Consider the following 107,376-nt stretch of genomic DNA (forward strand, 5'->3'; position numbering starts at 1 on the left):
TAAATTGACCATTGAATGGGCGCAGCAGACTTATAACCGTTCTGTTTGGGAGCCGCGTCCGTGGCCGGGTGAATAGCTGAAAACAGCTAGCCCTATTATTTTTTTGCCCAAAACGGCATTTTTAGTGGTTTTAGAGCTTGAGAGGGGGTGAAAACAGTGTCAAATGAAACGGTTATCCAATCGATCGCGGTCGGCCAGAACCTGCAGAGGACCTATACTGTCGGCGAAGAAGTAAACGGTCAAGTCGTGATTGAGATTATAAACATGAGCGAACATTACGAGGATCACGTTCATTCCGAATTTCATGTTTTGGATGAAGAAAAGCAATTGATCGTTCATATCGAGAATATGCCAGTTATTGTGGAATGGAAGACGATCGCGGTCGATGATAAGCTTCCGTTCAAACAAAAAAAAGACCTATCAGCGGGGTAGGAGCCGCGTCAGGTCTGCACCAAACAATTCAACGCCAGTTTAACACGGTGCTGGCAAGAAGGGAAGGGTCGGCTATGAATCAATTGATTCAAAAAATAAAGAATTGCAATACAATGCCGGAGCTTGATGGTCTCAGACTCGAGCTCGTTCAAGCCGGTAAGTCTTCGACTGAAGTATTCCGTAAACTCCAAACGGAGTTCATAGCTAAAAAGAACCAGTTAAGCAGAATCCCGTTAAGCGAGCGGAATTGGCAAGAAGGGAAGACGCGAATTGACTGAAAGAGAAATCACATGCTGCAAGTCGTGTGGCTGGGGATCTGATTCGATTACTGATTCTGAGATTAAGCAACAAGCGGAGAAACATGGTGATTACGTTTGTCTGAAGTGCGAGGAAAAGTATGAAGCGATCCTGAATTATGAAGGCGATTTTCGAATCAAGAACGGGTTTGGTTCAAATGAAGCATTTATCACAGAGGATTCAATTTACTACATTGAGGCCGACAGAGGTCGAGTTGTAGATCCAAAGGCTCCATTCCTTGGCTTCGGCGGTAGATGGTTCTTGATTATTAAAAGGCAAGACGGCAGCAATAATGCAATTGTCACAAATAGCTTATTCCATTGGGTCAGCATCCCCGCGGTTTTTCGTGAAAGGTTTAAGAAGTCAGGCAAAGTAAATTCGACCATAGTCGGAATGGAAAAATCAGAACTCGCAAATCTGCGAGATATTTTAAAGAACATTAAACATTTAAATTAGGAGGGCTTTTAAATGATGAAGGCAACCGGTGTTGTAAGGAAAGTAGATGAGTTAGGACGTGTTGTGCTCCCGATTGAGCTGCGCCGCACATTGGATATTAATGTAGGTGATTCCCTTGAAATTTATGTTAACGGTGAGCAAATAGTGCTCAAAAAATATGCGCCAGGCTGCGTGTTCTGCGGAAGTTTGGACGCTTTGAAAACTCATCATGGCAAGTTGATTTGCAGCGATTGCGCGGCTGCTGTAGGCAAATAAGCATTGAAAGGAAGGGTTAACTTGGACCAATTTCTAAGAGTTTTGCCTAGCGTCTCTGTTCACAAGGTGCATTTTGTTTGCATAGGCACCGATAGATCGACTGGTGATTCTCTGGGTCCACTAGTCGGAACTCGCCTTAAACAACTCGGATTCCCGAATGTCATCGGTACAATAGACGATCCTTGTCATGCTGAGAACCTTGATGAACTGGTTGATGAAATTCCGGACGATCGTGTCATCGTCGCTATCGATGCTTGTCTGGGACAAATGAGCAGCGTAGGTAGGGTTAAAGTCGAAAAGGGCCCAATACATCCAGGCTCAGGAGTTGGTAAAGAGCTTTCACCGACCGGTGATTACGGAATCAGTGGGATCGTCAATGTAGGTGGATTCATGGAATATTTCGTCTTACAAACCACACGACTGAGCCTCATTTTCAAGATGGTGGATGAGATTGTTGAGGGCATTTGTAGTGTATATGACCCAGTCATCGCTATGGTGGCTGCCGGGATAGAACAGGAGGGTTAATGTGGACCGCATAACATTGAAGCATTATCAAGAGCGCGCTGCTAAGGCTCAGGCGCTAGTTGATCAAATCGATAAACTCGTTAAAGAGATCGATGCAGCAAAGCATGCGTTTCAGGTGAAAATCTATACATTGGGTAGTCGAACCAATACAGAAATCGGGCGATTTGATCAATCAAATCAGTATGAAAATGATTTTGAAACCAAATTGTTAGCAACCATGACCAATGTTTTTATCGACATGACACTTAAAGAAATTCAAAGGCTTGAGCAAGAGCTCGCTGAATTATAAACCAAACCAATCGGAGGAATTACCCATGAATCATAATCCGAACCAAATACCCAAAAAACGTTATAGGGGAAATAAGCGCCCTTATAAGCCTGGCACAATCGGTCTGTCAAGTGTTTCTGAGCAAATTCAAAAACGCTACCGCAACGTTATTCTAACTCGCAAAGAGCGCAAGGAGCTGGCTCACATACGCGGTGAACGGTTCATTCCGATCATAGGAGGTTGGTAGACCGATGGCTAAAATTGTTCGATTCAAAGAACTTGAGCTCGTTAATTTCACGGGGCTCCGCAGCCAGACAGTCCACTACGGCAAAGTAACTGCATTATCCGGACGTAACGGGCAAGGTAAAACATCCATCGGCACTGCGCCGGTATGGGTCCTGTTTGGCAAAGATTTGCTCGGGGCCGATTACACATCAACCAAAAACAGCCCACGGCCTAGCAATTATAAATACGATCGGGTTTTCGCATCGCTGCTGCTGTCGGTTGACGGCACGGAATACAAGTTTGCTCGGGAGATCGCCGGCAAGACGAACAGCTTTTATGTAAACGACATTCCTAGATCAGCAACTGAATACGCCGATGCGATCGCTTCTTTGTTTTCACAAGACGAGTTCATGGCCTTATACTATCCGGCTTACTTCTTCGGCCTTCACTGGACCAAGCAGCGCGCATTGTTGATGCAAGGCGTAACGCCGCCACCTAATAAAACAGTATTTACCGAGATGTCTCGAACGGCGCCGGAACAAAAGGCGAAAGAAATCACGCTTAACCCGCAGGCTGCCAAGCTGGCAGAGCTCACGAAGAAACACACCATCAACGATTTGGAAGCCAAGCACAAGGAGCTCAAGCCGAAGCTGGACAAGGCTCACACCGAGGCTGTCGGAGCCACAAAGAAGATGCGCGAGATGCTCGGGCGCGTGCCAGCAGTTACGGAGAGTATTGATTCATTGAAAGAGAAAGTATCCGCTGCAAAGGAAGTTTTCTGGAAAGAGGACGCAATCGTTGCAGAAGCTTCCTCCATCAACTCTCACTATACGGAACTGAAATCACGGTACGAATACCTCAATCAGCAAGTGCTTTCATCGAAAGATGCATTTCCAACGCTTCGAGATGAAACGATCAAGGATACCTGTCGCACATGCCAGCAGCCGCTTAAGGCTGAGGATGTAGAGAAGGTGAAAGCCGAGAAGGAGCAGCGAGTCGAAGCATACAAGGTAAAGCATAAAGACCTTCAAGAGAAGCGTAATGAGGCGAAGGCGGCGCTGGACGAGGCTCAATGGATTGATGTTGCTGAACAGAAGGAGAAGGCTGCAAAACTAGAATCGGAATGGGAGACATTATCCGGTCAGCTTAGAGCAGCAGAAGAGCATTCCCGACTTGCTGCGGAAGTCGCGGCAGCCGAAGAAACTGAAGCTTCTACGCTTGCTAGCCTGCGTGAGACGACATTCATCTTGGATGCGATTAAAGCATTCCGCGCCAAAGAGGCGGAGCTGCAGGCTGCCGAGATTCAATCCAAGTTCACAACACTCTCAATTCGTCTTTACAAATATGTAGCTTCTCGCGATGAATATGATCCGGATTTCAGTGTCCAGAAGGATGGCAAGGATTACATTTCACTATCGGTTGGAGAAAAGATCAGCGCTGGCTTGGAGCTCACTGAAGTGTTGTTCAAACAATCAGACCTCATTACACCGGTGTTCATCGATGGAATCGGAGAGTATACGGGCCAGATCGCAGCTTACGATCAGATAATTACCGGACGAGCTATTCCGGAACAAGATTTAAAAATTGAAGTGGATGGAGTGATTGTTTAAATGAGTAAAAACCAACAAGTTGCTGTAATGACACCGGAGATCAGAGAGGCCTTTCCGCCAGAGGTTCTAGAGGTGATCCGGACATCCCTTTGCCCAACAGCAACCGACCCTGAATTCTTGCTATTCGCACATAAGGCTGCCTCATACCGACTCGATCCTTTTAAAAACGAAATCTTCTTCATTAAGTACGGTCAGCAAGCCCGTATCCAATTCGCCGCTGAAGCTTATCTCTCTAAGGCCCGTGAAAAGGAAGGTTTCCAGCCGCCAGACACGCAGATGGTATGCGCAAACGATGAATTTAGGATGATTAAAAATCCTGAAACCAAAGAAATGGAAGTGATTGTTCACGAAATCGGGTTCCCGCGTGGTCAAATCATCGGAGCCTATTCGATTGCTTATCGTGATGGTAAGCGGCCAGTCACCGTCATCATGGATCGTTCGGAAATTGAGCATATGTTCAGTGGCCAGAACAAGGATAACTGGAACAAATGGACGACCGACATGTTCGGAAAACACGTTGAGCAGCGTGGTTTGAAGAAGCAATACGGACTTGAATTTGGAGACGATGAAACAAGCCAACCTGTTGGTTCTCCCGAATCTTATGTTCGTAAAGATATCACCGAAGAAGCGAATGCTGCCAGCGGGGAACAAGTAGTAGAGAGTCCGAAGCCTTCCGCTTCAGAGACAGGACCATCTGATGCCGTTACAGAACTGTGGAAAACCATAGGCGCCAAGCTCTCAGAATTGGGACACTCAACAAAAGCTGCAGCGGCGAAGTATCTGAATGATAATCTCAAAATCCAGGGCGAAAGTGCCACGGAAGCTGACCTCAAAAAGTTAATTAAGGTAATCGACATGGAAATTGCCGAGAAAGCTGCCGGCGACGACGACCTAGAATAATGGGGACCATCGTTAAAGTCCTATCAACAGGTTCTGAAAAAGGGTCATGCATCTACATTGCCACGGAAGGAGCCAGCATCTTAGTCGATGCTGGTCCATCCAAAACGAAAATAGAGAAGCTACTGCTCGCCCAAAACTATGACCCTACTAAAATCGATGCTATATTCGTCAGCCACGAACATGGTGACCATACCGACGGCCTTGGCTTCGCAGATAAATTCAAGATTCCTGTTTACGGCAGCGAGGGGACGCTTAAAGCAATTGGCAGGCTGGAGAGCGGCAGGGTTGTTAAAACAAATGGTTTTACCGGCTTCGCCTCCTTTCAACTCAGCTATATGAACGTCAAACCCTTCAATATCTCGCATGATGCTATGGAGCCATTCGGCTACACAATCCATTCCGCCGACAAAAAGGTAAGCGTGCTGATGGACACCGGATGCGTAAACGAAGAAATGATCGCAGCTATGGAGCACAGCGATATCTACGTGTTTGAGTGCAATCATGACATTGAAATGCTCAACGCTAACCCGAAGTACCATGACGGCCTTAAATATCGGATTCTCTCTGACATTGGTCATATGTCAAACGACGCTGCAGCAGAGGCGTTGGCCAAGCTGATCCATGGGCGCGGCGAGCAGATCTATTTGACTCATATGAGTCAGAACAACAACACAGCAGTGCTGGCCGAGAAGGCCGTAAAGCTTGCCTTATTCGATAAGGGATTTGTGAAAAACAAGCATTACAAATTGGAGGTCTTTTAATTGCCTTTTAATATTTTAGACGACATGTGCGTCTTCGATTTTGAAACATCTGGTCTTGACCCAGCAAAAGAGCGAGTCATCGAGATGGCCGCAATTCGTGTAGTAAAAGGTATGCAAGTGTCAGAATTTCGGACCTTCGTGAAATTTGACGGCAAACTAGCGCCGAAGATTACGGAGCTGACGGGCATTACAGACGAGCACCTGGTTAACGGGATGGAAGAAAAGCAAGCCTTCTTGAATCTTCGCAGGGTGATGGGACCGCAAACACTTTTGGTAGCACATAATGCAACGTTTGATCTCGCATTCCTTCATTATGCAATGTTCAGAATAAGCGAAATCACATTTGCTAATCCATTTCTCGATACACTGACGATCGCGCGGGACCGGACGCCATACCCTCATAAGCTGGAGAATATGTGCGACAAATACGGTATTAAGCTGGACGGTGCGCACCGGGCATTAAACGATGTTGAGGCAACGCTAGCGATGCTGCAGGTAATGCATTCGGAGCAGCCGGTTGATGAGTGGATCAATAAATTGACCTATGTAGAAAAATACGGAAAGCCTGTATGGGTGCCGGCGCATGCCGATCTGGCCCCAGTGGTATGGAAAAAATAAAGGATGGTGATTTGAGTGAGATATATGCAGGTAAAGGAAGGTTTTCGTTTTCCTGATCAAGAGGTTAAACCGGGCACGATACTAGCAGTTGGAGCAGAATCAAGCGATGAATTGGTTTTTATTCTTGAAGGCGAGCTGATGTATCGCAGTGTGCATTTGAGCCATCTTGAGGAAATTGATCTTGGGAAGCTGGTCGAGGCGCTAAGGATAGCTCAAGAAGATGAGAAGCTAGCTGTCGCCGCCGCTGATAGACTAACCGATAACGTCATTCAATTACAGGGCGAATGCAGGCGATTGATGGATGAAGTTGATGCAGCCCGCGAGCCGGAAAAGGTCGTGTTGCCGAAGAAAGTAGCGGTAGCTATTGAATATTTTCGTAATATCGATTGCAAATATTCTAATTACGATATTGCGAGATTCTTATTTAAACCGAAGTCTTACGGGGATAACGAACATACGATAGCTATTAAAGATTTCATCTACCCTTTTGATAACCGCGATCATGGCGATAAGCTAATGACTGCATTAGTCAACGGCTACACCGTGGAGGAGCCAGTAGACCGCGAGCAGCGCCTTCGCCTCGATATTCAGGAGCTCTTTGCAAGCTGGGAAGGCGGTAGCCGGATCAGCGAGCTTGCCAAAGATGCTGACAGGCTGCTAGAGCAACATTTTTCAGAATCTACTAATTGAACGGGTGAGGTGAATGCAAGGTTTCATCCTAGATCACCGACAAGAGTTGATCAGTGATATTTGGAAAATGCCCCCTCTGTATCACCGCTTATGGCAGTGGCTGAAATACATTGCAAACCATGCTGATAATGAAATTCCGATGAGGGATGGAACTCGCATGCTGATCAAGAGGGGGCAACATTTAACGTCGATTCGGGACATCGCAGAAGACATTGGCTGGTATGAGGGACGCAAGAAAAAGGTGCCTAATCCGAAGACAATTGACGCTATTCTAAAATTTTTAATACTCAACGATATGATTTCGATAGATCGCGGTAAGGGTAACAGGGAATACACGCTCATAACCCTTATAAACTATGACAAATATCAGCCTGTTAAAGATCAGGGTAACGGAAAAGTAACAGCTGATGGAGAAGGTAGGGAACACCTGATGGATATAAACAATAATGAATACAATTATAAAGAATTAATATCTATTGTTTTTGATCATTGGATGAGTAAAAAACTTGTACAACACAAATCTTTAAATCCTCAAATCAGAGCTCAGATTTCATACAAGCTTGGTCAGTATTCGAAAGATGAACTATTACAGGCTATCGATGCTTACGACAACATTGTCAATAACCAAGACTACAAGCTTGATACAAGATGGGGCTTAGCAGACTTCTTAGGCAAAGACCATTTCGAAAAGTTCCTACCAGATCGAGATCCTTATACCTTTTACCCCAAGGTCGTAAATAATCTAGTTCCACCAAAACAAACTAAGTTCGAAAAAGATAAAGAAGAATTACGGCGGATGCACGAGGAGGCGGCGGCCCGTGAAAGAGACCGAAATAGTGGCACTCTTCGCATTGATCAGAATTGATTTTCCTTTTTTTGAGCAAACCCGAGAGCGCGCGCAGCATTGGTATGATCTGATGTCTGACTTACCTTTTGATGCGGCATTGAAAAACTACAGGGAGCACGTGAGAACCAGTGACCGGGAGCCAAAGCCGGCGAACATTATCCGTGCCGATCAGCTGCTCACACAAAATCAGGACATGCTCCGACTTGAAGCTGCTGAACACATGAGCAATATTGATCACTGGGCGGCTTCCGATGCTGTGGCACCTGATTGTTTTTGGGAAAACGGACGCAAGTTTCTAAGGGGTGAGCAAGCATGAGCTATCCAAACGAAGCCCCTGCCGACTATGAGGGCAGTTATCTGGGGATGCCGGACGACGAACCGTTCAACCTTCAAGCTGAGCAGGCTGTAATCGGATCGATCCTGTTTAACGCTGAGGCTTTTGAAAAGGTGAAGGATCGACTTACCTATCGGAAGTTTTATGACAAGTCACATCGGACGATTTACAAGGCGATGTGTGAAGTTTATGAATCAAAGGCGCCGATCGACATTGTGACGGTCAGTGCGGCGCTGCAGGATGAAGAAAAACTCGAAGCAGTGGGAAATGTTTCGTACCTTGCCCGCTTAGCCGGATCGGTACCGACAGCATCAAGTGTTTCCTTTTACTCCGATATCGTTTTGGACATGTCACTGCGGCGTGAATCGCTTGAAATTGCTCGGGAGCTGGTAAAGCATGCTACATCGGAGCAAGACGTTGCTGGGTTCGTCGCTTTAGCTGAAAAGCGTATATCTAAGTTGACGGCGGAAAATAAGCCGCCAAAAGCGTTTGTGGCGATCAAGGACGCACTCTATCTGGTGTTCGAACAAACGGAGGAGAAATACAACAATCGTCATATCAACGCAGGCATTACCGGTATGCCAAGCGGTTTAACTGATCTGGATAAGATGACCGCCGGCTTCCAGAAAAGTGATCTTATAATCATCGCAGCCCGCCCTTCCGTCGGTAAGACGGCTTTCGCTCTTAACATTGCTCAGAACGTAGGTATTAGAGCCAAGGAAACTGTCGCAATTTTTAGTCTCGAAATGTCGGCTGCGCAGCTGGTGCAAAGGATGATTTCGGCCGAAGGAAACATTGACGGAGAAAAGCTAAAAACGGGATATTTTGAAGCGGATGATTGGGGGAAGATGACCAATGCGATCGGCATCCTCTCAGATGCTAATATTTTCATCGATGATACACCAGGTATTACGGTCGGCGAGATTCGTTTTAAATGCCGCGAGCTAAAAAAGGAAAAAGGGCTTGGCATGATTCTAATCGACTACTTGCAGCTTATTTCGGGACGCGGTAAAGCGGGCGAGAACAGGCAGCAAGAGGTATCTGAAATATCGCGTACGTTGAAGCAAATTGCGCGTGAGCTTGAAGTTCCTGTTATCGCACTCTCGCAGCTCAGCCGGGGCGTTGAGCAGCGGCAGGATAAGCGGCCAATGTTGTCCGACCTTCGGGAGTCGGGATCGATCGAACAAGATGCTGATATCGTAGGATTCCTTTATCGGGATGATTACTATGACAAGCAAACAGAAAAGAAGGATATCATCGAAGTTATTATCGCCAAGCAGCGTAACGGCCGGACTGGCACCGTGGAGTTGGCATTCAGAAAAAGTTACGGCAAGATGCTTAATATTGATCGCCAAACCACAGTGGACGACCATGAGGAACTGGTATGAAGCGGCAGCGGCGTATTCACGTTGAAGTCGATCCTTACTTTCAAGAAAATCCTTGGGAGATCGTGAAGGATGTTCATGGAAAGGTGATCGGCGAGGTGTTCTTGCTGCCAATGATAAAACAGAACGGAGGAAAGCCAAATGGAAAAGGGAACAAAGTCCGGTCTAACTCCCGGCGACAAAGTGGTCATGCACACCTGCGTCGAGGCGCGAAAAAACGAAGGTAGAGTGTGGTCTGTACGATCACATCCTTGGGATGTATGCGGCGAGGAATGCGTCCTGCTGGAAGGAAAGTCTGGAGGATTTGCAACGCGGTATTTACGGAAGGTGAATGACGATGCTTGATTTTTCGCAAATGGAAATCGGAGCTATTATTCATAAACAAGGAATTGTAATAGTGCTGAACGGTAAATTTTTCGGCCCCTTTGATGATCGGCAGCTTGAAAGAATTGTAAAAATGCTAGAGGAGGAAGCGTAGGAAATGATAGATCAAATAAAAGAAGCGTTGGAGAAGGCTACACCGGGACCGTGGCACAAAGTAGAAAACCTTGAATTTGACGTCTACACATCAGCAGGCACACTTGCATACTGCTATGAAGAAACGGACGCCCATTTAATCGCCAACACTCCCACCTATATCCGCTACCTCCTTGAAGAACTGGAGAAGGCGCAGAAAGACGCCGAAACATTTAAACGAAGAATGCACAATGCCGTCAGAACATCGGTAGACATATCAGAAGTCGAAACTCTTCGCACCGAACACACCGCCATGAAGGAAGCGCTGGAATGGTATGCGGATAAAAAGAACCACAAAGAAAATGTTGTCGATCAGTGGGAGCCGGTCTTGCCAATCGGCAAAGATGAAGGCGAAAAGGCACGCGCTGTTCTTTCTACTCTCACGACGACGGAGGCTGACAAGCATGGCTAAATCCGAATTTGCAAAGCAGCTCGATACACTTGTAATGACGGACGAACAGGTTATCACCCAGGTACAGGAGTGTTTGTCAGCTAACAAGCCAATCAACATCAGCACGATGCGGCGCGGCCTTGAAATCCTGATAGCTGAGCGGAAGATGCAGCCGCATCTGGCAATCGGACTAACGCCACTTAATAAACGCCAGGCAGTAATATTCGATTTCCTTGTAGCATTTGTAAACCAAAATGGATATCCGCCAACTATTCGAGAAATAGGGGAAGCAGTCGGATTATCATCTAGTTCAACCGTGCAATCTCATTTGGACCGGCTGGAGAAGAAAGGTTATATCAAACGGAATGTTAAGTGTGGCAGGCCGCGCAGCTTGCAAATAACAGGTAAGAGGGAGTGAGTTCGGCAATGATTATCGAGCAACAAAAAATATCATTTACGATCTACGGGGAACCAGTCGCACAAGGAAGGCCGAAGCTTACGACCATTAATGGCATGGCAAGAGCTTACGACCCTAAAAAGTCTCGTGATTGGAAAGATTACGTAAAGCTGGCTGCTGGGGAACACGCTTTTGATGCTCTTTTGGAAGGTCCGTTATCACTTGAGGTTACGATTTACCGACAAACCACTAAAGCAATCAGTTCAAGCAAGAAGAAGGCTGAAGCAGCTGAGATGGGGGAATTGTTGCCGGTATCGAAGCCAGACGTCGACAACTATCTCAAAGGGATCAAGGATGCGTTGAATGGCGTCATATGGAAAGATGATAGCCAAGTAACAGACGTAATTGCCCGCAAGCGTTACAGCGCAAGACCTCGGGTAGAAGTGACAATAACCACTTTATAATAACCGCGCAATCGCTCGGTGAAGGGATTTCTGCTGCCTTAAAACCGAACATACGTTCCAGATGGAGGTGCTTTAGATGGACATGAGAAAGGCAACGCGGGCGCAGTTGGTCGTCATCCGCTACCACGATTCTGCAGCAACCAAAGCGGATAGGACAGACGCAGAAAATGAGTTACTGCGCCGAGAGAAGAAGCGGAGCGGCAAGCCCGTCAAATTAACTGGAAGGATGCTGATGCGCCGATGAGCGACAAAACAAATATCAGTTGGACTGAGGCTACGTGGAATCCGTTGCGCGGCTGCTCAAAGGTCAGTGAGGGCTGCCGGAACTGCTACGCTGAAGGGATGGCAGCACGTTTTTCCGGACAGGGACTGCCTTATGAGGGGACGATAACCGATGGTCGCTGGAACGGCCAGATAAGGCTGGTTCCAGAGGTGCTGCAGCAACCATTACGTTGGCAGCGCCCGCGCCGGATATTCGTTAACAGCATGAGCGACTTGTTTCACGAAAATGTACCGTTCGACTACATCGATCAAGTATTTGCGGTCATGGCACTTGCACCGCAACATACTTTTCAGATTCTCACAAAGCGGCCAGAGCGGATGCACAAGTATTTTGCGGTTAACGGAACTCGATGGGACAAACTCGCTGACATTGCGCCCTACATGGAGCAATGGGGCTGGATAAGTCCTGAGGATGCGGCAAACATCGCACCGCCCGGCAGTACACTTCCGAAATGGCCGGATTGGCCTCTGCGCAATGTCTGGCTCGGCGTATCGGTCGAAAATCAGAGGGCCGCGAATGAACGTATTCCTTTGCTGCTTAAGACGCCAGCAGCCATTCGATTTCTATCCTGCGAGCCACTGTTGGGGCCAGTCGATCTCCAGTTTTCAGCTCAATTTGAGCACCCGGATAACGAAGGTTACGGCGTTGAGGCCATTAAAGGACTGGATTGGGTTATCGTAGGCGGCGAAAGCGGCCGGAACGCAAGGCCGATGCATCCGGAATGGGTACGGAGCTTGAGGGATCAATGCCGGGCTGCAGGAACCTCATTCCACTTCAAGCAATGGGGAGAGTGGCATCCGCTGCCTTGGAAGCAAAAAGAAACAACAGACAAAGCAACTTATTTTCCTGAGATTGACTGGACTTTTATCAAAACCGGAAAACAGCAAGCTGGCCGCATGCTCGATGGCCGCACTTGGGACGAGTTCCCGGATGAGCGATGAGCCGCCGCCTACAACCGCTGCCGCAGCGCAAGCTGGACATTGATCGCAAAGCTAATTCGGATATCAAAGTTCGAGAGATGACGGATGAAGAGCGCGAGCAGCAGGCAGCGGCAAGGCCAAGGGAACGAGATTTTATGAGCTGGTCCGGTCGGAAAAAGAAAGAGGTGGGGGATTGAACTATTTCACTTTTATTGAATTATTCTCAGGGGTTGGCGGCTTTCGTCAAGCACTAGAAGAGTTAGGCGGCGAGTGCGTCTTCTCATCCGAGATCGATCCGTTTGCAGTCAAAGCTTACAAAGCTTTGTACAACGGAGCAATCGAGCTCCAAGGAGATATAACAAAGATTGACGCTCACTCGATCCCAGACCATGACGTTTTGGTCGGAGGTTTCCCGTGCCAGGCGTTCAGTGTTGCGGGGCAGCGTAAAGGATTCGAGGAAGCACGCGGTACATTGTTCTTCGAGATAGCACGTATAGCCAGCGCTAAGCAGCCGCGTTTGATGCTATTAGAGAACGTTAAAGGGTTACTCTCGCACGATGGCGGCAAGACGTTCGAAACGATGTGCGCGGTACTCAACGATATTGGATATGCGATCGATTTCCGCGTTCTTAACTCGAAGCATTACGGAGTGCCACAGAATCGCGAGCGGATATTCATTTGCGCCAGCCGTGATGCAGAACATGTGGACTGGAACGTAAGTGGTAACGGCGTAGAAGCAAAGGCAAGGCGGCGAGCGCAAGACCTCGGCATCCGAACGTTTAACTTCGATTGGCCTACAAATGACACGGTGACTACTCGGTTACGGGACATTTTAGAATCGAACGTGGACGAGCGTTATTATCTATCGGAGGAAAAGACGGCGAAGCTGATTGCGCAGCTTAATGAGAAGCATCGCGAGATACTTACTGAACCAGATGCACTAATTACTGATGACGGTCCGTCTCACCGCTACGATGTACAAGAACGTATTACGCCGCCAATGCGAGCTAACGGAGGGGGGCGCACTCCCGGCGTATGGGTTATTCAAGAAGCGCAGAGCGGCGTTAGGCTACGAGAAGAATCCGGTACGCTACGTTCAGGTGGTGTGGATCATCAGCACGTTATTCATAAAGTCGGACACCTACCGTCAGACAACGGACAGACCGGTGCAGTTTACGGTACGGACGGGATTGCACCGACATGTTTAAATCAGCACGGCAACGCAATTACGAAGATAGCGGTCGAACGTGTAGGCAACGTCAATTCGTCAGGCAACGGAATGAACGGCAGCGTATATGCGGATAACGGACTCTGCCCAACGCTTACGACGAACAAAGGCGAAGGCCCCAAAATACTGCAGGAGTTTTCCAACGGTAGTGGAATCGCCTACTGCTTAACTTCTAGTTATGCGAAAGGCACTTCACCTTGCGAAGTTGGGAGTGGTAAGAGGACGCACGTATTAGAGCCATACAATGTTATCCAAAAGACGCATTCGACATGTACAACCGTTAAGTACGACGAAACAGGAGCGCTGCAAGCTGCTAGGCTCGATAAGGTCCCACAGGTGGTCACGCCACGCTACCGGATCCGCAAGCTAACGCCGCTGGAATGCTGGCGCCTGCAAGGATTCTCGGACGCAGCGCATGAAACGGTTAAAGCCGCAGGAGTATCGGATTCACAACGGTATAAGCAGGCGGGCAATGCCGTAACGGTTAACGTCATTAGGGCGATTGGATCGCGGTTGGTTCGTCTGTTGGATAACAACAGTACACGTGAGATCAATAGAGCTAATATATTCTCATTTTAAATTAAAGAGATAACAACAGTCTGAGGGACAACTTCAGTTATCAGTGTGAGGTGAAACAAATGATTTTGCTAGGAGATTGCCGGATCGTCATGCAGACGCTGCCGTCACAACACTTTCATACCTGCGTGACCTCGCCACCCTATTGGGCATTGAGAGACTATGGCATCCCGCCGAGCGACTGGCCAGAGGTAACTTACACGCCAATGCCGGGGCTGCCGTCGATTACGGTTCCCCCATGGAGTGGGTGCCTTGGACTTGAACCTACGCCCGAGATGTTTGTTGCCCATACGGTTTTGGTGTTTCGGGAAGTATGGCGCGTGCTGCGAGATGATGGAACGCTTTGGCTAAACTTCGGCGATACCTATGCTGGATCAATGAAGGGCCGTAATGCAGATGGTCGCGGCAATCCGGGCGACATGCATAAGCAGCATGCAGGCCAGCATTCGGGAAGTATTAAATATCAAGATTACAATGCACCTGGATTAAAACCAAAGGACCTTGTCGGAATTCCGTGGCGTGTAGCTTTTGCGCTCCAGGCAGACGGCTGGTACCTCCGGATGGATAACATTTGGGAAAAACCTAATTGCATGCCGGAAAGTGTCAAGGATCGGCCGACAAAGGCTCATGAATATGTGTTCCTGCTGGCTAAATCTGAAAAATATTATTTCGATTACGAAGCTATTAAGGAGCCGATGGCAGCATCAAGTATCGAACGACTATCACAGGATATTGAATCACAACACGGCTCTGATCGAGCCAATGGTGGCAGCAAAACAAACGGAAACATGAAAGCCGTAGGAGGCAGCAAGGGAGCCTTCGGGCCTGAGCAATCAAGAACCCGCGCAAAAGGGAACGTGAAAACATTCAGAGGTGGCGGCAAGTACACTGGTGGTCAAAGCTTTGATAATAGTGAATTGGTGGAGCGCGAGAGTAGTGGAAACGTTCCGAATGAATCGGGCCTTCGTAATAAACGATCGGTCTGGACTGTGGCCACTGCACAATTTAGCGAAGCGCATTTTGCTACTTTTCCGAAGGCAATCCCTGAAATCGCCATACTTGCAGGCTGTCCGGTCGGTGGTCGGGTGCTTGAGCCTTTCGGAGGCAGCGGAACCGCTGAAGAGGTTGCTATCGAGAATGGCAGGGAATGTACAAGCATTGAGATGAATCCCGCGTATGTCGAAATTGCTGAGCGCCGGGTCGCAGCGGTCCAGCCGAAGCTTCAGTTTGAAGGACAAACTTTATTATTTTGAGTAGGCGACACATGTTTAAAGCAACTTCAACACACGCTTGAGGTCAATAATGACCGGGGCGAGACGACGCTTATCAGCGAGCAGAACAATTCGTTTGAAATCATTCTTTAAGGGAGGACTTATTCATGCCGCAAATCCTGAAATATCCCATTACGCCCCAAGAGGGATTGCAGCGTCTCACTGTACCACGCGGAGCAAAATTGGTTTCTGCGATCGCACAGGACGGTCATGTAGTGATCTGCGCGATGGTTAATACACCTTTTGGAACGGCAAGCACGGAAGAAAAGAAGCTGTTTTGCGTAGGTACGGGCTGGGAAATCGATTTGGAAAAGCTTTTTATAACAAATTTTATCGGCAGCGTTAAGGTCGGATCTTTCATCTGGCATGTATTTGAAGTTGACGATTTACCATTTTGAATCTGGGGAGGACTTATCCATGAACGAAATTACTCTTGAACAGCTATACGAAATGCAGAAGGCGTTGGATGCGAAGATCATTAAGGAGAAAGGACTAGAAGGGAAAGACCTACTACCTAACACGGTACTGGCGCTCCAAGTGGAGATTGCGGAGCTGGCGAACGAATGGCGCGGGTTCAAGCATTGGAGTGAGCGGAAGGAGCCTGCATATGGATTAAAGGCTGTAATTGACTGCGATTCTTGCGGGGGCCGTGGATTTTGGTTCACTGGGCATCGTGTCAATTGCCGTAAATGCAGTGAGTCCGGGAAGATCACCAGTCCACTGATGGAAGAATACGTCGACTGCCTTCACTTCTTCCTATCGATTGCGCGGCAAATCAATTTGACAGCGAATGAATTGGAGGTTTCAGCGCCTCTGAAGGGATCGACCGAAAAAGCATTCACAGAACTACTTTACCATGTGGCAGGCATTGGGTTAAGAGATGCATGGACTAAACGCCAATCATTTCAAATAAGTCTTGGTCTTTTCTACAGCCTCGGTGAGCAGCGTCTAGGCTTCACATTTGAGCAGATCGCAGCAGCCTACATCACCAAGAACGCCGTCAATCATGAACGGCAAGCGAACGGATATTGAATTATATAACTGGTTAAATAAGGCGGTGTGAGATGGAAGGATATTATTCCGAAGTCCATGAACGGCTCCAGAAAGTGCGGAGAAAGGTTCCAGCTACCATCGAACGAATAGAGGATCTTTTGCCACTTGTTGAACAGGTTCCTGTCGAACAAAAGGATCACTTTGAAATTGAGGCTAAAGTTTTTCTTCGCAGGCTGAAAGACCATTATGAAGTGTGGGCGAAAGTGTTGGCAGCTTCGGAAAAAAGGAAGGCTCCAACGATCCGCAGAGTTAAGTAAGTCAGTGAAAACGGATAGAGGTGAACATATGGGCCTGCTAGAGTCAGTTAATTGTATCGTGTGTGGCGAGGACATCGATCCTGAAATTGCGATTCTCAATACAGGTGTTCCTGATTGTTGTGACCGGTGCTCGCTCAACCGGAGTGAAGATTACAAGGCTAAAGCTAATGTATCTAGATGAATACGAATGTTCGTAGCCCTTATTGCAAAGGAAGGTGAATATGAAATGGGTTGTACAGCAGCGAATGGAACAACATGCTCAATAACTGGCGACAGATGTATGTTTTTTATACCAAACAGCAAGGCGTGTGCCGAAATGTACGGTGAGGGGCTTGATGCTAATCAGGATAGATGCGAAGATTGTAAGTTCTTTTACTTAAAAGATGGGAAACGGTGTTGTGCATCTAAACCATTTTATCATGAACCCCGAACAGAATTTCTGGACGATGACCTAGTGAGTTGTGGCGGATTTGAACGACAATAATGTCGCAGTATGACGATTTAACACAATGAATAGGCGGTGTGCATGGCATGGATATATCCAAAAAGTGGTTTTTGGTAATGCAAGAGGGCAACAAGTATACATTTTCTAGCCTAATTGTTTCGGACGTAACTGTTGTTATCGATTCTCCAGCCGGACGGTCTAACGCATGGCGAATTCTCGAAGAAGTAACAAAATGAATATTGAGATGTATGAGGAGGATGTAACTATGGACAAAGTGCCAGTAATGGTATTGCGTAATAAAACGAATTCAGAAAGGTACTTGGCATCCAGTATGGAGGTCGGTGATTGGGACGATGAGAACTTGGATGTTACCATGAACGACATCCAAAACGCATACGTGATTGTTCGTAATGATTTAGCCGTTCCAACAAATGCGGATTTTGAGGAACACAAATCGTACCATGCAGAAGTTAAGCAACATCTGACAGAGAAATTTGGGGCTGATGCATTCATCTCACTAGATTTCGAGGGAGTGTGCGAGGCGTACGAACCAATCAACATCGAGATCACGCAGGAGCAGTATAAGTATGTCATAGAGTTGATGGAGTAAATGCAAAAGATGATCGGCATATATTTTTTGTCAAAAAACCGAACGTATGTGCTGGGAAAGGAGGGGTAAACATTGGATTACGTTAAGCTGACCAACGATCTAAGAACGGCTAACCAAATAGCCTGCGAAGCAGTGAAAGATTCGGAGGATGGTGGAACCTGTAATTTAGATAGCTGCTTTCTACAAATTCCAAGGGCGAGAGAAACCCGAGTACTTGAAGCGATCAAAGCTGCTGGTCTATATTGCAGAGCTAAGACACAGTGGGGCTGGATCGGCAAAGGCTACATGATTAAACCGACGAGCGATGGACAAGGTAACAAACGCTCAAAGGCTGTCGAGGCCATGTCCAAAGAGCTAAAGCAGCGCGGGTGGGACGTAACGACTTATTATCAGATGGATTAAAAAAACAGTAAAACAGCCATTTCCGGTGAGCTGGCGGCAAACTGCTGCCTAAAAATAGAACATACGTTTGGAAATGTGTGAGAAAGGAGGATGGTTGTCATGATCCAATTAACCACATTGCAGAAATTAATCATGGATGTTGTCGATTCAAATCCTGGCCTTACTGCTAAAGGAGTCATAGAAAAAACAGGATTAAAAAGCGGGACATGTTCGGGAACCATACGCGGTTTACTAAAGAAAAAAATCATTCGGCGTGAAGGCACGCCACATAAATACAAGCATTACAGTAACGGCCTAGAGTACGAGCTCGTGAAACGAGTAAAGCCAAGGATCGAGGATAAAACAGAACAAAAAGACACATTAATCGAGCAGGCTGCTTCTGTCAAACTTACAGATGAGCAGCGGCTGTATCTGGCTAACAATAAGCATCTTCCGCGCAGCCAGTTAGCCCGCAAGCTCGGAATTAGCAGGCTGGAGCTTAACTTTGCGATGGATACGAGCCGCAGATAGGGACTGGAATTATTCCAAATATGATCACAGGGAGCTAATAACTATGAAGGTGCAGATCGAAGGTAACTTATACATCGAATCTGATGAGAGGCAGTTTGTCATAAAAGAGTACACTGGCAAATTTGACGATAAAGGCAAAGAGTTATTCAAGACAGTTGGCTATTACACATGCGTGAAAGACTGTCTCAAGCGGTACTTGACATTGAAGATTAAAGAATCGACAGCAGCAACGCTGACTGAGCTGCGAGAGGACGTTTTGCGTGTGGAGCAGTATATCGAAAAGGTAATGCCAGTTTAACGACAGAGTTATCGATTGGCACAGAAATTATTCCAAATATTATTCCGAGGAGAGATCGAGATGCAAGTTAAAATTAAAGCAAATTTCAATAAACAGACACGTGATTCTAAGAAAGAGCTCGTTCAGTTTTATGTAAAAGGTGATGATGAGCATTTGCCGGAACTGAACATGATGTGCCGTGAGGTAGTGGAGTTAAGGATTAATGATGTCGATCCACTAACTGCGGAATTCGTGAAGAAATCGCAGGATTCAAAAAAGACAGTTCTTGATTTCGTAGTGAACAGTGGGTCCTCAAATCGACATTCGTTCGAATTCTACCGTTTGGCTGGAACTGATGTTGAGTTGACGATTACAGAGTCGCAAATGGACATTGATGAATTCCGAGAGCAGCAAGAGCAGCATCGTGAAGGTGTTCGCGGGACTATTGATAAAGACGGAACTGTAACGGTAGACGGCAATCAAATGACGCTAGAAGAGGCTGCCGCCGCTGCCGAAAAAAGCGACGATCCGATGCAGGGTGTTGGAGGCGAGTCGGAGTCAGATACGGAAGCGATAGACGCCGAGAATGATGATGACGATCTCGTATGAGGAGTCGGTGGAACTGGCCTTTTATAACCTGCTGGGGCTTAGCTGGCATATTCTGCGTAATGTTTTGGTTGGGCGTGCTCCTTTTGATAATTGCAGTTGCTAAATAATATGCGGCCTCGGCTTCTGCCGGGGCAATCCCTCAGAGGGGTGAGCAAGGTGGGGAAGAAGGACTTTATACCGGAATTGGACGAACGCGGATACATGCTTCACTTAGATGATTTGAAAAAATCATATCGAATCACTCTCGGAAAGCTGCAGGCGAGCCGCGAACGGATTGAAGAAGACGTTGCGGAAAATCCAGAGCTCGCAGCTTCGTATGAGGATGACCTTAGTCACATCACCGAAATGATATCGGATGTAAATTATAATATCGAATGGCTCCACACTGGCCGGCAGCCCCGGAGCAAACGGGGAGCAGACAGACGCAGCGTCTACCAGCGGACTGTGCTCATGGACCCGACGATCATGGAACGGTACATGAAACCTATCAATAGCCGCAGCGCAACAACACTAACGGATGATGAGCGGCACAAGCTGGAGGAAGTGTTGGACATACTCAGCCCAAGAGAGCGAGAGGTTTTCGTCATGGCGAAGGGCGAAGGCTTTCCCCATGAGTACATTGCCGATATGTTGAACATCCATAAGGGCACAGTCGATACGATGGTTAAGCGGGCACATGATAAGTTGAGCCGAGGATGGCAGGGGACTTTATTTTAATTGTACTAATCCTGCAAGATGACCATGCCTCCCCTCATAACATAATAGTGGGTGATGAGTATGAAGAAAAACAAAAGAGATCCTAATTATAATATAAAAATCATACGCGTCGGAAACCGCTCAGATGAAATTGTAAGAGCTATTGTTAAAGAAACTCTTGAATCAGCACTTGCAAAAAACGGTGCTGTAGCGGATAATCTTGATGAAGTTCTGCACAAATACATTTCGGGGGAAATACGTAATGAGCAAAAAATCTAGAGGATATGTCCGTGTTTCAACTATGAAGGATTCGCAAAAAGATAGTCCCGAACACCAAGAGGCGTTTATTCGTGAGACTGCTTTGAAAATGGATCAAGAAATTGAACACATTTATTTAGATAAAGGTACTGCAACCAGCATTGTAACGCGAGAAGATGTACAACAAATGATTGAAGATGCGAAGAGGGGCGATATCCGCACCCTCTTTTTCACATCGCTTTCCCGATTCAGTAGGAATGCACTTGATGCCATTTCCTTAAAACGGATTCTAGTAAATGCACTCAAGATAAGAGTAATTTCAATTGAAGATGGTTATGATTCAGGAATAAAAGATGATGAGTTGTTGTTTGGTATAAAATCTGTAGTAAACGAAAACTCCAGTGGAGATATTAGTGTTTCATCTCGTCGAGGCATCAGACAATCAGCAGCCGCAGGAAATTTCACAGGATCCATTGCACCTTATGGATACAAAAAAATAGTTATAGACGATCCACGAATGAAGAGCGGAAAGAGAAAAACCTTAGAAGTCATACCCGAACAAGCTGCTGTTGTAAAATTGATTTATCACCTATACATTAATGAGGGTATGGGGGAAAAAATGATTGTTAACTATCTCAACGGTGACGAAGGGAAAAGACAAGCGATTCCTTCAGCAAAAGGGAATTTGTGGGGACTTTCTTCGATTCAATCTATTCTCCAGAATGAGAATTATACTGGATATACAGTGTCGGGAAAATATACAGTTGAAACATCGTATAATAATTTAGATGATTTGATGGACCGGGGTAAGAAACAAGTCAAAAAACCAAAAGAGGAATGGGAAAAGACGAAATATCAAACACATGAAACAATCATAACTGAAGAACAATTTCAGAAGGCTCAGGAATTAAGGCTTATTCGGGGAGGCGGAACTCGTGGAGGTCGACGATCCTTTGTTAACGCATTTGCAAAACTAGTATTTTGTGCTGAATGTGGATCGGCTATGGTGACAATGTCGTCTGAAACGAGGGGAGTGCGTTACCGTTACCTCTTATGTTCTCGTAGGAGAAGAGTTGGGGCTATCGGCTGCGCGAATGGTAAGTGGCTGGAATACTTTAAATTTCGTGATGAATCCATAAGTGAAATATTGAATCTTATTATTGATACAGTTGGACGAGCTGAAGCCGAAGGATTGGAAGGGATAAATGCTAATGTACTTCAGACTGATACAACAAAGGAAAAAAGCAATTTGGAAAAAAAGGTAAAAGACAATCGGAAGCTTTTGTTCGAGATTAGAAGGCAGAACATGCTTGGTGATATTGATTCTGTACAATATGATTTTGAGAAAGCAATTTATGAGAAAGAAATCGAAGTGGCTGAAAAAAGGCTGTCGGTTATTGCACTTCAGGAGAAACACACTTTGGATCGCGAAAAAAACCTAAAGTCCATGAAAGAAGCGTTAAACGAGCTTACAAAGCTGGAGTCTTATGACGATGTCAATAAAATCAGGGTGCTTTTGATGAAAGTAGTTAGCCGGATAGAAATCAATAAGGATGGTGAAATCACTATCCAAGTTCTTATTTGACTTTTTATGTGCTTGAAAATACACTACGAATGTCATGCAAAAGCTGAACGTAAAAGGTCGTTCACAAGCGGTTGTCGAGCTTATCAAGCTTGGTGAATTACAAATCTAACATAGCAACCTAATCGGACGGCATAGCGATATGCTGTCTTATTTTTTTGTATGCTTATCTGTACGAATGGTAACAAACTTTGAAGGGTAGCGACCAAAAGAAGGAAACAAAACGTCAGAAAGAATAGCTTGTAGTGACGACGTCAAGCTTTGATAAATTGAATGTGAAAAGTATAAATCTGAATAATAATGGATGCAGAGTTTCTGCAAGGACCTCTCTTATTAGATATGCCATTCAGAGACCCTGATCCACTACTTTAGGGTTGGGAGCGTATTGTTTGAAGGTAAATTTGGTCGAGCAATATATGTCAGAAAGAGTGACTAGAGTGAATAGTTGCTTTATCGTTATCGAATATTCAACATTGCGTTGAGATTCCATAGATAAAAAATGACCAAGTAATTGCCTTTGAATGACGGCATCGCTTGGTCTAATAATTAAAATCAATTCCCATCGATTCAAAATCCACTTTGCACTTGGCTTTCATCATAAAATCAATGCCAAGAATCCCATCAAAGCCATAAGGCTCTTGTATAGAACCAAGCTGAATCGGAAAATCAGTTAAAGCAATGTGTTCAATATGAAGATCGGGAATGTGTTGCTCATAGCAAATTTCGCTCGTTCCCCCTACCCCATACATTCGTTTGGCTCGTCCATTGATAAAGTCAATGTCAATGCTAATCCCAGCAAGTGCATCGGTATCAAAAACCGTTGCAGCACATCCTGTATCAAATAGAACATTCTGTAAAACAATCGTTTGATTGTTGTGAGTTAAAGTTAAGGAGATGATAGGCAAGCCGTGCTGGAGTTGTATTTTCATGTCCGCTGCCTTATCCCTGAGAAAAATTCCTCAACGACCTCTACATCACTTCTGCTCGTGTGGAATACATACAGCTCGCGTGTCGGATGAAGCTTATGCAGCTCTTTATAGCCGCTCCAGGCTTCCTGAGGGTTGTTGTAGTCCTGAATAACCGCCATATCCTCTAATTGTCGCACATGATTGTTGGAGCTTGCCTTGATTGCCTCGACCAGCACAAAACGACCTGGATGCAGTTCGGTAATCTCTCCCCATTTCATCGGCTTCACCTCGCTTGGATTGTAGTATTTCTATTATAACATAGTTGCCCCGAAGGGTTGGAAGTAGGTGCGGGGATTGACATTATATGTTTTTAATGTGTGGAACAGCATTCGATGAAGGGGAGCTAAGCGGGAATTTGTGCGATGATAATCGGACGGCATAGCGATATGCTGTCTTATTTTTTGTCATCAAGAGTTAGAATTATTCTAATTATGGTAATAAAGTAAAATAGGAGAAGGAAAATGTCGAATATCGTCGAATATTACTAGTACCATAATGTTTAGGAAGGGTCTATATGCATATATTACGTGTGATAAAAGCTTCGCAAAGGAATAAAATAGGCCTAACGACGCTGCTTACCGGCTTGGTCACGATATCCGTTCTTCTCACATTAACGATGTTGCTCTTCGCATCCTATCAATCCCAAAGGCAATCATTAATTGGAACGACGCTTACCTTAAATCTCTCCACAGCAACTAAGATGAGTCAGGCGATGGATTCTTTATTTATATCGATGCGCAGCAGTCTAAAAAACGCTGCGGCATTTTATTCCATGAACTGGGGATTAAATGAGTCGGATTCGGACAAGTACCTTGAATTGATACGCAAAAGCAGTAATTATTTTAGTTCCATTATAGTAGTAGATGAGAATGGTATTATGCGTGTAATGTCTCCTCCCTCACTTGGAATGATAGGCAAGCAAGTGAAAACACAGCCTCCTAAGGAAGCATTGGCTCTTAGAAAGCCTTACATATCACAGCCGTATATAAGCGCAGTGTCCAAACGGCTTCTCGTATTTGTCAGCGAGCCGATATTTGATCAGAAAGGCGTTTACAGAGGTTTTATCGGCGGTTCCATTTATCTGCAAGAAGATAACGTTTTGAATATGATTTTTGGCAACGACAGCTTGGATCATAATGGCTCATACTTCTTTGTAACAAGTTCCGATGGTCATTTGCTTTACCATCCCAATTACATTCGTATAGGTCAAGACGTAAGCGCCGACCCTATCGTCCAGAAGCTGGCACAAGGCGAAAGCGGGCAAGAGCTAACGGAAGCTTCAAAAGGATTAACGCTGCTCGCAGGGTATTCATTCGTACCGGAAAGCAAATGGGGAATCGTCGTGCTTTCTCCGATGGACATCGTCAATGCGGAATTAAGCCAGTATATTCGTTCAATCTTGCTGTATACGATCATTCCATTTATTCTACTATTGCTGGTGACGATTTGGTTTGCGCGCCGATTAGCAATGCCATTCGTAACGCTTGCGAACTTTGTGAGAAAAATCGGGGAGAAAGATACTGCATTGCCGACAGTGGAGCACCACTGGAACAGTGAAGCTGATTTATTGACTAGAACGATTGTACGTGCAATGAGCGGCATTAAAGCTCAGAACGATCTGTTGACCCAAGCGGCGATGACCGATGTTCTGACCGGACTTAGCAACCGTCGAACGTTAGAGGCGATCATGAAGCAATGGGTCGAGGAGCAGAAGCCTTATTCCATACTCGTGCTTGATATTGACCGTTTCAAATCTATTAACGACAACTTTGGGCATCAAGAGGGAGATAGAGTTTTGCAGCATCTTGCTGAGATTGTAAGGAAATCCGTAAAAGCAGGGGCTGTATGCAGCCGTTATGGAGGCGAGGAGTTCGTTGTTCTTCTGCCCTATGCGACGGCGCATGATGTTTTTGAAACAGCTGAACGCATTCGGCTAATTATGGAGCAAAGCGAAAATCATCTCAAACAAACCGTTACGGTCTCACTTGGCGGGGCTCATTTTCCGTCACAGGCGAGAAATGCGGATGAGCTGTTCATGCTGGCGGATCAAGCGATGTACAGGGCCAAAAATGCTGGAAGAAACCAAACCGTAATAGCTGACTAGAGGAAAGCCGGCAGTAACGCCGATTAAATCTAATACATAATTGCTGAAAAGGGATTATTTCAATGATATCAAATCTTTTATCTACAAAAAAAAAAATGATTTATTTTATCGTCATATCAATTGCCATTATGTGCTTGCTCACCGGGATAAAGCTGTTTTTCTCTTATAAGACCACGAGCAAATCCGCTGAAATCGCGCTGGCAAAGCAATATACTGAAATTGCAATAGAAGTGGCAAATGGCTTGGATAAAGAGAGTTATAAGAAATTTCTCCTGTCCAAATCGGAAGATGAGCATTTTCAGAAAACGAAGCTTTATCTGGAAGAGTATCGGAAACGAATTAATGCCCTCTATGTGTATACTTTGCTTCTGGATGAAAGTGAAGTCTCTAAGGTCATGGTGGCAGCCGGGCCGCCTGCTGTGGAGGATTTGCCGATTGGATTTCCATGTACGGCCCCTCCTGCTGAGGTGATTCGTGCGAAGAACGGGGTGAACTATTACACGGGCATTATTCATGATGAACTTTCCGGCTCTTATATGTCCATAGGGGTTCCTTTATTCGACGAGAAGGGCGAAATGATTGGTGTAGTAGGAATCGATATAGCTGCTGAGGATTTAGGTCTTATCAGCAAGCATGTCATCAAGAGCAATTCGCATATCTTCGGACTGGATGTCTTGTTCGCATTGTTATTGTTAGCAGGCGTGTACTTGTTGAACAAATGGTACAAGGCACGTTTGAAACAGGATTTGAAGGAATCGGAGAAGACATACATCTCTGAACTCGGTAAAATAGTAGGCACCATCAAATCAAGCAGGCATGATTTGATGAATCATCTGCAGGTGTTGAATGGCTTAATGGACATTCGAATGTACGATAAAGCGCATGATTATTTGAGACAGCTTACGACTGAGTCCAAAACAATGGATTTGTCTCTCCGAGTAAAAAATCCGTTTTTGATGGTGTTGTTCCAAAGTAAGTGGGAGCTTGCTCATTCCAAAAATATAGACATCACCTTTGATACGGACTTTATCGATTTTGATAAAATGGAGTCCATGGATTTGGTTAAGCTATTTTCAAATTTGCTGGATAATGCGATCGAGTCCGTAGAAGCGTCGTTCGGCGAGCTGCCGCAGGAAATTCGTGTCATTTGCAAAATCGATAAAGGAAAATATAAATTTGCCATCGAGAATGCTGCCATGCTTACGGATAAAGAATTAAGCAGCCTCTTTCAGTATGGGTTTACTACGAAGGAGGATGGGCAGTCCTTGCGAGGGAACGGCCTCACTATCGTAAAGAGAACCGTTGAGAAATATAAGGGACATATTGATTTTCGCTATGAAGGGAAAAAGCTTCTTTTTCAAATTACGATATAATCATGACAGCGCCACGTTATTATACTTGAAATAGGTTTAGGATATAGCATGCGAAAAGAAGGGGCTGTTCACAAGGTACATAACCTTGTTTGAACAGCCCCGCTTTATGTGCATGCTTGCTTCAACGCTTGAACATGCTCCTCAACATAAGCTCTAACCTCTTCTGCCGAGCCTAGCTCAAGAACCGCTTGCGCGACTTGCTTCATCTCCAGCTGGGAAAGCTTGGCCAGCAAAGCTCGCGCTGGCAATATTGCGCTTGCGCTCATGCTGAATTCATCTAAGCCGAGGCCAAGCAAGATCGGCAGAGCATGCTTCTGTCCAGCCATTTCGCCGCACATGCCGACCCATTTGCCGCTCGCATGAGCCGCCGAGATGACGCGCTCGATCAGCAGCAAGATGGCAGGATGGAGCGGATCGTTTAAGTAGCCGAGCTTCGGATTCATGCGATCGGCTGCCATCGTATATTGAACCAAATCATTAGTGCCGATGCTGAAGAAATCAACTTCCTTCGCGAACTTGTCCGCGAGGACAGCTGCAGCCGGAATTTCAATCATGATGCCGGCCTCGATGCTTGGGTTGAATGTTATGCCAGCTGCGATCAGCTCGACCTTAACTTCCTCCAGCATAGCCTTCGCTTGACGCCATTCGCTAAGCGATGCAATCATAGGGAACATGATTTTCAAATTGCCGAAAGCGCTCGCCCGCAAAATCGCCCGAAGCTGCGTCTTGAACATATCCGGCCGATCCAAGCAGATGCGGATCGCGCGGAAGCCAAGGAAGGGGTTGTCCTCCTTCGGAAGATTCATATAGGGTATTTCCTTATCTCCGCCTATATCGGAGGTGCGGATAACGATAGGCGCATCGCTGCCAAACGCTTCGGCTGCTTTGCGGTAAGCAACAAATTGTGTTTCTTCGGACGGCAGCTCTGCTGCATCCATGTAGAGAAATTCGGTACGGAACAATCCGATGCCTTCAGCGCCAGCTTTAGCGGCTTGCTCTGCATCCTTCACGGAGCCGATATTCGCGACCAGCTCCACCTGCGCGCCGTCGCCGCTTACGGAAGGCTGGTTCAAATACGTTTGATAATATTGCTCACGTTCAAGCTGCTTTTGCTGCAATTGCGAATAACGAGAAAGCGCAGCATCATCGGGATCGATAATGACTTGTCCATCCGCACCGTCGATAATGACCGTTTGACCGTCCTTTACCGCATTTTCCAGCGAGCCGCCGATCCCAACGATCGCCGGAATGCCGATTGATCTTGCAATAATGGAAGAATGAGACGTACGTCCGCCAGCTTGCGTCGCAAAACCAACAACCTTGCTTGGATCAAGCTGCGCAGTGTCTGATGGCGTCAAATCCTCGGCAAACAATATGATTTTACCTGTCACATCGTTTAAAGACTCGGAGGAAATGCCTTGCAATTGATTTATCACGCGACGGCTTACATCACGAATATCGGCTGCACGTTCCTTCAGATAAGGATCATCCAATGCGCTGATCATTTCGGCAATTTCCTCGGAGGTTGTAAAGAAGGCGTATTCGGCATTTATCCGCTCTTCCCGAACTCGCTCCTTCGAGCGGTCAACAAGCTCCTCGTCCTCAAGCAGCATAAGATGCGCTTCAAATATTTCGGCTTCGGACTCCTTCTGCTGAGCGATGAGCTTGCCATGTATCGCTTCAAGTTCCTCGCGGGATGCTGCAATTGCAGCATCGAAGCGGCTGAGCTCTTCAGCCAATTGACTGTCAGCGAGGTGTACCTTTACGATTTGCGCTGCCTTTGCCGATAATACTCTAGCCACTCCAATGGCATATCCAGGCGATGCGGCAATTCCTTGAAGAAGCATCATTTATTGCCCCTTTTCCAAATGCTGCTCGACTGAAACCAAGATCGCCCCAATTGCTGAGATAACGTCCTCTGCATGTTCGCCCTCAGCAGCTACCGTAATGCTGTCACCTTGCCTAGCTCCAACTGTAATAACATGAACGAGGCTCTTCGCGTTAAAGCTTTTGCCATCCTTCTCAAGCGTAACGGCACCTGCGAACGTTTTTGCAGCCTCGACGATTTTTCGTGCCGGTCTTGCGTGAATGCCGAATGGGTTTTGGATCATAAAGCTGTTTTGCATCGGTTTTCCACTCCTAATAGCTGTATAGTTACAGTATTTTTTTAATTTCATCTTTGAGCTGTTCGGATTGCGTGCCGAAAATAACCTGTACGGCACCTTTGCCTAATCGAATAACGCCTGCTGCACCCATCCCTTTAAGCTGTGAATCGTTGACAACAGTCTCGTCCTTCACAACTAAGCGCAGTCTAGTGATACAAGCATCCAACCCTACGATGTTGGATGAACCGCCAAGCGCATGCAGCACGTTTGCTGCTTTGCTGCCGCCATCAGCTGGAGATGCTGCGCTTGCTGCTTTCTTCTCTTCAACGGATTCGTCCTCGCGGCCAGGTGTCTTGATGTTGAATTTGATGATCATGAAGCGAAATAACAAATAGTACACGACCGCAAACGCAAGACCGACAGGAATGATTAGCAGCGGATTTGTCGCAAGCGGAAAGTTAACCGCGTAATCGATAAATCCGGCAGAGAAGCCAAAGCCGTGCTTCACATCTAATTGATAAAGGATGAAGCCTGACAAACCGGTTAACAGAGCATGGATAATAAACAGAAACGGCGCTGCGAACATAAAGGCAAACTCAAGCGGCTCAGTAATCCCGGTCAGGAAGGAGGCGAAGGCGGTCCCGATAAATATGGAGGCGACCATCTTTCGTTTCTCCTTGCGTGCCGAACGAATGATCGCAAGCGCGCCGGCTGGCAGAGCGAACATCATGATCGGGAAGAAGCCGGTCATGAACATGCCCGCTGTTTTGTCTCCTGCGAAGAAACGGGTCAAGTCGCCATTCACAACTTTGCCTGCGGCATCTGTATAATCGCCAATTTGGAACCAAGCGATCGAATTGAGGACATGGTGCAGACCGGTTGGAATAAGCAGTCTGTTTGCCGTAAGGAAAACGAAGGAGCCGATACCGCCAAAATCGACGATCCAGCGACCGAATGAATCCAACGCATTTTGCACTGGCCCCCATACAAGACCAAGCAACAGGGCGACAATAACCATTACAAGCGAAGTGATAATCGGAACAAAGCGTTTGCCGCTGAAGAAGCCCAGCCAATCAGGCAGCTTTATCGTATGGAATCGTTTATATAAGTAAGCAGATATAAGACCTGCAATGATACCGCCTAGAACGCCCATATTCAGGACAACATCTTTTCCCACGAGGCCCGTGAAGACGAGAGGGACTTTCAGTTGAACCGTGATCAGCACCTGATAAGCGATGACGGCAGCGAGCGCGGCAACGGCGTCGCCGGCAAGGCCGATCGCTACGCCGACAGCGAAGATTAGCGGCAGGTGATCGAAGATGGCGGAGCCGCCAGCAGCAAGAAACGGCGCGATGTACTGATTAATAAATTGTCCTGCGCTTCCCATATGGAAGTCGTTCACATAATCGATATTGCCGAAGCGGAGCAGGATGGAGGCCGCTGGAAGCGAAGCAACCGGCAGCATTAATGCTTTACCAATTTTTTGAAGAAAGGCCAGCATGTTCTTATCGTCCTCTTTTCTACTTAGATGTAATGGGGCATTGGTCTAGCTGTTCATTTCTGCTCGAAGAAGGGTCTCTTCCCCTGCAGAGACGTTGCCGCTAGCGACGATATGCTCGAGATGCTTCACATCATCCTGATTGGCGATGACGATAGGCGTGACCGAGGGATAGCCGGCAGCTGCGATTTTGGTCAGGTCAAAGGTTATAAGCGTATCGCCTGCTTGGAAGGTGTCGCCTGTGCCTACTTTTGCTTGGAAGCCATCGCCATTTAAAGCGACAGTATTGATTCCGATATGAATAAGCAGCTGCAAGCCGGACGCATGCTCAATGATGATGGCGTGATTCGTATGGATGAGATGGGATACGGTACCATCGAACGGAGCGATGATTTTACCCTCTGCTGGCTCAATCGCGAGTCCATCGCCCATATGCTTGCCTGCGAAGGCTTCATCCGGCACCTCCGTTAAAGGCACGACCTTACCTGTTAAAGGGGCTAAAATCTCAATCGTTTTTTGTTTTGATTTTCCAAAAAGTTTGGATAGCATGTGTAAGTCCTCCTATTGTTGGTCTGCTTGCTTAATTAGTTGCCCGACAGGCACGTTGTGAATGCCGGAATGGATATGGAACGATAGAAATCCGATCTCATCCTCGGGTACTTCAATCTCGAATTGCTTGCTGATCCATTCGGCTAATTGAGCAGCGATTTCATATTCCATCGGAAAATTCTTTTTTGTCTCGTTTAGAAAAGGATTTACAATATCCATGTCGTTACGAAGCCGATAAACGGCAAACTGGATGTGGCTCGGCAAGGCAAAAAATAGCTTTGGATTCACATCAACGCCAGTTTTCTGTTTGATATGCTCCGCAATCCGCTCCGTCACTTCGATGATCCCTGGATCAATCTCCTCCAAGTAGGAGTGGTACTGCTTCATCTGCTCGGTATCGTCTAGACGAAATCGCTTCTCAATGCGGGGATCTGTACTATCAATGGTTTGGCCGGCTTTAAGCGAGAAGCCAAGTCCCTTGCCGAAAATGATGTATTCTCTATCGGTTTCCAGGTCGGCCGTCAATAGTACATTGTTGCCGATCGCACGTTCTACCCGAAATGCGCGAGCCATGCTTGAAATCCCTCCTTTTGTTAGTAAGATGCCCAATTGGCAAAAAAAAGAGCCAAGAAAAGAAAACCGATCTAATTCAAAATTAGATGGTAGTCTCTTCTTGGCTCATGCCTCATAGGTTGAGTAACACGCCAATTACTATGGATAATCGTTAAATTCAAATGAATGACCTTTGTGATCACCCAATTGAATATTAACATCATATTAATTTGAAGCGCTTTCGTCAAGAGGCTGATCGCTTGAAAAATTACACTTTCATTTTTTTTCAATAGCCGTCAGTGGAATGGCCAAGCTCGCTTGCGATTTCCATTCCTTCGTTGGCTGGCGTTGTGCCGACATGACCTTTATCCTTAAGATTCGAATCCGCTTGCTTAAGACCTTCTGCTACACGACTGCCATATTCGCTGTCGGCTTCCGAGAAGTGCCGAATCATTTGCTCGCGAATGACCGTGCTGCAGTTGCTGAGCGCGTCTACTAAGTTTTCAATGAGCTCGTCGCGCTCCCATTGCTCGAATTTGCGATAAGTTTCACCGGCTTGCTTGAAATTGTTTTGGCGATCTATAGGCTCCTTAGTTAGTTTAGCCGAGTAGGATGGCTCATGCGGCTCTCCAGAACGCTCTGCTTCCTTTAAGCCTCCCATCGTAGAAGGCTCGTAATTGACATGCGGATTTTGACCTGGCGCGATATCGATATAGAAAGCCATCTGTCCGTCTCGCTGATTGGTAGCAACTGCCTTCTTCGGCGCGTTGATCGGCAATTGAAGATAGTTGGTGCCAACACGGTGCCGCTGCGTATCGGAATAAGAGAACGTGCGGCCTTGCAGCATTTTATCGTCGGAGAAATCGAGACCGTCCACTAAAACGCCAGTACCGAACGCCGCTTGCTCCACCTCCGCGAAGTAGTTTTCCGGGTTTTTGTTCAGCACCATCTTGCCGACCGGCAGCATCGGGAACAGCTCGGGATCCCATAGCTTCGTATCGTCGAGAGGATCGAAATCAAGCTCTTCATGCGTGTCGTCGCTCATCCATTGGACTTGAAGCTCCCACTCCGGATATTCACCGCGCTCGATTGCCTCGTATAAATCCTGAGTGGCGTGATTGAAGTTTTTGCCTTGAAGCTGCTCGGCTTCAGTCTGGGTCAGGTTTCGAATACCTTGCAACGGCTCCCAATGATATTTGACGAGAATGCCTTTGCCTTCGGCATTAACCCATTTGTATGTATTGACGCCAGAGCCTTGCATTTGCCTGTAATTAGCCGGTATTCCCCATGGAGAGAACAGAAACGTAATCATATGCGTAGCTTCGGGCGATTGCGAGACAAAATCAAAGAAGCGCTCCATGCTCTGCACATTCGTGACGGGGTCAGGCTTGAAGGCATGCACCATATCGGGAAATTTCATAGCATCGCGAATGAAAAAGATTTTCAGATTGTTGCCGACCAAATCCCAGTTCCCATCCTCCGTATAAAACTTTGTGGCAAAGCCGCGCGGGTCTCGAAGTGTTTCCGGGGAATGGCCGCCGTGGATGACGCTTGAGAATCGAACGAATACAGGTGTTTGCTTGCCTGCCTTCTGAAAGAGCTTGGCTCTCGTATACTTTGCTATTGGCTCATCGCCCAGCTTGCCGTAGGCTTCAAAATAGCCATGTGCCCCAGCGCCGCGGCCATGCACGACACGTTCAGGAATACGTTCGCGGTCAAAGTGCGAGATTTTCTCGATAAAATGGTAGTTCTCAAGCGTGGAAGGGCCGCGGTTGCCGATGGTCCGAATATTTTGATTGTCAGTTACGGGATGGCCCTGCCTGGTTGTAAGTGTTTGATCTGGCGTATCATTTGAAGTCATAACATTTTCATCCTCCATTTTATGCAAATGCCTTAATACGCAACTAGTTTGAGTTTTTAGCCTATTTATTATTCATCTCTTGGATATAGTGATAATTTGCTAGTTTTGCTCAATAATCGTTAAAATTATGGTATAATAGAACCATATTTGGACAATAAATCACCGGTTTTTGAGTGCAAGGTGAAAGTGATCACCGAATTTATAGGGGGATAAGATGTTAAAATTTAGTCTATTCGTATTTTTAATTTGGTTGTTCGGCAACCCATTTATCGCTATCCTCGTTATGCTTATCCTGCTTTATATGCTGGATCGGCGCTTTGTTGGATTGACGCCAAGCCTTTTTAAACCATTAAAGAGAATGTCGAGAATAAGAAAACTGAGACAACAAATAGACAGCTCGCCAAATGATGTGTCATCAAAGCATGAGCTCGCCCGGTTGCTGCTTGAGAGGAAGAAATACAGCGAAGCATTGCGGTGGCTTGAACCGCTGCAGCATACGCTGGACGATTCCGCTGAGTTCTGGGATGACCTAGGCATGAGCTACTTGTATACAGGTGAAGAGGATAAGGGCGTAGCCAGCATGCTTCGCGGGCTTGAACTTAATCCGCGTGTCAAATACGGCGCTCCCTATTTACGATTTGCGTCCCATTATTCGAAGGATCAGATAGACAAGGCTCTAACGTATATAAAAGATTTTCAAGCGATCAATTCCTCTTCCTGCGAGGCTTATGATCAGCTAACCACTATTTATAAGAAGCTTGGAAACACGCAGGAAGCAAAGCGTACTACCGAGGATGGGCTGCGAATTTACCGCATGCTTCCGCGTTATAAGAAGCGTCAGGAACGTAAATGGGCTGTTCGTTTATTTTGGAAGAAGATCACCGGTTAAACGTTAGCTGTCGCATCCTTCTCTTCGATTGCTCGCGCATTTGTTATCATTTGTTAGTCGAAATAGTATTGTCGTTTGGTTTAGGATGCTACATAATGAAAGCTAATATAGATAGAAGGGCAAGATGCAGGAGATGCAACGCAACATATGGCTTGTGGCGATCAGCGTTATCGTCGTTTTAGTTTTATTGAATAATACGGCTTATTATTTTCTTACCCAAAAAACGCTGGAAGACTCTTTTAACGAAGAACTCCTGAATCATGCGAATCGACTTCAAATTTCCCTTGAGCAATCTCGCGAAGGCTCCGAGCTATTCCAAAATCAGCTTGGACGCGAACTGCGTACCGCTTCGATTGCCATCCAATATGCGCTTGATCCCGATATCGAGAAAGTAACGTCAGAGCAGCTGATGGAGCTGCGCGACAAGCTGGACCTCAGCCACATCACGCTTCTAAAAAAGCTGCCCGATGACATCGTGTTATACAAATCGTCAAACGAGAAGCAAGTGAACACGAGCACCAAAACGTGGAAGCCGTGGTACGAGGTGTTTAACCAGCTGTTCGAGAACAAGAACGCTACTGTGGACTGGCTTGGGCAATCGCTTCCGAATTTCTGGAGCGGACCGTTCGAGGTATCTACGACCAATGTGGATAAGCTCAACAAATGGGGCTACTATTACGACGGTGCGACCAATTATATTATAGACCCGTATGTGGATTATGAGCGGCAGGAAGCGTATGAGAACGCCACGGGCGTTCATCGCATGATCGAAAATTCGGTCCAAACCAGCGATTCCTTATTAGAAATTGCATTCATTAACCCGGAAACGTTCCCGGATGGGAAAGAAACGATTAATCCGGAGGGCCTTGTGCAAGGTCATAAAGTACAAGAGCCGATCTTTTATGGCTCGTATACGATAAAGACTGCGCAGGATACGAGCATGGTGCGCAAAGCTTATTTCTCAAAAAAGACAGTTACCCTTAGGGAAAATGTCAATGGCAAAGAAATTTACAAAATGTACATTCCGACATTCGTTAACGAAAAAGGCATCAACATAACGGATCGAGATGGCCGGCCGATGAATAGCTACGTACTGATGCTTACTTCTGATTATCATGTTATTCAAGAAAAGCTGGATTCACAGTTTCTTAATTTAGGCATTATTATTGTTATCGTAACCTTCTTAAGCTTGTTGATTGCCGTTGTTGCGATGAGATACTACAGACACTCGCGCGATAAGGTCGTTCGTGTCACGCAAGAGACCTATGTGGATGAGATCAATCAAATGTTCCAATCGATAAGGGCGCAAAGACATGATTTCTTGAATCATGTACAGACGATTCATTCATTGGCGGAGCTCGATAAATCGCAGGAGCTCGTTGCGTATACGAAGGAGCTGACCGGCGATATTCGGATGATGAACGATATTATCAATATCGGAAATCCGGCCATAGCGGCGCTTGTGCGCTCGAAAATTTCGCAAGCGGAAAGCAATAAAATTCAGTTCAGCTGCTCGTTTACAGGACTTAATATGCAGGAGATGGGCGTTAGGACGCTAGATGTCAATCGCATGCTCGGCAACTTGATCGATAATGCGTTTGACGAGGTGCTAAAATATGCCGAGGATAGCCGCCACGTAACCCTTGCCGGCAAGCAGACGGCCGATTTCCTTGAGTTTACGGTGACGAATACATGCGAAAATGCGGATGAAGCGATAGCGAAGCCGATTTTCGAAGCTGGCTATTCGACTAAGCAGCAGGACCATCAGGGCTTAGGGCTCTCCATCGTCAAATCGATCGCGAAGCAGTACAAAGGAGACGTATACGTAACAGCGGAGCCTGCCGGGAAATTGACTTTCATCGTGAAAATGCCATTATAATACAAAGAGCGCCATACCGACTGAACCTAATGTCGGGAAGGCGTTTTTATTTCTTTGACGCCAAATGATGGCAACAGCCGTTTCGGCTTGGTATAATAGAAAGAATGCAAGTGAACGGAAAGGAAGCGGGTGAATGTCTGTAATGCGCCTCAATGAAAAGCTGCACGCGCTGATTGAACAACAGTTAAACGTTCACGTCGAGACGACAATTATGAAGCGAGGCTGGCTATATTACATGGAAGGCAAAGTGAACAGCGCAAATGAGGGCAGCTCTGATCATTTGTATGGCGTCGTTCAGGGCTCGGATCTTTACGCTGTCATCTTGGATGCCAGTAATTTGCGGTACAGCTCCTGTACCTGTCCATATACCGGTTTTTGCAAGCATATGGCTGCTGTTTATTTTCAATATTGCAGTCAGCAGGAAGGAGGGCATAGCCTTGCGGAACGATCCTATTTTCGCTTATTAGGACTCTCATCTGCTAGTTCGCTGCTTAACACTTCTCAGACTGCGAGGGCTGAAGTACAGCCGCAATTGCCAGTCGCTCCCCGTGATCCAGGTACTCTCGCAACCGCTGAAGAGTGGCTGATCTGGATGGAAGAGACGCATGGCGAAGTATGGCGGAAGTGCCGGCATTCTTTGCATGCCCTTCAGCCGCTATTATCTTCATTGAAGGGGCTGTCCAAGGATTGGGAGAAGCCGATGCAGCGATTGCACTGGTCAACGGCCATCCTCTTTGTCCTGGAGCAAGCGGAGCGGGCCATTAATACAGTGGATTCGTTCAGCAGATATTATCATGAAATGTCGTTCATCCGCATGGCAGAGCCATGGGTGGAGCATCTATATACGCTAATATCCGAATTAACGCCAGCTGAGATGGAGCCGAAGGAAGAGGCTTGGGCGGATGCATTGATCGCTCATGTGAAAATTTGGGCATCGAGCACGGAGCGGCAGCTCTTTGATTGGGAATATATTTACTTGGTCTTCTGCGAGAAGCTTTCGGAAAACCGCGGATGGTTTGAGCGCGAGCTGGCTGCGATGGTTGAGCTGTCGAAGGCTGAAGAAGCGGAGGGCGCCAACAAGGCTTTTCTGCATACCGCGATTGGCATTATGTACTTTTTTGATCGGAAAGACGAACAAGCTATCCATCATTTTTCTTTGACGAGCTTTGAGCGTTCGCAGAAGGTGATGTATCCATGCGCGGCGCAGCGGATGGAAGAAGGAAAATGGGATCATGTGCAGCACTGGATGAGCTTTCTGTTCGAGCGTGTCTACAAAGTGAAAAATGGCCGATCGGTGGGCCCGTTTCTAACCCTGTGCCGCAGAGCCGATCTTGACCGTCCTGATTTGCAGATATGGACCGATTATATGACGCAATTGCTGCCTCATTCCTATTCAGAATTATCTGACCATTGGCTGGATCAGAAGCGTTATGAGGAATGGGCGGATTTGCAGATGCTCGTAGGGTCCCGTCCGGAGGATGTTGGCGCTTCTGCGCTGCGTGAAATTGCCAAGCTTGCGCCGCGAGCGTTAATGCCGCTTTATCATCAGTCGGTAGAGGCATCCATTCAGACTCGCAATCGGCAGGGTTACCGAATAGCGGTGAAGCAGCTGAAGAAATTAGAGCGATTGTATAAAGCCGATAAGGATGTACCGAGATGGGATCAATATATAGCAGGACTTGTACGCAAGCATCAGCGGCTTAGAGCATTTCAGGAAGAGCTGTGGAAAGGGAAAATCGTTACATGAAAACATACATTGGCGCGCGTAAGTTAATGATTGACGGATTTTGGAACGAAGATGAGGGCGATGCCTCCGTTCTGTTAAGCGCAGTCGATCGGAAGGATGCGGCCGATGGCAAGCTGCGCTCCTTGTTGTTTGCATGGCATAAGGCATCCTGGTTCGGCGCGGATATTGAAGAGATTAGCTTAGGTGAACGCAAGCTTCTCAAAGTGCCGCCGCTGCTCGCTATGGATTATTTGTCCTCGCCGCAGCATGTGCGTCTGCTTCAATTGGAATGGACGGATCGATTGTCCGTACTGATGAGGATGGCAGAGCAAATACGTACTGTCTTGATCAAAGGCTGGTTTATGCCCGATTGGGACCGCTGGACGGACGATGTGCGGAGCTGGCGAGTGGCCATTCCCGAGCAGGAGATCGATTTAAACCGGGCATGGAACGACAATGTGCAGGCCGCCCTTCAAAATGGCGATAAAGGAATTGAGAATTGGTTAAGCGGCGCTGTCGAGCAAATGATCGTAGAAAACGAGCAGGCTGCACGGGCATGGAAAGATATTGGCATGGCTTCAGGCGAAGCGGTGCTTAGAAGGAAATCAGCCGATGAGGAAGATTGGCTGATCGCTATTGGCCTGCGCAAGGATGTTCTTCCTTTCCGCACTGCCCTTCAGCTCGTAGAGCCTATGGAGTCATCCCTCTGGCGGCTTCGCCCCGTGCTTCAGGATCGTGAGGGTGGCTCGTGGCTGCCAATACGCTTCAACGAAAATGGGGATGGCTGGGAGGCGGAAACGGAGGATGACCGTACGATTCCAGCAGAGTGGCTGCCGTATCTAGACGGGAAGCTTGCCAAGGAGCAGCTGAAATGGACAACGGCTTTGCCGGAGCTGAAAGATACGCATGATGAAGGCAGGCTTAGGGAACAGCTGTCCGACAATGAAGCGTGGAAATTTTTAGAGGAAGCAAGCGTTCGTCTGCTCGAAGCCGGTTGTCCGGTGCTTCTGCCAGGCTGGTGGGAAGCGGTTCGCTCGCGGAAGCTGCGGTTAAGAGCCAAGATGAAGTCATCAGTGGGATCAGCTGCGCAGCCGATGTTTGGGCTTGATCAAATCGTGCAATTTGATTGGAAGCTAGCGCTTGGCGACGTCAATCTGACCGAGGCGGAGTTTCTGCATCTAGCGGAGCAGAACCGCAGACTATTCAATATTGGCGGCGAATGGGTTCATTTGGACCCGCAGGATGTGACGCAAATCAAACAATGGCTGAAGCGAATGGGCAAGCGCAAAGGACTCTCTTTCCGTGACGTTCTGGAAATGCATCTCAAAGGTGGCATTCCACTCGATGATACTGGCGAGCTGGACCATGACTTGGAAGCGGAGGTCGAGCTGAATGAGCATTTAACGTCTTGGCTTGCGCAGCTGCAGCAAACCTCGCAAATACCGCTTGCCGAAATACCGCCAACTTTTTTGGGCGAGCTTCGCCCCTATCAGCTGGAGGGCGTATCCTGGCTGCTGTTTCTAAGGAGATTCGGACTTGGCGGTGTGCTTGCGGACGATATGGGTCTTGGCAAAACGATTCAGTTTATGGCTTATCTCGTCTATATAAAGGAGAGAAAGCTGCAATCTGGCGGTCCATCCCTGCTCATTTGTCCGACGTCAGTTATTGGCAACTGGGAGAAGGAGCTTGAAAAGTTTGCGCCGTCGCTTCAAGTGATGCTGCATTATGGCAATAAGCGGGATAAAGGAGAGCAATTCCGCGATTCGGTTGCGGGTGCTGATCTGGTCATAACCTCTTACTCGCTCGCACAGCTTGACGAGGAGGATTTAGGCTTAGTCGATTGGGATGCGCTTTGCCTTGATGAGGCGCAAAACATTAAAAATATATATACCAAGCAGTCAACAGCAATCAGGCGTCTGCCGGCAGGGCATCGCATTGCGCTGACGGGCACACCGATGGAGAACCGGCTGACTGAGCTATGGTCGATCTATGATTTCATTAATCCCGGTTATTTGGGCAATATTAACGAATTCCGGAAGGAAGTCGTGACGCCGATCGAGAAAACGCGGGATGAGAAGCTGATCGCCGGACTCCAGCGCTGGGTGAAGCCATTTATGCTGCGCAGAATCAAGAAGGACCCTGCGATCCAGCTGTCGCTGCCGGATAAGAATGAATCGAAAACCTTTATGACGTTAACGGCAGAGCAAGGCGCCATGTATGAGAACCTAGTGGCTGATCTGCTGGAAAATCTCGATAAGCTCGGACCGATGCAGCGCAGAGGACTTATTCTTGCCGCATTAACGAAGCTGAAGCAGTTATGCGATCATCCTTCTCTGCTTGCCGATGAGGAAAAAACCGCTTTATGGGAAATCGACCGTTCTAATAAAGTGGCTAGACTGCTTGAAATGTGCGAGGAGATCGCTGCCGAAGGCGAGCGCTGTCTCATCTTCACGCAATATATCGAAATGGGACATCAGCTTCAGCAGCTGCTTGAGGAGAAGCTTGGCTTGCCTGTGCCGTACTTGCATGGCGGAGTGCCAAAGGCGAAGCGTGATCAAATGATCGAGCAATTCCAAAATACAGAGGAGCCTTGCTGCGCATTTGTGCTCTCGCTGAAGGCGGGCGGCACGGGGCTTAACCTGACCGCTGCGAACCATGTGTTCCATTTTGACCGCTGGTGGAATCCTGCGGTCGAGAATCAAGCGACTGACCGGGCGTTCAGAATCGGCCAGACAAGAGAGGTTCACGTGCATAAGTTCATTACACTTGGCACGCTGGAGGAGAAGATCGACGAGATGATCGATCGGAAGCAGTCGCTGAACGACCAAGTCGTCGGTCAATCAGAGCAGTGGATAACGGAGATGTCTACCGCCGATCTGAGGGAGCTTTTTGCACTGCGAAAAAGCTGGTTGAAGGGATGATGATATAAATGTTAGACGGCAGCTTGCGGGCCAAACAGGAGAAATTGTCGCTCGAGAAGACAAAAGCGAATCTAATGTCCCAAACTTCACATACGGAAGTGGAAAAGTCGCCCGCGTATGGTCAAAATGAAGGCGCTAATCCGGAATGGCGAAGATTTTACGAAGTCATTAAAGAAATAACGCTTGATATGCGCTAAAATAAGCTAGACTACATGACATAAGCCTGCCTGGGAAAAGTAACCCGGCGGGCTTTAAATTTTTATCCCTCTAATCCAAAATAAGAGGATAGTATCCCTAACTCGTCGGTATTTGGACCTCCTTACGTTTGTTCAAGGGCGACTATAATAAGGATGCGAGGTAAACAAGAAGCACTATAAACGAGGAGGTCTTCCCAATGAAAAAGCAACACACACTACTTGCCACCCTTTTAGTATCGATCATGTTGGTCGCATCGGCATGCGGTACGAGCAACAATGCAGGGACGAACAAAAACGCAGGTGCAAACAGTACAAGTACACCTGCTGAGACACCTGCAGATGCTAAGGACGTTACCTTGTCCCTGCGCCATACGCAAATTAAAGAAACGAGCAAAACTCGTTTGAAAATTTTAGAAGACGTCGTTGCCAAAACACAGGAAGAAAACAAAGGCCTTACCTTCAAGCTTGAAGGCATTGACGAGATCGTTAATCGCGATCAAAAGCTGAAAGCTGAGATGGCAGCCGGCAATCCTCCTGATATTTTCGAAGTATTCGGAGGTGCTGACCTTAATCTTTATGTAAAAGCGAATCGCATGCTGGACTTGACTCCAATCATTGCAGAGCTTGGCCTAACAGACAAGTTTGCGAGCTTGGACGAGTTTACGGTAGACGGTAAAGTATTCGGCCTGCCTTTCGGCGGATACAGCGAAGCCATTTTCTACAATAAGAAAATTTTCACCGAGCTAGGCTTGGAAACTCCTAAAACATGGGCTCAATTGCTTGATATTTCTGAGAAAATCAAAGCAGCCGGCTACACGCCATTCGGTTTGGCTGCCAAAGACGGCTGGGTTAACGGCATGTTGTGGAACACCGTTATGGAACGCAACGTTGGTATCGATGCATTCAGCAAAGTGGTATCCGGCGAAGCGAAATGGACAGACGAGAACTTCGTTAAAGGCTTTGCTTCCTACGCAGAGCTTGTGAATAAGGATTTCTTTACAAAAGGCGCTCTAGGCCTTGCTTATGCTGACCAAGGTGCACAATTGCTTTCCGGCAAGGCAGCTATGGTGTTCACAGGAACTTGGGATGCGAACCGCTTCTCAGGCGACGAAGCAGGTGATCTGAAAGGTCAAATCGGTTACTTCGCATTCCCATCCATCGATGGCGGCGCAGGCGACCAAACTTCTATCAACGCATCGTATTCAAATGGTTTTGGCTTCTCTGCAAACCTTGATGAAAATCAAGTAGCAGCAGCTAAGAAATTTATCGCGAACTTCTTCACAGAAGAAGTGCAAAAACGTACGTTGGTTGAAGACAAATTGCTTCCTTCCATGAAGCTCAGCGATTTGTCCGGCGTAGACCCGCTTACAACTGAAATTTTGACGGTAATGGCTGACGCTTCCTCTTCTTGGAAAGCTTACGATGCAATCGTTCAACCAGCAGTTGGCGCTGACGTTAACGTTGGCATTCAAGAGCTGATCGGTAAAGTATCGACTCCGGAAAAAGTAGCAGAAAAAATTCAAGCGTCGCAAGATAAGGCTAACGCGGCTAAGTAATTGTATGACATTACAATCGTTCCTGATGGACGAGAGGGTGTCCTTCCTTCCAGGAGGACACCCTTTTTAACGCCAGTCAGCATAAAAGGAGGACATTATGAACAAAGCTCTCAAAAATCCAATTACTTACGTGGCGTTCATTATTCCGACGCTTGCTTTATACGCTTTGTTTTTTGTTTACCCCGTCATCGTATCGTTTGTTTATGGCTTCTTTCGTTGGGACGGCATTACCGAGAAGGTGTTTATCGGCTTCGATAACTTTACGAGATTGTGGCAGGATGAGGTTTTTAGAAAAGCACTATTGAACAATTTTTACTTTATGGCTTTTTCCTTAATTGTGAACATTCCGCTCGTCTTCTTGATCTCGATCATTATCAGCAAAGTTAGACGGATGCGTGACTTTTACAAATCGGCCGTATTTGTGCCGGTTGTCATATCGACAGCTACAGTCGCAATATTGTTCGGCGTGCTGTACAACTATGATTCGGGTATGATCAATCAGTTTATTCGTCTGGCTGCTCCTGAGAGCTGGGCGCGTGAATGGTTGTCCGATCCCAAGCTTGCGATGCTCTCCATTCTAATTGCGAACGCATGGCAAAATATCGGCTTCTTCATTGTGCTATGTTTGGCGGCGATTCTAAACATTCCGAAAGAGATCGTCGAAGCTTCCAAGCTCGATGGCGTTAACGGCTGGCAAGAAACATGGTCTATTACGCTGCCCCTCGTCAGACCTATCCTGTTCGTTATGCTGCTGCTCACCGTTTCGGGAACGATGAAGGTGCTTGATATCGTACAAATTATGACGAATGGCGGTCCGTTTCAATCCACGGAGGTTATGTCGACTTATATGCTTAAAGTAGGGTTTCGTTCGCTCGAGCTTGGTTATGGAAGTGCAATCGGGGTAGCGATGTTCATCATTATTTTAGTGCTTACAGGTATTTTGCAACGCATCACGAAAAGCGAGGAGGTGCAATACTGATGAAACGTTCCGGTAATTCACAATGGTGGATGCATTCTTTTTTAGTTGGCTATGTCGTCGTATTGCTCTTCCCTTTGCTGTGGCTATTCATGTCTTCCTTCAAAACGAATCGCGAGATCACAGTCAATACATGGGCACTGCCAACCAGCTTTAATTTTGACAACTACGTTGCCGCATGGCAAACCGCAAATATCGGCAAATATGCTTGGAATAGTACGGTTGTCACGGTTATCGCATGTGTGCTTACGCTGCTGTTTGCCGCGATGACCTCGTTCGCAATTGCGCGCATGAAATACAAGAAAATGAACAAAACGATTTACCAATTTATTTTGCTCGGCCTGATCGTACCTCCGGGTGCTTTATTTATTCCGTTGTACCGTTTGGTTCAAGGCATCAAGGTGTTTGGTCATCCATTATATGATACGCATTGGTCGCTAATTTTGGTATACTGCACTTATGCATTGCCGATTACCGTGTTTATTATATATGCTTTTATGCTATCGATTCCTAATGAATTGGAAGAAGCGGGAATTGTGGACGGGCTTGGCGCGACCGGCTTGTTTTTCAAAGTTATTATTCCGATCTCCTTGCCAGCGCTTGTAACCGTATTTATTTTAAATTTTATTTCCAATTGGAACGAATATATTTTATCCCAGCTATTTATTACGTCTGAATCGCTCAAAACGCTGCCTACCGGCATGGCTACCTTTAATGATGGCTATCGCACCAACTTTGCATCGCTTTCTGCGGCGGTCATTATAAGCATCATTCCGGTTCTAGTCGTGTATATGTTCTTGCAGCGTCAAATCATAGAAGGCATGACGGCGGGCAGCGTAAAAGGGTAAATAGAAGAAGGAGTCTACTAGATGAACTTGAGACCGAAATTGATGCTTGCTTTTATTTGTCTAATTATCATTCCGATGATTGGCCTCGGCATATTCTCTTTTCTAAATTCAGAGACGCTGCTCGAGAAAAAATATAGTGAGCAAACGGAAATTTCGCTCAAGGCGGTAGGAGGAAACATTCGTTACTTTTTTCGCGAGCTGGATCAGCTCTCCGACGGTAATCTGACAAGCTCAGAGGTGCAGGATACGCTCAAATACAGCACGTACACGAATAATGACGCAAGCACGCTTATTGCCATCAACCAAGCGGAGAAGGAAATGAAACGGATCTTGTTTCAGCATCCAGCTGTAAGCTTTGTCGTGATGTATGCGAAGGACGGGACGATGTTCCGCTCCTATCGCAATGATCCGACGACGTTCAAGCCTATATCGTTCGATATGCTGAAGGCGCATTCCACTTATAAAGAAGTGATGGAGCTTGGCGGTCGTCCGTTATGGATCGGTCCGTATGAGCAGCGGGAGCTGACAGGTGTTGAGCCGCCGCTGTTTACACAGATGCGCGTTGTAAAGGATATCGAGTCGTTTAACGATCTTGGTGTCATGATTACGCAGTATAAGACAGAAGAGATTTCGAGCATGCTCAAAGCGTTCCAAAATCCGCAAGCCGATGCTGCTGAAACCAGATATCTAATCGTTAACAAATCAGGTCTTATTATGCTGGACAGCAAAAGCGAATTTGACGGTCATAACATTAATGAACAGACCAATGCGCTTCCGCAGCAGACGAATAACTATATGAGCTCTAGAGTGAAGTTCGAGGGTGTAGACAGTCTTGTTTCCTCCTATCAGCTCGATCGCAATGAATGGATTCTCGTCTCGGTTAAGCCTTGGAATTCGCTCACGAATGAGAATGTACGGTTCATGCAATGGATTGGCATGATTACCGTTCTTGGCTTGCTCTCGGCAGTTCTCTTCAACGTCTTCTTCGTGAACCGCGTAGCCAAATCGATCATCAAGGTCGTCCGCAAAATGAGGCTGGTCGAGCAGGGCTTGCTCGACATTCGCGTGACCGCGCAGGGCAAAGACGAGACGGTGCTGCTCGCAAACAGCTTTAACAGTATGGTGGAGCGAATCGGAAATTTGCTTAGCGAAGTGCGCACAGAGCAGGCTCGCAAGCAGCATGCAGAGATGATGCTGATGCAGGCACAAATTAAGCCGCATTTCCTCTTTAATACACTGGAGTCGATCAACGCGCTCGCCGCGCAAAACGAAGGCGCAAAAATTATGCTGATGGTGCGTAGATTAAGCAATCTGCTGCGCACAAGCATGCATCATTCAGAAGAAATAAAGATACATCAAGAAATTGAGCATGTTCGCAGTTATTTGGAAATTCAGAAGTACCGTTTCGAGGAGCTGTTCAGCTATGTGCTGAACGTTCAAGAAGAAGCGCTTGAATATACAATATTGAAGCTGACGCTTCAGCCCCTTGTCGAAAACAGCATTCAGCATGGGTTTGACGGTTATGAGGATGGTCAAGGCATCATCTCGATAGATGTTGCCGCCGAGCCTCATTCCATCGTCATAATGGTGAGTGATAATGGACTCGGTATGAGCAATGGCGTGCTAACTAAGCTTGCGAATGGGTTGAATCCTTCCAGGAAGCAGCCAAATGCTGTTGAGATGGGGGAAAGAAGAGGGCTTGGCCTGCAAAATGTAGCCGATCGACTTCGCATTCATTATGGCCCGGCTTATGGCATATGGATTTGCAGCCAGGAGGGCAGCGGTACCGTTATTCGTTGTGTAATTCCGAAGAGCAGAGGTGATCAGTTATGACCGGGAAGGTTCTCTTAGTCGATGATGAAGCGCATATTACGAGAAATCTAGAAAAGGTTATTCCCTGGGAAATGCTTGGACTTACGGTTGGCGGTACGGCCAAAAACGGCGTCGAAGCGCTGGAATTGATGGAGAAGCAGACGTTCGATTTGTTGCTGTGCGATATTAGGATGCCAGTTATGGACGGTTTGGAGCTGATACGTCAAATACGCGAGAAAGAGATGGCTTGCGACATTATCATGCTGTCGGGGTATCAAGATTTCGCATATACGCGAACGGCTATTCAATTTGGCGTCAATGATTATATTTTGAAGCCCATTCCGTACGATGAATTAACCGGTGTCATTGCTAGAGTGATGTCGAGCCAGCGAAGCAAGCAGAAGCAGCAGCAAGAGGAGAAGCAGAAGCTTGGCCGAATGATTGATCTGGCAAGCGAGAAGATTTTATACGACATCATTATGGACTACACCGATGTTACCGCAGATAACTGGCTATTGACCGGCGATGAACAGGAGCTGAAGCAGCAGCAGTTCGTCTTAATTGTGCTTGATCTAGACGTTAGCTCTGAGAAAACGAAGGATTGGCGCGATTGGTCAGACAAGGAACGAAAGCTGTGGAATTTTGCTGTGTGCAACGTGCTTCGCGAGAAGCTGCAGCAAAATGGGCTGCATCATGCTGTCATTCAAATTCGCGATGGCGAATGGTGCGTACTAATTGAAGTGGAGAAAGCAGCTGAGTTTAACTTTTCGCACATTAACACATGGGCCGAAATGCTGCTGGATGCGATAAAGAGCCATGTGAAGCTGTCTTTGTTTGCAGGCATATATCGGGGTTTTGCATCGGTTGCCGATTTGTCCCACGCTTATAAGCAGGTTCAGCAGGGGATGCAAATTACGCCGGTACATGACGTCATTACACTCTATCCGTCCGAACAGCAAAAATCATTGCAAGCGGATCACGCGTTCTGGGAAACGGCAGAAAAAATTATCGGAGCAGTCAAACGTGGTGATACAAAAAGCGTAGACTTCGAGCTTAATGGCATTACTGAGCTGCTGCAGCGAATGAACGAGCCCTCGCTTAATCGTGTCAAGCCGCTGCTGCATTTCTTCGTCCTGCATCTCATGCGGGAGATGAAGGAGATGGGGGTATTCACGCGCGAGCAAGAGGATATGCTTTGGCGCAGGCTGGATCGCCGTTTTGGGATCAAGGATTTGCTGTCGGTTATTCGTCAGGTTACGAATACGGTTTCCGAGAAATCGTTGGATAAGAAGAAGCAATCGGAGCGCTCGATGACCGAGGCTAAGGCGTTTCTGGATCGCAACCTTTATCGCGATCTTAGCGTGGAGGAGTCGGCAACGCATGTTGGGCTAAGTACGTCATATTTCAGTCTATTGTTTAAGCAGACATTTGGAGAAACGTTTATCGAATATGTAACGCGCCAGCGGATGGAGCGTGCGAAGGCGATGCTGGCGGATACACCAAAGAGCGTAGCGCAAATCGCGAAGGAAGTCGGGTATGCGGAGCGGCGTTATTTTACGAAGGTATTTATGAAATATACGGGCGAGAATCCGACGGACTTCCGCAGCAGGCGACAGGATAATATGGGAAACAGCTAATATAAGGTTGTGCAAGCGTATGAGGGTTTCAAGTGCTGAGGGGATGGGGAAGGTAATGACGTTAGAGCGTGAATGGCAAAGCTGGAGCCTGAATAAGAAAATCGGGCAATTATTTGTATTTGGCTTTCATGGATATGAGCCAACCGAAAAAATTAAGCAGTTAATTGAAGCGAACGGCATTGGCGGTACGATCTATTTCTCGCGTAATGTGAAGAATGCGAAGCAGGTACATAAGCTTAGCGGAGACCTTCAGCACATTGCTAGGAATGCGGGACAGCCGCCCTTGTTCGTTGCGATTGACCAGGAGGGCGGCATGGTGGCACGACTGGTTGACGGCGTCACGCTGATGCCGGGCAATATGGCAATTGGAGCGGCGGGCCTTGCGGAAGGCGCAAGAGAAACGGCGCGCGTATGCGGCGAGGAGCTGCGCCTGCTTGGCGTAACGATGAATTATGCGCCATGTATCGACGTCAACAACAATCCGGACAATCCCGTTATTAATGTGCGTTCATATAGCGACCGCTCGTCGGTGGTGTCTGAGCTTGGCGCGGCAGCCGTACTTGGCTATCAGTCTGCTCGCGTGGCTGCGACAGTCAAGCATTTTCCGGGACATGGAGATACAGCAGTCGATTCCCATCATGCACTGCCTATATTGCTCCATGGACGTGAACGGTTGGAAGCGATCGAGCTAAAGCCGTTCCGTGCGGCAATTAAAGCGGGGACGGACTGCATCATGACTGCGCATGTCTGCTTGCCTGCTCTTGATCCGACCGGCGTACCTTCGACTTTGTCCGAGCCGGTTATTACGGGCTTGCTTCGCAAAGTGCTTGGCTATAACGGTATCGTCGTCACCGACTGCCTAGAGATGGACGCGATCGATAAAACCTATGGTCCCGAGCAGGGTGCGATTAAAGCGCTGCAAGCTGGAGCAGATATGGTGCTTATTAGCCATACGTTCGAGAAGCAATGGGCTGCACTTGAAGCAGTAATCGCTGCAGTTCAGAATGGCGAGCTAGCCGAAGCCCGTATTGACGAAGCTCTTAACCGGATCATGTCGCTTAAGGTGAAGCTTGGTCTGGAAGAGCCTTTACTGCCTTGGGATCAGGTTGAACCCGCAATTGGTACGGAAGCGAATAAAGCGGTTGCGAGAAGCTGGAGCGAAGCGTCAGTCACATTTGTGAAAAATGAAGGCGGCCTGCTGCCTCTGAGTCGCAGCGAAAGCACCCTCGTGCTGTGGCCAGACATCGTTCCTGTATCGGTAGCTGACGAAATGCTGTCCGGCGATGGATCGTTAGGCAAGTTCCTAAGCGAGTTTGGAGCTAATGTGGTAGAGCGTCAGATGAACAGCGACAATCCGCTTGCTGATTTAGCAAGTTTTGCACAAATTATCGTGGTCACCTACGATGCATCCAAACATCCGCTAGAGCGTGATATTGCACGCGAAGTCGTAAGGCTTGCTCCGGATCGGACGGCAGCTGTTTCGGTTCGGAATCCGTTTGATTTAATGCTTTATCCAGAGGTGAAAGCTTATGTTGCTGTCTATGAATGCAGACCGCTTGCGCTTGCTGCAGCGGCGAAAGCTTTGCTTGGCGATCTGAAGCCTGAAGGGAAGCTGCCGCTTGAAATATCGGCTGCATATCCATTCGGCTGGAGCGCGGTTGCAGGCAGCTAGCTTGGCTAGGGTAAGAATATTGGACTGCGAGTGAATGATACTCGCGGTCTTTTTTTGCTTGAGGTGCTATTTGGTGTTAATGGTTTGAAAAGACCATGAGAGCGAACAAGTGAGGTTCTATTTTCTCAAACACCAATCTCAAGCACCAATCTCAAGCACCAATATTCAATTCACTCCACTGCAGCTGCTGTTACTGTCCAATCAATTTCTCTCAAACACACACCTACCTACACTGCACTAAGTACAACAGAAAAGCCGTTTGAGCCGAAAATAGAGAGCTACACTGCAGTTGCTGCAACAGAATCATCTGTTACCCGCTCATCTAGGAGTGGGGATGCATTTTCTGCTGCATTTCTGCAATGCAGCTCCAATAATTGCTAGTTATGTCAGGTTTCTGTTGCATAAAGTGCAGCAGGGGATGCTATCCTCGGAATCAGCTACTGTCCAATCAGGTTCGAGTAGGTCAAATCATGCAATATATACGCTAGGAAAAAAATAACGCATGGATTTTCGTAGCGATGTTGGATTTTTATGAGCTGGTTATAGTAGGTGTCGGCGTAATGAGGATTGTTGCGCATCTCGAGACTGGCCTTGATCAAAGCGTCCAGCTTGTCTGCAATATCGACCATTTCGCCGACATAGTCATCGGATTTGCTGTGCGCGATAAACTCGATCATGTCCTCGTGAAAGATCTCTGGCAGCTTATTGATCATAAAACGGGCGGTTTCCTTCTCATACTGCTCGAACGCATGCTTGATGTCTGGGTTGTTGTGCTTGAAGTTCGCGACGACATCGCCGGACAACGCTTCGGGCAAATCATGCAGCGCAGCCTTAGCCAGCAGCTTATAAAGATCGATGTTTGTGCTTCCGAAGCGCTCGATTTCGAGTAAGCCATTAAATAAGGCAAGCGACGCTACTCGAAAGGAGTGTGTGGCATCATTGTCTGGAACGAGGTTGTAGCTGCCGTTCCAGCGCTTAACCGTGTCCAGATTGACGATGTATTGGATAAATTCGTAGAAGCCGTCCTGCTTGTCGTATTCGCTAAGCAGCCACTCGATGGATTCAAGCCTCGTATCAAGCAGAGCCTGCCTAAGCTCCTTATGCTTTGCATGGAAGAATGGGTTCGTATCGTATTTGGCTTCCCGGTGACAATACAGATAAGCATCCAGCGTATCAATCGCATCAACTAGCCTTCCGATATGTGTGTCATCCTGCGCATTGACGATATAATCATAGGCCTGCGGCTGGAGCGACTTCGAGAGATAGGAGACAATTTCTTTGCTGAGCTCCGCCTCGAAGTGTCGAATATGATTCATGACGAGCGATTCTTTCTTGGTTACATGCTTAATGGAGCCGGTTCCCGTATTGTTTAAATCGCCCCATAGACTTCTGGCGAGCAGCTTTAATTTGTCGAGCGGCTCGTTGCAAACTTTTTCCTCGATGATCCCAATTAGAATGGACAAAGCAGCGCATCTAAAGCTATGGGTGGAGGCATTGTCCTCGAAACGAGGCGCGTATTCGCTCCATCTAGGCACGTATTGCATGCGAATGATCGTATTGGTGAATTTACCGTTCTTCATCATTGTCTCCTTTGCCGACCATTAATTCAAGAGTTTCCGTTCATGAACAGGAGTGTCTATGCTATTATAAAGCTTATGTATAAAAACGACTAGATAAGGCAAATGAGGGAAATAGCATGCGTGAATTTGGTTTGGCCTTTAATCGGCATTTTGAAAGATGGATGTTTATCATTATTCCATGCTCCTTGATACTTGGTTTTATATTCGCTTCGCATCTGCAGCCTTTTATTAAATCCGTTCCTTATTTATTCGCCTATATAACGTTAACGATGGCTATCGGCTGCGGCTTGGGACAATTGCGCATTGTGATGAAAAGGCCTGGCATAATGGTGCTCACCTTCGTGATCGCACATGTGCTTTCCCCGCTTGCTGCGTACGCTCTTGGCACACTCGTATTCGGAGCGGATTCTCCGTACGTCGTTGGACTCGTTTTGTTTACTATTATTCCAATCGGCGTCTCGACCGTTCTCTGGGTAGGAATGTCAGGCGGCAGCGTTCCGCTTATGCTGGCAATGGTGGTGCTTGATTCAGCGCTTAGTCCGCTTGTCGTGCCAGCTGGCATTCATCTGTTTTTTAAATCAGCGGTTGAGGTGAAGGCTGGGCCTATCATCATTGACCTGCTTGTCATTATCGTCCTTCCTACTATTATCGGTGTTGCTCTTAATCAAATGAGCAAGGGTCGCATTCAGCATGTTGTTCAGCCGTTCACTTCGCCGCTCTCCAAGCTTTGCTTCGTTGCGGTCGTCTCGCTGAATGCGTCAGCAATTGCGCCTCATCTGGATAAGCTGAAGCAGGATATGGTGCTGCTCGTGCCGCTTGTTGTTGTGCTAGTTGGCTTGTGTTACGCCCTTGGCTATATCGGAACGGCTTATCTTCGCAATAACGAGCAGCAGGTGACGGTGTCGTATGCGACCGGGATGCGCAATATTTCGCTCGGCATCATGCTTGCGCTAGGCTACTTCAGCCCGCTTGCGGCTGTGCCCGTCGTATTGTCGATACTTATTCAGCAGCCGTTAGCTACTGTGCATCATTACGTTTTACAGAAACTTAACAAAAACAAGTCTGGCGAAAGTGCAGTGCCGCATGTACGATAAACGATGAATGTTAACGTCGCAACAATAGGTAAAAAGACTGACCAGACGCAGTAAGGAGTGAACCGGATGAACAGCTTTCGCACCAGGCTGACGCTCATTATGATCGCGATGATCGCATTATCAGTGAGTGCAGCAGGCCTATTTATGGTCAAAACATTTAAAGAAAACCATATAAACGCGCTTGAAGACAATATGGTTCGCGAGATGCAGATCATTTCGGCAAAAATGGAATGGAAATCAGGTGAATTATCTTCGTTGTACAATTATTATTCGGCTGAGGCGAATGAGCTCAAGCGTTATACTGGCGCACGTGTTACATTCATCCGCAATGATGGTGTCGTGCTTGGCGATTCGGATGGGGATCCGAAGGAAATGGACAACCATCTTGACCGAATTGAAATAAAGGAAGCGTTAAAGACAGGAATCGGAAGAGCGATACGGGCAAGTGAAACCGTAAGGCAAAATATGATGTACGTAGCCATTCCTGTTAAGGTCATACCGAATAAAGAGCCAGATGTCATTCGACTTGCTATGAGCTTGAATGAGGTTGAGGAGAGCATCAACAAATTGACGATGTTGCTGGCGGCAGGCTTGCTCGTGCTATTTTTAATCGCAGCCGTAATCAGTTATCGTCTTGCACTAGGCTTGACTAGTCCGCTGGAGCAAATTACGAAGGTTGCGAAACGGATTAAAAACATGGATTACCATGCTCGGGTTAAGGTAACAAAGCAGGATGAAATTGGCGAGCTTGGAAACGCCATTAACGCGATGGCTGACAGCCTTCTCGTTCAAATGACACGTATTCAGCAAAATGAGAATCAGCTCGAGAGCGTGCTTGATAATATGATAAACGGTATCGTCATGATCGATCGCGGCGGCAAAATCGTGCTGATGAACAGACGTGCCGAGGAAGTGCTTGGCTTCTCCGCACGCGAGCTGGTCGGACGCCATTTTGCCGAAGCAAAGCAGCAGTTTGAGCTGTCGCAAATGATTCAAGAAGGTCTAAAAAGCAAAGAACATTTGCGTGAGGAAATCACATTCTATTTCCCGGAGGAGAGGCTGCTTGAGCTCAACTTGGTGCCGATTCATCCGGAGGGAAATGATTTCTCCGGCGTGCTGCTCGTCTTGCAGGACGTATCGGCCATTCGCAGGCTGGAGCGGATGCGCAGCGAGTTTGTAGCAAACGTATCGCATGAGCTGAAGACGCCGATTACGGCAGTGAAGGGCTTTGCCGAGACGCTGCTAGGCGGCGCTGTTAATGATGAGGAAACGGCCCGTTCGTTCTTGCAAATTATATTCGATGAGAGCGATCGTCTTAACCGGTTGATCGGAGATATATTGGAGCTGTCCAAAATCGAGTCGCGCCGCGTTCCTCTCGTATTCTCGCCGGTAGAGGTGGACACATTTGTAGACAAATCAGTCAAGCTTATGGAATCGGAGGCTTCCCGCAAGAGCATCGAGCTTTCGATGAGCATCGAGCCAGGCTTGTATGTTGAGGCAGACGAGGATCGATTGCGCCAAATTATTATGAACCTGCTCTCCAACGGCATCAACTATACGCCTGAGGGCGGCCGGGTTTCCCTTAAGGTTGAAGGGCTGGGCGATGATCACATTCGCATCCAAATTACGGATTCCGGTATCGGTATTCCGAAGAAGGATTTGCCCCGAATTTTTGAACGGTTTTATCGGGTGGATAAAGCGCGGTCGAGAAGCTCAGGCGGCACGGGGCTTGGACTCTCCATTGTTAAGCATCTCGTGGAGCTTCACAAAGGAACAATATCAGTCACAAGCTCTGTAGGAGTCGGTTCAACCTTCACAATTGAGCTGCCTGTCCTGCAATAGAAAAAAGATTTACCTATTCTTTACGAAACCATGATAAACTAGCTTTAAAAGCTAAGCTATAAATACGTGGACTGCAGCGTGCATAACGCTGCTATTCGCTAGGTTGGAATGGAGGTAACATGTCGCACAAAGTGCTCGTCATTGAAGACGAACCGACATTAGCAAGACTATTGTCGTACAACTTGACCCAAGAGGGCTACGAAACGACCGTTATCGATCATGGCGGGGAAGGCTTGCAAGCCGCATTGCAGCGCAATTTCGATTTGGTTATTCTCGACATCATGCTGCCAGGGATGAACGGTTTCGAAATATTGAACCGACTTCGGCAGAACGGTGTCAGAACGCCAGTCATTATTTTGACAGCTCGCAATGCAGAGGAAGAGGTCGTGCAAGGTTTGAAGCATGGCGCTGACGATTATATTACAAAGCCATTTGGCGTTGCCGAGCTGCTTGCACGCGTATCTGCGGTGCTGCGCCGAACGCAGCTGGATGACAGCAAGCCGATTGAATCGACGGAGAAGGTTATAACAGCCGGTGACCTGTCGATTTATCCAGAGAAGTATGAGGTTATATTAAACGGAGAAGCCATTCCGCTTAGACCGAAGGAATTCGAAGTTTTGCTTTATCTTGTACAGCGCCCGGGGATGGTCATTACGCGGGATGATCTGATGAACGTCGTATGGGGCTTCGATTATATCGGCGGCCAGCGTACGGTTGATGTTCATGTGAGCTCGCTGAGAAAAAAGCTGGAGCTTGGGCAGCAATCGGTCCAAATCGAATCCATTCGCGGCGTAGGCTACAAACTCGTTATGCCAAAAAAGCTCGTTACCCCGAAGTTATAGGGCGGACGAGCTTTTTTTAATATGCGGATAAGCTATTGCCGATTCCACACGAGCATTTTGCGCTGAAATTGCTTCGGCGAGCAGTCGTTGTATTTTTTGAACATTTTATAAAAATGGGCCATATTCGGCATCCCAATTCGCTCGCCAACCTCCGAAATGCTTAAATCCTTCGTCAGCAGTATCCGCTCCGCCCATTTTACTTTGCGATAGTTCACATATTCCGTAAACGATAAGCCAATCGTCTTCTTAAAATATTTGACGAAATAGTAATAGCTCATATTGGCGATTTTGCATACCTCTTCCACTTGAATCCGATCGGTCAAATGGTTCTCAATATAATCAAGCACGGGCTTCAGGCGAATGCGGTCAAAATTATCCTGCTCGATCAACACCTTGCGCGTGTCATGACGAAGCAAGAGCAGCAATATTTGCCTGATGAGAATGCTGACTGCGAGCTCGTAGCCGGTTTCCTTGCGGGTTGCTTCATTCAAAATCTGCTGTATGCATGACGCGGTTTGCAGCTTAACGGCGTTATTTTCCTCGAAAATGTAATTCGCTTTACTCAGCGGCAGCTGCGTCTCTGCGAAATAACGCATATAAGGAATCGTGCTCTGATCGAAAAAAGGCTCAAGATCAAATTGGAGCACGATATAATCGAGCGTGTTGAGGCTGCGATCGCGATGAAGCTCAGAGGCTCCGATTAACACTACATCCCCTGACGCAAGATGGAAACATTCCTCATCTACGTAAATGTCCAGATTACCGTCTAGAATGAGCAAAAGCTCAAGCTGCTTATGATAATGCCAGTTCGTAAATCCATCAAGATTGCGCTCGGTTTGAAAGATGCGCAGCGAAAGCAATGGGTTCTCGTATGCGACTTTTTCATTAAAGGCTTCCATTTTATTGCTTCCCCCTTGGCGCTGCATGACAATATCCTTATTGTAGTGAAAGCGCAGATCATTAGCAATAAGGTGGAAGCATATAAACGGGATTGTCCCATTCCCCTTTCGTATTTTGTGTTAAATAGCGATAGAAGATGCGTTAATGCTCGTTTATCGGTAAAATAGATGTTGGAGCAAGTACTCGGAATGATTCGCAGGAGAGGTTGGAAGAAGACGAATGGAATGGGATTCGATAAAAGCTTTAGGACTTGATAATGTATTGCTGCTGGATCGGTTGAATGAGATTGGTGAGCTGGACGTGTTGCATCCGTTTGCGCTTGATGAACTGCTTTGCAGAAGAACGGGTCAAGGCGGGCCTGCAATTTGCCATATTTGGCGTCATCCGAGAGGCTTTGTTATGGGCCTCAAAGATAGCCGGCTGCCTGGTGCTGCGGAAGCAGAGCGATTGCTCCAAGCGGAGGGGTGGTCGACAGCTGTCCGCAATTCGGGCGGAGCCGCTGTACCTCTTGACCTTGGAGTCATTAATATTTCGCTTATTATGCCAAAGCCTCGTGTAGATTGGTTTCATTTTCATGATGATTTCGAGAGGATGTTTGGCCTGATTCGGCACGCCTTGAAGGAGACAGGCTGCCAAGTGGATAAGGGCGAAATCCAGGGAGCGTATTGCCCGGGTGAATTTGATTTGAGCATTGGCGGCTTTAAGTTTTGCGGGATCGCGCAGCGGCGGCAGACACATGCCTTCATTGTGCAAGCTTTTGTTGTAGCGGAGGGCTCAGGTCAGGAGCGGGCAAGCTTCGTACGCTCCTTCTACGATAGAGCGGGGTGGAATAGCAAGAGCGACTATCCATTGGTGGCTGATGAAAGCACGGCTAGCTTGGAGCAGTTGACGAATCTCGGGCCTAGCGCTGGACGGGCTTTTGCAAATGCAATCAAACAAATCATCATCTCCCAGCAGACGGAGCCCGGCATGAAAGAAGCGGAGGAGAAGCTGGTGATGCCGACCTCAGAGCAGATTTTCACAATGGCAGAAAGTTTGCGCGCAAGGTATGCGATCCGAAAAATTGGCGCGGATTAAACAAGTAAGCTTCTCGCACATTGCTGGAGGCTCACCGTCGTCTCTTCAAGCTGCTGCTTCAAATGATTGATTGGCCATGTACCTTTGTTTGCTTGAATATCGCTTGCGACAAGCTTCATCATCCACAACGAGAAAAGGCATGAAAATAAATAATAGCCTCTTTTGAAATCGAGTGCGTGTGTAACGTTGCCTTGCTGCACGATCAGCAGCAGGTAACGGTCCAGCAAACGTTCGCGTACAGCTGTTGTCATCTCTTTCGGAAAAGTGGGATGAGAGAGATCGATAACATGATACAAATCCCAATAGCGGCTGTTCAGATGTGCATGCTCCCAGTCAAGTACTTTGAGTTGTCCTTCCACTTTAGCATAATTGCCAAGATGCAAAATCGCCGTGCGAGAGCACAAGATCATCCGCTGCGAAGCTTTCTTGCCGAAGCAGGGTAAATAAGGACTCGAGTAAAGGGATTGGCAGACTTGGCCACTGGGCCGCGAGTTCAGAGGGTTGAATCCCACAATTCAGCAGCTCTGCAAGTATAGCTTTACCTTTGGGCTTTGGACCGCGAAGCGGGGCTTGCAGCAAGTGGCTGACCGGAAGCGAATGCCAGTAAGCTATGTATGAAATTAAATCAACTGCCGTATCCTCGTCGAAAGTATGCTTCAATGGTCCTAAGTCTTCGAACAGGATCCAATGGGATGCGGAATCAATAGCCGAGGAGTAGGCAAGCATTTGCGGATAGATAGACGGAAGGGTCGGCATTATATGCTCATATGCCCATACTTCCTTGCCTAATTGCTCATTATTCGTGAGCGGCTTGAAGATTAGCGTATCGGAAGGCGTGATGTAGATCCTTTCGATGCAGCTTCCGTTCATCCCCTTGTAAAGCGGCTCTCTCCGCCATATTTTCTCTTCGTTGATTGTTCCGTCAGGCGCTACGATCTGATGCATGCTTGATTATCCTCCTCCCTAGCAGCGGATGTATAAATCCACATTTCGTTAGCGCTCGGTCTTCCGTATGATCTGATTAATAACCTCTGAGAATACAAGTCCAATTGCAATGGCTCCTGAAATCATAAAAGCTTTGACAGCAAGCTGTACCGCAATATCATAATTATCTTCAACGACGTTCCTCATTGCATCATACGCAAGTCCGCCCGGTACTAAAGGGATTATGCCCGAAACGCTAAAGACGATAATTGGCGTTTTGTATAGCTTAGAGAAAAGCTGGCTGATCACGGTTACAACAAATGCGGCAATAAGCGTTGCCGGTATGACGTCCATTGCAAGCTGTGTACAGGAAACATAGATGATCCAGCCGATCATACCTACAGCGCCGCAGTGCAGAAGCGTTCGCCTCGGTACGTTGAAGATGAGGCCGAAAGCCGCTGAGGCGATGAAGCTCGTGAATAGCTGTTCCAGCATCATCAACGTGATGCACCTCCGATTATCTCATTAGTAAAAAGACAGCACTGCGGCGATGCCCGCGCCTACGGCGAATGCGGTAAGAAATGCTTCCGCCCCCTTCGACAGCCCCGATACAAGATGCCCGGCCATCAGATCCCTGACTGCAGCCGTAATATGCAAGCCAGGTACGAGAGGCATGACCGATCCGATGATGATTTTGTCCAAGTCAACCCCAAGCCCATTATTAACGAAGAGAACAGACAGCGTACCGATGAGGAGGGCGGTTATAAATTCCGAGAAAAATTTGATGGGCACGATTCGGTGCAGCTGCACCAGAAATCCGAAGCCGATGCCGCCGATCAGCATGACTGGGATAAAGTCGCGCCAGCTGCCCTGAAACATGATGAGAAAGCAGCCGCTAGCTATTGCAGCAGCCAACATTTTTAGCCATGCCGGATAGATGAAGGCATTTGAGTCTATTTCTTGAAGGAGCCGATGCGCATCGCCTGCTGCAAGGCTGCCCGTGCTTATTTTTCTGGAAATGTCGTTGACTAACGACACTTTGAGCAAGTTAGTCGAGCGTTCGGAGATCCGAATCAGCTTCGTCATTTGGGATGAACCATCGATAGCGAAAATAATGCCGGTCGGCGTTACGAAGCTATGTGAATTCTCAATGCCGTAGGCAGCCGCAATTCGCACCATCGTATCCTCGACGCGATAGGTTTCGCCGCCGTTTTGCAAAATGATTTTGCCGGCTAACAAACAGATTTGAGTAATCTCGTGGCTATTGATGATGGATTTATTCACGTTGGCCAGCCCTCCTTATTCGAGCGAAGTCAGTGTCATTGCCTGCTCTTCATTTGCAGCTCGAATTCGGAGCGAATGCGGGCGAGCAGGGCAGGATCTGCAAATACGTCGAATGCTGTGGCGGCGAGCATTTTGGCCCCGAAGATCATGCCTTCGAGTGCATAATCTTCCATTGCAGCATCACGGAACGCCTCCGTATGAAGCAGCAGCCGATCCTGGACAACCTTGACGAAAGGATGGATAGCCGGGCAGCGAACGGAGACGTTGCCTAAATCAAGCGAGCCGTGATCCTTGCCGATCTCGATCTGCTCCGGACGGATACCCGCGTCAATGAGATTGGCATTGAACTGCTCGGATAACGCTTCGTTCGTAATAAGCTCGTCATAGGAGAACTCGAATGCGTTGGTTGTGAGTGTACAGCCTGTTTGCAAGGCTGCCCCTTCCGCACATCGCATCATCTTGGCGGACAGCTCCTCCAAGTAGGTGCGTGTTGACGAACGAATATAAAATTTTGCCGATGCATAGTCCGGAATGATATTAGGCGCCTTTCCGCCATTGTCGATTATTCCGTGAATACGCGCATCGCTGCGAGTCTGCTGGCGAAGCGCATTGATGCTGTTAAATAGCTGGAGCACCGCATCAAGCGCGTTAATGCCTTCATGGGGGCTCGCTGCAGCATGTGCGGCTATGCCATGAAATTCAAATTGGATCGCATCAATCGCCAGTGATTCTCCAGATTGCTCGAAGGTATGGTAGGGATGCGCCATTAGCGCAAAATCGCAATCATCGAATAAGCCGGCAGCGGCCATTGGAACTTTAGCGCCGCGCGTTTCCTCGGCAGGCGTGCCATAGATGCGGATTTTCCCGCCGATGCCGCTGCCTTTGAGTGCGGCTTTTAGTCCGACCGCTGCGGCAACGCTCATCGAGCAGATAAGATGATGCCCGCAAGCGTGTCCGATTTCCGGCAATGCATCATATTCGCATAACAAGCCGACTGTCGGTCCTGACTTGCCGGTATCGTAGACAGCGATGAAGGATGTTTCAATGTTAAGGATGCCGCGTTCCACCTCGAAGCCGTATTTCAACAGCTCGCTGCAAAGCAGCTCGGATGCGAAAAACTCCTGATGGCCAAGCTCCGGCCTGCTGCCAATGGCGAGTGATATGGAACGGAAATCCTCGGCGTATTGGTCAATCTCGCTAAAAATCAGTTCTTTATCGGACATAGTCGTATTTAAACCTCCTACATTTTTGAGAAACATGTGATAGCTCTCTATAAGCGCATATCTGTTCTTACAGCACCAAAAGCAACCTCAGTTGGCGTCTTTAAGCACCAACGTGTGCTTAAAGCTCCCCTTGGCAGCCAGCCGAACAACACTCGGCAACCGGCAAAAAAACATTAGCCCCATTAGTGAAAAATGCTAGGACGCCTATTACCGGTCGCGACGTTCTGCTAACGAATGCCGTGTATTTTTTTGAATTGCTCGGGGCTTAAGCCTTCATGCCGCTTAAAAACAGAGCTGAAATAGCTGGGTGAATCGAAGCCGACGCGATATGCGATCTCGTGCATTTTGATATCACTCTCGCGGAACATAAGTTCCTTGCTCCGATTGACGCGCTCCCGGTTCACATACTCCATAGGCCGCATTTTCAGCGCCTTCTTGAACAACAAGCATAAATACTGCGGCGTTACGTCAATACAGCCTGCAAGATCCTTTATTGCGATCAGCTCGCTGTAATGCGCTTCAATATATAGAAGCACAGGCTGAAGCTTTAAATAATTTTGCTCCACCGAGTGAGAGCTTACAAGAATAACTTTCATCAAATCGAGCAGAAACATGTAAACAAGCTTCGAGCATTCGAGTCCGAGAAAGGAGCGCCCGGACTGTGTCATCGCGGAAATATTTTTCATATGGGTAACAATCATATCATGATCAGCAGTAGAATAGACACCAGATTGTGTAATTCCTGCTTGCCTGAACAGCTTGTCGGACAAGTCCCCTCGAAAGCTCATCCAAATGATTTCCCAAGGCTCCTGAATAGAATAGTAGGCATGCTGTTCGTTTGGAAAAAGGCAGAAGCCTTGACCGGCACGAACAGTCATGATCTGATTGCCGACACGGAGCTCGCCTGATCCAGCTATCACCTGCAGCCACTGAAAATGGGGGTAGCCGTTTGGGCGGTCGATCGGCTCTTGATTGCTCCAATGCCCGATGCTGGTGAGGTAAACCGGAAGTGTCGTGTCCGTCTCTGTCAAAGTCGGAAAAACCATCGTGTCGATAATAGCAGCCCCCAGGTTCATATTTTGAAAGTGATGCGAAAATACTATTATATAGTTGGATCGATGTACGAGATATAATATGAATATCATTATAGTATATCCAAAGATAAGTACAATCAAGACTAAACTGGAGGTTGCTGAATCGAATATGAAATTTGCCCCTATAAGTCCCAAAATACCGCAAATGCTGCATGGTGCAGATTATAATCCGGATCAATGGCAGAAATATCCTAAGGTGCTGGAGGAAGATATCCGGCTGATGAAGCTTGCGCATTGCAATGTCATGTCGGTCGGCATTTTTGCATGGATGGCTATTGAACCCGAGGAAGGTGTATTTACGTTCGATTGGCTTGATACGCTGCTGGATAAATTTGCTGCTAACGGCATCTATGCTTTGCTGGCAACTCCAAGCGGAGCGCGTCCCGTATGGATGTCTCAAAAATATCCCGAGGTGCTGCGCGTTGCACCAAACGGCATCCGCAACTTGCATGGCGCTCGCCATAATCATTGCTTCTCATCGCCGGTATATCGCGAGAAGGTATCGATCATGAATGCGAAGCTTGCTGAGCGGTATTCCGATCACCCAGCGGTCATTGGCTGGCATATTTCGAATGAGTACGGCGGTGAATGCCACTGCTCGTATTGCGAAGAGGCTTTCCGCGGCTGGCTGAAAAATAAATACGGAACGATCGAAGCGCTTAACGATGCTTGGTGGACGACGTTTTGGAGCCATACGTATACGGATTGGAGTCAAATCGAATCCCCAACCAGCCGCGGCGAGAAAGCGGTTCACGGTCAAAATGTAGACTGGAGAAGATTCGTGACCGACCAGACGGTTGATTTCTGCAGGCATGAAATTGATCCGCTGCGCGCTGCAAATTCCGGGCTTCCGATCACGACAAACTTCATGCTTGATTTCGAGCCGCTTAACTATTGGAAATTTACCGAGCTGCTTGATGTCATTTCATGGGACGCATACCCAACCTGGCATGACAAAGGCGGAGACGACAGCGAGCTAGCTGCTTGGATCGGCTTCAATCATGATGTATTCCGTTCGCTTGGCCGCGGCAAGCCGTTCATGCTGATGGAAAGCACGCCAAGCATGACGAACTGGCAGCCGATCAGCAAGGTGAAGCGACCCGGCATGCATATGCTGTCCTCGCTTCAAGCGGTCGCGCATGGCTCGGATACGGTGCAATACTTCCAGTGGCGCAAGAGCAGAGGCTCGAGCGAGAAGCTTCATGGCGCGGTAGTCGACCATGTTGGCCATGAGCATACGCGCGTGTTCCGCGATGTTGCTGAGCTTGGCGCGACGCTTGAGAAGCTGACCGAGGTAGTTGGCACAACGGTGAAGCCGGAGGTTGCGCTTATCTTTGATTGGGAGAACCGCTGGGCAGTAAAGGATTCGCAGGGCCCTCGCAATAGCGGCTTGCATTATGAAGAAACGGCGAAGCGCCACTATCGCCCGTTCTGGGATCTTGGCGTGCCAGTCGATATTATTGATTCGGAATGCGATTATGAATGCTACAAGCTGCTTGTTGCCCCAATGCTGTATATGGTTCGGCCAGGCGTCGGCGAGCGGATTGAGCGATTCGTGGAAAATGGCGGCATATTCGTGGCGACCTATTGGACGGGCATCGTAGACGAGAACGACTTATGCTTCCTGACCGGCTTCCCGGGACCGCTTCGGAAGACGCTTGGCATATGGTCCGAGGAAATCGATTCACTGCATGATCATGATTCGAATCGCGTCGTCATGAAGGACGGAAATGCACTAGGCTTAAGCGGCGAGTATACAGCGCGAGAGCTTTGTGATCTCATCCATCTTGAAGGAGCGGAGGCGCTTGCGGTGTATGGGGAAGATTTCTACGCTGGCAGGCCAGCATTAACGGTTAATCAATTGGGTGCGGGCAAAGCTTATTACATCGCTTCACGCAATGATGCTGTATTTACAAACGATTTTCTCTCAAGCATCGTGAAGCAAGAGGGCATCAAACGAGTACTCGATTCGGAATTGCCTGATAGCGTAACCGCGCAGCTCCGGACAGACGGCAAAAACGATTATGTATTCGTATCCAACTTTAGTGCAAATGAGGTTTCGGTTAACCTTGATGGACGGAGCTATTCCGATTTGTTAACAGGCGATGCTGTTGCCGCTGGCTTGGATTTGGCAGGATATAGCTGCCGTATTCTCAAGCGCGATTCGAATTAAGTTTTCATTCAATAAATAGCTGTGTGAAACGTACAAGATCATGTACGCTGCGCACAGCTTTTTTTGTGCCTATTTAAAAGGCTGTCTCTCTCTTAAGTATAGAAATTTGTCTGGATTTATACGAAAAAGAAAAAAATGTCGAATAAAAGAAGATAAATGTCGAATTTAACATTGCGATAACATTTCTGCTTATTCCTGTTGATGCTTTCTACCTATAGTAATTGCAAGAGGAAATAGTAGGAAGGGTGAGGGTGAGTGACAGCTACTGTTCTTGACAAAGAAAAACACTCGGCAAACCAGAAGATTGAAAGTACTGATCCGAACGCACCGCTTAACGGAGAAGAGTTGGAACAAATAGTTGAAGTAGTTATAGATGCAGAAGCTGCAGAAGAAGTTGCAGCTAATGAAGGTGCAGTTGCAGCTGCATTAGTCGAGCAAGAACAAAGCAAGATTGAGGCGGCGCCAGCTCTAGAGCACGCGGCATCAAATGCCGTTCAGAAGGCGAGTCTTCAACATTTTTTGCGTCAGACACCGACGGTTACAGCGGACCAAACATGCCGGGAAACCATTTCTGTCTTCAAAAAGCATCCAGAATGCGAATGCGTTGTCGTGATTGGGGAGCAAGGGGCTCCTATCGGTCTGATGATGCGGAATCGTTTTTTCTTGAAGCTGGGGCATCGCTTTAGCGCAGATTTGTTTGACGACAAGCCGATCTCGAAGCTTATGGATGCAAACCCTTTGCTGGTCGATTTGCATTTTGCGCCGCAGCAGCTTATTGACAGCGCATTAAGCCGTCATGAAAGCGTGCTTTACGATTGTGTCATTGTAACGTTTAATGGCCGGCTCGCAGGCATTTTGACTGTATCCGATATGCTCAAGCTTTCCAGATTGCTGCAGCAGGAAGCCATTGATGTTCAGATGAGAACGATACGCTCGGCAGAGCTGCGTGTAAATGAAATTGAACAAGCTGTTAATAGTGTTCTGGAGTCGTCCTTGCAGGGAGAAACCATGTCGGTAGAGATGGTAGATTTGACGCTGACTGGGAAGAACGAGCTTGATAAAGTAATGATGGCCTTTGAAGCGATCGCGGGGAATTCGCAGATGCAGGAGAATCGGATGAACGAGCTGCAAGCGGAGGCCGGCTCCATCAGCAAAGTATCTCAATTAATCAAGGAGCTGGCGGAGCAAAGCAATCTGCTTGCTCTAAATGCTTCTATTGAAGCAGCGCGTGCAGGAGAGCATGGTCGCGGCTTTGCCGTAGTAGCAGGCGAAGTGATGAAGCTGGCTGGTCAAACGAAACAATTCGCGAACGAAATTACGACTTTAACGAAGACGATCGTTCATTCCATCTCGCAAACGACTGCGCTTGCGCATGCTGGCCGCTCTGAGACCACAGCTAGCGAAGCCCATGTCAATGAGGCTGTCGAGGCGTTTAATCGTTTGTTCCAAGCGGCAGCGAACAACCGAAACAGCGCGAAGCAGATAGGATCTTTGTCCGAACAGGCGCATTTACAATCCATTCATGTTGCCGACGAAATGAAAAAATTGCAGCAATCATACTTTTAACATGGAGTTTACAAAAACAGAATACGAGGTTTACAAACGAGCATTAGTATAAGAGACACAGGGCCAACCTGAGCAGATATGAAAAGAGGAGTGATAGATTTGTTAAAGAAAAAAAGCTTTAAGGGGATCTTGATGTTGTCGATGGTGGCGGGACTCGTATTCGCAGCTGCTTGCGGTAACAATGCAAATGGCGGAAATAATGGAACGGCAAATACAGGTACTACAAATAACGCAGCTACAAACGCTCCAACTGAGGAAACTGCAAAATTGTCAGGCGAAATTAAAATTGATGGTTCAAGCACAGTGTTCCCGCTTACAGAAGCAGCTGCTGAGGAGTTTAACAAAGAGCACACTGACGTACGTGTTCCAGTAGGCGTATCTGGTACTGGCGGCGGCTTCAAGCAATTTTGCGCAGGCGAGATCGCAATCGCAGATGCTTCCCGTCCAATCAAAGAAGAAGAAGCTGCAGCTTGTAAAACAGCTGGCATTGAATACACAGAGCTTACAGTAGCATTTGACGGTTTGTCTGTAGTCGTAAGCAAAGAGAATGACTTCATCGATCACTTGACTGTTGAAGAGCTTAACAAAATTTTCGTAACAGGCAGCACAGTTAAAACGTGGAAAGATGTTCGCGATACATTCCCTGCAGAACCGATCATCATATTCTCGCCAGGTGCAGATTCCGGAACTTATGACTATTTTAACGAAGCTATTCTTGATAAAGCAGGTATCCGCAATGATGAATCAATGATCAGCTTCTCCGAAGATGACAATGCGCTAGTTCAAGGCGTAGCAGGCAGCAAATACGGTATTGGTTACTTCGGTTTTGCTTATTTCGAAGAGAACCAAGACAAATTGAAAGTTGTTCCAGTTGATGGCGGCAAAGGCGCAATCACTCCAACTTATGACACAATCAAAGACGGCAGCTACGCGCCATTGTCCCGTCCGCTCTTCATCTATGTAAGCAACAAAGAGCTTGAGCGTCCAGAAGTGAAAGAATTCGCGAAATATTATATCAACAACATTGGAGCATTAGCTGGTGAAGTTGGATATGTATCTCTTCCTGATGAGCAATACGCTACGGAAGCTGCAAAAATTCAATAAGCAGCCTAACTGCTGGATGATAAAATGTGGTGTCTTGCGGGACATCACATTTTTCACGAATCATATGTAAATGAATTGTAAAGGTAAGAAGGAGGACGCCGCAATGCCAACGCAAGGGCTGCAATCGGCCAGCAAGGCTCAAACAGCAAGCAAGGAATTATATAACTTTAAAAATAAACGAGTTAGCATCATGAATAAATTGATGCCAGTCCTATTGTTTCTATGTGCATCTGTTTCCGTTCTTACAACAATAGGGATTGTCATAACACTCATCTCAGAAACGTATCAGTTTTTTCAGAAAATACCGATTTTTGATTTCCTGTTTGGGACAAAATGGTCACCGTTAATCCCTCCAAAGAGCTACGGCGTTCTACCTCTCTTGTCAGGTACGCTTATGATTACGTTTATTGCCTGCCTAGTTGCTATTCCATTAGGCTTGGCAAGTGCCATATACTTATCCGAATATGCGCCAAAGCGGGTTCGCAAAATCATTAAACCTATTCTTGAGGTACTTGCAGGAGTTCCAACCATCGTTTACGGATACTTCGCGCTTAGCCTTGTTACTCCGTTTATCCAAAGCATTTTCCACAGCGCTGGCGTGTTCAATGCACTAAGTGCTGGTATCGTAGTCGGCATTATGATTATTCCGATGGTTTGCTCGCTAAGCGAGGATGCCATGTCGTCGGTGCCTCGCACCTTACGCGACGGTGCTTACGCGCTTGGCGCAACAAGATTCGAGGTTGCTTTGAAAATCGTCGTGCCCGCTGCCTTCTCCGGTATTGTGGCTTCGGCCGTGCTCGCATTCTCCCGCGCAATCGGCGAGACGATGATCGTTACGGTTGCTGCAGGCTCCACGCCTAATATGACTGTTAACCCGCTCGATAGTATCCAGACGATGACCGCTTATATCGTTCAGGTCAGCCTTGGAGATACGCCGCACGGAACGATTGAGTATGGATCGATCTTCGCGGTCGGCATGACGCTGTTCGTCATTACGTTCCTGCTCAATATTCTTGCCCAGTACATCGCAAGAAAATTCAGAGAGGAGTACTAAGATGAACATATTTCAAGACGCGAACCGAAAACAAATCGCTAATCGACGGAAGACGGATTGGATGCTGCATATTCTGTTCGTCGCAGCTACCTCAATCGGCGTTCTCGCGCTATGCGCGTTAATCGTAGATATTTTAATTGATGGCATTTCCCGGCTGCAGCCTGACTTATTCACGAACTTCCCGTCGCGCAAAGCGGAAGGTTCCGGTATGAAGTCAGCGCTCGTCGGCACGATTTATATGCTGCTTCTCATGGCGCCGATTTCCTTTATCTTTGGTGTCGGAGCAGCAATTTATTTGGAGGAATATGCGAAGAAGGGCCGCATTACTCGGATAATTCAGCTTAATATCAGTACGCTGGCGGGTGTTCCGTCTATCGTATACGGTATTTTGGGATTAACCTTGTTCGTCCGATTACTAGCGCTCGACCGCAGTCTCATTGCCGGTGCGTTGACGATGACGCTGCTTGTGCTTCCGATTATTATCGTCTCTGCACAGGAGGCTATCCGCGCGGTTCCCAAATCTCGCCGCGATGCCTCGTTCGCGCTTGGCGCGACCAAATGGCAAACCGTAGCCCGTTCGGTTATGCCATCTGCGCTTCCCGGCGTATTAACCGGCGTCATTCTAGCGATGTCGCGGGCAATTGGAGAGACAGCGCCGCTCGTTATGATCGGTGCATTGACCTACGTCGCATTTTTGCCAAATGGTCTCAAGGATTCGTTTACCGTTATTCCGATTCAAGTGTACAACTGGTTGTCTAAGCCTCAGCTTGAGTTCAAGGAGCTTGCTGCCAGCGGTATTATCGTTTTACTCGCACTGCTATTGCTAATGAACTTCTCAGCTATTCTGCTTCGCAACAAGTACCAAAAAAACGTTTAAAGAGATTAGTAAGCAGTGAACACAATTAGGAGGAGAACGATATGGAAGCACTTATTAATATTAACAAACTGAATTTGTTTTACGGCGCTTTCCACGCTTTAAAGGATGTATCACTAACGATACCGGAGAAAGCGATCACGGCATTCATCGGACCATCAGGCTGCGGAAAGTCGACGCTGCTGCGTACGCTGAACCGCATGAATGATATGATTCCAGGTACTCGGATCGAGGGCGGCATTGCAATCGGCGGTACAGAAATTTATTCGAATGAAGTAGATGTCGAGACGCTCCGCAAAAAAGTAGGTATGGTGTTCCAACAGCCTAACCCATTCCCTAAATCCATTTATGACAATGTAGCATACGGACCGCGTCTGCATGGTATTACCAGCAAGCGAGAACTTGATGAAATTGTAGAAACGAGCTTGAAATCTGCCGTATTGTGGGATGAGGTAAAAGATCATTTGAAGCGTTCTGCATTTGGTTTATCCGGTGGTCAACAGCAGCGTCTATGTATCGCGCGTGCGCTTGCTGTGAATCCGAATATTTTGCTAATGGATGAAGCAACATCAGCACTAGACCCGATTTCTACGCTGAAAATTGAAGAGCTTGCTCAAGAGCTGAAGGATAAGTACACAATTGTAATGGTTACTCACAACATGCATCAGGCAGCCCGTGTATCCAACCAAACCGTGTTTTTCTTAAATGGCGAGGTCATTGAGTATTCGGATACGGAGAAGCTCTTCTCCAATCCAACGGATCAGCGCACGGAAGATTATATTAGCGGACGCTTCGGCTAAGCCTCGCGAGCTAATTGAAGGAGCCTGTTTTTACAGGCCTGGGCTTGTCTCATGAACCTATAGGAGGAATGTTGTTGTGATGACCACGCGTAAAGAGTTTGATCAAGGACTTGAGCATCTTCATAACCTGCTTATCGATATGGGTACCTTTGTTGAAAAGGCGCTCTCTGAATCGATAGAAGCATTAAAGGCGGTTGATACTAACCGTGCGAAGCAAGTTATTGCGAATGATCCAACGTTGAACCAAATGGAAGAAAAAATTACGGAAATCGGATCGAAGCTTATCGCGACACAGCAGCCGGTTGCCAAAGATTTGCGCCGTATTTTGTCCGCATTCAAAATCGCAAGCGATTTGGAGCGGATGGGAGATAATTCGGTCGATATTGCGAAGGTCGTCTTGCGTTTAGAGGGTCAGGAGCTCATTAAACCATTGATCGATTTGCCGCGGATGGCAGAAATCGTTCAACTGATGACCTACGAAGCGATTCAATCGTTTATTCAAGAGAATGTGGACTTGGCTTACAAAATGGCGAAGGACGATGATCAAGTCGATGCTCTTTTCGGACAGATTACTCGTGAGCTATATTCGCTAATGTTGGAAAATCCTCGCAACATTACGCAAGCGTCACTGCTTAGCTTCGTTGGGCGTTACCTGGAAAGATTCGGCGATCATGCAACGAACATCGGTGAGAGCGTCGTTTACCTCGTTACAGGCAACAGACCGGATTTGAATGTATAAGTTTAACGAATGATACATAAAGACCGTCGAAGCGGTGATGCTTTGACGGTTTTTTTGCGTATATAGGTCAAAAGCGCTGATGAATTGTTGAATTTTACCTAAAGTTTACTCTTTTATGCATCTCCAATCACAAATGACTGTTAAAGTCATTCTTATTGCAACTGAAATAGACAATGGTTGATCGAGGGGATTCGGATGGATGAGGTTGGGGTTGGTTTATTCAATCGAGATATGATCCGCAGCATTAAAGAGCGCTGGCATGATGGCGGCATCAGCGTTATTTATGTCCGCTTCCGAGTAGGGAATGCGGCTTCTGAATCGGCATTGCAGCTATGGGAAAGCGGGGAGCGGAGAATTTTTTGGCGTCATCGGCTGGAGTGGGATTATTTTTATTTGTTTTATCGCAAGAAGCGGGATGAGCCGATCGACACGATTACCGAAAAAGCGGTGAAGCGGTTATCTGAGGAGCTGCGAAAGGCATGGGTCAAAAGTGAGATCGAGCATAACGTTGACAATGAGCTTGAGGCCGCCATCGGCATCTCAACTGCGTTTCCGCCAGCAACAGGCAGATCCTCCGAAGCGGTTATTTACCGGATGCTGCTGGATGCGATGAAGCAGGGAGTGTTAAATGATTCACACAGTACTGAGCATAGTCACGCAAAAGTGACGGGCTTACTAGATAGCGCAGTAACGCCTCAGCTAGCGGAAGCGAGCGATACTGGAAGTCTGCTTCACTCACCTAGTCTACAGAGAAAGACTGTGCGAATCGGAGATTTGGCCTTTCCGTTTCCGATTATCTCAGGACAGACTAGAGTATCTGAGGTTGCTTATTTATTCGATTCAAATGCCAAAGCACAAGGGGCGGTAATCGTCGAACAAGGCCGGCCGATCGGCATCTTGATGAAAGAGAAGCTGCATCAAATGCTGGCCGGACAATTTGGACTTCCGCTTTATTGGAATAGACCGGTGGAGCGCATTATGAACAATCAACCGCTTATCGTAGACGAACAGCTGCCTGTTGAACAAGTATCCCAGCTTGCTATGGCTAGGGATTTTTCGCAGCTTTATGATGTGGTGCTCATAACGAAGGACGGCCAGATGGCCGGGGCGGCTTCGATCAGGTCGATTTTGGAATGTATAACGACACTTCGAACGAAGGCTGCTCGAGGGGCCAATCCGCTTACTGGCTTGCCGGGAAACGAGGAGATTCAGCTTGAGCTGCGGCGCCGTATCGGACAAGGAGCCCCCTTTGCAGTCATCTATGCGGACCTCGACTATTTTAAATGGTATAACGATTTTTTCGGTTTTGGTTTAGGAGATGATCTTATCCGCTATTTAGCTGAAATATTATGCGAGAAGCAAAGCCTGATTGGCAGCGATAGCGATTTTATCGGACATATAGGCGGGGACGATTTCATAGTGGTGATGAATGCCAATGCTGGAGAGCAGCTTTGTCAAGCATTGATCAAAAGATTTGATGCTGGAATAAAGCCATTCTATGGCGGCATCGAAGTGAAAACGGTGGAAGATCGACATGGCGAGCTCATCGAGCAGGAAGGCGTTACCCTCTCGCTGTCGCTCATGATCTGGGACGGCAAGGTGCCGTTAACGAGCGAGGATATTCCAGTAATGGCAGCAAAGCTGAAGAAGCAAGCAAAGGCAGTGAAGGGCAGCGTCTATATAAAGGATCATATAAAAGGTATGCTTCGTGGAGAGGAACGACATTGATATTGAGACAACTTCTGGAGTTAGAGCAGATAAAGGACGTGGAAAACGAGAGCTTAGACCATCTCGGAATCATATATTTATCTTGGCAGTTTGGGTCTGACAAGCAGAGCGGCAGCATCCCCTCTTTGCAGGAGCATTGGCGTGTATTCGCCGAACGTGAGACGAATATTATTTTAAAAAATTCTCTGATTTATGAGGGCATGCACTGGATGAGGGATGATTTGTTCATTCAATTGCGACTCCCTGCCGGACGACAGTCTGTTATTGAGGGTTGGCTGCTTGAGGCAGCGCATAGGCATAAGACGGAATGGGAGCGTCAATTTACGGAAGAGCTCGGCAACCAAAGCTGGAGGAGATTAGGAGGAAAGCTGCATGCGGGGATAGCTGTTGTTGCAGCTGATTCGCGTATGGATGGCATGCTTTGGTATGATGCGATGAAAAATGCGATATTGCACGGTAAATCAGCCTGTGCTATGGAGCACAGCTTGAAGCGGCGAGCCATCGAGCGTTTAATAAGAGAGAGGCATCTTTACACGGTATATCAGCCTATCGTTTCGCTGCAGCAAAAGGGGGAAGTGTTCGGGTACGAGGCGCTTTCGCGTACGCTAGACCGGACTTGGTTTCCAGGGCCGACGGAGCTGTTTCTTTTTGCAGACGAAGAGGGACTAAACTATCCGCTCGATCGTCTGGCTAGAGAGAAGGCAATTGAGGGCTGCAGGCCGCTAAAGCAGAAGCAGAAGCTGTTCATAAACGTCATAGCGCAAATTATGGAGGATCCATGCTTCTCGCCAGGTAAAACATTAAGCCTGCTGGAGCTGCATGGGCTGTCTCCACATCATGTTGTATTCGAAATAACGGAGCGTAGCTCGATTACTGATTTTGGCTCCGTTAAGAAGGCATTGGAGCACTACCGAAGCCAAGGCTATCAAATTGCAATCGATGACGTTGGAGCAGGCTATTCGTCGCTGCAATCGATTGTGGAGCTGCGTCCTGATTATTTGAAGGTTGATCGGTCCATTATTCAGAATATCCATCTCGATGAGGTGAAGGAGCATATTTTGAATACATTAGTTCAACTGGCTGACAAAATGAACATATCGATCATCGCCGAAGGCATCGAGCTTGAAGAGGAGCTCGCCAAGGTGCGCGAGATGGGCATAGCGTACGCCCAAGGGTATTTGCTTGGAAGACCAGCCGCTTTCAAGTCCAACTTTCAGTAACAGATAGGGCATTCCTTTGGCAGCGATGCTTGGGAAATGCCCTTTTTGTGGTATACTTGTGGGAATGAATGCTACATAAAGAAGGTGTTGATTCCATATGGAAAAATGGATGCTAATTGACGGCAATAGTATAGCTTACCGCGCGTTCTTCGCCATGCCCCCGCTCACGAATTCGGCAGGCCAGCATACGAATGCAATATTTGGTTTTACAACGATGCTGTTGAAGCTGCTAGAGCAAGAAAATCCGACTCATGTTCTAGTCGCGTTTGACGCAGGCAAAATTACGTTCCGTCATGAAGGATATACCGAATATAAAGGCGGAAGACAGAAGACGCCGTCTGAGCTTTCGGAGCAATTCCCAGTGCTTAAGGAGCTGCTGCATGCGTTCAGCATCGCACAGTTCGAGCTGTCCGGCTATGAGGCTGATGATATTATTGGTACGCTGACGAAGGCGGCTGACGAGAAGGGTGTCGAAACGGTCGTCGTCACCGGGGATAAAGATATGCTCCAGCTTGCATCGGGCAAGGTGACCATAGCGGTCACGCGCAAAGGGGTCAGTGATGTCGATCTTTATACGCCTGAAGCCATACAAGAAAAATACGGCTTAGTGCCGATGCAAATTATCGATTTAAAAGGGCTTATGGGCGATACGTCGGATAATATCCCTGGTGTGCCGGGCGTTGGCGAGAAGACTGCGCTTAAGCTGCTGCACGAGCATGGATCGGTCGAGGGCGTGCTGGACAATTTGGACAAGCTGAAGGGCAAGCTGAAGGAAAACATCGAGAACCACAAGGATGACGCCACTTTGAGCAAAAGGCTGGCAACGATATTCCGCGAGGTGCCGATCGAGCGAGACATTGACGAGATTCGTTACGACGGCTATGACGGCTTGAAGCTGGCTGAGGCGTTCCGCAAGCTCGAGTTCAAGTCGCTGATCGAGCGCTTGCAATTGGGAGCGGAAGCGGGCGACATGGAAGAGGAAGCTCAGGCTGCGGCTGCTGATCTCAATATTCACGTGATCGAGTCGGAAAATGATGCGGATGCGCTAGATAAGCTAGTTCAACTGCTTGAGCAAACAGACAAAAATGGCTTGTATGTTGAAGCAATAGGCGAGAACCCCCATCAAGCGGAGCTGATTGGTCTGGCGATTGCTACGGAGGAAGCGGTGTTTTCCCTGCCGTTCTCCGCTTTAAAGTCTCCTTTCACAGCTAAGCTGCGCGCTTGGCTGGAGCAAGCGGACAAGCCGAAGTACGGTTTTGATCTGCATAAAATAGAGCTCGCGCTAAAATGGAGCGGGATCAGCTTCGAAGGGGCAGCATTCGACGTGCAGCTGGCCGCTTATTTGCTTGATCCTACCGAAGCAACTCAAACGCTTAGCGGAATTAATGAGAAGCAAGGGCTGTCTACCTTGCCATCTGATGAATCCGTTTATGGCAAAGGCGCGAAGTTCAAGGTGCCAGGTAAAGAGACGCTTTACCGGCACTTGGCGCTGAAGGCAGAAGCTATTCGCCAGCTAGTGCCGCTATTGACCGAAGAGCTGAACCGCACCAGCATGAGCAAGCTGTATTTTGACATCGAACAGCCGTTGTCCCGCATTCTTGCAGGCATGGAGCATCTCGGCATTAAGGTTGAGAAGGAAGAGCTTGAGGCGCTTGGACGCAATCTGGAACGCCAGCTCACGACAATTATCAGCAGCGTTTACAAGCTTGCTGGGATGGAATTCAATATTGGCTCGCCGAAGCAGCTGGGTGAGGTTTTGTTCGAAAAGCTCGGACTGCCCGCCAAGAAAAAGACGAAGACTGGTTATTCGACCGATGCAGAGGTGCTGGAGGAGCTGGCTCCTTACCATGAGATTATTCCGCTTATTTTGCATTATCGCTCGCTCTCGAAGCTGCAGTCCACTTATGTAGAGGGGTTGCTGAAGGAGGTTCGCAAGGAAACGGGCAAGGTACACACTTACTATCGTCAGACGATTGCCGCGACCGGACGCCTTAGCAGTCAATTCCCTAACCTGCAGAACATTCCGATCAGGCTGGAGGAAGGCCGTCAAATTCGGAAAGCCTTTGTTCCTTCAGAGCCAGGCTGGTTTATTCTAGCAGCCGATTATTCACAGATCGAGCTGCGCGTACTCGCACATATTTCGGGTGATGAGAATTTGAAGGAAGCGTTCATTAACGATATGGACATCCATACGAAAACCGCGATGGACGTATTCGGCGTAGCTGCCGATCAGGTCGACTCCAACATGCGGCGTTCCGCGAAGGCGGTTAACTTCGGAATCGTTTACGGCATCAGCGACTTTGGACTATCACAAAACCTTGGCATAACGCGCAAAGAGGCTGCCCATTTTATCGAGCAATACTTTGAGGTGTTTAAAGGCGTGCGGAAGTTTATGGACGATGTCGTCAAGGATGCCCGTCGCGACGGCTATGTGACAACGCTTCTTGAGCGGAGACGATATCTGAACGATATTAAAGCGTCCAACTTCAATATCCGCTCCTTTGCTGAGCGGACTGCGATGAACACGCCGATTCAGGGCACTGCGGCAGATATTATTAAGCTGGCGATGGTGCATATGGATGCTGCGCTGCGCGAGCGAAAGCTGAAGAGCCGAATGCTGCTTCAAGTGCATGATGAGCTCGTATTCGAGGTGCCTCAGGATGAGCTTGAGCTCATGAAGACGCTAGTGCCGGAGATTATGGCTGGGGCACTCAAGCTTGATGTTCCGCTCAAGGCGGACATGAGCTTCGGTGACAATTGGTATGAAGCAAAGTAGCCCACTGGCGGGCAGTTTCGGGTATAATGGTTGTTGAGGTGAGGAGAAATGCCTGAATTGCCAGAGGTAGAAACGGTAAGACGAACATTAATTGAACTTGTAGCGGGAAAACGAATACAGTCTGTAACCGTTAGACTCCCGCGTATTATACAAAGGCCCGCAGAGCCCGAGCAGTTCGCCGATGCGCTTGTTGGACATACGATCGAAACGGTTGAGCGACGAGGCAAGTTTTTGCGAATTATTTTAGACGGCCTTGTTCTCGTGTCGCATCTGCGCATGGAAGGGCGTTATGGCGTGTTTCCTTCCGAGGAGCCGCTAGAGCTGCATACGCATGTTATTTTTCATTTTGACGATGGTACGGATCTGCGTTATAAGGATGTGCGCCAATTCGGCACAATGCATCTATTCCAAGCGGGTTCTGAGCTAGAGCTTCCTCCGCTAAACAAGCTGGGCATTGAGCCGCTAGAGCCATCCTTTACGCTTGAAGCGCTGCGCAGCAAGCTGGAGAAGCGTTCGACGAAGATCAAACCGCTGCTGCTTAATCAAGAGCATATCGTTGGACTAGGCAACATTTATGTGGATGAAGCGTTGTTTCAAGCACGAATTCATCCGGAACGAACGCCGAATACGCTAAAGCCGGCTGAGTGGAAGCGTTTATATGAGGCGATCCGCGCAACGCTCGCGCATGCCGTTGAAGCAGGCGGATCGTCGATCAAATCCTATGTAAACGGTCAAGGAGAGATGGGCATGTTCCAGCATCAGCTCCTCGTTTATGGTAAGAAAGACGAGCCATGTCCAGCTTGCGCAAGACCTATCGAGAAATTTACAGTTGGCGGCAGAGGGACGCATATTTGCAGCAAATGCCAGCCGTTAGCCGTGCCGAGCAAATTAAAGGCTTAGCGCCAATTCCTTATCGACAAGCACAGACAAATACTCCCCGCATATGATAGTTGTGTTACGAACAATGGGCGGATGACTACTCACAGCAATGAAGTGTGAGCCGGGCAGCCGCTGTGCGGGGAGGGACTAAAGTATTGTTCGCGCATGTTGCTTCACTGTTGGTTCTTGCTTTTGCCGTTAGTTTAGACGGATTTGGCGTTGGTGTGACGTATGGCTTGCGAAGAATTCGCATTCCGTTATTGTCGGTGTTTATTATTGCTTGCTGCTCCGGTCTCATTATTTATTTGTCGATGCAGGTCGGAGGCTGGCTTACCGGGTTTCTATCCGAGTTTGTTGCGCGTCTCATAGGCGCATGCGTCCTTATCTTAATTGGTGGCTGGGCGCTGCTGCAGCTAAAGCGTGGAAGACAAAACGATGAAGCGAGCGAAGAAGCAGAGGTGGCAAGTCAAGGAAGCGTGGAAAAGGCCGAAGGCCAGTCGAAACCGCATGCAAGAGAAATGGCAAGTACAGCGCTTGTTGTGATAGTGGAGCTGAAGCGATTAGGACTAGTGATCCAAATCCTGCGGACACCGCAAGCGGCAGACGTTGATAAGTCGGGAACGATCTCAGCATCGGAAGCGGTCATGCTCGGCGTTGCGCTTTCGCTTGATGCATTCGGAGCAGGTCTTGGAGCTGCATTGATCGGTCTTCCTTCCTTGATTACCGCTCTGACCATTGCCGCAGCGAGCGCGATCTTTCTGGTGGGCGGCATCCGCTTTGGCTTTCGTTTCTCCGCTTGGAGAGGCATGCAAACATTATCTTTGCTGCCAGGCATATTATTAATCATGATGGGAATCATGAAGTTGTTATAATTTGAGGTGATATGGATGAAAATCGGATTAACCGGCGGTATTGCCAGCGGCAAAAGCACAATCGCTAAAATGCTCGTGGAGCGCGGTGCGCTGCTGGTCGATGCCGATCAAGTTGCAAGGGAGGTTGTCCTTCCCGGAGAGTCAGCATTAGAGGCAATCGCCTCTACGTTCGGACAAGCTGTCCTTGCGGCAGACGGATCTCTTGACCGCAAAGCGCTCGGCGAGATCGTATTTCAAGATAAAGCCTCGCTGGCAAAGCTAGAAGCGATCACCCACCCGGCTATACGCCAGAGAATGCAGCAGCGCATACATACGTATATGGAGCAGTTTCCGGAGCAATTAGTCATAGCGGATATACCGCTTTTGTATGAAACCAAGCAGGAGCATTTGTACGATGGGATCATGGTTGTCTACGTACCGGCTGAGGTGCAGCAAGCGCGTTTAATGGAAAGAAATCATTTGACCGAGGAAGAAGCCCGCCGCCGGGTTGCACTTCAGATGGATATCGAGCAGAAGCGCGAAAAAGCGGATTGGGTCATCGACAATAGCGGAACGCTTGCAGAGACGGAGCGTCAGGTTGAACAATTTTGGAAAAGCAAGTGTTTGCCATGAGAGTGCTCCTTAAGAAAAGAATTCTGCTTGTATTGCTGCTGGGTCTCATAACGATTTTGTTTCTCAAATCGGATTGGCTGGCAACTATGATGTATCCGGTTCATTTCAAGGATGATATTCGTGCGAGTGCTGCTAATTATGGTGTGGAGCCGCATTTGGTAGCTGCGATCATTCGCAGTGAAACAAACTATCGGACAGGCCAGGAATCGAGAAAGGGCGCTTTGGGATTGATGCAAATTATGCCTGATACGGCTGATTGGGTTATTCAAAAGGCGGGTTTTACAGAAGTAACGGAGGATATGCTTAGGCATCGAGCAGATGTCAGCATTGAGGTTGGCGCGTGGTATTTGAAATCGCTGGATCAACAATTTGATCATAATAAGATCGCTGCCATAGCCGCATACAACGCAGGACCAGGCAATGTAAGGAAGTGGCTTGACTCTGGTTTGTGGGACGGCACAATAGACTCGGTGAAGGAAATACCTTTTGGCGAGACTAGGCACTATGTACAGCGGGTCATATACTATTATAATAAGTATAAGGATTTATACCCGAGCTTCTGATAAAATCTATAATGAATATGCAAATACAACGAAGCCTTGGAGGCCCGTCGCTTCTGGACGAGCCCAGCCAAAGCATCCTTTATTCATACAACATTTAATGAATCAATTATTTGTATTGACCAGCAAGGGATTGCTCGGCAATTTGCACTAGGCGACGGGTAATGTAACCCCCGATGGAGCCAGCGTCTTTTGTAGCCATGTTGCCGTAGTATCCGTCTTGCGGAATTGCGATGCCTAGCTCTTGAGCAACTTCAAATTTCATTTGGTCAAGTGCAGCTGTCGCTTGTGGGACTACTAGTTGGTTACTGCTGCGGGATGCGCTCATGTATGTTCACCTCCTTGCGGTTGGTAAAAGTATTATGTGCAAAAATCAAAACTTCATTACAGGAATTAGTTGGAAATTAAATTAATTTGAGAAGAGCCCCTTTCAAAGGCTCTTGCTAACTAAGAAAGGAGGCAAATTGCAGCATGAAATGTCCATATTGCGACTATGCCGGAACAAAAGTATTGGACTCGAGGCCGGCTAACGAAAACAAATCTATTCGTCGCCGCCGTGAGTGTGAAAAGTGCAGCCGCAGATTCACGACCTTCGAAATGATTGAAGAAACGCCTCTAATCGTCATCAAAAAAGATGGAAGCCGTGAGGAATTCAGCCGCGACAAAATATTACGCGGTCTTATCCGCGCCTGCGAGAAGCGTCCCGTACCGGTAGAACGCCTCGAAGTCATCGTATCCGAGGTTGAGAAGGAGCTTCGCACAACGGCACACGCAGAAGTAGACAGCAGCGATATCGGCGGCATCGTCATGAACGAGCTCTATCCCGTCGACGAGGTAGCCTATGTCCGCTTCGCATCTGTTTATCGTCAGTTCAAGGACATCGATATGTTCATGAAGGAGCTCAACAACCTGCTGTCCAAACACCCGCTGAACGGTATGATAGATAAAGATTGACAATTTTGGCGCCCCTATGCTAAGATCAATCTTGTCGTCATTTGGGGCCTTAGCTCAGCTGGGAGAGCGCATCGCTGGCAGCGATGAGGTCAGGGGTTCGATCCCCCTAGGCTCCACCAATAAAACAAATCAACCACGTCCTCTGACGTGGTTTTCTGTTTTATTGGTGGAGAGCCAGGGGGCGAACCCCGGGGTTCAGTCCGCGCGGACGTAGTGAAGTGAGTAGGCTTCGAAGGAATTACTTCTAATGTAGGAGCACGGCGTCTGAATCTACCGCTAAGAGTCCTCGTTGATTAAGCTTCGTCAGCCATTTGATCAAAGATTTAGACATCCCATGATGGATAAGCGAGTTAATACGAGTTGTATCCCCCTAGGCTCCACCATAAAACAACCGCGTAACGCTTGGGTTTCCAAGCGTTTTTTGTTTTTTATGAAGAAAAAATTAACTCCGAATACGGTATGTGGTCACACTTCTGGTCACAGTTGCTATTTTATTGAGGTTTATTTGATGTTTTTTGGTTGTTCGAGGATTCTTAATATTAGCGTTATCGAGGTTTTAAACAATCGCTCTGTCACAAATTGCTGACAGAGCGATTGTTTTTACTTATTCATCAAAGAGCATTTCGCCAAATTGTTTGGCGGTCTCTTGGTGGACACTAGGTAAAACATGGCTATACGTATTCCAGAGTGGTTCGAACATCGAATTATCAAGTATCTTAGGATTAATTTTCTGGCTCAACATGAGTATTAATTTTATGACTGTTTCCAACAGATTGAGCCTCAAGAATCCTAGTCCTCATGGTTTTTATTAGCATTGCTCATAGATAAAGGAATGATTGGCGATTCTATCAAACAAAGATATCGTAGGACTAAAGGATGGAGTAGATAGTAAAGCCTGGTCTGGGAAGAAGAATGGCAAGAAAACAAAAAAAATATCGAAGCGTAACGCTATTACTATTGAATTGGACGAAACTGAGATTGAAAGTATCATTAATGATATAGAGGTTGAATTTGTCGAGTTAGATGCTGAGATATCTACTAATGAACTCGAAAAAGATCCCAAAGGTGATCATTCTGTTATTGTGAAAAGTGTCCTGGGATGGAAGTGATCTTTTTCTTGTGGAAAATTTCTCGGAATTAATATTCTGTACTGAAAATTTTGTCGATTTGTATAATAAACATGAATTGACAGGTCTGCGTTTCCAAGAAGTGAATGCTCAATAAAATTAGTTTCCTAGTAGCCCGTACATCGATGTACGGGCTTTATTTGTTAATATTGACTCCGATAACGTATATTATTTAGGTAAGTATCAAACAGCACCCACCATAAAGACATAATGAGGGCTTAATTTAAATCTGGAGGTTTGAAGAAATGCCGCTTAATGATATCTTGAAAAGTATTGATGAAAATTTTCTAAATAACAAAACGAGATTACTCAGCTTTTATGATTCAGACTTTGATAGATACAGTAAAAGATATATATAATAATACAGATTATGAATGGTTTAAGAAGATTAGATAAAGCAAGCCTACTCTAACCAGCCTCAAACAGTCTCAGCAAGACACTCAGGCGAATTGTGGCTTGGCACAGCTACGGTTCGCTTTTCTGAACCATACGTATATTAAGTCAGATACTAATGTTAAGAAGGGAATTGAGAAAATACGTAGAAATATATATAATTCTTTTAAATGAGGTGCTTTCATGGGCGTATTAAAGTATGAAGATTGGCAAAAACATTGGCAAAAACTTTTTGAAAAACTTGATGCGGAAGGTTATGAAAGACTTACCCCTGATGAAAAAACATGGTACAACGTAAGAGGAGTAATTGATAGTATTGGTAACGGTGGAATTATCAGTTTTTACTATAATCATGGTGCGGATACATTAGATGATACTATGGAAGACCTACAAAAACTTAATGCGTCTGAGGTAGTTAACCTTCTAAAACAGGTGAATGTTTTATTTCCTAATGGAAAACCGTCCAATGATGTTGATGAAAGAAATGAGATAATTGACTCATGGGATGGAGAACATGAAGACTTATTTGAAACATTAGACGAACGGTTCTATATATTGGAAAGTGACTTAGAATTGAAGTTAGATTCAGTTGTACAACGAATTATCCAATAGAGAGCTGGTCGTAGAGTCGCTGATCCGTGGCATCAACGTTGATCCTAATTAGATTTGTGAATCGGTTATATCAACTCAAGAAGGAAGCTATGGTCGCAGAAAGCTTGCTAAACTACAAAGGGATGAATTAAAGGGTTTATTAAGGAAAATAAACAAATTAGTGATTTGGGTGTTATTGATAAAATAACACAGAATGAAATAGAAAAAATACTTCAAATTAGGCATTTATATGCTCATAGAAATGGAATTGTTGATGAAAAATTCACCAATAAAACAAATCAACCACGTCCTCTGACGTGGTTTTCTGTTTTATTGGTGGAGAGCCAGGGGGCGAACCCCGGGGTTCAGTCCGCGCGGACGGAGCGAATGCGGAGGAGCACGGCGTCTGAATCTACCGCTAAAAGTCCTCTTTGGATTCGCTTCGTCAGCCATTTGATCGAAGATTCGGACATCCCGTGATGGGTAAGCGAGTTAGTACGAGCTGTATCCCCCTAGGCTCCTCCACCAAACACAAATTTTAAACACGCCGAATCAGGCGTGTTTTTTTGTGTTTGGTTGAGCCCAAGAAGAGGCGGACCCCGGGGTTCAGTCCGCGCTGACGTAGTGAAGTGAGTAGACTTCGAAGGAATACATCTAATATAGGAGCACGGCGTCTGAAGCTACCGCTAAAAGTCCTCTTTGAATTCGCTTCGTCAGCTATTCGATCAAAGATTCGGACATCCCATGATGGAAAGACGAGCTAATGCAAGTCGTACCCCCTAGGGAAGAATCCCGACTTTGGTCCAGCTGTAGGAGAGTCTCGGGAAGGTTTTTTCATTCTTTAGCATTACGTATAATCAGCTTAACACCAAACTAGTAACATTGATCCAGAAATAGAAGAAGAAGGAAGGGAGGCGATGATGTATCCGCAGCTAAGCGGGTGGGATTCCGTTTGTCAGTTTGGCCATACTGACGGGGTTCATGTTGTTCTTCGGTCTTACATATCAAAAAATACGATATTTAGGAGATGTAAATAGTGAAAAAGTTAATCGAATTCAAAGAAGTATCGAAAGAATACAAAATCGGAGAAGTGCCAATCAAGGCGCTGGATGGAGTTGATTTTTCCATATCAGAGGGGGAATTCGTCGTTATTTTAGGCGCAAGCGGTGCCGGTAAAAGTACGATTTTGAATATACTTGGCGGCATGGATACGGCTTCCTCAGGTCAAGTATTTGTTGGTGATCAAGAAATAACAAGATTAAACGAAAAAAAATTAACACAATATCGCGGTGAGAAAGTTGGCTTTGTATTTCAATTCTATAACCTGATTCCGAATTTAAACGCTCTTGAAAATGTTGAATTTGCCGCTGAAGTATGTAAAAACCATCTGGATGCTAAAGATATTTTATCCAAAGTCGGATTAAAGAATCGTATCAAAAACTTCCCTTCCCAGCTCTCTGGAGGAGAACAACAAAGAGTTGCTATAGCTAGAGCTGTTGCAAAAAATCCTTCCCTTTTACTTTGTGATGAACCAACCGGAGCTTTGGATTATGTTACAGGTAAGTCCGTCTTAAAGCTTCTTCAAGATTTGAACAAGGAAACGAAAAAGTGCGTCGTTTTGGTCACGCATAATTCCGCTATTGCTCCTATGGCTGACAAAATTATTAAGGTTAAAAGCGGAAAGATAGAAAGCGTTACGATTAATGATGTTAAACAAAGTGTTGAAGGGATTGAGTGGTGATAATGAAATTATTTTTGAAATCAATAAGGGATATAAAAAAATCTATAGGGCAATTTATAGCCCTTGTTTTGGTTATCGCAGTAGGAGCTTTTTTCTATGCGGGTCTGGTAACTTATAGTGATAATCTTAGCGCATATTCGAAGGTTTACTTTAATGAACATAATTTATTCGACTTAAATGTGTATTACTGTCAAATTTCCAAAAAAGATGTGGCGGGTTTAAACGAAATTGAAGGTGTAAATAAAATTGAAGGACGTTATACCCTTGATGTCGCGCAAGCCTTTGATGATTATAAAGCATCATTAAAAATTCATTCGATCCCTGTAAAAAATGAAATAAACACGCTTACTATGATTGAGGGGAGTATCCCTTCAAAAAAGGGTGAGATCGTATTAGATTCCATTATGCGAAAGAGCATCAATACCGTGTCGGTGATCAAATCCGTATAGGCGCAAATGAAAGAATGATTCAGCTTAAAATTAGCGGCTTGGGAGAGAATGTAGAACATACAAAAAAGAACGATATCCAAGACCATAAAGCCTACGGTATAGCTTATATGGCCGAAGAGACAATACCTGAGATCGCAGGCGACTTTTACTATAATGAAATCATGATTGATGCTAAAGAAGGTTACGATATTGACCAAATAGGTAAATCAATTGAAGCGCAATCCAAACAAAAACAGCTTGCTTATTTAAACCAAGTAAGCAAAGAACGTACTTTCAATTATTCCCAAATAAATGCAACGATTCAAAATAATAACTTGATGAGCAAGGTTATACCTTTCGTTTTCTTTGTGATTGAAGCGATTATCCTATTTCTTGCCATGTCGAGGATTATTGATTCTCAAAGAAATCAAGTAGGTATTATGAAGGCTTTGGGTGTAAAAGACAGAAGCATCATGCTTCATTACATGGGATTCCCTGTGCTGGTAGGTATAATAGGTTCCATCTTAGGGTGTATCATTGCCGCTCTTGTATTTGTACCATTAATAACTGCATCAAATGCAAGGGCTTACTCTCTGCCTGACATTAGATTCACGCTTTCTTTTTATTCGATCATTCCTCCCGTCATATTCTCCAGTGCTTTTGGACTTCTGTCATGCTACTTAAGCGGTAGAACCATTTTAAAAGAACATGCGGCTCAAGCTATGCGTCCTAAACCGCCAAAGAAGATGAAAAAGCTATTAATAGAAAGAGTTCCGGGTCTATGGAGTCATATTCCCTACAGCTACAAACTCATTTTGAGAAATATATTATTAAATAAACAAAAAGCTTTAGCTACCTCAACTGGTGTTGTTGTAAGCACTGTTTTATTGATAACTGCTTTTGGCACTGGAGCGTCCTTGCTAAAAGTAGCTGACCAAATAGAAGATGTTTACTCCTATGATCTAAGAGTAGATTATTCGATGGGAACAGCTTCAGATACGATAAAACTACCCGCGGGTATTAAAAACAGCTTTTTGTTATCCACCTTCCCTGTTGAATTCATACAAGATGATGAAAAAGAAAATGCTACTCTAGTTGTTACTGAAAAAGAAAACAGTCTCATTCATTTCTTTGACGAAAATGACAATAGAATATCATTAGAAAATAACGGTGTGCTAGTACCCAAGTCTTACGCCGACAAATACCGTATTTCAGAAGGGGATGTAATCAAAATAAAGTTCACAGCACCGGAGCTTAAAAATAAATCTGTAGATATGAAGGTTTTAAAAATATCTACACAGTATTCGTATCCGTCGTTTTATTCCACACCGGACTATTTACAGAGCCTTGACATCGACTACAATCCAACCTCGCTTTTAGTTGAAGCAAATAGCTCTGCGGATCTTATAAGCGCTCGCAGCTTATTTGAACAAGATCCTCACGTAGATACAATTGCAGATAAGGATGATCTAAAGAAATCAGCTCAATATATTTTGGAACAAAACAGTTTTGTATTTATCATGTTTATCATTTGTGCCGGTATACTCTCCTTCGGCGCCATTTATACGATATCTTCAATAAACATTTATGAAAGGAATCGTGAGCTTGCAACACTTAAGGTATTAGGCTACCAAAAAAATAAAATAAATAAACTTATATTTTTTGAAAACTTCATATTAACCACGTTTGCCGTAATTGTGGCTTTACCTATAAGCGACTATGTTTTTACATTTATTATCAAGGCGCTGTCTAGTACCCATCAACAAATACCGAATAAATTAAGTGTTACTATCATACTGATATCTGTTGTTCTTTCATTCTTGCTAACGATGTTGTCTAACTTACTGCTTAGGAGGAAAGTATCCAAAATAAATATGATTGAATCATTAAAAAGTATTGAATAATAGAAAATGTTGGAGGAGCGCTTCTCTGGCAGCGAAGAGGTCAGGGATTCAGTCCGCTCGGACGGAGCGAATGCGGAGGAAGTAAGGCGTCTGAATCTACCGCTAGAAGTCCTCACCCGAGTATTCATCGTCAGCCAGTCGATCAAAGATCCGCTTTCAAGGATATGATTGTCTGATCATCGCATCCAGCGATTGAAAAGACTAGTGAATAAAGTTAGAATGACTCTATGACTGTCAGCTAATCGAAAATTTAAGAGGGGTGTTCCTTTGTCGCCAGAACAACGTGAAGAACTACTTAGTGTATTAAAAGCCCGTTTTGAGAAAAACATGAACCGCCATGAAGGTCTTGAATGGTCTAAAGTACAAGCGAAGCTGGAAGCTAATTCTGAAAAACTGTGGTCACTCAATGAAATGGAAATAACTGGCGGAGAGCCGGATGTTGTTGGTCATGATAACAAGACGGACGAATACATTTTTTATGATTGTTCAGCAGAAAGTCCTAAAGGCCGCAGAAGTGTTTGTTACGATCGTGAAGCGCTGGAGTCAAGGAAAGAACATAAACCGGGAAATAGCGCTATTGATATGGCAGCTGCCATGGGCATTGAGCTTTTAACAGAAGATCAATATCGGGGGCTGCAGAAGCTTGGGAAATTCGATACGAAAACATCGAGCTGGGTGATAACACCTTCTGAGATTAGAAAACTTGGTGGTGCCATCTTTGCTGATTTCCGCTACGGCAATGTCTTCGTGTACCATAACGGTGCGGAATCTTACTATGCCGCCAGGGGGTTCCGTGGCTCGCTCAGGGTCTAGATTTTGCACAGAGAACGAAGTGGGGCGGGAGCACGAGTTGGTCGGTTACACACTCGATAAGGTCGGGAGTTCGAAACCCGAAAGCTCCACCAAAATAAACATATCAACCACGTCCATAGGACGTGGTTTTCTGTTTTTTAGAAAATAAATGCTTTACAGGACACCTAATGGTGTTATATTATGAATTAGGACACTGATCGGTGTCGGATAATAATAAACTATTAAGGAGTGGGTTCAAATGCATATACTAACCATCGTACTTCAAAGTTGGCTGCTTTTTTCCATGGCCTTTTTTGGCGGAAGCAAGATTGCAGGAGCCAAGCATCAAGTTGAACTATTTGATTCGATTAAACTTCCTCAATGGTTCCGCGTCATTACGGGCTACGTTCAAATTGTTGGATGCGTAAGACTCATTATCGGTTACTGGTATCCGGGGGTTGCCGCATGGGCTGGCATATTAATAGTCATTATGATGCTATTGGCGTGCCTTACGCATGTCAGAGTCAAACATCCGATCGGAAAAGTGATACCGGCCTTATTGAATCTCGTAATAGCTATTGCTGTAGTATTATTATATGCAGACGAACTGCCCCATCTTTTTGGGTAAGTTCATAGCAATGGTAGAAAATACCTAACGGTGGGAGATCGAATCGCTGGCAACGATGAGGTCAGGGAGTCGAACCTCCATAGGCTTCTTCACCAAACTTAAAATGATTAAACCCTTGCGTAGCAAGGGTTTTTTGTTGTTTTATACAAAAACTTTAATCAAAATATATCACGTAAATTTGGTCTTGCGGACGAAAATGGGGACAAAATTTATAAGGATCGGCAACATAAGTCGAATCCGCTTCTTCCCTTGCCCACGTTACTGACGTGAGTAGGAAAAAATAAGGGAAAATGAAATAATTTGTAGTAAGATTGTAAGATAGTCTATTTTAACTAATGATATATTTTCCGTAATGGTGTCTGTCTCTAAGGTGTAATCAAAGTTTATTGATGACGAAGATTATGTGAATCTTTGTCATCTTCCAGAAAAATAAATGAGTAATGAATAAACTCGAGAGGTTGAATGTATGAAAAGAACATTTAAAATAAGTTCTTATTTTATTCTTGCGGCGGTCATTATTGTGGTAATCATAGTGGGGATAACCCGGTTATTTACTAGTAATTATAGTGAAGAAGAAAAGTTATTTATGAAAAAAGCAGAAGAAGTGATGGAAAATGTTCTGCATGAAGAAATAACGGTAACTGATATATACTATGTGAAAATATATGGAGGACCTATTGTAATTGAGGGATATATCAACAGATTTAAAGAAATTATTTTTTCAATTTCAACTGATAAGGATCTAACTGGTTTTCAAAATATCTCAACAATTTACTATGCCATTTTAAATGAAGATGCTGAGATGAACCTTTCGCCTATTATACAGCAATTTTATGGGCAAAACGCTGGTTCTAATCCGACAGTAAATGTAGGTAATGTTTCAATGAAAGACCAGTATCTGAGTTACAACGATCTGCTCTCTAGCAATCAGGCAGAGTTATCTTATTCAATTAGAATCACTACACAAAGTAATGTGGAGGAGAAAGACATTGCAAATGAGGCTAATAAGTTCTATGGATTACTGAATGAATTAAAATCAAATCATTATGTAATGAGAAACGTCCGGATTCAACACCTTAATGTAGATATAACTTTTGATGTAGATGAATATTTTGAGAATATTTCGCCATCCGAGGGAGAATTTAATATTGATACAGTAGAAGCCGAATATGAGAGGAGACTAAAAAAGTAATAGAGAGAAGGATGTTCAATGAGCGTAAAAGACATAACGTATGGTTATTTAAGCAGCATGATCTATACAACAGAAGTAGGAAATCCCTTATTTTTACGGATCCAGTGGGGTTCTTCTAGCTTGTACAGGTGTTCGGTAATCCAGCGTTTAATGAAGACGAAGATTATGTGAATCTTTGTCATCATCACATATTCAATTGAAAAGTAGCTAATTTAAAATTGTCGGTTTTCCAGAAAAATAAATGAGTAATGAATAAACTCGAGAGGTTGAATGTATGAAAAGAACATTTAAAATAAGTTCTTATTTTATTCTTGCGGCGGTCATTATTGTGGTAATCATAGTGGGGATAACCCGGTTATTTACTAGTAATTATAGTGAAGAAGAAAAGGTATTTATGAAAAAGGCAGAAGAAGTGATGGAAAGTGTTCTACATGATGAAATAACGGTGACAGATATGTACTATGTGAAAATATATGGAGGACCCATTGTAGTTGAGGGATATTTAAACAGAAATAAAGAAGCAATATTTTCAATATCGACAGATAAAGATCTAGATGGACTTCAATATTTCACTTCATATTACTTAAGTATTTTAAATGAAGATGCTGAGAAGAACCTTTTGCCCATTATACAGCAATTTTATGGGCAAAACGCTGGTACGATCCCGACAGTACACGTAGGTAATGTTTCAATGAGAGACCAGTATCTGAGTTACAACGAGCTGCGCTCCAACAATCAGGCAAAGTTATCTTATTCAATTATAGTCACTACACAAAGTAAGGTGGAGGAGAAAGACATTGCAAATGAGGCTAATATGCTCTATGGATTACTGAATGAATTAAAATCAAATCATTATGTAATGAGACACGTCCGGATTCAACACCTTAATGTAGATATAACTTTTGATGTAGATGAATATTTTGAGAATATTTCGCCATCCGAGGGAGAATTTAATATTGATACAGTAGAAGCTGAATATGAGAGAAGACTAAAAAAGTAATAGAGAGAAGGATGTGGGATAAGCAAGTTAGTACGTGCCCCCCAAGCTCCACCAATAAAACAAATCAACCACGTCCTCTGGACGTGGTTGTCTGTTCATATCTACATTTTCAATAAGCTTCCTTCAAAAGCTCAAAAACCTCTTCTATTGTGAGGCCAAACGATTTGTAATAGGAAGTGTCAATAACCATCTGCTTCAAGATCATTTCATTGCGTTTTTGAAGCATCTCGTCGGACGAGAGTTCGGCGATAAAACATCCTTTGCCGGTTACGGTGTATATCAAACCAAGTCGTTCGAGTTCTTCCCACGCTTTTTTTACAGTAATAATACTAACTCGAAGCTCCGTGGCCGCTTGTCGTATGGGTGGCAAACTATACCCATTTTCTAGTTCGCCCTTGAGGATTTGTGCGCTGATTTGTTCAAAAAGCTGCTGATAAATGGGTTTATCAGAGGTATTCGAAATCGCAATGTTCATTATATTTCCACTTTCTCAAACCTTTTGATGGCAATATGATAAGCGATAATCGTAAAAATCGCAAATATCACGATGCCCATGACCAGGATGGATAATTGCGTTGCCAAATGTTCAGCACCCGTTCCTTTGAAAAGCTTAAACACGAACGAATTTTGTATTCCGAGCCATTCTGCGCCTACAGCAAACAGAATTGCTGCTGTAATGGAAACAATCGCTGCTGCGCCGTATTTATAGGCTGTCTTATAATACATGGATATAAAGATCATATTGAAGATCGCAACCATGACGAAACATAATCCCCAAAAACCTAATGTTGGTTCGAAGAAGTAGTAGGTCAGATTTGGGTATAAGCGAATACTAATCATGCCATATATCATTGCAACAACAATGTGCAGTAATTCCAGGATAACAATAACGGATATCTTTGCTTTTACAATGTCTTTTTTTGTTACTGGCAGCATGCTTGTAAATATCAAATCATTCTGCGTTTTATACCCTGCAAACATATTCGGTAACGTGAGAAAACAAAAGTAAAGGATGACAAGGAAATATAACCATGCGGGGATTAGCATTAAGGCGCCTGTCAAGAAGGGCAGGATATAAAAGAAAGGATTTACGCCGAGCTTTAATTCTTTCACCAGTAAGTTAAACATACATATTCTCCTTTTTCGAGAAATAGATCATGATCTCTTCAAGATTAGGCACGGTTGACTTTATATCCAAAGATGGATCAAAGTCTCTAGCATGGATCAAGCCTGTAAAGCCAAATGAATTCATTTTGTAGGCAATTAACTGGTCTTTTATTAAATACAATTGTTCTTCTTTCCCATTCACTAAGCGATACGTATCAATAAATTGTTCTTTCTCAGCGCTGTTGATAATTTGTCCGTTATCGATAAAAGTAATATAATCTGCGCATTTTTCCAAGTCGGTTGTGATATGAGTCGAAAACAGGATGCTGATTTCTCCATCTTCAACCAGTTCCTGAAAAATATCTAGCAGATTGTCTCTTGCAACCGGATCAAGTCCGCTTGTTGGTTCATCAAGGATAAGTAGCTTTGCGCCGTGTGACAAAGCAAGGGCCAAGCTGTATTTTACTCTCATTCCGGTTGATAATTCAGCTATTTTTTTGTTTTCATTCAAATTAAATCTTTTCAGATAATTGAAGTAGGCTTCATCATCCCAATGATGATAGAACTTTTTGATAACGTTAGTTAGCGTCTTAATTTTGCTTCGAGTATAGAAATCGATTCCTCCAAATGCAAAGCCAATTTCTTGCTTCAATTCGACTTCGTGTTCGATCATCTCTTTGCCCAAAATACGGATCTCGCCGCTATCCATACGAATCAAATTTAAAATTGATTTTATAGTGGTTGTTTTTCCAGCGCCGTTGGCTCCGATAAATCCCATAATATAACCCTTTTCCAGCTGAAATGATATGTTTTTCAAATGAAAATGCTCATATTTTTTATTTAAATTTTTAATTTCTAACGCAAGCATATAGCCAACCTCCTTTTAAATTGTGTATGTTGTGCATACACAATATATCATTGAGACAAATCTTATGTCAATTATTTTTATCAAATCCATATTTACTCAAAAGGTTGCTTCCTGTACGGGCTTATGGGGAACGGAACTTTATGACGGCAGCGATGAGGTTTGTCGATGCTACCCACTAATTAGATACCATTTTCATCCAAACTACATCTAATTATTTACAATTCTCAATAAATGTTTATTTCAAAAAAATAATTTTGTATGACATAAAACTACAAACGTCTGTAGTTCGATATTGTAAAATTACGTAATGACTATTTTTAAGGAGAGGCACAAATAGGAAAACAGCAGGGGGATGTCATGAAACGATCAACTCTTATCCAAGCGCTTGCTCCTAAGCGAGAAGCAACCCAATCGTCGCCACCCATTAGGCACACTCTCTTTTGGCAGTTGTTCGCTAACTATTTCCTGCTTATTCTTATTCCGGTTATTGTGGCTAGTGTGCTTGCCTACGTGCTTGTCGTTCGGATTATTGAAGAAGACGCTGAGCGCTTCAATAATGTGATTATGAGTCATTTCGCTGAGCGAACAGACACAGAACTCCAATCCTTAAAGAACAATATGATCAATATGCTAAGTGCTTCCAATATACTAAGTGTACTTCGAATACCTGTTGATTTGTCTTCTGATCACATGCAACGAATGGAGTTGCTTCATTCCCTTAGAGAGCAGTTGCAGCAGCTAGAATCCAATAAGCTTGTGGGAAAAGCCTATTTTTATTTTGTGTATGAGGATTTGATTATAGATGCCGATACGTACACGAATAAATCGTATTACTTTAGTTCTATGAATGCGCTAGGTCCCAGCTGGAGCAAAGATATTGATACGATCCTGACTGGCAAAAAAATGATGGATTTTATAGAGAATCCCGCCTCTCTTACGGCTACAATGAGCTATCCCTTTAATACGCTGACTCCAGAGGTCTATCTTCTCGTCGACATTAAGGCTGATAAGCTTAAGGAGCAAATTTATATTTCGGAGGATTGGGTTAAAGGTACGGCTATTGTAGATGAATCTGGAAGGTTAATCGCACATACGGGTCTGTCGAATGAGGATCAAGAGGTACTGCGAGATCGTATTGCTAAGGTTGGACTGAGCTCACAGTTTACGATATCTAAAGAGACGGGGCTGCTGTTGGATCGATCTAGTTTCGATCATTCTTGGCATTATATCAGTATGACTGATCTAGGTACGGTAATGAAGCCGACGGTGTCATGAAGAAGGACGCTATTCCCCCAGGCGGGGGAAGGGCTGGCTCTAATCCTGATTTTATGATTAAGCAGCTAATCGATGGGTACAATCTTGATTATGCGATTCTGACAGGGGTCGTCTATAACATTTCTACAACACATGATCCTGATTACGCTGCAGCCATCTGTTCTGCCTATAATGATTTCTTAATCACGGAATGGCTTGGCAAGCATAAGGCGTTCAAGGGTGCAATGGTGGTTGCTACGCAGGACCCATTGCTTGCCGCACGTGAAATAGATAGAGTTGGTGGAAATCCTGACATTGTAGAGGTCATGATCTCCAGCGCAGCCAGGGCTCCTCTAGGACAGCGCTATTATCATCCGATCTATGAAGCGGCAGAGCGAAACGGTCTTCCAATAGCCATTCATCCGGGTGCAGAGGGTGGAGGGGGCTCTACTGCCCCTACCTCTGCAGGCTACCCATCACGCTATATTGAATGGCATACATGCTTGTCCCAGACGTTTATGGCACATTTAGTTAGCCTTGTATGCGAGGGAGTATTCGTTAAGTTTCCTAATTTGAAGGTCGTTATGGTAGAGGGAGGCGTTGCATGGCTTCCGGGCTTGATGTGGAGACTAGATAAAAACTACAAGGCGTTGCGCTCTACTGTTCCTTGGTTAACGAAACTGCCTAGTCAGTACATTCGAGATCATTGTTATTTGACAACTCAGCCGATTGAGGAGCCCGATAATCCTCAGCATCTCATTGATCTATTCAATATGATTGATGCTGAGAATATGCTTCTATATTCAAGTGACTATCCACATTGGGATTTTGATTCCCCAGATCATATTTTACGGAAGCTCTCTCCAGAGGCCAGGCGCAAAATATTTCGTGACAATGGGCGCCGATGTGTGCTGGGTTAGTAACTGGGACGACGCTTCCCTCCGACGTGTACAGTTATGTGTATGGGAGGGCTGGTCAAATCATTCGATGCCCGTGGCATGGTTGGGAATTCGATTTGAAGACAGGTAAAGCATTGTTCAATGAGAAGGTAAGAGTAAGGAAGTACACGGTTGAGATTGAGGACGGTATGATCGGAATTTTAATAGGTTCTAAGTAAATATTTCGGAGGCATTCTGTTAATGGGATGCCTCTTTTGATGTGTAAATAGGATGGAATGTACCGTTAAACACACTATTTTGTGGCGAAAGTACGGCGCTTTAGGACTGAGTTTCCGCTATTCGTCTGATTTTGTCTAAATAACGGATTCTCTGTCCGCCAGAATCGAGAATGTTCTTCGTATTATTTTGCCAAGCTGCCAACTGATTGTTTTTCTTTCCACATCATTGTAATGATAAGACCAATAAACATAATGACCGCAGCAAAGAGATACGGATAGTTAATGTTTACATCAAATAATATACCGCCTAACGCGGGCCCGACGATATTCCCCAAGCTTGTATAGGTCGAGTTCATTCCTGCGACAAATCCTTGTTCTTTTTCGGCAGTTTTTGATAAATAGGTCGTTAATGCTGGTCGCAGCAAGTCAAATGCGAGAAAGATGAAGCTAGTTATTAGTAAAATGGCTAAAAAGCTTGAGATCATCGTGGATGCTACCGCCAATACGACGCCAGCGATTAAGCATATCTGGATGAGCTTCTTTTCTCCTAGCTTATCTACCATTTTACCAAACATAAAGATCTGAACGACAACCCCGAAAATGGAACTTATGGTAATAATGGCAGCAATATCTCGTGGAGTGAAACCAAATTTATGATCAGAATACAGACTAAATACTGTTTCATATGCTGATAAACCAAAGGCCAGTACAAACACAATAATAAAGGCTATAAAGTATAATGGATGAAGTGATCGTTTGAGGTCACTTGCAAAGCTCGTATCTTTTTTTAGCTGAGTGATTTCCAGAAGCTCCTGTTTGGTTAGCGGCTCTTTTAAAATAAATAGGGATGAAATACAAGTTATTAATGCGAAGCCAGCAGCAAAATAGAAAGGGGCACGCACACCCATCTCAGCAATAAAACCTCCGATACCTGGGCCAATGATAAATCCGATGCTAATTGCGGCAGAAACATAGCCCATTGCTTTGGGCCTTTCCTCTACTGAGGTAATATCAGCAACAAAGGCTGTTACGGCTGGCATAATAAATGCACCGCTAATGCCTCCTAAAATTCTGGATACATAAAGAACGGATACATGTGTACCTAAACCAAAGATCAACTCTGATACACTGAAGAGGAATAAGCCGATAACGATCATTTTTTTTCTGCCATAAGTGTCAATCCATCGTCCAGTGAAGGGAGAGGTGAGTAATTGTGCGAATGCAAAGGCCGCCATTAGATAGCCCATCGTTTGGCCTGATAAATGCATAATATTCATAAAGGATGGCATAACAGGGACGATTAGTCCGACTCCTAGAAAAACAATGAATATATTACTTAATAGAATGAGCAAGACTGTTTTTTGTTCTTTCAATGGTTTCTTCATGAAGCGATACCTCTCTCTGCAAAATCATAACTGTGAAATACCTCTCCAAAATACAGTCCAAGAGGCATTTAATTTATCATTTAAACGTTTTTCATTATTCCCATATGCAAGCTCTAACATGATTGAATCAACTACACCTAAGAAAGCAAGAGTAGGGATAGATGCTGCATCTGACATGATGACTTTGGCATCGACCCAAGCTTGAAATTTGCTTTCTAGTACGGTTTGAATCTTCAATTCCGTATCCATTACTTCCTCATTAATCGCTGTTGCCAGATGTTGAGGTGGATAAAAAGATATACGCAACCAAAACTTTAGCTGCTCGCTCTGTTGAAACAAATCAATGACCAATTGAAGATATCCAAATAAATCTGCTTTAGGATTTTGGGTAACCACTTTACTCAAATATTTGAGTTTCGATGAGATTTCTGTCTCTTTGGCATCTTGTAAAACTTGTAGAAATAGATCATCTTTTCCTTTGAAATGAGCATAGAGTGATTGTTTTTTCATACCGACATTCTCGGCAATTTGAGACAAAGATGCTCCCTCATACCCATGTATAGTGAAAAATTTAACAGCTATGTCTTTAATTTCTTTACTTTTCAATATAATCACCTCAGTATTAACGAACGTTCGTCAGTTATATTATCAAATTTAATTTTTTAATGCAAATGTAAATTCCTTTCAGTGATTTAGGTCGAGAGTTTGTGTTTGGCTACTCTCATCTATATTATTGACATAAAGGCAGCTGGCTATTGTGGCTGTTTTTTTTAGTTAATATAGACACTTTAACGGACTTAAGAGTATTCTTATGTGTACTTAAAATTCGCCGTAACTCACCAATGTCACTTTCTGCTAGTTACAGAGCGATATTGGGAAGGTACTATAATAGCTCTCCCATCAACAAGGCAGAAAACCCAATTACAACCAAAGCTAATGAATAGGCAAGCTGCTAAAGGAGGCCCATATATATGAAGTCTCATAACTCTGACCATATTAAAATCCCGCCAGGATTTTGGGCAGGATTACATGAATTAGGGATTGCCGCCCGCGACGTAGCTCGCAAAGCACAACTGCCGCTCACCATTATTACTGAACCGGTAGTCACCACCGCCCAATATTTTGCGATCTGGCAGGCTTATTCCGATCTCATTGGTGACACTGCCAAAGCAATCATCAAGCTTGCGACCGCCTTTGAAACAGCGAAGTACCCACCGACCGTGTTAGCGACTTACCATGCTCGTGACTACCGTGATGCTTTAAACCGAATGGCTCGTTACAAACAACTGTGTCCCCCCGAAAGCTTACGTATCACCGAGGAGGGCGAGCACTGTACAATCGAGCTGGAATGGCTGCATACGGAGCAACCCGGTCCGCCGCTGCTGGTAGGTATCACGCTTGCATTTCTTCTGGAGCTTGGACGCCGGGGCACGGGTCAACCTATGAAGGCGCAGTACGTCGAATTTGCGCACGCAATGGGCGATGTACAGGCTCTTGAAGCTTACTTCGGCTGCCGTATCAAGATTGGTGCAAAATGCAACCGGTTGACGCTGCATCGAAGAGATCTGGACCGCCCATTCGAATCGTATAACGAGGAATTGCTGGAGATCCTGACTCCTGCTCTAGACCGATCGTTGGATGAACAGAAGCATAGCCGCTCAATCTCCGAGAAGGTCAAATGGATCATGAAACGGAGCCTCACAGGAGGGCGCCCCGACATTCAGGCTGTCGCAAAGGAGCTTCGTATGAGCGATCGAACCTTGCAGCGCCGGCTTACTGACGAAAACACAAGCTTCAAGCAGCTGTTGACGCAAGCTAAACACGAGCAGGCAATAGAGTACTTGGCAGACCCTTCGCTAGAAATTAAAGAAGTGGCTTTCTTGATTGGATATGAAGACCAGAACTCGTTCTACCGTGCCTTCCGCCTTTGGGAAGGTGATACGCCTTCAAATTGGCGTTCTGAACATTTAGGTGCAAGCGCGATATCTGAAGGACGGCAAGGAATGCCGACTATTCATTAATAGTGAGCCTAACCAATTCTACAGAGAGCTCGTATTTACTGAGTTCTATCATTTGGCGTGTTCTACAAGAACTTTGGCGCAATATGCTAGTTACTGAACGATCCTGACAAGGTAATATAATCGCTATCCGGAGAACAGCTAGATTAAAAGGAGAAATGTAACGTGGATATGGGATTAAATAATAAAACCGCTTTAGTTACAGGATCAACGAAAGGTATTGGAAAAGCAATTGCCATAGAACTTGCCAAAGAAGGTGTTCATGTATTAATTAATGGACGAAATGATGAAGAAGTAGAACGAACTGTAAATGAAATAAAGTTAAATTTCCCGGCTACCTCTCCTCAAAATGCTACAGCCGATATTGTGGATATTGGGCAAAGAGAAGCTTTATTTGAGAAATTCCCCCAAATTGATATTTTAGTTAACAATATGGGGATATATGAAATTATGCGATATGAGGACGTTGACGATGAGATATGGGAAAAATACTTCCGGACTAATGTTCTTGCAGCAAATGGATTATGTAAATATTATTTGCCTAAAATGTTGAAAAATGATTTTGGCCGCATTATTTTTATTGCAAGTGAGGAAGCCATTATGCCTTCAGGACAAATGCCTCAGTATGGTATGACTAAATCAATGCTGTTATCATTGTCAAAAAGCTTATCTAAATTAACAATAGGAACAGAAGTTACAGTCAATACGATCCTGCCAGGGCCAACACTCTCTGAAAATGTGCATCAAATCATTGAGGGTATGTACCCTAATGAAAATATGACTTTTTCAGAAAAAGAGAAAAAATTTATGACTACAAACCTGCCTCAATCTGAATTACAGCGATTTATCAAGCCTATTGAAATAGGTAGACTCACTACATTTGTATGTAGTCCTTATGCAACCGCATTTAGAGGTTCTCCGATCCGTATGGATGGGGGAATGGTTCCGACTATTTTTTAAATTTATTAGAGTTGAGGTGCAATTTCGCCTTTATCCATTATGTTTAGGGATCTCGTTATAATGAGAAGAGCGATTATAGAAAGGAGTGAAATCATCATGAAGGCAATTGTCATTGGAGCGGGAATTGCTGGAGCATCAACGGCGTACCAATTGGCTAAGCAGGGAGCAGATGTCCTCATCATCGATCGGAAAGATGAAGGCCAGGCTACATATGCAGCTGCCGGTATTATTTGTCCCTGGCTGTCGCAGCGGCGCAATAAGGCTTGGTATCGGCTTGCGAAAGCCGGAGCGCGTTATTACCCTATGCTAATAGAAGAGCTTGAGAGCGAAGGGGAAAGCGAAACCGGCTATGCCAAGGTCGGGGCTCTCAGCATACATACGGATCCGGAGAAGATCGGCAAAATGGAAGAGCGAGCTTACAAGCGTAAAGAAGACACGAGTGAAATCGGTGAGATTACCCGGCTTGATGAACATAGAACCCGTGAGCTCTTCCCTCTGATCGTGGAAGGATATTCTTCCATTCATATTAGCGGGGCAGCCCGTGTCGATGGCCGGGCGCTGCGTGATGCTTTGCTTCGATCTGCACAAAGAAACGGGGCTGAGCTTATATATGGAGATGCCAAGCTTGAATTTCAATCCAACCGTGTAACGGGTGTTGCGGTTGGGGCAAATCGTTACTCGGCTGACATCGTTATCGTTTGTGCAGGAGCTTGGGCTGGGCCGTTGCTGCAGCCTTTAGGCATTGATTTTCAAGTAAGCTATCAGAAAGCGCAAATTATGCACTTGCAGGTTGCAGACGCCAAACAAAATACGGGCAGCTGGCCGGTCGTTATGCCGCCTTCCGATCAATATCTGATCGCCTTTGAACAGCAGAAAATCGTGATAGGGGCGACTCATGAAAATAATATCGAAGGCTACGATACGAGGATCACACCTGGTGGAATGCACGAAATTTTAAGCAAATGTCATACATTTGCACCTGGTCTGGCAGATAGCACGTTCCAGGAAGTAAGGGTGGGCTTTCGCCCTTATACAGCCGATTTTCTTCCAGTCATAGGCGCCATTCCAGATTGGGAAGGACTTCTTGCGGTAAACGGACTTGGTGCCTCCGGGTTGACGATGGGACCTTATATTGGAGTCCAGATGGCCAAGTTAGCACTAGGAATGGAATTAGATATCGATCTAACCGATTATGACATTCGTAAAGCCATTAGGTGACCTGTTGCCCATTTCGGGATCATATATGAAAAGAAGGCCAACCACATGATCTGGTTGGCCTTCTTTTTCTACGACTAAACAAGTTTGCGTGAAATGAAATTAGTATGCCTTACGAGGTTTAACGATGATGTCGGCAGAGCCTTCCTTCTCCTTCAGCTCTGCAAGGAGCTTATCGCCTTCGACATCCAGGTTCGGCAGCATGCGGTCCAACCATTTCGGCAGCCACCAAGCTTTATCCCCGAAGACCGCCATAACTGCTGGGACGAGCGCCATGCGGACGATGAAGGCGTCAATTAGGATGCCGATCGCCAGCGCAAAACCGATCTGTTTGATCATAATATCATGAGCGAAAATAAAGCCGGCGAAGACGGAAACCATAATCACGGCTGCAGCTACAACAACGCGGCTGGCTTGATTGTATCCGTGAACGACGCTCTCCTTTCCACGATGACCATGGACGTAAGCCTCGCGCATGGAGCTGACAAGGAAGACCTGATAATCCATCGCCAGCCCGTAAAGAATGCCGGTAACCATAATCGGCATAAAGCTGAGCAACGGACCGCCGGTGTCAAAGCCGAAGAGGGAGTGAAGCCATCCCCATTGGAACACGGCCGTAGTAATCCCGAACGTAGCGAGCACGCTGAGAAGAAAGCCGACCGTAGCTTTGAGCGGAACGATGATTGATCTAAATACGAGCAGTAAAATAATTAGCGAGAGGATGACAATAATGCCGACGTAGAGCGGGAATACCTCTGCCAGCTTCGACGACATATCGATGTTGATCGCGGTGAAACCAGTAACGCCAATTGTGACATCAGACGTCGTCGCCATGCCCGAATCATAGGCGCGAATTTCATGCACCAGGTTTTTGGTTTCGGTGTCCGTCGGCCCTGTTTTCGGGATGAGGCTAATAATCGCCATATCCCCGGTTTTGTTTACGCCCATAGGTGTCACGAGTGAAACGTTCTTATGCTGTCCGAGATCCTGAATAAGTTGATTTAGCGTTTCAGGTGTCATTTTGTCTGAAGCGCCTTTAGCTTTGGCGACCAGAAGCAGCGGACCATTGAAGCCCTCGCCGAAACCGTTTGAAATGGCGTCGTAGCTCTGTCTTGATGCGGTGTCCAAGTTCGCCGTGGCACCCGAAGGAATGCCCATTTCCATCTTTGCGACCGGGAGCGCCGCTGCGCCAAGTATAACAATAACGCCAACAATAATAAGCCAACGGCCCTTCGATACGCCAGTTACCCAGCGGTGTGCGAATCCTTGAGAATTTTTATTCGTTTGGAGACTGCTCTTCGTGCGCGCTTTTGCCGAGCAGATGCGTTCACCTAGCAGACCGAGCAGAGCCGGCAGCAGGGTTAGGGCAACCAGAACGTTGACGAGGACGGCCAAAGCAGCAACAAGCGCCATCGCGGACAAAAAGCCAATCCCAATTACAAGCATGCCGCACAAAGCAATGATAACGGTCAAGCCTGCGAAAAATACGGCGCTCCCGGCGGTGCCGACCGCTCTGCTCGCGGCTTCCTTAGCGGTTAGTCCCTGATCGAGAATCATACGGCGCTGACGGTTCACGATGAACAGGGAGTAGTCGATACCGACGGCCAGCCCGACCATAAGCGCCAGAACAGGCGTGAGATCGGTCATATGGAACACTTTCGAGAAGGCAAAAGCCCCTCCTACGCTTATGCCAACTCCCATTAGAGCGGTCAGAAGCGGCAAGCCTGCAGCAACTACCGAACCGAGCGTCATGAAAAGAACTACGGCTGCGACGGCAATACCGATTGCTTCAGTCGAACCAATTGAAGGCTTGGTCGATAGCGAGTCGCTAGGTAATGCGGTAATACCCGTCTGCTCCACGGCCATGACAGCATCGATTACAGAATCGGGGACCGATTCGGGCAGCGACATTTGCTGAACGGTGAATTGGAATTGGAACAGGGCGACGCTGCCGTCAGATGCAAGCATTACGCCAGGTACGGGAACACCGTTCACCATCAGAGGACCGTATGGGGGTATTTCGCCTGTGGATGCTTGGGGTGATCCGTTCCCTTGTTCAGATGCACTACCTTGTGCAGCTTCATTCCCTTGAGTGTTGCCAGACATCGAAGCGCCGGCTTTCGCAGCCAATTCGGCGGGGTTAATGACATAGTCAAGACTGTATACATCATTAACGGCATCGCTTATGGAGCTCAAACGCTCAGGTGTATCCAGACGTTCGCCCTTTGGTACCGTAAATACGATGCTGGCTTGTCCGCCCGAAGCCTCCGGCAGTTCTTCAGACAACTGGTCTAACACCTTCTGCGATTCCGTGCCCTCAATTTTCATATCGGAAGTGACATGTATTCCATTGACCCCAAGTATGGCGAGCACGACTCCGAGAATCGCGATCCAACTGATAATGAAATACCATGGTCTGGTATAGGCCGATTTGCCCAATTTGTACAGAAATGTTGACATACGTTAATGTTTCTCCTTTGCAAATAGAAATAACGTGAGGCAAGGAACTAGAATCCGTTTCGCAAGTAACCGAACATGGTGTCTAAATAATGATCGAACGTTATGGCATCTGGGCTTTCGTTTGCTGATTGACCTGGAAGCAGTACGTTCAAGCTGCCGTCCAATACTGGCAGCACGGCTCCATAAACAGCGCCGGTGAGAAGGTGAGTATACCCCTCGGGATAAAGTCCATGGGATAACTCGCTCAATGTCTCCTGGGCGGATATTTGCAAACGATGCATTCCGCTAAGGAGGTGTGGCTCAAGTGACGGAAACTGCTTCGAGAGCGATACAAGCTGTCGCAATTTATAGATATGTTCTGCTGTCAGCTGCATCTTCATCAATTGATACAGGATGTCGGTCGGAGAAATGTCCTCGTTTATGCTTGCGATCCAATTCTCAACTTCATCGGCGCCTTTAAAAATAATAGCTGCAGCCGCAACCGCTTCTTCCTTGCAGGAGTAGTGGTTCGCGAACGTTCTTCTTGAGTAACCGGCGCGCTGCACGACATCTTCGACGACGAAGCCGTCCATTCCCCTTTCCAGAGCAAGAGCGAACGCTGCATCGGCAAGCGCATTCGCGGTTGCTTCCCTTTTGATATGGCGCAGGCTTTGTTTGTTCATCATATAACGCCTAAACGTTCACCTCATTTCAGATAGACTGGAAGCTTTCTTCTAAAATAAATCCATATTAATATTATTGCCCAATGGGCAAAGATGCACAATAGGCAAGTTGTTGCGGAATTGTGGCGTTGATCAAGTTGCAATCGAAGTGTGTATACGCACGAGAACACTTAAGTGTCTATACGTCTTTCTCCGTTGTGGATATACTGCATGTAAATTATGCATTCGAAAAGGGGAAGGACATGAAATCTAACAAAGGTACTGCAAGGGTAGTAGGCGTATTATTTCTATTAGCAACAGCTGCGTTCATGGTTGGAAGCATGCTTATAGGCACTGTTTTAAACCAACCGACATTCCTCTCTGAACTCTATCCAGACAGATTAAAAGTGATTATTGGATTGTTTCTAGAGTTAATCAACTCCGCTGCAGTGGTTGGCATAGCCATACTAATGTTTCCAATTTTGAAGCAGCATAACGAATCTATTGCTCTTGGATACTTTGGCTCGAGGATCATAGAGTCCACGCTGCTCATCGTTAGTCTCATCTGCCCGCTAATACTCCTTGCATGTAGTGAACAATATATCGCTGAAGGCGCCGTAGGTGACTCTTATTTTCTTACTATAGGAAATTTAGCTGTGAGAGGACAAGAAATGGCTTTTGAGCTGGCGATGCTAGTGCTTAGCTTGGGAAGTGTGATGTTCTGTTATTTGATGTATCGAACGAAGCTGGTTCCGCGAGCATTGTCTTTTTTGGGCATTATCGGTTATATAGCGTTGTTCGCAAGCAGTTGTATATCGATTATTGGGTTGGACTTCGGATTCATTCTGTTTATTCCAGGGGCGATATTTGAAATTGTTTTTCCAATATGGCTGATCACCAAAGGATTTAAGATGAAGTGAGGTCAGTGTTCCGATCCCCCGAAGCTAGCTGCCAAAACCCTGGATAATCAAGGGTTTTTTTTTATTAATGTCATTTGCAGAAATGTGAGAAGTTTAGCTAGTTGCATGTCGCTTTTTTACTATTGAAAGCCCTTTCTAAAGTTGTGCTATAATGAACTGCACTTTAGAAATCATTTCAACAGAGGAGATGCAAACATGTTTAATGTTCTTATTGTTGACGATGAACAGATCGAACGGGAAGGCATAAAAAATTTAATCGCACAATACAAATTTCCTTTCAAAGTACTGGAAGCAGAGAACGGTCTAATGACCGAAGGCATTCTAAATAGGAAATCGATAGATATTCTCATTACGGATGTAAAAATGCCTATGATGAATGGTTTGGAATTAAGCAAGATTGCGAGGAAGACGCAGGAGCTTCTTTCGAGTAGCGAACATCCCGCCAATAAATGGCGAGGATAACCGATACATTGGTGAGGATTATGTGGAAAGGTTTACCGATAGAGTATGAGTATACGGAGGATGATTATGAATATAACGAAGGTGGAAGTGAGTGGGGGAAATATTGCTGTGGTGAGCGGCAGCGAGATATTGATTGAGGATGTGCAGTCAGCCTTGGATCTTATGGCAACCGTACATTATGAAGCAGGCTGTGATCGTATTGTGATAAACAAATCCCTGCTAAGCGAAAGCTTTTTTGATTTGAAAACACGGCTTGCAGGCGAAATCCTTCAGAAGTTCATTAATTACCGTGTGAAGGTTGCTTTTGTTGGGGATTTTTCTGCATATCCAAGCCAAAGCTTTCAAGATTTCATCTATGAATGTAATAGCGGGAACGATTTCTTTTTTTTGCCGTCCGAACAACAAGCCATTAAAAAGCTAAGCATGTTGAAGTAGAAGCTGGAACGGGAGGGAGATAGGTGTCAAATGTACAGCATAGTCATGCTGAGTATCCAATGGTGAAAATGGCTGCAGGACAAATTGAATTAAGGGACGATCGAATAAAGACTGCATGGACGGTAGAGTTGAACTCTTTTTTGCTTGCTCCGGTTCCTGTCACGAAAGAATTATACGACTCGATATTGCAAAAGACAGTTGGACCTCATGACGAATCTCAGACCCCGGTTGTGGATGTCTCATGGATTGATGCGATCACATTTTGTAATTTGCTATCTCAGCAGTCGGGACTTAAGGAATGCTACTCGATAGAGAAGGATGGCGAGAATGTCATCTGTAATTGGGGAGCGGATGGCTATCGTCTTCCTACAGAAGCGGAGTGGCAGTACGCATGTAAAGCTGGAACGGCTGGCTATCGGTATGGCGAGCTTGATGAAATAGCTTGGTATAATGAAAACGCAGAGGGCTTAATCCATGAGGTTGGAAAAAAGCTGCCGAATGCATGGGGGCTTTATGATATGTTGGGAAATGTTTGGGAATGGTGCTGGGATCTATACGATGTTAACGTATACGGCTCCTATAGAGTTTTTCGCGGTGGAAGCTGGGCGGAAGAGGCTAGGGGCTGCGGAGCGACGTGCCGTCGCCGCAGTCACCCAACGTTTCGAATTGATGATCTCGGCTTTCGTCTTGCTAGGTCATTGTAGGGTACTGAGAAATCGAAAACGATTTGCTACAGTATGGTGATTGCTACTCTGACAGACACATGCCTATAATAGATGTAAACTATTCTAGTAATCCACAATAGATTTGCAGAAAGCTTGCGGTGCGATAAGCACGTAAAATAGCCTGCTTAACTAAATGGTGGTATGTTAAGAGACAGGGGGACTATGAAAATGAACAATGAGACAACAAATGAGGAAACAAACAGCAGAGAAGCCGCTATGTCTGAGGAGCAATGGGCTGAGCTTATAAAAGCTGTTCACCATAACGGTCTCGTAGCTTTAAAAATGCATTTTAACGATGTTGAAGGACAAGTGTTGAATTTCGAAGGGTACGGCCCTGTTTTTGTATTTCATGTGAAGGATGAAATGGATAGTGTATATTCCTGCGGTTTTTTTCTGCGCGAGTTGATCGCCAGATTCCAATCGGGCAATGATCCTGCACTGTGGATGTCTTCTTTCTTCGTTGATCTTATGGAGATTCAGGGTGGGAAAGCTCTCCCAAAACCGGCTTCAAGCGAAGACGAGGCTAAAGCGATTATAGACAAAATACTCGTACCGCAATGTATAAAAGCAGTAAATGAAGAGTTTGCTCCGGAGCAGGTCCATGCGGGTCTAGCTTGGAATGAACAACACGGTCCGGTCTTTGAAGCCGGATTTCCAACGATTACTGATGGGAATAACGTATGCGCGATTCCTTTGCATTTATTGTTAACTTATTTGCAGTTGAACCGGGATCCTGGGGAGCTGCTGATTCAAGGCTTGTACGACATTCGAAATGAACATGGTATGGAATAAATTGCACGCCACCTTAAAAAGCGACATAAAACAGCCACGTCCATAGGACGTGGCTGTTTTGTTTAAACGACAGGAAAGCATTCCTAGATTAATTCCCAGAGCAGCTTGTTCGCACCACTACGGATTCAAAGCTTGCTCTCTTTGCTTGTTGAGAGCTACGAAAGCAGCAAACAGCAGCAGGATGATTCCTGTGAATATAAATCCTTCGTTTATGTTGAAGGGCAGCCAGCCTAACACGGAAGATCCGGCAACAACACCTAGTGAGAAGAAGGCGTAGAAGTAGCCATAAGCTTTACCGCGCAGCTCTGCTGGAGTAGCTTTTATGAGCATCGTATTAATGGAAGGGAACAAGAAGGCAAATCCCACCCCATATAGTCCTAAAACGAAGTAAAGCGCTAATGTCGTCGTTGATTGGCTAATCAGCAACTGGCTTGATCCCATTAAACCAATTCCAATCGCCATCGTTCTTGTTGAGTCGACACGATCGAATATCCGATTAGTAGGCAGTACAAATATGAGAACGGCAATGATCCCGAAGGTGCTCATTAAGGTGCCGCTTAATCTCGAATCATATCCAAGCGTTTGAACGTGCAAGGGTAACAAATAAGCGATGACGCCTTGTGAGAACATTAAGAAAAAAGCGCCGCCGTAAGCTTTTAACACACCCGCATTGAAGATCGACCTTGATGATTGAACGACAGCAGCGTCCTTCTCTTTCTTCGATATTTTGTACTTGCTTAGAAAAATGGCAGACAGGATGGCTAGTAAAAACCCCATTATAGCTACGCATGTAAAAACGAATGGCACGGAGGTTTTGCTAGCCATGATACCGCTGAAAGCTGGGCCGATAATAGCGGCTAGTCCCACAAATGTGCCGGTGAAGGCGACTTTTTTTCCTTGCTGATCATTTATCGTCGTATTCGCAGAGAAGGTAAAAGCAGCTGGGACAATTAAACCTGCGACAAATCCATGAATGATTCGAACGATTATCAAAAATAAGGGCTGCTCGACGAAATGATAAAGCAGCAGAGCACTGCTTGATAGCAGCAATCCGACCATAAGTATTTTGAAAGGCCCGACCTTATCAGTCATAATGCCAGATATAATATTGCCAATCGTATTGGATAGCGAATACAGCCCAATGACAAAGCCTACGATAAACGAGCTGGCGCCAACGGACGTCGCAAAAGTACTCATGACCGGCAGCTGTGAGAATAAATCAAAAAAAGAAAAGAACACGATGCTGTACACGAGCAGGGCATAGTTGAATGGCTTAACACGATAGTTGGTTTGTGCCTTCTTCAGCTTCCAATCCAGCAAAAAGTTGCCAAACGGTATAAAAGCCGCGGTTAGTGCTGCTGCCGACCAGAGAAGATTCCACTGTACTCGAATGGCAGCATAAAGGATTGCTAGTGCATATAAACTGAAAATCCCGCCGTGTATGCTTCCTACAATCGTTACTGCCTTTTCTATCCCCCAAATATATTTCAAGGGCATGGCTATGCCAAGCAGTACTAATAATGAAATACCATCAAAAAGACCTGTAATACGCAATAAGTAGATTGGATGTTTCCGCAATTGATATGCTCCTAATTCATTATGTGATTTAAACTAACTGATTACCCTTGATTACTCTTGATTACTCTATTCTAACACTTTATGAGGCGAGTAAAATAGGATGAATTGGAATGGGAAGCATAGGTCTTCGAAACGGGTTATTTTGCTCTGCTTTTTGTGTCTAAATAAGTGAATTTAGCGGACAGGAGATCCGTCCCTCTGGTATTATGGGTTTTTCTCACGTATGCTCACTCATTCGCAGGATTTCAAATCACTTAGAGTTGGTGATGAAGTTGGAGCTACAGGGGAACTCGCCCCAAAGGGGTGTAAGGGCATGCGCAAACAAAGGAATCCTCAATATTCCCTTAATTATCCATATTCTGCACGCATTCTCCACTACACTCTTGGGGGTTCACCATCCC

General features: G+C 46.0%; 109 protein-coding genes, 1 tRNA gene and 6 pseudogenes (1 of these 116 running past the window's edge). 91 read left to right on the top strand and 25 right to left on the bottom strand.

Going from position 1 to position 107,376, the window contains the following annotated elements; genetic code table 11:
- From AC2TDN_RS10975 to AC2TDN_RS11160, 38 genes and pseudogenes are all read left to right on the top strand, one after another.
- Positions 1 to 76 carry the 3' end of a hypothetical protein gene (locus AC2TDN_RS10975; protein WP_484688005.1) on the top strand. It extends 89 nt beyond the left edge of the window, so the window shows 76 of its 165 coding nt (coding positions 90-165); its start codon lies beyond the left edge, outside the window; the stop codon is at positions 74 to 76.
- An 80-nt stretch (positions 77 to 156) separates the two neighbouring features.
- Entirely contained in the window at positions 157 to 432 is a 276-nt protein-coding gene (locus AC2TDN_RS10980) for a hypothetical protein (protein WP_484688006.1), read from the top strand.
- 74 nt (positions 433 to 506) lie between these two features.
- On the top strand, positions 507 to 710 hold the full coding sequence (locus AC2TDN_RS10985; protein WP_484688007.1) for a hypothetical protein: 204 nt from the start codon (positions 507 to 509) through the stop codon (positions 708 to 710).
- The gene (locus AC2TDN_RS10990) at positions 703 to 1,185 is read left to right on the top strand and encodes a hypothetical protein (RefSeq protein WP_484688008.1); all 483 of its coding nucleotides are present in this window, start codon (positions 703 to 705) and stop codon (positions 1,183 to 1,185) included. The genes AC2TDN_RS10985 and AC2TDN_RS10990 overlap by 8 nt, the downstream gene beginning before the upstream one ends.
- A 12-nt stretch (positions 1,186 to 1,197) precedes the next feature.
- Complete coding sequence (locus AC2TDN_RS10995) at positions 1,198 to 1,440, top strand: AbrB/MazE/SpoVT family DNA-binding domain-containing protein (protein WP_484688009.1); 243 nt, start codon at positions 1,198 to 1,200, stop codon at positions 1,438 to 1,440.
- Positions 1,441 to 1,461: 21 nt separating this feature from the next.
- Entirely contained in the window at positions 1,462 to 1,965 is a 504-nt protein-coding gene (gene yyaC, locus AC2TDN_RS11000; RefSeq protein ID WP_484688010.1) for a spore protease YyaC, read from the top strand.
- Position 1,966: 1 nt separating this feature from the next.
- Positions 1,967 to 2,254, top strand: coding sequence for a hypothetical protein (locus AC2TDN_RS11005; RefSeq protein WP_484688011.1), 288 nt, complete (start codon positions 1,967 to 1,969; stop codon positions 2,252 to 2,254).
- 25 nt (positions 2,255 to 2,279) lie between these two features.
- A complete protein-coding gene (locus AC2TDN_RS11010; RefSeq protein ID WP_484688012.1) occupies positions 2,280 to 2,480 on the top strand; it encodes a hypothetical protein in 201 nt (66 codons plus the stop codon).
- A gap of 4 nt (positions 2,481 to 2,484) precedes the next feature.
- A complete protein-coding gene (locus AC2TDN_RS11015; RefSeq protein ID WP_484688013.1) occupies positions 2,485 to 4,068 on the top strand; it encodes an ATPase in 1,584 nt (527 codons plus the stop codon).
- Positions 4,069 to 4,968, top strand: a complete 900-nt coding sequence (locus tag AC2TDN_RS11020) for a RecT family recombinase (RefSeq protein ID WP_484688014.1) — start codon at positions 4,069 to 4,071, stop codon at positions 4,966 to 4,968.
- Positions 4,968 to 5,729: an MBL fold metallo-hydrolase gene (locus AC2TDN_RS11025; protein WP_484688015.1), complete on the top strand. Its 762-nt coding sequence runs from the start codon at positions 4,968 to 4,970 to the stop codon at positions 5,727 to 5,729. The genes AC2TDN_RS11020 and AC2TDN_RS11025 overlap by 1 nt, the downstream gene beginning before the upstream one ends.
- On the top strand, positions 5,730 to 6,347 hold the full coding sequence (locus AC2TDN_RS11030) for a 3'-5' exonuclease (RefSeq protein ID WP_484688016.1): 618 nt from the start codon (positions 5,730 to 5,732) through the stop codon (positions 6,345 to 6,347).
- A 24-nt stretch (positions 6,348 to 6,371) separates the two neighbouring features.
- A complete protein-coding gene (locus AC2TDN_RS11035) occupies positions 6,372 to 7,037 on the top strand; it encodes a DUF1642 domain-containing protein (protein WP_484688088.1) in 666 nt (221 codons plus the stop codon).
- Positions 7,038 to 7,050: 13 nt separating this feature from the next.
- Positions 7,051 to 7,902: a hypothetical protein gene (locus AC2TDN_RS11040; RefSeq protein ID WP_484688017.1), complete on the top strand. Its 852-nt coding sequence runs from the start codon at positions 7,051 to 7,053 to the stop codon at positions 7,900 to 7,902.
- On the top strand, positions 7,856 to 8,200 hold the full coding sequence (locus AC2TDN_RS11045; RefSeq protein WP_484688018.1) for a hypothetical protein: 345 nt from the start codon (positions 7,856 to 7,858) through the stop codon (positions 8,198 to 8,200). The genes AC2TDN_RS11040 and AC2TDN_RS11045 overlap by 47 nt, the downstream gene beginning before the upstream one ends.
- 47 nt (positions 8,201 to 8,247) lie before the next feature.
- A complete protein-coding gene (gene dnaB / locus AC2TDN_RS11050) occupies positions 8,248 to 9,606 on the top strand; it encodes a replicative DNA helicase (protein WP_484688089.1) in 1,359 nt (452 codons plus the stop codon).
- Positions 9,607 to 9,744: 138 nt separating this feature from the next.
- Positions 9,745 to 9,948 carry a hypothetical protein gene (locus AC2TDN_RS11055; RefSeq protein ID WP_484688019.1) on the top strand — a complete coding sequence of 68 codons (204 nt, stop codon included), beginning with the start codon at positions 9,745 to 9,747 and terminating at the stop codon, positions 9,946 to 9,948.
- The gene (locus tag AC2TDN_RS11060) at positions 9,941 to 10,081 is read left to right on the top strand and encodes a hypothetical protein (RefSeq protein WP_484688020.1); all 141 of its coding nucleotides are present in this window, start codon (positions 9,941 to 9,943) and stop codon (positions 10,079 to 10,081) included. Before AC2TDN_RS11055 ends, AC2TDN_RS11060 begins: the two co-directional genes overlap by 8 nt.
- Positions 10,082 to 10,084: 3 nt before the next feature.
- Positions 10,085 to 10,531 carry a hypothetical protein gene (locus AC2TDN_RS11065; RefSeq protein ID WP_484688021.1) on the top strand — a complete coding sequence of 149 codons (447 nt, stop codon included), beginning with the start codon at positions 10,085 to 10,087 and terminating at the stop codon, positions 10,529 to 10,531.
- Entirely contained in the window at positions 10,524 to 10,928 is a 405-nt protein-coding gene (locus AC2TDN_RS11070) for a LexA family protein (RefSeq protein ID WP_484688022.1), read from the top strand. The genes AC2TDN_RS11065 and AC2TDN_RS11070 overlap by 8 nt, the downstream gene beginning before the upstream one ends.
- 8 nt (positions 10,929 to 10,936) lie before the next feature.
- A complete protein-coding gene (locus AC2TDN_RS11075) occupies positions 10,937 to 11,371 on the top strand; it encodes a RusA family crossover junction endodeoxyribonuclease (protein WP_484688023.1) in 435 nt (144 codons plus the stop codon).
- A 76-nt stretch (positions 11,372 to 11,447) separates the two neighbouring features.
- Positions 11,448 to 11,615, top strand: a complete 168-nt coding sequence (locus AC2TDN_RS11080; protein WP_484688024.1) for a hypothetical protein — start codon at positions 11,448 to 11,450, stop codon at positions 11,613 to 11,615.
- A complete protein-coding gene (locus tag AC2TDN_RS11085) occupies positions 11,612 to 12,595 on the top strand; it encodes a DUF5131 family protein (RefSeq protein WP_484688025.1) in 984 nt (327 codons plus the stop codon). Before AC2TDN_RS11080 ends, AC2TDN_RS11085 begins: the two co-directional genes overlap by 4 nt.
- Positions 12,592 to 12,771: a hypothetical protein gene (locus AC2TDN_RS11090; RefSeq protein WP_484688026.1), complete on the top strand. Its 180-nt coding sequence runs from the start codon at positions 12,592 to 12,594 to the stop codon at positions 12,769 to 12,771. The genes AC2TDN_RS11085 and AC2TDN_RS11090 overlap by 4 nt, the downstream gene beginning before the upstream one ends.
- Positions 12,768 to 14,381 (top strand): DNA (cytosine-5-)-methyltransferase, encoded by a 1,614-nt coding sequence (gene dcm / locus AC2TDN_RS11095; RefSeq protein ID WP_484688027.1) that lies wholly within the window; start codon positions 12,768 to 12,770, stop codon positions 14,379 to 14,381. The genes AC2TDN_RS11090 and dcm overlap by 4 nt, the downstream gene beginning before the upstream one ends.
- A 59-nt stretch (positions 14,382 to 14,440) precedes the next feature.
- Positions 14,441 to 15,631 carry a DNA-methyltransferase gene (locus AC2TDN_RS11100; RefSeq protein WP_484688028.1) on the top strand — a complete coding sequence of 397 codons (1,191 nt, stop codon included), beginning with the start codon at positions 14,441 to 14,443 and terminating at the stop codon, positions 15,629 to 15,631.
- A gap of 125 nt (positions 15,632 to 15,756) precedes the next feature.
- On the top strand, positions 15,757 to 16,047 hold the full coding sequence (locus AC2TDN_RS11105; protein WP_484688029.1) for a DUF7352 domain-containing protein: 291 nt from the start codon (positions 15,757 to 15,759) through the stop codon (positions 16,045 to 16,047).
- A gap of 19 nt (positions 16,048 to 16,066) precedes the next feature.
- Positions 16,067 to 16,681: a dUTP diphosphatase gene (locus tag AC2TDN_RS11110; RefSeq protein ID WP_484688030.1), complete on the top strand. Its 615-nt coding sequence runs from the start codon at positions 16,067 to 16,069 to the stop codon at positions 16,679 to 16,681.
- A 32-nt stretch (positions 16,682 to 16,713) separates the two neighbouring features.
- Complete coding sequence (locus AC2TDN_RS11115) at positions 16,714 to 16,959, top strand: hypothetical protein (protein ID WP_484688031.1); 246 nt, start codon at positions 16,714 to 16,716, stop codon at positions 16,957 to 16,959.
- 710 nt (positions 16,960 to 17,669) lie between these two features.
- The gene (locus AC2TDN_RS11120) at positions 17,670 to 18,014 is read left to right on the top strand and encodes a hypothetical protein (RefSeq protein ID WP_484688032.1); all 345 of its coding nucleotides are present in this window, start codon (positions 17,670 to 17,672) and stop codon (positions 18,012 to 18,014) included.
- A 72-nt stretch (positions 18,015 to 18,086) separates the two neighbouring features.
- A complete protein-coding gene (locus tag AC2TDN_RS11125; RefSeq protein WP_484688033.1) occupies positions 18,087 to 18,416 on the top strand; it encodes a hypothetical protein in 330 nt (109 codons plus the stop codon).
- A gap of 99 nt (positions 18,417 to 18,515) precedes the next feature.
- On the top strand, positions 18,516 to 18,926 hold the full coding sequence (locus AC2TDN_RS11130) for a MarR family transcriptional regulator (RefSeq protein ID WP_484688034.1): 411 nt from the start codon (positions 18,516 to 18,518) through the stop codon (positions 18,924 to 18,926).
- Positions 18,927 to 18,969: 43 nt separating this feature from the next.
- Entirely contained in the window at positions 18,970 to 19,224 is a 255-nt protein-coding gene (locus AC2TDN_RS11135) for an RING finger protein (RefSeq protein ID WP_484688035.1), read from the top strand.
- 60 nt (positions 19,225 to 19,284) lie between these two features.
- On the top strand, positions 19,285 to 19,812 hold the full coding sequence (locus tag AC2TDN_RS11140; RefSeq protein WP_484688036.1) for a hypothetical protein: 528 nt from the start codon (positions 19,285 to 19,287) through the stop codon (positions 19,810 to 19,812).
- A gap of 156 nt (positions 19,813 to 19,968) precedes the next feature.
- Positions 19,969 to 20,529, top strand: a complete 561-nt coding sequence (locus tag AC2TDN_RS11145) for a sigma-70 family RNA polymerase sigma factor (RefSeq protein ID WP_484688037.1) — start codon at positions 19,969 to 19,971, stop codon at positions 20,527 to 20,529.
- Between the two features lie 60 nt (positions 20,530 to 20,589).
- Complete coding sequence (locus AC2TDN_RS11150; protein WP_484688038.1) at positions 20,590 to 20,787, top strand: hypothetical protein; 198 nt, start codon at positions 20,590 to 20,592, stop codon at positions 20,785 to 20,787.
- Complete coding sequence (locus AC2TDN_RS11155; protein WP_484688039.1) at positions 20,771 to 22,351, top strand: recombinase family protein; 1,581 nt, start codon at positions 20,771 to 20,773, stop codon at positions 22,349 to 22,351. The genes AC2TDN_RS11150 and AC2TDN_RS11155 overlap by 17 nt, the downstream gene beginning before the upstream one ends.
- Positions 22,352 to 22,370: 19 nt before the next feature.
- Positions 22,371 to 22,460, top strand: a pseudogene (locus AC2TDN_RS11160) (helix-turn-helix domain-containing protein); the annotation flags it as partial.
- A gap of 427 nt (positions 22,461 to 22,887) precedes the next feature.
- Here AC2TDN_RS11160 and AC2TDN_RS11165 read toward each other — a convergent pair.
- Both AC2TDN_RS11165 and AC2TDN_RS11170 read right to left on the bottom strand, forming a co-directional pair.
- On the bottom strand, positions 22,888 to 23,277 hold the full coding sequence (locus tag AC2TDN_RS11165) for a pepsin/retropepsin-like aspartic protease family protein (protein ID WP_482068096.1): 390 nt from the start codon (positions 23,275 to 23,277) through the stop codon (positions 22,888 to 22,890).
- Positions 23,274 to 23,534, bottom strand: coding sequence for a hypothetical protein (locus AC2TDN_RS11170; protein ID WP_482068097.1), 261 nt, complete (start codon positions 23,532 to 23,534; stop codon positions 23,274 to 23,276). The genes AC2TDN_RS11165 and AC2TDN_RS11170 overlap by 4 nt, the downstream gene beginning before the upstream one ends.
- Positions 23,535 to 23,830: 296 nt before the next feature.
- Here AC2TDN_RS11170 and AC2TDN_RS11175 point away from each other — a divergent pair, with 296 nt between their 5' ends.
- Together AC2TDN_RS11175 and AC2TDN_RS11180 are read left to right on the top strand one after the other, a co-directional pair.
- Positions 23,831 to 25,420, top strand: a complete 1,590-nt coding sequence (locus AC2TDN_RS11175) for a sensor domain-containing diguanylate cyclase (RefSeq protein ID WP_482068098.1) — start codon at positions 23,831 to 23,833, stop codon at positions 25,418 to 25,420.
- Positions 25,421 to 25,482: 62 nt separating this feature from the next.
- Entirely contained in the window at positions 25,483 to 26,793 is a 1,311-nt protein-coding gene (locus AC2TDN_RS11180; protein WP_484688040.1) for a GHKL domain-containing protein, read from the top strand.
- 104 nt (positions 26,794 to 26,897) lie between these two features.
- Here the strand turns inward: AC2TDN_RS11180 and ptsP are convergent, their stop codons facing one another.
- From ptsP to AC2TDN_RS11210, 6 genes and pseudogenes are all read right to left on the bottom strand, one after another.
- Positions 26,898 to 28,643 carry a phosphoenolpyruvate--protein phosphotransferase gene (gene ptsP / locus AC2TDN_RS11185; protein ID WP_484688041.1) on the bottom strand — a complete coding sequence of 582 codons (1,746 nt, stop codon included), beginning with the start codon at positions 28,641 to 28,643 and terminating at the stop codon, positions 26,898 to 26,900.
- Positions 28,644 to 28,919 carry an HPr family phosphocarrier protein gene (locus tag AC2TDN_RS11190; protein ID WP_482068101.1) on the bottom strand — a complete coding sequence of 92 codons (276 nt, stop codon included), beginning with the start codon at positions 28,917 to 28,919 and terminating at the stop codon, positions 28,644 to 28,646. It lies immediately after the preceding gene.
- 28 nt (positions 28,920 to 28,947) lie between these two features.
- Positions 28,948 to 30,399, bottom strand: a complete 1,452-nt coding sequence (nagE, locus tag AC2TDN_RS11195) for an N-acetylglucosamine-specific PTS transporter subunit IIBC (protein WP_484688042.1) — start codon at positions 30,397 to 30,399, stop codon at positions 28,948 to 28,950.
- A gap of 45 nt (positions 30,400 to 30,444) precedes the next feature.
- Complete coding sequence (locus AC2TDN_RS11200) at positions 30,445 to 30,945, bottom strand: PTS sugar transporter subunit IIA (RefSeq protein WP_482068103.1); 501 nt, start codon at positions 30,943 to 30,945, stop codon at positions 30,445 to 30,447.
- A 12-nt stretch (positions 30,946 to 30,957) separates the two neighbouring features.
- Positions 30,958 to 31,518, bottom strand: a complete 561-nt coding sequence (locus AC2TDN_RS11205; RefSeq protein ID WP_484688043.1) for a CAT RNA binding domain-containing protein — start codon at positions 31,516 to 31,518, stop codon at positions 30,958 to 30,960.
- 265 nt (positions 31,519 to 31,783) lie between these two features.
- Positions 31,784 to 33,337 (bottom strand): annotated as a pseudogene (locus AC2TDN_RS11210) (catalase); the annotation flags it as partial.
- Between the two features lie 235 nt (positions 33,338 to 33,572).
- Here AC2TDN_RS11210 and AC2TDN_RS11215 point away from each other — a divergent pair.
- From AC2TDN_RS11215 to AC2TDN_RS11265, 11 genes are all read left to right on the top strand, one after another.
- The gene (locus AC2TDN_RS11215; protein ID WP_484688044.1) at positions 33,573 to 34,247 is read left to right on the top strand and encodes a tetratricopeptide repeat protein; all 675 of its coding nucleotides are present in this window, start codon (positions 33,573 to 33,575) and stop codon (positions 34,245 to 34,247) included.
- 124 nt (positions 34,248 to 34,371) lie between these two features.
- Positions 34,372 to 36,126, top strand: coding sequence for a sensor histidine kinase (locus AC2TDN_RS11220; protein ID WP_484688045.1), 1,755 nt, complete (start codon positions 34,372 to 34,374; stop codon positions 36,124 to 36,126).
- A gap of 133 nt (positions 36,127 to 36,259) precedes the next feature.
- A complete protein-coding gene (locus AC2TDN_RS11225) occupies positions 36,260 to 37,873 on the top strand; it encodes an SWIM zinc finger family protein (protein ID WP_482068107.1) in 1,614 nt (537 codons plus the stop codon).
- The gene (locus tag AC2TDN_RS11230; protein ID WP_484688046.1) at positions 37,870 to 40,773 is read left to right on the top strand and encodes a DEAD/DEAH box helicase; all 2,904 of its coding nucleotides are present in this window, start codon (positions 37,870 to 37,872) and stop codon (positions 40,771 to 40,773) included. The genes AC2TDN_RS11225 and AC2TDN_RS11230 overlap by 4 nt, the downstream gene beginning before the upstream one ends.
- A gap of 8 nt (positions 40,774 to 40,781) precedes the next feature.
- Positions 40,782 to 40,970 carry a hypothetical protein gene (locus AC2TDN_RS11235; RefSeq protein WP_482068109.1) on the top strand — a complete coding sequence of 63 codons (189 nt, stop codon included), beginning with the start codon at positions 40,782 to 40,784 and terminating at the stop codon, positions 40,968 to 40,970.
- Between the two features lie 197 nt (positions 40,971 to 41,167).
- Positions 41,168 to 42,526, top strand: a complete 1,359-nt coding sequence (locus AC2TDN_RS11240) for an extracellular solute-binding protein (RefSeq protein WP_482068110.1) — start codon at positions 41,168 to 41,170, stop codon at positions 42,524 to 42,526.
- A gap of 97 nt (positions 42,527 to 42,623) precedes the next feature.
- Positions 42,624 to 43,505: a carbohydrate ABC transporter permease gene (locus AC2TDN_RS11245; RefSeq protein ID WP_484688047.1), complete on the top strand. Its 882-nt coding sequence runs from the start codon at positions 42,624 to 42,626 to the stop codon at positions 43,503 to 43,505.
- Entirely contained in the window at positions 43,505 to 44,350 is an 846-nt protein-coding gene (locus AC2TDN_RS11250; RefSeq protein ID WP_482068112.1) for a carbohydrate ABC transporter permease, read from the top strand. The genes AC2TDN_RS11245 and AC2TDN_RS11250 overlap by 1 nt, the downstream gene beginning before the upstream one ends.
- 21 nt (positions 44,351 to 44,371) lie before the next feature.
- On the top strand, positions 44,372 to 46,183 hold the full coding sequence (locus tag AC2TDN_RS11255) for a cache domain-containing sensor histidine kinase (protein WP_484688048.1): 1,812 nt from the start codon (positions 44,372 to 44,374) through the stop codon (positions 46,181 to 46,183).
- A complete protein-coding gene (locus tag AC2TDN_RS11260) occupies positions 46,180 to 47,799 on the top strand; it encodes a response regulator transcription factor (RefSeq protein WP_484688049.1) in 1,620 nt (539 codons plus the stop codon). The genes AC2TDN_RS11255 and AC2TDN_RS11260 overlap by 4 nt, the downstream gene beginning before the upstream one ends.
- A 55-nt stretch (positions 47,800 to 47,854) precedes the next feature.
- Positions 47,855 to 49,471: a glycoside hydrolase family 3 protein gene (locus AC2TDN_RS11265; RefSeq protein ID WP_484688050.1), complete on the top strand. Its 1,617-nt coding sequence runs from the start codon at positions 47,855 to 47,857 to the stop codon at positions 49,469 to 49,471.
- A 437-nt stretch (positions 49,472 to 49,908) separates the two neighbouring features.
- Here the strand turns inward: AC2TDN_RS11265 and AC2TDN_RS11270 are convergent, their stop codons facing one another.
- Positions 49,909 to 51,051 (bottom strand): YfbR-like 5'-deoxynucleotidase, encoded by a 1,143-nt coding sequence (locus AC2TDN_RS11270; protein WP_482068116.1) that lies wholly within the window; start codon positions 51,049 to 51,051, stop codon positions 49,909 to 49,911.
- A 116-nt stretch (positions 51,052 to 51,167) separates the two neighbouring features.
- Between AC2TDN_RS11270 and AC2TDN_RS11275 the strand changes: the two genes are divergently transcribed.
- The 3 genes from AC2TDN_RS11275 (at position 51,168) to AC2TDN_RS11285 (ending at position 54,829) form a co-directional block, all read left to right on the top strand.
- Positions 51,168 to 52,145, top strand: coding sequence for a bile acid:sodium symporter family protein (locus AC2TDN_RS11275; protein ID WP_484688051.1), 978 nt, complete (start codon positions 51,168 to 51,170; stop codon positions 52,143 to 52,145).
- Between the two features lie 66 nt (positions 52,146 to 52,211).
- Positions 52,212 to 53,987, top strand: coding sequence for a two-component system histidine kinase PnpS (pnpS, locus tag AC2TDN_RS11280; protein ID WP_482068118.1), 1,776 nt, complete (start codon positions 52,212 to 52,214; stop codon positions 53,985 to 53,987).
- A gap of 119 nt (positions 53,988 to 54,106) precedes the next feature.
- Positions 54,107 to 54,829 carry a response regulator transcription factor gene (locus AC2TDN_RS11285; RefSeq protein WP_482068119.1) on the top strand — a complete coding sequence of 241 codons (723 nt, stop codon included), beginning with the start codon at positions 54,107 to 54,109 and terminating at the stop codon, positions 54,827 to 54,829.
- A 32-nt stretch (positions 54,830 to 54,861) separates the two neighbouring features.
- Here AC2TDN_RS11285 and AC2TDN_RS11290 read toward each other — a convergent pair whose 3' ends face one another.
- A complete protein-coding gene (locus tag AC2TDN_RS11290) occupies positions 54,862 to 55,728 on the bottom strand; it encodes an AraC family transcriptional regulator (RefSeq protein ID WP_484688052.1) in 867 nt (288 codons plus the stop codon).
- Between the two features lie 220 nt (positions 55,729 to 55,948).
- Between AC2TDN_RS11290 and AC2TDN_RS11295 the strand changes: the two genes are divergently transcribed.
- Positions 55,949 to 56,806 carry a lipoate--protein ligase family protein gene (locus tag AC2TDN_RS11295; RefSeq protein WP_484688053.1) on the top strand — a complete coding sequence of 286 codons (858 nt, stop codon included), beginning with the start codon at positions 55,949 to 55,951 and terminating at the stop codon, positions 56,804 to 56,806.
- Here the strand turns inward: AC2TDN_RS11295 and AC2TDN_RS11300 are convergent.
- From AC2TDN_RS11300 to AC2TDN_RS11325, 6 genes are all read right to left on the bottom strand, one after another.
- Positions 56,803 to 57,216 (bottom strand): hypothetical protein, encoded by a 414-nt coding sequence (locus tag AC2TDN_RS11300; protein ID WP_484688054.1) that lies wholly within the window; start codon positions 57,214 to 57,216, stop codon positions 56,803 to 56,805. The genes AC2TDN_RS11295 and AC2TDN_RS11300 overlap by 4 nt on opposite strands.
- Positions 57,167 to 57,751 carry a hypothetical protein gene (locus tag AC2TDN_RS11305; RefSeq protein ID WP_484688055.1) on the bottom strand — a complete coding sequence of 195 codons (585 nt, stop codon included), beginning with the start codon at positions 57,749 to 57,751 and terminating at the stop codon, positions 57,167 to 57,169. Before AC2TDN_RS11305 ends, AC2TDN_RS11300 begins: the two co-directional genes overlap by 50 nt.
- 48 nt (positions 57,752 to 57,799) lie before the next feature.
- Complete coding sequence (locus tag AC2TDN_RS11310; RefSeq protein ID WP_484688090.1) at positions 57,800 to 58,228, bottom strand: threonine/serine exporter family protein; 429 nt, start codon at positions 58,226 to 58,228, stop codon at positions 57,800 to 57,802.
- A 27-nt stretch (positions 58,229 to 58,255) separates the two neighbouring features.
- Positions 58,256 to 59,014, bottom strand: a complete 759-nt coding sequence (locus AC2TDN_RS11315; RefSeq protein WP_484688056.1) for a threonine/serine exporter family protein — start codon at positions 59,012 to 59,014, stop codon at positions 58,256 to 58,258.
- A 35-nt stretch (positions 59,015 to 59,049) separates the two neighbouring features.
- Complete coding sequence (locus AC2TDN_RS11320) at positions 59,050 to 60,237, bottom strand: M20 family metallopeptidase (RefSeq protein ID WP_484688057.1); 1,188 nt, start codon at positions 60,235 to 60,237, stop codon at positions 59,050 to 59,052.
- Between the two features lie 227 nt (positions 60,238 to 60,464).
- Positions 60,465 to 61,382, bottom strand: a complete 918-nt coding sequence (locus AC2TDN_RS11325; protein ID WP_484688058.1) for an AraC family transcriptional regulator — start codon at positions 61,380 to 61,382, stop codon at positions 60,465 to 60,467.
- Between the two features lie 58 nt (positions 61,383 to 61,440).
- Here AC2TDN_RS11325 and AC2TDN_RS11330 point away from each other — a divergent pair, with 58 nt between their 5' ends.
- From AC2TDN_RS11330 to AC2TDN_RS11395, 14 genes are all read left to right on the top strand, one after another.
- Positions 61,441 to 63,504 (top strand): beta-galactosidase, encoded by a 2,064-nt coding sequence (locus tag AC2TDN_RS11330; RefSeq protein ID WP_484688091.1) that lies wholly within the window; start codon positions 61,441 to 61,443, stop codon positions 63,502 to 63,504.
- 255 nt (positions 63,505 to 63,759) lie between these two features.
- Positions 63,760 to 65,070 (top strand): methyl-accepting chemotaxis protein, encoded by a 1,311-nt coding sequence (locus AC2TDN_RS11335; RefSeq protein ID WP_484688059.1) that lies wholly within the window; start codon positions 63,760 to 63,762, stop codon positions 65,068 to 65,070.
- 99 nt (positions 65,071 to 65,169) lie between these two features.
- Positions 65,170 to 66,174, top strand: coding sequence for a PstS family phosphate ABC transporter substrate-binding protein (locus tag AC2TDN_RS11340; RefSeq protein ID WP_484688060.1), 1,005 nt, complete (start codon positions 65,170 to 65,172; stop codon positions 66,172 to 66,174).
- Positions 66,175 to 66,364: 190 nt separating this feature from the next.
- A complete protein-coding gene (pstC, locus tag AC2TDN_RS11345) occupies positions 66,365 to 67,228 on the top strand; it encodes a phosphate ABC transporter permease subunit PstC (protein WP_484688092.1) in 864 nt (287 codons plus the stop codon).
- A gap of 1 nt (position 67,229) precedes the next feature.
- Positions 67,230 to 68,105, top strand: a complete 876-nt coding sequence (gene pstA, locus AC2TDN_RS11350) for a phosphate ABC transporter permease PstA (RefSeq protein WP_482068128.1) — start codon at positions 67,230 to 67,232, stop codon at positions 68,103 to 68,105.
- Positions 68,106 to 68,146: 41 nt separating this feature from the next.
- A complete protein-coding gene (gene pstB / locus AC2TDN_RS11355) occupies positions 68,147 to 68,902 on the top strand; it encodes a phosphate ABC transporter ATP-binding protein PstB (RefSeq protein ID WP_482068129.1) in 756 nt (251 codons plus the stop codon).
- Between the two features lie 79 nt (positions 68,903 to 68,981).
- Positions 68,982 to 69,641, top strand: a complete 660-nt coding sequence (gene phoU, locus AC2TDN_RS11360; RefSeq protein ID WP_482068147.1) for a phosphate signaling complex protein PhoU — start codon at positions 68,982 to 68,984, stop codon at positions 69,639 to 69,641.
- A 195-nt stretch (positions 69,642 to 69,836) separates the two neighbouring features.
- The gene (locus AC2TDN_RS11365) at positions 69,837 to 71,369 is read left to right on the top strand and encodes a GGDEF domain-containing protein (RefSeq protein WP_484688061.1); all 1,533 of its coding nucleotides are present in this window, start codon (positions 69,837 to 69,839) and stop codon (positions 71,367 to 71,369) included.
- Entirely contained in the window at positions 71,366 to 72,589 is a 1,224-nt protein-coding gene (locus AC2TDN_RS11370) for an EAL domain-containing protein (RefSeq protein WP_484688062.1), read from the top strand. The genes AC2TDN_RS11365 and AC2TDN_RS11370 overlap by 4 nt, the downstream gene beginning before the upstream one ends.
- Before the next feature lie 97 nt (positions 72,590 to 72,686).
- On the top strand, positions 72,687 to 75,365 hold the full coding sequence (gene polA / locus AC2TDN_RS11375) for a DNA polymerase I (protein WP_484688063.1): 2,679 nt from the start codon (positions 72,687 to 72,689) through the stop codon (positions 75,363 to 75,365).
- A 48-nt stretch (positions 75,366 to 75,413) separates the two neighbouring features.
- A complete protein-coding gene (gene mutM / locus AC2TDN_RS11380) occupies positions 75,414 to 76,265 on the top strand; it encodes a DNA-formamidopyrimidine glycosylase (protein ID WP_484688064.1) in 852 nt (283 codons plus the stop codon).
- A 134-nt stretch (positions 76,266 to 76,399) separates the two neighbouring features.
- The gene (locus tag AC2TDN_RS11385; protein WP_484688065.1) at positions 76,400 to 77,116 is read left to right on the top strand and encodes an MntP/YtaF family protein; all 717 of its coding nucleotides are present in this window, start codon (positions 76,400 to 76,402) and stop codon (positions 77,114 to 77,116) included.
- A 15-nt stretch (positions 77,117 to 77,131) separates the two neighbouring features.
- A complete protein-coding gene (gene coaE, locus AC2TDN_RS11390; RefSeq protein ID WP_484688066.1) occupies positions 77,132 to 77,728 on the top strand; it encodes a dephospho-CoA kinase in 597 nt (198 codons plus the stop codon).
- Complete coding sequence (locus AC2TDN_RS11395; protein ID WP_482068148.1) at positions 77,725 to 78,291, top strand: lytic transglycosylase domain-containing protein; 567 nt, start codon at positions 77,725 to 77,727, stop codon at positions 78,289 to 78,291. The genes coaE and AC2TDN_RS11395 overlap by 4 nt, the downstream gene beginning before the upstream one ends.
- Positions 78,292 to 78,397: 106 nt before the next feature.
- Here the strand turns inward: AC2TDN_RS11395 and AC2TDN_RS11400 are convergent, their stop codons facing one another.
- Positions 78,398 to 78,616: an alpha/beta-type small acid-soluble spore protein gene (locus tag AC2TDN_RS11400; RefSeq protein ID WP_169085206.1), complete on the bottom strand. Its 219-nt coding sequence runs from the start codon at positions 78,614 to 78,616 to the stop codon at positions 78,398 to 78,400.
- A 143-nt stretch (positions 78,617 to 78,759) separates the two neighbouring features.
- Here AC2TDN_RS11400 and nrdR point away from each other — a divergent pair, with 143 nt between their 5' ends.
- From nrdR to AC2TDN_RS11450, 10 genes and pseudogenes are all read left to right on the top strand, one after another.
- Positions 78,760 to 79,242, top strand: coding sequence for a transcriptional regulator NrdR (gene nrdR / locus AC2TDN_RS11405; protein WP_053377232.1), 483 nt, complete (start codon positions 78,760 to 78,762; stop codon positions 79,240 to 79,242).
- 43 nt (positions 79,243 to 79,285) lie between these two features.
- Positions 79,286 to 79,361, top strand: a tRNA-Ala gene (locus AC2TDN_RS11410).
- A 717-nt stretch (positions 79,362 to 80,078) separates the two neighbouring features.
- On the top strand, positions 80,079 to 80,351 hold the full coding sequence (locus AC2TDN_RS11415; protein ID WP_484688067.1) for a hypothetical protein: 273 nt from the start codon (positions 80,079 to 80,081) through the stop codon (positions 80,349 to 80,351).
- Between the two features lie 594 nt (positions 80,352 to 80,945).
- A complete protein-coding gene (locus AC2TDN_RS11420) occupies positions 80,946 to 81,374 on the top strand; it encodes a DMP19 family protein (protein ID WP_484688068.1) in 429 nt (142 codons plus the stop codon).
- Positions 81,375 to 82,389: 1,015 nt separating this feature from the next.
- Positions 82,390 to 83,094 (top strand): ABC transporter ATP-binding protein, encoded by a 705-nt coding sequence (locus AC2TDN_RS11425; RefSeq protein ID WP_484688069.1) that lies wholly within the window; start codon positions 82,390 to 82,392, stop codon positions 83,092 to 83,094.
- Positions 83,095 to 83,096: 2 nt separating this feature from the next.
- Positions 83,097 to 85,426 (top strand): annotated as a pseudogene (locus AC2TDN_RS11430) (ABC transporter permease).
- A gap of 267 nt (positions 85,427 to 85,693) precedes the next feature.
- Positions 85,694 to 86,239, top strand: coding sequence for a DUF4256 domain-containing protein (locus AC2TDN_RS11435; RefSeq protein WP_484688070.1), 546 nt, complete (start codon positions 85,694 to 85,696; stop codon positions 86,237 to 86,239).
- Positions 86,240 to 86,477: 238 nt separating this feature from the next.
- Positions 86,478 to 86,846, top strand: a complete 369-nt coding sequence (locus tag AC2TDN_RS11440; protein WP_484688071.1) for a DoxX family protein — start codon at positions 86,478 to 86,480, stop codon at positions 86,844 to 86,846.
- 466 nt (positions 86,847 to 87,312) lie between these two features.
- On the top strand, positions 87,313 to 88,038 hold the full coding sequence (locus AC2TDN_RS11445) for a hypothetical protein (RefSeq protein ID WP_484688072.1): 726 nt from the start codon (positions 87,313 to 87,315) through the stop codon (positions 88,036 to 88,038).
- Between the two features lie 274 nt (positions 88,039 to 88,312).
- A complete protein-coding gene (locus AC2TDN_RS11450; protein WP_484688073.1) occupies positions 88,313 to 89,038 on the top strand; it encodes a hypothetical protein in 726 nt (241 codons plus the stop codon).
- 109 nt (positions 89,039 to 89,147) lie between these two features.
- Here AC2TDN_RS11450 and AC2TDN_RS11455 read toward each other — a convergent pair whose 3' ends face one another.
- The 3 genes from AC2TDN_RS11455 to AC2TDN_RS11465 are packed head-to-tail and all read right to left on the bottom strand — an operon-like array spanning position 89,148 to position 91,013.
- Positions 89,148 to 89,513 (bottom strand): GntR family transcriptional regulator, encoded by a 366-nt coding sequence (locus AC2TDN_RS11455; protein WP_482069528.1) that lies wholly within the window; start codon positions 89,511 to 89,513, stop codon positions 89,148 to 89,150.
- Positions 89,513 to 90,166: an ABC-2 transporter permease gene (locus AC2TDN_RS11460; RefSeq protein WP_482069529.1), complete on the bottom strand. Its 654-nt coding sequence runs from the start codon at positions 90,164 to 90,166 to the stop codon at positions 89,513 to 89,515. The genes AC2TDN_RS11455 and AC2TDN_RS11460 overlap by 1 nt, the downstream gene beginning before the upstream one ends.
- The gene (locus AC2TDN_RS11465) at positions 90,159 to 91,013 is read right to left on the bottom strand and encodes an ABC transporter ATP-binding protein (RefSeq protein WP_484688074.1); all 855 of its coding nucleotides are present in this window, start codon (positions 91,011 to 91,013) and stop codon (positions 90,159 to 90,161) included. Before AC2TDN_RS11465 ends, AC2TDN_RS11460 begins: the two co-directional genes overlap by 8 nt.
- Before the next feature lie 357 nt (positions 91,014 to 91,370).
- Here AC2TDN_RS11465 and AC2TDN_RS11470 point away from each other — a divergent pair, with 357 nt between their 5' ends.
- The 3 genes and pseudogenes from AC2TDN_RS11470 to AC2TDN_RS11480 all read left to right on the top strand — a co-directional run bounded on the left by AC2TDN_RS11470 (position 91,371) and on the right by AC2TDN_RS11480 (position 93,384).
- A complete protein-coding gene (locus AC2TDN_RS11470; protein WP_484688075.1) occupies positions 91,371 to 92,288 on the top strand; it encodes a hypothetical protein in 918 nt (305 codons plus the stop codon).
- A pseudogene (locus AC2TDN_RS11475) lies at positions 92,279 to 93,187 on the top strand (amidohydrolase family protein); the annotation flags it as partial. The gene AC2TDN_RS11470 and the pseudogene AC2TDN_RS11475, both read left to right, overlap by 10 nt.
- The gene (locus AC2TDN_RS11480; protein WP_484688076.1) at positions 93,172 to 93,384 is read left to right on the top strand and encodes a Rieske (2Fe-2S) protein; all 213 of its coding nucleotides are present in this window, start codon (positions 93,172 to 93,174) and stop codon (positions 93,382 to 93,384) included. The pseudogene AC2TDN_RS11475 and the gene AC2TDN_RS11480, both read left to right, overlap by 16 nt.
- Before the next feature lie 182 nt (positions 93,385 to 93,566).
- Here the strand turns inward: AC2TDN_RS11480 and AC2TDN_RS11485 are convergent, their stop codons facing one another.
- Both AC2TDN_RS11485 and AC2TDN_RS11490 read right to left on the bottom strand, forming a co-directional pair.
- The gene (locus AC2TDN_RS11485; RefSeq protein ID WP_484688077.1) at positions 93,567 to 94,769 is read right to left on the bottom strand and encodes an MFS transporter; all 1,203 of its coding nucleotides are present in this window, start codon (positions 94,767 to 94,769) and stop codon (positions 93,567 to 93,569) included.
- A 24-nt stretch (positions 94,770 to 94,793) separates the two neighbouring features.
- Positions 94,794 to 95,375, bottom strand: a complete 582-nt coding sequence (locus AC2TDN_RS11490; RefSeq protein ID WP_484688078.1) for a TetR/AcrR family transcriptional regulator — start codon at positions 95,373 to 95,375, stop codon at positions 94,794 to 94,796.
- Positions 95,376 to 95,740: 365 nt separating this feature from the next.
- On the opposite strand from AC2TDN_RS11490, the gene AC2TDN_RS11495 reads away from it, so the two are divergent.
- The 3 genes from AC2TDN_RS11495 to AC2TDN_RS11505 all read left to right on the top strand — a co-directional run bounded on the left by AC2TDN_RS11495 (position 95,741) and on the right by AC2TDN_RS11505 (position 98,965).
- The gene (locus AC2TDN_RS11495; protein WP_484688079.1) at positions 95,741 to 96,790 is read left to right on the top strand and encodes a helix-turn-helix transcriptional regulator; all 1,050 of its coding nucleotides are present in this window, start codon (positions 95,741 to 95,743) and stop codon (positions 96,788 to 96,790) included.
- A gap of 162 nt (positions 96,791 to 96,952) precedes the next feature.
- A complete protein-coding gene (locus AC2TDN_RS11500) occupies positions 96,953 to 97,747 on the top strand; it encodes an SDR family NAD(P)-dependent oxidoreductase (RefSeq protein ID WP_484688080.1) in 795 nt (264 codons plus the stop codon).
- A 93-nt stretch (positions 97,748 to 97,840) separates the two neighbouring features.
- Positions 97,841 to 98,965, top strand: coding sequence for an NAD(P)/FAD-dependent oxidoreductase (locus tag AC2TDN_RS11505; protein WP_484688093.1), 1,125 nt, complete (start codon positions 97,841 to 97,843; stop codon positions 98,963 to 98,965).
- Between the two features lie 99 nt (positions 98,966 to 99,064).
- Here the strand turns inward: AC2TDN_RS11505 and AC2TDN_RS11510 are convergent, their stop codons facing one another.
- Together AC2TDN_RS11510 and AC2TDN_RS11515 are read right to left on the bottom strand one after the other, a co-directional pair.
- On the bottom strand, positions 99,065 to 101,422 hold the full coding sequence (locus AC2TDN_RS11510; RefSeq protein WP_484688081.1) for an MMPL family transporter: 2,358 nt from the start codon (positions 101,420 to 101,422) through the stop codon (positions 99,065 to 99,067).
- A gap of 47 nt (positions 101,423 to 101,469) precedes the next feature.
- Positions 101,470 to 102,084, bottom strand: a complete 615-nt coding sequence (locus AC2TDN_RS11515) for a TetR/AcrR family transcriptional regulator (RefSeq protein WP_484688082.1) — start codon at positions 102,082 to 102,084, stop codon at positions 101,470 to 101,472.
- A gap of 242 nt (positions 102,085 to 102,326) precedes the next feature.
- Here AC2TDN_RS11515 and AC2TDN_RS11520 point away from each other — a divergent pair, with 242 nt between their 5' ends.
- The 6 genes and pseudogenes from AC2TDN_RS11520 to AC2TDN_RS11545 all read left to right on the top strand — a co-directional run bounded on the left by AC2TDN_RS11520 (position 102,327) and on the right by AC2TDN_RS11545 (position 105,397).
- Complete coding sequence (locus tag AC2TDN_RS11520) at positions 102,327 to 102,983, top strand: DUF4386 domain-containing protein (protein ID WP_482069539.1); 657 nt, start codon at positions 102,327 to 102,329, stop codon at positions 102,981 to 102,983.
- A 195-nt stretch (positions 102,984 to 103,178) separates the two neighbouring features.
- Positions 103,179 to 103,382 (top strand): annotated as a pseudogene (locus AC2TDN_RS11525) (response regulator); the annotation flags it as partial.
- Positions 103,383 to 103,398: 16 nt separating this feature from the next.
- Positions 103,399 to 103,494: pseudogene (locus AC2TDN_RS11530) on the top strand (TetR/AcrR family transcriptional regulator); the annotation flags it as partial.
- 17 nt (positions 103,495 to 103,511) lie between these two features.
- The gene (locus tag AC2TDN_RS11535; RefSeq protein WP_484688083.1) at positions 103,512 to 103,880 is read left to right on the top strand and encodes a DUF4180 domain-containing protein; all 369 of its coding nucleotides are present in this window, start codon (positions 103,512 to 103,514) and stop codon (positions 103,878 to 103,880) included.
- 23 nt (positions 103,881 to 103,903) lie between these two features.
- Positions 103,904 to 104,584, top strand: coding sequence for a formylglycine-generating enzyme family protein (locus AC2TDN_RS11540; RefSeq protein WP_484688084.1), 681 nt, complete (start codon positions 103,904 to 103,906; stop codon positions 104,582 to 104,584).
- Between the two features lie 189 nt (positions 104,585 to 104,773).
- Positions 104,774 to 105,397, top strand: a complete 624-nt coding sequence (locus tag AC2TDN_RS11545; RefSeq protein WP_482069541.1) for a hypothetical protein — start codon at positions 104,774 to 104,776, stop codon at positions 105,395 to 105,397.
- Positions 105,398 to 105,514: 117 nt separating this feature from the next.
- On the opposite strand, the gene AC2TDN_RS11550 is transcribed toward AC2TDN_RS11545, so the two are convergent.
- A complete protein-coding gene (locus AC2TDN_RS11550; protein ID WP_484688085.1) occupies positions 105,515 to 106,975 on the bottom strand; it encodes an MFS transporter in 1,461 nt (486 codons plus the stop codon).
- Positions 106,976 to 107,376 lie beyond the last annotated feature (401 nt).

The organism is Paenibacillus sp. Y660, assembly GCF_057221575.1.

Bases quoted from the DNA above. Each gene is read 5' to 3' on its own strand.
- AC2TDN_RS11325 (WP_484688058.1), bottom strand. From the start codon at position 61,382: ATGATATTCATATTATATCTCGTACATCGATCCAACTATATAATAGTA.
- AC2TDN_RS11545 (WP_482069541.1), top strand. From the start codon at position 104,774: ATGAACAATGAGACAACAAATGAGGAAACAAACAGCAGAGAAGCCGCT.
- AC2TDN_RS11285 (WP_482068119.1), top strand. From the start codon at position 54,107: ATGTCGCACAAAGTGCTCGTCATTGAAGACGAACCGACATTAGCAAGA.
- AC2TDN_RS11515 (WP_484688082.1), bottom strand. From the start codon at position 102,084: ATGAACAAACAAAGCCTGCGCCATATCAAAAGGGAAGCAACCGCGAAT.
- polA (WP_484688063.1), top strand. From the start codon at position 72,687: ATGGAAAAATGGATGCTAATTGACGGCAATAGTATAGCTTACCGCGCG.
- AC2TDN_RS11020 (WP_484688014.1), top strand. From the start codon at position 4,069: ATGAGTAAAAACCAACAAGTTGCTGTAATGACACCGGAGATCAGAGAG.
- AC2TDN_RS11230 (WP_484688046.1), top strand. From the start codon at position 37,870: ATGAAAACATACATTGGCGCGCGTAAGTTAATGATTGACGGATTTTGG.
- AC2TDN_RS11465 (WP_484688074.1), bottom strand. From the start codon at position 91,013: ATGCTTGCGTTAGAAATTAAAAATTTAAATAAAAAATATGAGCATTTT.
- AC2TDN_RS11070 (WP_484688022.1), top strand. From the start codon at position 10,524: ATGGCTAAATCCGAATTTGCAAAGCAGCTCGATACACTTGTAATGACG.
- mutM (WP_484688064.1), top strand. From the start codon at position 75,414: ATGCCTGAATTGCCAGAGGTAGAAACGGTAAGACGAACATTAATTGAA.
- AC2TDN_RS11445 (WP_484688072.1), top strand. From the start codon at position 87,313: ATGAAAAGAACATTTAAAATAAGTTCTTATTTTATTCTTGCGGCGGTC.
- AC2TDN_RS11170 (WP_482068097.1), bottom strand. From the start codon at position 23,534: ATGAAATGGGGAGAGATTACCGAACTGCATCCAGGTCGTTTTGTGCTG.
- AC2TDN_RS11040 (WP_484688017.1), top strand. From the start codon at position 7,051: ATGCAAGGTTTCATCCTAGATCACCGACAAGAGTTGATCAGTGATATT.
- AC2TDN_RS11420 (WP_484688068.1), top strand. From the start codon at position 80,946: ATGGGCGTATTAAAGTATGAAGATTGGCAAAAACATTGGCAAAAACTT.
- AC2TDN_RS11535 (WP_484688083.1), top strand. From the start codon at position 103,512: ATGAATATAACGAAGGTGGAAGTGAGTGGGGGAAATATTGCTGTGGTG.
- AC2TDN_RS11255 (WP_484688048.1), top strand. From the start codon at position 44,372: ATGAACTTGAGACCGAAATTGATGCTTGCTTTTATTTGTCTAATTATC.
- AC2TDN_RS11080 (WP_484688024.1), top strand. From the start codon at position 11,448: ATGGACATGAGAAAGGCAACGCGGGCGCAGTTGGTCGTCATCCGCTAC.
- AC2TDN_RS11180 (WP_484688040.1), top strand. From the start codon at position 25,483: ATGATATCAAATCTTTTATCTACAAAAAAAAAAATGATTTATTTTATC.
- AC2TDN_RS11035 (WP_484688088.1), top strand. From the start codon at position 6,372: ATGCAGGTAAAGGAAGGTTTTCGTTTTCCTGATCAAGAGGTTAAACCG.
- AC2TDN_RS11440 (WP_484688071.1), top strand. From the start codon at position 86,478: ATGCATATACTAACCATCGTACTTCAAAGTTGGCTGCTTTTTTCCATG.
- AC2TDN_RS11025 (WP_484688015.1), top strand. From the start codon at position 4,968: ATGGGGACCATCGTTAAAGTCCTATCAACAGGTTCTGAAAAAGGGTCA.
- AC2TDN_RS11250 (WP_482068112.1), top strand. From the start codon at position 43,505: ATGAAACGTTCCGGTAATTCACAATGGTGGATGCATTCTTTTTTAGTT.
- AC2TDN_RS11510 (WP_484688081.1), bottom strand. From the start codon at position 101,422: ATGTCAACATTTCTGTACAAATTGGGCAAATCGGCCTATACCAGACCA.
- dnaB (WP_484688089.1), top strand. From the start codon at position 8,248: ATGCCGGACGACGAACCGTTCAACCTTCAAGCTGAGCAGGCTGTAATC.
- AC2TDN_RS11225 (WP_482068107.1), top strand. From the start codon at position 36,260: ATGTCTGTAATGCGCCTCAATGAAAAGCTGCACGCGCTGATTGAACAA.
- AC2TDN_RS11450 (WP_484688073.1), top strand. From the start codon at position 88,313: ATGAAAAGAACATTTAAAATAAGTTCTTATTTTATTCTTGCGGCGGTC.
- AC2TDN_RS11065 (WP_484688021.1), top strand. From the start codon at position 10,085: ATGATAGATCAAATAAAAGAAGCGTTGGAGAAGGCTACACCGGGACCG.
- AC2TDN_RS11010 (WP_484688012.1), top strand. From the start codon at position 2,280: ATGAATCATAATCCGAACCAAATACCCAAAAAACGTTATAGGGGAAAT.
- AC2TDN_RS11520 (WP_482069539.1), top strand. From the start codon at position 102,327: ATGAAATCTAACAAAGGTACTGCAAGGGTAGTAGGCGTATTATTTCTA.
- AC2TDN_RS11175 (WP_482068098.1), top strand. From the start codon at position 23,831: ATGCATATATTACGTGTGATAAAAGCTTCGCAAAGGAATAAAATAGGC.
- AC2TDN_RS11135 (WP_484688035.1), top strand. From the start codon at position 18,970: ATGAAGGTGCAGATCGAAGGTAACTTATACATCGAATCTGATGAGAGG.
- pstB (WP_482068129.1), top strand. From the start codon at position 68,147: ATGGAAGCACTTATTAATATTAACAAACTGAATTTGTTTTACGGCGCT.
- AC2TDN_RS11200 (WP_482068103.1), bottom strand. From the start codon at position 30,945: ATGCTATCCAAACTTTTTGGAAAATCAAAACAAAAAACGATTGAGATT.
- AC2TDN_RS11110 (WP_484688030.1), top strand. From the start codon at position 16,067: ATGAACGAAATTACTCTTGAACAGCTATACGAAATGCAGAAGGCGTTG.
- AC2TDN_RS11485 (WP_484688077.1), bottom strand. From the start codon at position 94,769: ATGAAGAAACCATTGAAAGAACAAAAAACAGTCTTGCTCATTCTATTA.
- pstC (WP_484688092.1), top strand. From the start codon at position 66,365: ATGAATAAATTGATGCCAGTCCTATTGTTTCTATGTGCATCTGTTTCC.
- AC2TDN_RS11150 (WP_484688038.1), top strand. From the start codon at position 20,590: ATGAAGAAAAACAAAAGAGATCCTAATTATAATATAAAAATCATACGC.
- AC2TDN_RS11330 (WP_484688091.1), top strand. From the start codon at position 61,441: ATGAAATTTGCCCCTATAAGTCCCAAAATACCGCAAATGCTGCATGGT.
- AC2TDN_RS11240 (WP_482068110.1), top strand. From the start codon at position 41,168: ATGAAAAAGCAACACACACTACTTGCCACCCTTTTAGTATCGATCATG.
- AC2TDN_RS10995 (WP_484688009.1), top strand. From the start codon at position 1,198: ATGATGAAGGCAACCGGTGTTGTAAGGAAAGTAGATGAGTTAGGACGT.
- AC2TDN_RS11365 (WP_484688061.1), top strand. From the start codon at position 69,837: ATGGATGAGGTTGGGGTTGGTTTATTCAATCGAGATATGATCCGCAGC.
- AC2TDN_RS11235 (WP_482068109.1), top strand. From the start codon at position 40,782: ATGTTAGACGGCAGCTTGCGGGCCAAACAGGAGAAATTGTCGCTCGAG.
- AC2TDN_RS11400 (WP_169085206.1), bottom strand. From the start codon at position 78,616: ATGAGCGCATCCCGCAGCAGTAACCAACTAGTAGTCCCACAAGCGACA.
- AC2TDN_RS11140 (WP_484688036.1), top strand. From the start codon at position 19,285: ATGCAAGTTAAAATTAAAGCAAATTTCAATAAACAGACACGTGATTCT.
- AC2TDN_RS11275 (WP_484688051.1), top strand. From the start codon at position 51,168: ATGCGTGAATTTGGTTTGGCCTTTAATCGGCATTTTGAAAGATGGATG.
- AC2TDN_RS11245 (WP_484688047.1), top strand. From the start codon at position 42,624: ATGAACAAAGCTCTCAAAAATCCAATTACTTACGTGGCGTTCATTATT.
- AC2TDN_RS11130 (WP_484688034.1), top strand. From the start codon at position 18,516: ATGATCCAATTAACCACATTGCAGAAATTAATCATGGATGTTGTCGAT.
- phoU (WP_482068147.1), top strand. From the start codon at position 68,982: ATGACCACGCGTAAAGAGTTTGATCAAGGACTTGAGCATCTTCATAAC.
- AC2TDN_RS11060 (WP_484688020.1), top strand. From the start codon at position 9,941: ATGCTTGATTTTTCGCAAATGGAAATCGGAGCTATTATTCATAAACAA.
- AC2TDN_RS11395 (WP_482068148.1), top strand. From the start codon at position 77,725: ATGAGAGTGCTCCTTAAGAAAAGAATTCTGCTTGTATTGCTGCTGGGT.
- AC2TDN_RS11260 (WP_484688049.1), top strand. From the start codon at position 46,180: ATGACCGGGAAGGTTCTCTTAGTCGATGATGAAGCGCATATTACGAGA.
- AC2TDN_RS11320 (WP_484688057.1), bottom strand. From the start codon at position 60,237: ATGTCCGATAAAGAACTGATTTTTAGCGAGATTGACCAATACGCCGAG.
- AC2TDN_RS11165 (WP_482068096.1), bottom strand. From the start codon at position 23,277: ATGAAAATACAACTCCAGCACGGCTTGCCTATCATCTCCTTAACTTTA.
- AC2TDN_RS11100 (WP_484688028.1), top strand. From the start codon at position 14,441: ATGATTTTGCTAGGAGATTGCCGGATCGTCATGCAGACGCTGCCGTCA.
- coaE (WP_484688066.1), top strand. From the start codon at position 77,132: ATGAAAATCGGATTAACCGGCGGTATTGCCAGCGGCAAAAGCACAATC.
- nagE (WP_484688042.1), bottom strand. From the start codon at position 30,399: ATGCTGGCCTTTCTTCAAAAAATTGGTAAAGCATTAATGCTGCCGGTT.
- AC2TDN_RS11220 (WP_484688045.1), top strand. From the start codon at position 34,372: ATGCAGGAGATGCAACGCAACATATGGCTTGTGGCGATCAGCGTTATC.
- AC2TDN_RS11015 (WP_484688013.1), top strand. From the start codon at position 2,485: ATGGCTAAAATTGTTCGATTCAAAGAACTTGAGCTCGTTAATTTCACG.
- AC2TDN_RS11120 (WP_484688032.1), top strand. From the start codon at position 17,670: ATGGACAAAGTGCCAGTAATGGTATTGCGTAATAAAACGAATTCAGAA.
- AC2TDN_RS11295 (WP_484688053.1), top strand. From the start codon at position 55,949: ATGGAATGGGATTCGATAAAAGCTTTAGGACTTGATAATGTATTGCTG.
- AC2TDN_RS11205 (WP_484688043.1), bottom strand. From the start codon at position 31,518: ATGGCTCGCGCATTTCGGGTAGAACGTGCGATCGGCAACAATGTACTA.
- AC2TDN_RS11215 (WP_484688044.1), top strand. From the start codon at position 33,573: ATGTTAAAATTTAGTCTATTCGTATTTTTAATTTGGTTGTTCGGCAAC.
- pstA (WP_482068128.1), top strand. From the start codon at position 67,230: ATGAACATATTTCAAGACGCGAACCGAAAACAAATCGCTAATCGACGG.
- AC2TDN_RS11460 (WP_482069529.1), bottom strand. From the start codon at position 90,166: ATGTTTAACTTACTGGTGAAAGAATTAAAGCTCGGCGTAAATCCTTTC.
- AC2TDN_RS11495 (WP_484688079.1), top strand. From the start codon at position 95,741: ATGAAGTCTCATAACTCTGACCATATTAAAATCCCGCCAGGATTTTGG.
- AC2TDN_RS11085 (WP_484688025.1), top strand. From the start codon at position 11,612: ATGAGCGACAAAACAAATATCAGTTGGACTGAGGCTACGTGGAATCCG.
- AC2TDN_RS11055 (WP_484688019.1), top strand. From the start codon at position 9,745: ATGGAAAAGGGAACAAAGTCCGGTCTAACTCCCGGCGACAAAGTGGTC.
- ptsP (WP_484688041.1), bottom strand. From the start codon at position 28,643: ATGATGCTTCTTCAAGGAATTGCCGCATCGCCTGGATATGCCATTGGA.
- AC2TDN_RS10985 (WP_484688007.1), top strand. From the start codon at position 507: ATGAATCAATTGATTCAAAAAATAAAGAATTGCAATACAATGCCGGAG.
- AC2TDN_RS11310 (WP_484688090.1), bottom strand. From the start codon at position 58,228: ATGATGCTGGAACAGCTATTCACGAGCTTCATCGCCTCAGCGGCTTTC.
- AC2TDN_RS11300 (WP_484688054.1), bottom strand. From the start codon at position 57,216: ATGATCTTGTGCTCTCGCACGGCGATTTTGCATCTTGGCAATTATGCT.
- AC2TDN_RS11115 (WP_484688031.1), top strand. From the start codon at position 16,714: ATGGAAGGATATTATTCCGAAGTCCATGAACGGCTCCAGAAAGTGCGG.
- pnpS (WP_482068118.1), top strand. From the start codon at position 52,212: ATGAACAGCTTTCGCACCAGGCTGACGCTCATTATGATCGCGATGATC.
- AC2TDN_RS11155 (WP_484688039.1), top strand. From the start codon at position 20,771: ATGAGCAAAAAATCTAGAGGATATGTCCGTGTTTCAACTATGAAGGAT.
- AC2TDN_RS11455 (WP_482069528.1), bottom strand. From the start codon at position 89,513: ATGAACATTGCGATTTCGAATACCTCTGATAAACCCATTTATCAGCAG.
- nrdR (WP_053377232.1), top strand. From the start codon at position 78,760: ATGAAATGTCCATATTGCGACTATGCCGGAACAAAAGTATTGGACTCG.
- AC2TDN_RS11090 (WP_484688026.1), top strand. From the start codon at position 12,592: ATGAGCCGCCGCCTACAACCGCTGCCGCAGCGCAAGCTGGACATTGAT.
- AC2TDN_RS11290 (WP_484688052.1), bottom strand. From the start codon at position 55,728: ATGGAAGCCTTTAATGAAAAAGTCGCATACGAGAACCCATTGCTTTCG.
- AC2TDN_RS11470 (WP_484688075.1), top strand. From the start codon at position 91,371: ATGAAACGATCAACTCTTATCCAAGCGCTTGCTCCTAAGCGAGAAGCA.
- AC2TDN_RS11105 (WP_484688029.1), top strand. From the start codon at position 15,757: ATGCCGCAAATCCTGAAATATCCCATTACGCCCCAAGAGGGATTGCAG.
- AC2TDN_RS11190 (WP_482068101.1), bottom strand. From the start codon at position 28,919: ATGCAAAACAGCTTTATGATCCAAAACCCATTCGGCATTCACGCAAGA.
- AC2TDN_RS11305 (WP_484688055.1), bottom strand. From the start codon at position 57,751: ATGCATCAGATCGTAGCGCCTGACGGAACAATCAACGAAGAGAAAATA.
- AC2TDN_RS11265 (WP_484688050.1), top strand. From the start codon at position 47,855: ATGACGTTAGAGCGTGAATGGCAAAGCTGGAGCCTGAATAAGAAAATC.
- AC2TDN_RS11075 (WP_484688023.1), top strand. From the start codon at position 10,937: ATGATTATCGAGCAACAAAAAATATCATTTACGATCTACGGGGAACCA.
- AC2TDN_RS11270 (WP_482068116.1), bottom strand. From the start codon at position 51,051: ATGAAGAACGGTAAATTCACCAATACGATCATTCGCATGCAATACGTG.
- AC2TDN_RS11480 (WP_484688076.1), top strand. From the start codon at position 93,172: ATGTGTGCTGGGTTAGTAACTGGGACGACGCTTCCCTCCGACGTGTAC.